The organism is Microbispora sp. KK1-11, assembly GCF_006874435.1.
GTDB lineage: Bacteria > Actinomycetota > Actinomycetes > Streptosporangiales > Streptosporangiaceae > Microbispora > Microbispora catharanthi.
Map to the genome: position 1 here is coordinate 1 of NZ_VIRJ01000015.1, position 115,343 is coordinate 115,343.

The following is a 115,343-nucleotide window of genomic DNA, read 5'->3' on the forward strand; positions in this document are numbered from 1 at the left end:
CCCGCACCCGGCCTGAGGTGGTGCGCGCGGACAAGGCCTACTCCTCCCGGGCGATCCGCGCCCACCTACGCAGTCGCGGGATCAGGTGCACCATCCCCGAACCAGCCGATCGCATCGCCGCGCGCCTGCGGCGGGGCAGCCGCGGCGGTCGTCCCTTCGCCTTCGATGCCCGCGACTACCGCGCCCGTCATGCTGTGGAATGCGGCATCAACCGGCTCAAACGCCACCGCGCCATCGCAACCAGGTACGACAAACTCGCCGTCCGCTACCAAGCCGCCATTCTCATAACCGCGATAGACGACTGGCTCACCAGGCTTTGAGACAGGCCCTAGGCCGCGGGCGGGCCGAAGGTCCCGCGGGCCGGTGGCTTTCGCCCGGCGTCGCCGCCGGGGCCGGGGTGATCTGCTGGTGGCATGGGTGCTGGTGGCATGGGTGCTGGTGGCATGGGGTGCGCTCTGCGCACGCGGCGCGGGCCGCGTGAGTGAGATGAAGCAGGAGATCGTGGTCGCCTACGACGGCACGCGGCAGAGCCGCGCCGCGATCGAATGGGCCGCGGCGGAGTGCCGGGCCCGCCACCGTGCGGGCGTCACGGTGTGCCAGGTGTGGGACGGCCCCTACCCGGAGCGCGCCGAGGCCGTCGCCGCCGAGGAGCGCCGCCTGGCGGGGCTGCGGCTGTTCGAGGGGGTACGGCTGGCCGAACGCCTGCTGCCGGGCCGCGAGGTCCGCCCCGTGCTCGTGCGGGGAGACCCCAAGGACACGCTGGTCGGCCTCAGCAGGAACGCCGCGATGCTGGTCCTGGGCCACCGGAGCGTGCATGGGCTGGCCAGGCTGCTGCGCGGCTCGGTCAGCGCGTACGCGGCGGCGCATGCCGCCTGCCCGGTCGTCGTGGTCGGCGCGCCGGCGTCCGCGCCGCCCGCCGGCGGGGTGGTGGTGGGGATCGACGCGGCGCGGCCGGTCGGTCCCGAGGCGGACTCCGCCCTGCGCTTCGCCGTGGAGGTCGCCCGCGGCAGGTCGCTGCCGCTGACCGCGGTGTACGCCACGAGGGGGCGTGAGCCGGAGGGCGAGCGGGCGCTGGCGCGGATCGTCGAACCGTGGCGGCTGCGCTGCCGGGCCCGGCCCGCGATCGGGACCAGGGTCGTCGAGGCGCCGGCGCTGCCCGCCCTGGTGGCGTGCGCCCGGGAGGCGTGGCTGCTCGTCGTGGGTACGCACAGAACGGGGGCCGGGCTGCTCGGTTCGGTCGGGCAGGGCCTGCTGCGGCGCGCCGCTTGCCCGGTCGCGGTCGTCCACCCGGTCCCCGTCTGGCCGATACCATGCGATATCCCGACAATCTGAGCCTTTGGAGCGCGTATGTCCCGACCCGGTCTGGTGATCGGCGGATACACCCCCGACACGGAGGGGTCGGGCCCCGGCCTGACGGTGGCCCGGGCGTACGCGGACGGGCGGCTGGAGGCGGTGGCCGAGACGACCGCGTCCGGGCCGTCGTTCGTCGTCGCGCACCCGCGGCTGCCGCTGCTGTACGCCGCGCTCGAACGCCCCGCGGACGGCGGCCTGGCGGTCTTCGCCGACGATCCCACCCCCCGGCTGCTGGCCGAGCACCCCAGCGGCGGCTCGCTCCCGTGCCACGTGGCGGTCGACCCCGAGGGCCGGTGGCTGGCGATCGCCAACTACGGCGACGGGACGGTCACGGCCTACCGGCTGGGTGAGGACGGGATGCCCGAGCCCGGTCCGCTGACGTTCCCGCACGAGGGCCGCGGCCCCCACCCGGACCGGCAGGAGGGCCCGCACGCGCACCAGGCGGTCTTCGGGCCCGGCGGCGTGCTGTACGTGACCGACCTCGGCACCGACGAGGTGCGCCGCTTCCTGCCGGGCATGCGCCCGCATCCGGACGGCCCCGTACGGCTGGCCTCCGGCAGCGGCCCCCGGCACTTCCTGCACCACGAGGGCCACTGGTACGTCACCGGCGAGCTCGACGGCACCGTGCGCGTCTACGACGGCGAGTGGCGGGAGGCGGGCGTGGTGCGCGCGAGCGGCGCCACGGGGGAGAGCGGGGGGGAGAACCTGCCCTCCCACATCGCGCTGTCCGCCGACGGCCGCCACCTGTACGTCGCCAACCGGGGGCCGGACACCCTGGCCGTCTTCGAGGTGGACGGGCCCCGCCTCACGATGACGGCCGAGGTGCCGTCGGGCGGAAGCTGGCCACGCCACTTCGCGATCGACGGCGACCGCCTCTACGTCGCCAACCAGCGGTCCGATTCCGTCGCCGTGCTGGCGCTCAAGGACGGGCTGCCCGAGCCGACCGGTCAGGCACTGGCGGTGGGCACCCCCTCGTGCGTGCTCGTCCGGTAGACCAGGGCAGGTTGATCAGGCCAGGTAGACCAGGCCAGGTTGATCAGGGCACGCGGCCGACGCCGCCGACGATCCACACCCGCTGGGCCTGCCCGGTGCTCTGCGGGGACTCCGGCCGCCACTGGCGGATGTAGACGAGGCCGGGGTCGACGAGCTCCGTGCCGTCGAAGAACCGCAGCACCTTCTCCCGGTCCCGCGGCGCGTCGTCGGCCTGCGGCAGGATCTGCCGGAACAGATTGACGATCGGCGCGGTGAGCTCGGGACGGCTGTCGAAGACGGCGTGACCGATGGCCAGGTAGCTGCCAGGGGCGAGGTGGTCGCGCACGTGGGCCACGCACTTGTACGGCTCGATGGCGTCGGGGAGATACTGCAGCCGGGCCGGGATCAGCACCCCGACCGGCTGCTCGAAGTCGATGAGCCGGAGCATCTCGGGGTCGGCGAGCATCTCCGCCGGGCGCAGGATCGAGCCGTCGACCACCCCCGTGCCGGGGTTGCGGGCGAGCAGGGCCCGCGCGTGGTTGAGCACCACAGGGTCGTCGTCGACGTACACCACGCGGGCGTCGGGCGCGAGCTCCTGGGCGACCTCGTGGGTGTTGCGCCGGGTCGGCAGCCCGGACGCCACGTTGAGGAACTGCCGCACGCCCTGCTCGACGAGGAAGCGCACCACCCGCTCCAGGAACTCGCGGGTGTCCACGGCCATCGTCTTGACCTCGGGCGCGATGATCATCAGCCGCTCGGCGAACTTCCGGTCAGCGGCGAAGTTGTCCTTGCCTCCGAGCAGGTAGTCGCTCATCCGGGCGATGTTCGCGGTGCCGGTGCCGAGGCCCGCCACCTTGGCGGGCCGTTCGCCCCCGCCCAGCTCCGTGCCGCCCAAACCGCCTCCCTCGCTCACAGTCGTTTTATCGGTCATTATCGTGTGCAGGTGTAAGTATCGCCTCAATCCCACCAGAACGACCAGGCGTTCTGGCCCACGATCTGCTCGGCGTAGTCGGCCAGCGTGCCCGGGCCCTGCAGAATGCTGTCCGGGCAGAACGTCCAGTGCTCGGCCGCCACGTGCAGCGCGTGCGCGGGAGTGGCGGGCGGCGCGGCGACGCTGAGGTCCAGCGTGTTGAACCCCATGCCGACCACCCGAGCCCCGAACCGCTCCTCCCAGCTGCGCACGACGGCCGCCAGGGGCACGGTCCACTCGTTGTGGTGCAGCGCCCCCTGCCAGCCCATCGCGACCAAGGCGTCGGCGCCGCGGTTCACCGCGGCCAGTCCCAGTGGCGTCATCCGCTCGGCCACCACGTCCGCGTACCAGTCGGCGACCACGTCGGGGTCGGCCACGAGCGCGGCGGGCGGCGCGATCCCCGGGCACTCGGCCCCGAACGGCGCGAGGTACGCCTCGTGGCCCAGCAGCAGGTCCTGCCACGTCTCGGCCATGAACCCGGCCGCGCTGTAGTAGTCGACCTGGCCGGGCGAGTCCGGCGCGATCTGCCCGGCCGACCAGGGCTGCACGCCGTCCTCCAGCAGCACCGGCCACAGGCCCGATTGGGGGTGCTCGGCGCGCAGCCGGGCCCACAGCCCGGCCGGCACCGGCTCGTCGCTCAGCCAGAACGAGGGGTGGTGATGGGTGCGCAGCCTGTCGTAGTCGGGGTCCGGCCACACGAGGGACCCGGACGGCAGGTCGACGGACAGCACCCGGCCGTCGCCGCCGTCGCCGAACAGCAGCTCCAGACCCGTGGGGAGCCGCCGACGCTCGTGAACCGACATGCGCCAATAATGTCGGACCCGGCCTCGACGCGTCCCGCGAGGGCGATCATTACGGGATGTCGAGGCGGCACAGCCCCTCGGCGAGAACCTTCGTGGTCAGGCGCGTACGGCTGTCGCAGCCCAGCTTGGCGAAGATGTGCTCCAGATGGGTGGTCACGGTGCGCACGCTCAGGACGAGCGCGGCGGCGATCTGCGGGTTGGAGTCGCCCTGCGCGACCCGGGTGAGCACCTCGATCTCCCGCGAGGTCAGGTCGTACGGCAGGGCGCACGGGCGCTCGGCGATGACCGCGCCCTGGATGGAGCCGTGGAAGCCCACGCCGGCCCGGTGGAGGCGCAGCTCGCGCCACTGGCCGGTGCCGTCCAGCCACAGCCCCCGGCGCGACAGCTCGCGGGAGTCGATGAACGCCCTGGCCAGCTCCGCCATCACCGGCTCGGCTGCGAGCGCCTCCGACGGGGGCCACCCGGCCACGTCCCTGCGCCGCCCACCTCGTTCGTACGCCACGGCGTGGAAGCCGGGCGGCAGGCCGAGCGGGTCGATGACGCAGCGGGTCACGTCGGTGAGGTGGGCCAGGGCGGGGGAGACCGCGCTGATCACCGCGGGCGCCTCGGGCGGCAGGTCCGCGCGGGAGCTGACGTGCAGCAGCCCGGTGTAGCGCCCGCCGGTCAGGAACAGCGGCGTCGTGATCCCCGCGCGCCAGCCGTACGGCTCCAGGTGGCGGCGGAAGTAGCGCTCGGTGCCGGGGGAGCCCATGACGACGGGTGTGCGCAGCGACATGGCCCGGCGGTAGGCGTCGAGCCGGGCGTACTCCTCCGCGGCGTCGTCGTCCACCCGCGTGTACCCCGCCGCCACCAGCGAACGGTGCCGGCCGGTCGCCGGGTCGAACGCGACGAACTCGTAGGCCTCCACGGGGATGACCTCGCCCAAGGCGGTCATCGCCCCGTGCGCCCCCTGCCGGGCCACCTGAAAGCCCAGTTCGGCGACGGCGTGCAGGCTCCGCGCGCTGAGGCTGATTGCATCCATGGATCCTCCATGCTCAGCCTGCCGGGTAAAGGTTGCGCAAGGAATACGTAAAGTCTCCGATGCAGTAGGCGGCCCCGTTTCCTACCCTCACCCGCAACACGACGGAGAGGCGGAGGACCAGTGAGGGTCACGAGAAGCCGGGCGGCCGCCCTCGCTGTGGCGGCCATCATGCTGAGCGGCGGGTGCGGGGGAGGATCATCGCCGGCGGGCGGCGGCAAGGAGGCGAACGCGTTCTCCGTCGCGCTGACGGAACCCGACCATCTCACCCCGGGCAACACCTCCAGCGACTACTCGATCACGGTGCTGGACGCGCTCTTCGAGACTCCGGTCTCCATCGACGCCGCCAGCGGCAAGCCTGTGATGCGGGCGGCCGAGTCGGTGAACAGCACCGACCAGAAGGTCTGGACGATCAAGTTCAAGCCGGGCCAGAAGTTCAGCAACGGCGAGCCGGTCACGGCGCAGAGCTTCGCCGACTCCTGGAACGCCACGGCCTACGGCCCCAACGGCTGGACCAACAACTACTACTTCGCCAACATCGAGGGCTACGACAAGCTCAACCCCGAGAAGGGCGACCCGTCCACGGACAAGATGAGCGGCCTCAAGGTGGTGGACGACACCACGCTCGAGGTGACGCTCACCGCGCCGTTCAGCCAGTTCCCGATCACGCTCGCCTACATCGCGTTCGCGCCGATGCCGAAGGCGGCGTTCACCGACCTCAAGGCGTTCGACCAGGCGCCGGTCGGCAACGGGCCGTTCGTGCTCGACGGCACGTGGGAGCACAACAAGCAGATCAAGCTCAAGCGGTCGGCGTCGTACGCGGGCGAGCGCAAGCCCAAGGCCGACGCGGTGACCCTCAAGATCTACGCCAGCCGCGACACCGCGTGGACCGACCTGCGGGCCGGCCGGGTGGACCTGATGACGACGGTCCCGCCGGCCAGCACGGGCGAGGCGAAGAAGCTGCTCGGCGACCGCTTCGTGCAGACCCCCGACGGCACGATGGACTACCTGGGCTTCCCGACCTTCGACAAGCGGTTCGCCAACCCCGACCTGCGCAAGGCGTTCTCCATGGCCATCGACAGGCAGGCCATCGTGGACGCGGTCTACGACGGCGCGTTCAAGCCGATGTCGTCGCTGCTGGCGCCGCTGGTGCCCGGCTACCGGGAGAACGCCTGCGGCGAGGCGTGCACGTACGACCCGGCCAAGGCCAAGGCGCTGTTCGACCAGGCCGGCGGCTTCAGCGGCACGCTGAACCTGTGGTTCTCCAACGCCGACCCGAGCTACGAGCAGTGGATGACCGCCGTCGCCAACCAGCTGAAGCAGAACCTCGGCATCTCGGACATCAAGTTCCGCAAGATCCCGGCCGCCGACTACCTGTCGACCCTGCGCCAGCGCAAGGAGGACGGTCCGTACCGCAACAACTGGGTCATGGACTACCCGAGCCCCCAGGACTACCTCGAGTACATGTGGGGCGCGGGCAACCGGATGGGCTGGGAGAACAAGGAGTTCGACGACCTGATCAAGCAGGCGAACTCGGCGCCCAGCCTGGACGCGAGCCTGCCGCTCTACCAGAAGGCCGAGGACGTCGCGCTGGCCGAGATGCCGATGATCCCGCTGTGGAACTGGCAGAACCAGATCGGCTTCACCAGCCGGCTGACCGGCGTGAACGTGACCCCGTACAGCAAGAACCTGTACACGATCAGCGTGAAGCAGGGGTGACACAAGGGTGAGGTACGCCGCGCAGCGCCTGGCCCAGGCGATCCCGGTGTTCTTCGCGACCACCTTCCTGATCTACACGATGGTGTTCGCGCTGCCGGGCGACCCGATCCTGGCGCTCGCGGGCGACAAGCCGGTGCCCGCGCAGGTGCTCGCGGTCATGCGGGCGCGCTACCACCTGGACGACCCCCTGCTCGTGCAGTACGGCCGCTACATGCTCGGGGTGTTCCAGGGCGACCTGGGGGAGACCTTCACCGGCCAGCCGGTGAGCGAGCTCCTCCAGGACCGGTGGGCGGTCACCGCGCAGCTCGCGCTGACCGCCTGGGTCTTCGAGCTCGTCGTCGGCATCGGCCTCGGCGTCCTGGCCGGGCTGCGCCGCGGCGGGGCCGCCGACACGGCGGTCCTCGCCGGCACCACGTTCGTCATCGCGGTCCCGGTGTTCGTCGTCGGGTACACGGCTCAGATCGTGCTGGGCCTCAATCTCGGGCTGTTCCCGACCGCGGGGACCGAGGAGGGCTGGCCGGGCAGTTACCTGCTGCCCGGCATGGTCCTCGGCTCGTTCGGCCTGGCGTACGTGGCAAGGCTCACCCGCACCTCCCTCGTGGAGAACCTGCGTGCCGACTACGTCCGCACGGCGACCGCGAAGGGACTGTCCCGGCGGCGGGTGGTGGGGCTGCACGCGCTGCGCAACTCGCTCATCCCGGTCGTGACCTACCTCGGCGTCGACTTCGGCAACCTCATGGCCGGGGCGGTCGTCACCGAGGGCATCTTCAACCTGCCCGGCATCGGCCAGCAGGTGTTCCAGTCCATCCAGCTCCAGGAGGGTCCCGTCGTCGTCGGCGTCGTCACCCTGCTCGTCATGATCTTCATTCTCGCCAACCTGGCCGTCGACCTGCTGTACGGCGTGCTCGACCCGAGGATCCGCCGTGCTCGCGCGTGACGCCTGGCTGGAGCTGCGCGGCCGGGTGGTGTTCTGGTTCTCCGCGGCCGTCCTGCTGGTGGCCGTGGCGATGGCGGCCTTCCCCGGGCTGTTCGCCCACCTCGGCCCCAACGAGGCCTGCGACCTGCGCATGTCGAAGCGCGGCCCGGCGAACGGCGCGCTGTTCGGGTACGACCTGCAGGGCTGCGACTACTGGTCGCAGGTCGTGCACGGCACCCGGGCGTCCATCGTGGTCGGCGTCTCGGTCACCGTCTTCGCCATGCTGATCTCCATCCTGCTGGGGCTGGTGGGCGGCTACTACGGGGGCGTGGCCGACGCGGTCATCTCCCGGCTCACCGACGTGTTCTTCGGCATCCCGTTCGTGCTGGGCGCGACCGTCGTGCTGGTCGCCTTCCCCGACCACGGGATATGGGCGATGACGCTGGTCCTCGTGCTGCTCGGCTGGACGACCATGACCCGGCTGATGCGCGGCCAGGTCATCGCCGTCAAGGACATGGACTTCGTCGCCGCGGCCCGCATGCTGGGCGCGAGCGACCGCAGGCTCATGGTGCGGCACATCCTGCCCAACTCCGTCGCGCCGGTCATCGTCGTGGCCATGCTGAACGTCGGGAACGTCATCGCGGGGGAGGCGACCCTCGACTACCTCGGCGTCGGCCTGCAGTATCCCGACGTGTCGTGGGGCCTGCAGCTGAACATCGCCCAGACGTTCTTCGCCGAGCACCCCCACCTGCTGGTCTTCCCCGCGCTGTTCCTCACCGCGACGGTGCTGAGCTTCCTCATGCTCGGCGACGTGGTGCGCGACGCCCTCGACCCCCGCCTGCGCTGAGGCTCCAGCTTCGTCGCCCAAAGCGACAGGGCGAACACGGTGGGTGAGTTAGCGTGCGCCCGTGTCTACCGATCTTCCCGCCCGGCACGATCCGGGCGCCTTCGACCTCGCCAGGGACGTGGCCCCGGGCCTGCCGCTGACGCTGGTGGAGCAGTGGCGGGCGAGCGGCCGCACCGCCGCCGACGCCCGGCGCCTGCTCGGCGCGCACGTCACGACCGGATACAGCGTGGTGTCCGACTCGGCCGGGCTGACCAGAATGAGCCGCAGCCTCGGCCTGCTGGAGGTGCTGGCGCTCATCGACGGCCCGAAACGCGTCCTGCACGCGTACGGGACCGGCGCGGGCGGCCGGGCCGTGGGCGTCTGGGCGGCCGACAACGCGCAGATGTTCCATCCCGCCACGACCGACGCGGGAACGCTGCTGTCGGCGCTGCTGCGGGCGCAGGACGAGATCGGGCGCACCTGCCGGATCCGCGTCGGCGTCGGCGTCCACCACGGCGACTACTACGACCTGGACGGCGGCCTGTACGGCGCCGAGGCCGACGCGATCGAGCACCTCGCGGAGAACGGCACCGAAGGCGGGGAGATCGCGGTCACGGAGGCGGTGGCCGAGCGGCTGCCCGCCGGCCACGGCTTCGTCCTGCGCCGCAAGGACGGGCAGGACGGCAAGGACGGGCCTCTGGGCGCCGTCTACCGGGTGCTCGACGGCCCGCGCGCCGGCGACGCGGCGCCTCCCGACAGGTGGTACCCCATCCCCTATCCGGCGGCCTTCTACGAGGACCTGCTGCGCCTCGACCCACAGGATGCCGGGGCACAGGACGCCGGGTACGCCGCGACGCTCGCGGAAAAGCACCTGCGGGAGCGGACGGTGGTCCTCATCGAACGCGGCGAGCACGGCGAGGCCGGGACGGGGAACGACGTTCCCGAGGTCGCGCTCCTGAGCGGGCTGGACCTGTCGGCCCGCATGCGGGAGATCGGCCTGCGCCTCCTGCCCGCGGAGGGCGCCGTCGAGGTCAAGGTCGCGGGTCCGCTGGCCATCTACCTGTTCGACGATCCCGGCCCCGCCGTGCCCTTCGCCCTTGAGCTGCGCGCGGCCCTGGCCGAGGCCGGGATGACCTGCCGCATCGGGCTGGACAGCGGGCCGGTGCTGTCCGGGCGGACGCCGGACGGCGGCCGCGACGTGGCCGGCGCGCCCGTGAACCAGGCCTCCAAGATGGCCCAGGACCTCGCCGCTCCCGGCCTGGTCTGCCTGAGCGAGGCGGTCGCCGCGCATGCCGGCCTGGGCGGGTTCTCCCTCGTCCGGCACGCCGTCTCCGGCGTGGACCTGACCTTCTACCAGGGCTGAGCGTTCCTACGGCTTCTACGACGCGACGAGCAGCCGGTCGAGGACGCGGACCCCGAACTCCAGGCCCTCGACCGGCACGCGCTCGTCGAGACCGTGGAACATGCCGAAGTAGTCGAGGTCCGGCGGCAGCAGCAGCGGCGCGAAGCCGTACCCCCTGATGCCGATCCTGGCGAACCACTTGGCGTCGGTGCCGCCCGTCATGACGTACGGCACCGGCCTGCCGGCGGGGTCCTCGGCGAGCAGGGCGGCGGTGAGCTCGTCGAACAGGCCCTCCGCGGGAGAGGAGACGGCCTCCTCGAAGCTGACGAACTCGCGGCTGACCTTCGGCCCGAGCAGCCGGTCGACGGTCTCCAGGAACTCGTCGCGCTGCCCCGGCAGGAACCGGCCGTCGACGTGGGCCTGGGCCGTGCCGGGGATGACGTTGACCTTGTATCCCGCGTCGAGCATCGTCGGGTTGGCCGAGTTGCGCAGCACGCCCTTGAACAGGGCCGCCGCGCGGGGAATCCGCTCGATCTCCTCCTCCAGCCGGTCGACGTCGATCGGCCGGCCGAGCGCCCGCGACAGCTCGTCGATCAGCCGCGCCACCTCGGGCGTCAGCCGTACGGGCCAGGGGTGGTCGGCGAGGCGGGCGAGGGCCCGGGCGAGCTCGGCCACGGGGTTGTCCACGGCGGGCTTGGACCCGTGACCGGGCACGCCGCGGGCCGTCAGGCGCATCCAGGCGGTGCCGCGCTCCCCGACGGCCACCGGGTAGATGCGGACGTCGCCCTCATACCAGGAGAAGCCGCCGGACTCGCTGATCGCCTCCGTGCAGCCCTCGAACAGGTCGCGGTGCCGCTCGATCGCGTGGCCGGCGCCGTACTCGCCGGTGGACTCCTCGTCGGCGAGGAACGCCAGCACGAGGTCGCGCCTGGGGCGCACGCCCCTGCGCGCGTTCTCGCGGGCCCAGGCGAGGGTCATGGCGAGCGTGCCCTTCATGTCGACCGCGCCCCGGCCGTGCACGCAGCCGTCCTCGATCTCCCCGGAGAACGGGTGCGTACGCCACTCGGCGGGGTCGGCGGGCACGACGTCGAGGTGCCCGTGCAGGAGCAGCGCGTCGGGACTGTCTCCGGGGATGCGCGCCACCACACTGGTGCGGCGCGGCGCCGAGTCGAACACCACCGGCTCGATGCCGACCTCGGCGAGCAGGGACGCCACGTATTCCGCGGCCCGCCGCTCGCCCGGCCCGTCGCCGGACCCGTCGTTGGTGGTGTCGATCCGCAGCAGTTCCGAGCAGATCGCCGCGACCTCACTCATGACGCCCCACCTTCCAGTTTCAGGGGCGGGACCTCGGGAGTCGGGAAGCCGAAGACGATCCCGTAGAAGGCCAGCTCGGCCTCCAGGGCCCGGACGATGGTCTCCTCACGCCGCCACCCGTGCTGTTCCCCCTCGAACGTGAGGTACGCCCACCGGTGCCCATGGCGGGCCAGCGCGGCGGCGAAGCGCTCCGACTGCGCGGGATCGACCACCTTGTCCTCCAGGCCGTGCAGGAGCAGGGCCGGGCCGGACGCCCGTTCGGCGTGCAGTTCGGGCGACCTGTCCACGTAGCGCTGCCGGGTCTCGGGCAGCGGGCCGATCAGCCCGTCGAGGTAGCGCGACTCGAAGTCGTGCGTCTCCGCCGCCCAGTGTTCGGGGTCGGAGATGCCGTAGTGGGACACCGCGCCGCAGAAGACGTCGCTGTGGACGAGCGCGGCCATCGACGTCCAGCCGCCGGCGCTGCCGCCTCTGATCGCCACCTTCTCCGCCCGCCCGCTGTCAAGCAGCCACCGCGCCACCGTCTCGCAGTCGCGCACGTCCACCACGCCCCAGCTGTGGCGCAGCCGCTCGCGGTAGGCCCTGCCGTAGCCGGTGGAGCCGCCGTAGTTGACCTCCGCGACGCCGATGCCCCTGCTGGTGAAGTACGCGATCTCCAGGTCGAGCACCGGCGGGGCCGAACTCGTCGGCCCGCCGTGCACGAACACCACGTACGGCGCGGGCCCGCCGTCCTGCAGGGCCGCCGGGGCGTACAGGTGCGCGTGGACCCCCTCGACGGTCACCGCCTCGGGCGTGGGCAGCTCGGCGTCCTGGGGCACCGGCTTGCCCGGGGACAGCACCTCGTGCGCCCCCGTCTCCAGGTGGACCCGCACCACCTCGTACGGCCGGTGGGGCGAGGCCGCGACGCCCACGACGTGGGAGCCCCGGGCCGACAGGGCGGGCGCCCAGTAGGTGTAGCCGCCGCCGACGTCCCTGAGGGAACCGGTCGCGGCCGGGTCGTCGACGACCCCGAGCCGCCGCTCGTCGGCCGTGCCGTACACGGCGGCGATCCGCCCGTCCGCCACGGCGAAGAACGTGCCGCCGATCTTCCAGGTGGCGTCGCCGAACTCCAGCGGCACCGGGGTCAGGTCGCGCGCCGTGCCGTCCAGGCCGACGAGGTGGATGTTCCACCAGCCGGTGGGGTCGGTCACGGCGTACAGGCTCTGGTCGTCGCGCCACTCGGCCTGGCAGGTGGACGCGCCGGACAGCAGGACGCGGTGGGGGCCGCCGTCCACGGATCCGACGCAGAGCTCGGTGGCGTCCCAGGGCATGTCCGGGTGGTTCCAGCCGATCCAGGCGAGCGACCGCCCGTCCGGCGAGACGCGCGGGTTCATCAGGAAATGGTGGGTCTTCACCACGCTGCGCAGGGGGGATCCGTCCAGCGGCACCGCGACGATGTCGCGCTCGCCGCTGCGCGCGTCGCCCCGCTCGCGCACGCACCACACCTCGTTGCCGTGGACGACGAGGTCGGCGTAGCGGGCGGGCTCCTCGGGGGTGAGCGGGACCGGCTCCCCGCCGGGGGAGCACAGGTAGATCCGGCCGTCCGCCCAGTTGGTGAACACCAGACGGCCCTCGTGCGCCCGCCAGGACCGCCCGCCGTACTCCATGACCCGGTTCCTGGCGTTCCAGCCCTGCGGGAGCACGTCCTCGATCACGCCGTCTGCCCTGCGCCGCACGACGCAGCGCCGGCCGCCCTCCCGCGGGCGGGGCTCGTCCCACCAGACCTCGTCTCCCGAGATCTCCAGCCACAGCGGACGGTCGTCCACCCGTGCGACGTCGACGGCCCGAATCGTCACCAGTTCCCCCCGGAGTCTGGAAGCGGAGTGCCGGGGGGATGCACGATGTGCGCGATCCCCCCGCTGCTCGTGGCACGCAGCCAGACGCTCTCGAACGCCGCGCGGGGGTACACCCGCCGCACGCCGCCGTCGTCCGGCGCGGCCGGATCGTTCGCGATCACGTCGCCCTCCCCGGTGAACCCGGTGACGACCATGATGTGCCCGCCCGTGGAGTATCCGGCACCGGGGAGTTCGTGATCGCGGAACGCCTGCGAGGTGATCACCGGGATCCCGGCGGCGATGAACCGCTCCAGCTCGGCCAGCGAACGCAGCCGCGTGACGAAGCCGTCCAGCCCGTACCGCCCGGCGTACGCGACGCCGAAGGGCCAGTTGCCGGTGCCCTGGTAGCTGTGGTCGTACATGTCGCGCGCGGCGTGGTCGACGGCCGGGCACGGGTCGCCGGGGGCCACCCAGGCGAGGTCGGCCGGGGTGGGTCCCAGCCCCCAGTAGCCCAGCACCATCGTGAACGCCGCGGGGCTGCACCAGGACTCCCCGCCGCCGTCCCACTGCGGATAGTGCCCGGTGTGGACCTTCTGCGAACGGCGCGGCACGTCGAGCTCGACCGCCCGCGGCCCCGGCGGGCCGCCTCTGCCCGCCTGCCCCACGGCCGAGGCCATCACGGTGAGCGAGCGCACGCCGCCGCCGCTGCCGTACAGGGTGGCGCGTACGCGGTAGGACGTGACGGGGCGGGCGGCGACGAAGGTGTCGACCGCGACGTCCCCGTCGGCGTCCCCCTGACCGGGCAGCGACGTGCGGTGGATGTCGGCGTCGGTCTCGGCCCACCGGCCCATGACGTACCACTTGGTCAGGTCGCCGACGGCGGTCCTCGCCTGGATCTCGATCTCCAGCCAGGCGCCGGGCGGCGCGGCGGCCGTCCACGACGGCACCAGTTCGGTGGCCGCGAAGCCGATCTCCCGCTCCGGGGACGTCCAGCGGATGTAGGGCCACTCCCGCTCGCCGCCGGGAGCGAACGGATCCAGATATTTCGCCGTCCCCGTCTCCCGGGCCTCGACGGACCACCGGTGGAGGACGACGGGGCTCACCTGGGGGCTCGGTCCGGCCGACAGCAGGGTGACCACCTCGCCGATTGTTGTTACCGCCCCGACCTGGCACATCGGATGGTTTACGTATCCGACACATGGGACGCTACGTCATCGGCGGCCGTGCTCCGTGCGGCCGGTCAGTCGTGCGGCCGGTCAGAGATAGAGGCCGGTGGCGGGGGCGGGTTCGGCGGCGGCCGGGCGGCCGTCCCGCAGGGCGAACAACTCGGCCAGCGTCGCGCCGCCCACGCCGGCGCCCGCGGCGCCCAGCCACTCGGCCGCCTGCCCGGCGTCGAACCGGCCGACCTCGATCTGCGCCAGGCACCGTCCGGGCCGTACGACGGCAGGATGGAGCCTGCTGAGGTCCTCGTTGGTCGTGATGGCCACGAGCACGTCCCTGCCCTGGCCGAGCAGCCCGTCGGTCAGGTTGAGCAGGCGTGACAGCCCCTGGCCCGTCGACTGCTTGGCCTCGGCGCGGATCAGTTCGTCGCAGTCCTCCAGGACGAGCAGTCGCCAGCGCGGCTCCTCGTCCTCGCCCGGGCCGTCCCAGCCGACGGCGACGTCCATCAGGTAGCCCGGGTCGTTGAACAGCAACTCGGGGTCGAGCACGCAGTCGACCTGGCACCAGGACCCCCACTCGCGCGCGAGCGTGCGCAGCAGCGTCGTCTTGCCGGTGCCGGGCGGGCCGTGCAGGAGGACAAGGCGGCCCGTCACGTCGGCCGCGGTCGTCGCCATGAGGGTGTCCAGGCGGCCGACGGCGGCCGTGGGGTAGTTCCTCCTGATCTCCGGCCAGGAGGAGGTCGTGATGGGCTTGGCGGAGCGGTGCGGCCCGTGGCTCGACCTCCACCAGAAGCCCATGCGCACGTGGTCGGCGTCGGGAGCCGCCTCCTCCGCGTTCCTGGTCGCCTGCTCCAGAACCGATCCGGCCAGTTCCTCGCTCACCGCCGTGGCGGTGAGCGTCGCCGACCGGTTCGCGCCGCGGACCACCCGCAGCGTCCATCCCTCGCCCGCGATCAGGCGGGTCTCGTACCCGTCGGTGTGCTGGGCGACGCGGAGCAGCCGGCCGCCCTCCGCGGTCAGCGGGGCGTCGGCGCGGACCCGGCCGAGGCTGGTGGTGCGGGACCAGGGCTGCTCGCCGGTCGCGAACGGCGACAGCGCCATGGCGTCGATCACGTCGGCCGGGCTGTCGGCGTCGTCGAGCCAGATCCGCATCGGCACCGGCGGCGGGGGCGTGGATTGAGGAGAGAAGTCGACCTCCTTGATAACGGACATACAGTGATGATCTCGACGTGCGACTCGCTCTGTCGAATGGATTTATGGGCCTATTCAGTTTTCTTGCTGTTTAAGCAGTTTCATATGGGCAAAAGGCAGTACCTGCTGGGGCGTTACCGCTACGCTCGGTGTCCAGTCGTACGGTTTTCAACGGAGAGCACTGTGGCCATCGATCTCGTGTCCCGCGCTGAATGGGGCGCGCGTCCTCCCAGGGGCTCGTACTCGTCGCTGACCTCCACGCGCGGCGTGAAGGTCCACTACACCGGCGGCCGGGTGGACCCGGGCATCGTCACCGACCACGCCAAGTGCGTGGCCATGGTGAAGTCCATCCAGAACTTCCACATCGACGGCAACGGCTGGATCGACATCGGGTATTCGATGGTCGCCTGCCCGCATCGGAAGGTCTTCGTCGGCCGCGGGCCGGGGCACCTGCCGGCCGCCAACGGCCCCGGCCTGAACTCCGGCCATTACGCCGTGCTCGGTCTCGTCGGCAACGCCGGCCTGGTCCAGCCGACCGACGGCATCCTGCACGCGATCCTGGACGCGGTGGAGTATCTGCGCGACAAGGGCGGCGCGGGCAAGGAGATCAAGGGCCACCGCGACGGCTACTCCACCGACTGCCCCGGCGACCCGCTGTACGCCTGGATCAAGAAGGGCGCGCCGCGTCCCGGCACCACCCAGCCGCAGCCGGAGCCCGAACCGGAGCCCACGCGGCAGTGGCCCGGCCGCCTGCTCAAATACCCGCCCGTGACGCGCGGCGACGACGTGCGCGCCTGGCAGGCCAGGATGAAGGAGCTCGGCTACGACATCGCCGTGGACGGCGCGTACGGGCCGGACTCCCAGGACGTGTGCCGCAGGTTCCAGAAGGATCGGCACCTCGACGTGGACGGCATCGTCGGCTCCGAGACCTGGAACGCCGCGTTCGCCACGTCCTGAGGAGCCCGGCCCGGGGTCGGGGAGGACCAAAGCCCGACTGTCCGATGGCATCGAATCGAGTCGCCGGAGAAGCCCTGCGCAGTCGGGATGTCCCTGTCGCGTGCGCTGCCGGTTCTCGATCTTGAAACCGTTGACACATCCCATGTGTGAGACATCTGACACGGTCTGAAAGTTGCATCACGGTCGGGCTTCCTGGTGTGAATCGGCTGTGGTGGAGCCGCATGCCCGCAGTGATCCCATCTTCGCTGAACCGCGAGCCTTGACAGGAGGGACCCCGGGGCTTACGTGTGATGTCCGGCCATTTCGTCGAATCGATACGACACCCCCGGACCAGGAGACAGCGTGCCCCCTATGAAGCGGAGCGATCCCTCCTCCCGTCCTCGACGTCGGGCGAGCAGGTGGCCGGCGGTGATGGCGGCCCTTCTGCTCGCGATGATCGGAGCTCAGCCGGCTGTGGCGGCACAGCGGTCTGCGCCGTCGGAGTCCGCCGCGACGGTTGCCGCCGCCGGCGACATCGACGGCGTCACCGCGGGCAATGCCGCGATCGCCTCGGTCGATCTCGCCGGGACGTGGAGCTTCACCCCGGCGGGCCGGTCGACGACGTCGATCAAGGTGCCCGGAGGCGGCTGGTACAAGCAGGGTTTCACCGATGTGTCCCAGGCGGTGTACTCGCGTACGGTGACGGTGCCGGACTCGGGGCAGCCGCAGTCGACGTGGATCGAGTTCGGCGCGGTGAACCACCAGGCGACCTTGTCGGTGGACGGTCGGGTGGTCGCGACGCAGACCACGGCCTTCACCCCGTCGAAGTTCGACATCAGCGCCTACGCCGCCCCGGGCACCACTCATACGATCAGCGTTGACGTGAAGGGCCGCGGCGCGCTGAAGAACCCGGCGAACGGCAAGTACATCGTGCCCGTGGCCGCCGACTGGTCCGAGGCGGTCCCGCAGGGCATCTACCGCTCCGCGTTCCTGCGGGTGTATCCGGCCGTGTACGTCAGCGACACGTTCATCCGCACGTCGGTGGCGAATCAGACCCTCGGTTACGACGTGTGGGTGACCAACACCTCGGGCAGCGCTCGATCGGTGACGCTGACCGGCGAGCTGTCCTCGGACGGCGGCGGGACGTTCGATTACCCGGCGCTGCCGTCCCGCACCGTGACCGTGGGGGCGCGGTCGACGGCCAAGGTCACGGTCGATTCCGTCGCGTGGAACCTCGGCACCGCCTCGTACTGGTGGCCGAACGTCCCCTACCGGCCGGGGTATCGAGCCCAGCTTCACCGCCTCAAGGTTCGCGCGGCGACCGACGACGGCCGGACAAGTGACGCGACCTACCGGTTCGGGTTCCGAGAGACCACTCAGAACGGCGAGTACTACTACATCAACGGCATCCGGGTGAACTTCCGCGGTGACAACCTGCAGGGTGCGGACTACGACCGGGTCGACTACGGAGGCAAGGGCGACGCCTACGACACGCTGCCCGGCTTCCTCCCGCCTTCGGCGGGCAACGGCGGCTGGCCGCAGGCCGTGGACAACTACCAGAGGCTCAACTACAACGTGGTGCGCATCCACCAGGAGCCGGCCAGCCCGTACATGCTCGACGTGGCCGACGAGACGGGCCTGATGATCATCGACGAGACCGGCGTCCGCGGCAGCGCGCAGGACTTCGTCGCAGGGCACGACCACATGGTCGCGCACGCCCGCGCACTCACGGTGCGGGACCGCAATCATCCCGCCGTCATCCGCTGGAGCCAGGCCAACGAACCGACCTTCGGCAACGACTCCGAGCAGTTCGAGCAGGATCTCTACGCGGCGATGAACGGCAACGACGGCACCCGGCCGGTCAGCCTCGACGCCGCGCCCGGCGCCGACTCACCCAGCCGGTACCCGAACATGAGGTACGCCAACTTCGCGATCTTCTCGCATTACCTCGACGGCGTCGGACAGTACGGGGAGCGGGTGGCCTCCGTGACCGGCCGCCCCGACGGCGAGGGTGAGTACGTCTGGAACAAGTGCAACACCAAGCAGGGCTTCATGTGGTTCGCCACGGCGACGGCCGCCAAGCGTGGCAAGGATGCCGCCGACCTGCGCCCGTACACGCTGCTGTCCGCGTGGGCCGGTTTCGTGCCCGGCGTGCGTACCGCGGACTTCGTGCCGGAGGAGGGCGGCCATCCGCTCTACGGTGCGGACAACCTGTCCGATCCCTGGAGCAACCCCCAGATTCAGCGCGTCCAAGCCGCGTTCAACCCGGTCGCGGCGATCGACCTGCCCTACTGGTCGGCGTCCGGGGTCTCCGACGCCAACGGCGACTTCCCGCTGCCGCAGGCCGTGAACGCCTACGCCTACAACGCCTCCGCGACCCGAAACATCACCGTCTTCAACGACGACCTGCGCGACACCTCCGTCGGATTCTCCTGGTCGGCGCGGCTCGACCGGCCCGACGGCCCCGTCGTCGCGTCGGGGCAGACCACACTGAACATCCCACTGGGCTCGCGGGTCACCCAGCCGGTCACCTTCACCACACCGGCGACCGGCTCACGGGTGTACCTGGTCCTGACGACCACCAAATCGGGTGCCACGACGTTCACCGACGCGGTCGAGTACTTCACCCTCGGGTCCGGTTCGGGCGGCCCGGTGTCGGGCGCGGCCTACCGCATCGTCAACCGCAACAGCGGCAAACCGCTCGCCGTGGCCGGCGGCTCCACCGCCGACGGCGCCAAGGTCGTGCAGCAGACCGGCGCCGCCGCCTGGACCGTCACCAGCGGTCAGGGCGGTGCGTACACCCTGCGCTACGTCCCCACCGGCAAGGTCCTCGACGTCAACGGCGGCAGCACGACCCAAGGGCTGCAACTGCAGCAGTGGACCGCCAACGGCGGCGCCAACCAGCTGTGGTACCTCCGGTCCACCGGCGACGGCTATTACACGATCGTCAGCTACGGCAGCGGGCTGCTGGCGGACGTGTACGGCGCGTCGACCTCCGACGGTGCCCAGGTCGTGCAGTGGGCCGCCAACGGCGGCGCCAACCAGCAATGGCAGCTGGTCCTGGCCTGAGACCCCTGGGGACGGCCCGGGCGGTTGGCGTTGTCCACAGACCGGGACCCCGGGGCCCCGCGGCCGGGCCGGTGCATCTAGCATCCGGTTCATGACGGTGCCGCCTGTTGAACTCGACGATCTCGCCGATCCCGCAGCGGGGTTCCCGCAGGCCACGCGGGAGCAGTGGAGGACGCTCGCGGCCGAGGTGCTGCGCAAGTCCGGCTGGGACGGTTCGCCGGACGAGGCCGAGGCCGCCCTGACCACCACGACCTACGACGGGGTGGCGGTCGCCCCGCTGTACGACGCCGCGGACCTGCCGGCCGCGCCGCGGACAACGCGCGCGCCGGGCCCGTGGGACGTGCGCCAGCGGCACGCCGACCCCGATCCGGCCGCGAACCGGGAGGCGATCCACGCCGACCTGGAGAACGGCGTCACGTCCCTGTGGCTCGATCTGAACGCGATCGATCCGGCCGCGCTGCCGGCCGTCCTCGACGGCGTCCTGCTCGACCTGGCCCCCGTCGTCCTCGACGCCGGCCCGCGCGCGGCCGAGGCGGCGGAGCATTTCCTGCGCATCGTCGAGGGGGTGGCAGGCGGGGTGGCGCTGCCCGGGGGCAACCTGGGCGCCGACCCGATCGGGCTGGCGGCCCGCACCGGCGCGACCGTGGACACCGGCGCCGCCGTGGCGCTCGCCCGCCGCTGCGCCGCGGACCATCCCGGGCTGCGGGCGATCACCGTCGACGCGCTGCCGTACCACGACGCGGGCGGCGCCGACGCCGAGGAGCTCGGCTGCTCGGTCGCGACCGGCGTCGCCTACCTGCGGGCGCTGACCGACGCGGGCCTGACGGCCGAGCAGGCGTTCGGACAGCTCGAGTTCCGCTACGCCGCGACCGCCGACCAGTTCCTCACCATCGCCAAGCTCCGGGCCGCCCGGCGGCTGTGGGCGCGGGTCGCCGAGGTCACCGGGGTCGCGCGGGAACCCGGCAGGCAGCTTCAGCACGCGGTCACCTCGTCGGCGATGATGACCGTCAGGGACCCCTGGGTGAACATGCTGCGCACGACCGTGGCCTGCTTCGCGGCCGGGGTGGGCGGGGCGGACGCGGTGACCGTCCAGCCGTTCGACGCCTGCCTCGGGCTGCCCGACGCGTTCGCCCGCCGCATCGCCCGCAACACCCAGTCGCTGCTGGTGGAGGAGGCGAACGTCGCCCGCGTGGCCGACCCGGCCGGCGGCTCCTGGTACGTGGAACGGCTCACCGACGACCTCGCCGCACGGGCCTGGGAGTGGTTCCAGGAGATCGAACGGGCCGGCGGCATGGCGGCCGCGCTGGAGCGGCTGGTCCCCGAGCGGCTGGCGGCGACCAGGGCCAGGCGCGCGGACAACCTCGCCCACCGCCGCGACCCGATCACCGGGGTCAGCGAGTTCCCCGACCTCAAGGAGAGACCGGTGTCCCGGCGTCCCGGCCCCGGGCTCGCCGCGGCGTCCCGTGGGGCGTCCGGTGGGGGACTGCCGGTGACGCGCCGCGCCGAGGAGTTCGAGGCGCTGCGCGACCTCGCCGACGCCCAGCCGAGCCGGCCCACGGTGTTCCTCGCCACGATCGGGCCGGTCGCCGCGCACACCGCGAGGGCGACGTTCGCCGCCAACCTGTTCGCGGCGGGCGGCGTCGCGACCGTCACCAGCGGCCCGGGCACCGACCCGGGCGCGATCGCCGCGGCCTTCCGCGACTGCGGCACCCCCGTGGCCTGCCTGTGCTCCAGCGACCGGCTGTACGGCGAGCACGCCGCGGCGGTCGCGGCGGCGCTGCGGGAGGCCGGGGCGCGCAGGGTCTGGCTGGCGGGGAAGGGGGAGTATGAGGGGGTGGACGCCACCCTGTACGCCGGCTGTGACGCGCTCGGGGTGCTCCGCGCGACGTTCGACGATCTGGGAGTGGACCGATGATTCCGGATTTCTCGGAGATTGACCTGGGGTCGGGCGCCGCGGCGACGGACATCCCCGGCGGCCCGGCCTGGGAGACTCCTGTGTGGGAGACGCCGGAGGGTATCGCGGTCAAGCCGTTCTACACGGCGGCCGACCTGGAGGACGGTCCGGCCCTCGAGACCTACCCGGGCGTCGCGCCCTTCCTGCGCGGCCCGTACCCGACGATGTACGTCACCCAGCCGTGGACCATCCGGCAGTACGCCGGGTTCTCCACCGCCGAGGAGTCCAACGCGTTCTACCGGCGCAACCTGGCGGCCGGGCAGAAGGGCCTGTCGGTCGCCTTCGACCTCGCGACCCACCGGGGCTACGACTCCGACCACCCCCGCGTCGCCGGCGACGTCGGCATGGCGGGCGTGGCGATCGACTCGATCTACGACATGCGGCAGCTGTTCGACGGGATCCCGCTCGACCGGATGAGCGTGTCGATGACGATGAACGGGGCGGTGCTGCCGATCCTGGCGCTCTACATCGTCGCGGCCGAGGAGCAGGGCGTCACGCCCGACAAGCTGGCGGGGACCATCCAGAACGACATCCTCAAGGAGTTCATGGTCCGCAACACCTACATCTACCCGCCGGGCCCGTCGATGCGGATCATCTCCGACATCTTCGAGTACACATCCAAGAAGATGCCGAAGTTCAACTCCATCTCGATCTCCGGCTACCACATCCAGGAGGCCGGGGCGACCTGCGACCTGGAGCTCGCCTACACGCTGGCCGACGGGCTGGAGTACCTGCGCGCCGGGGTCCAGGCGGGGCTGGGCATCGACGCGTTCGCGCCGCGCCTGTCGTTCTTCTGGTGCATCGGCATGAACTTCTTCATGGAGGTCGCCAAGCTCCGCGCCGCCCGGCTCCTGTGGGCCCGCCTGGTCAAGGGCTTCAATCCGACCAACCCCAAGTCGCTGTCGCTGCGCACGCACAGCCAGACCTCCGGATGGTCGCTGACCGCGCAGGACGTGTTCAACAACGTCGTAAGGACCTGCGTCGAGGCGATGGCGGCCACCCAGGGCCACACCCAGTCGCTGCACACCAACGCCCTGGACGAGGCGCTCGCGCTGCCGACCGACTTCTCGGCGCGGATCGCCCGCAACACCCAGCTTCTGCTCCAGCAGGAGTCGGGCACCTGCCGGGTCATCGACCCGTGGGGCGGCTCCTACTACGTCGAGCGGCTGACCCGGGAGCTGGCGCGGGCGGCCTGGGGCCACATCCAGGAGGTCGAGCGGGCCGGCGGCATGGCCAGGGCCATCGACCAGGGGCTGCCCAAGATGCGCATCGAGGAGGCGGCGGCCCGCACCCAGGCCCGCATCGACTCCGGCAGGCAGCCCGTGATCGGCGTCAACAAGTACCGCCCCGAGGCCGACGAGCCGATCGAGGTGCTCAAGGTCGACAACACGGCCGTGCGCAACCAGCAGATCGACAAGCTCCGCAGGCTGCGCGAGGAGCGCTCGGCCGGCGCCGTCAACGAGGCGCTGGAGGCGCTGACGAAGGGCGCGGCCGGCGGGGAGAACCTGCTGGAGCTCGCGGTGAACGCCGCAAGGGCCAAGGCCACGGTGGGGGAGATCTCCGACGCGCTGGAGAAGGTCTTCGGACGGCACGCCGCGCAGATCCGTACGATATCGGGCGTGTACCGCGCGGAGGTGGGCGGCGCCGCGGACCGGGTCCGGGAGGCGTGCGCGCAGTTCGAGAAGGCGGAGGGCCGCCGGCCCCGGATCCTCGTCGCGAAGATGGGCCAGGACGGTCACGACCGGGGTCAGAAGGTGATCGCGAGCGGCTTCGCCGACCTCGGTTTCGACGTCGACGTCGGCCCGCTGTTCCAGACGCCCGAGGAGGTCGCCCGGCAGGCCGTCGAGGCCGACGTGCACGTGGTCGGGGTCTCCTCGCTGGCGGCCGGGCACCTGACGCTGGTGCCCGCGCTGCGGCAGGCGCTCGGCGACCTCGGCGCGGACGACATCATGATCGTGGTGGGCGGGGTGATCCCCCCGGGCGACGTCGAGGAGCTGCGCACCGCGGGCGCCTCGGCGATCTTCCTGCCCGGCACGGTCATCGCCGACGCGGCCCTGGAGCTGCTGCGCGAGCTGTCCGCCCGGCTGGGTCATCGGTGATCGCATCGGTGATCGAGGACTACGTCAAGGGCGTGCTGTCGGGCGACCGGCGGTGGACCGCCCGGGCCATCACCCTGGTGGAGTCGACCAGGGCCGATCACCGGGAGATGGCGCAGCGGCTGCTGGTCGAGCTCACCCCGCATGCCGGTAAGGCCCGCAGGGTGGGCGTGTCCGGGGTGCCCGGGGTCGGCAAGTCGACCTTCATCGAGGCGCTCGGCACCCATCTCACCGGGCAGGGGCACCGGGTGGCCGTGCTGGCCGTGGACCCCTCGTCCCGGCGCTCGGGCGGCAGCATCCTGGGAGACAAGACCCGGATGGCCAGGCTGTCGGCCGATCCCAACGCCTTCATCCGGCCGTCCCCCACGGCCGGGACGCTCGGCGGCGTGGCGAAGGCCACACGTGAAGCCATCGTCGTCGTGGAGGCGGCGGGCTACGACATCGTGCTCGTCGAGACGGTCGGGGTCGGCCAGTCGGAGACCGCGGTCGCCGACATGGTCGACACCTTCCTCCTGCTCACCCTCGCCCGCACCGGGGACCAGCTCCAGGGGATCAAGAAGGGCGTGCTGGAGCTGGCCGACGTCATCGCCGTCAACAAGGCCGACGGGGAGCACGAGACGGCCGCGCGCAAGGCGGCGCGTGAGCTGTCCGGGGCGCTGCGGCTGCTGCGCTCGGCCACGCCCGTGCTGACCTGCAGCGGCCTCACCGGCGCCGGACTGGAGGAGCTGTGGGCGCACGTCATGCGCCACCAGGAGGGCGCCGACCTCGCCGCCAGGCGCAGCCGCCAGCAGGTCGAGTGGACCTGGGCGCTGGTCAGGGAGCGGCTGCTGGCCATGCTCCGCGACGCCACAGGGGAGATCGCGCCGGAGATCGAACGACAGGTCCTCGACGGCACCCTCACCCCGGCGCTGGCCGCCGATCGCATCCTGGCGGCCTTCCTGCCCACCGGAGACCCCGCGGACTCCTCTCATGACACCCGGGGGATCACCTTTCCTCCCGGGTGAGAAAGATCGCTACCCGTGTGACCGGGAATGCACTGTTGCACGTTTTCCCGGGCCGAAAGCGTGCCACCATGTGGCCGCTTTCGACTACGGGGAGGTGCGATGAACCACGATCCGATGATGCCGCCGCAGGTGGAACGCGCTCTGCGGGAGTACCGGGCGTTACTGTCCGCGCACGGGATGACCTGGGGAGAGCCGCCGCTGGGCTACGTCCGGATGATGCCGTTCCTGCGGTTTCCCCAGGAGGCCGACCGGATGAGCATCAGGCCCGACCTCGACGCGGAGTTCCGCGACACGCTGGACGGAGAGGTCCCGCGGGGCCTGGTGGCGTTGCGGCTGACCGCGGACGGCCACGGGCTGAAGCACCGCCTGGAGCACGGCCCGGCCCGTCCGCTGCTGTCGCCGGGGCCGGTGCCCGTCGTCCTGCTGGTCGACTCCGCGCTGCCGCACCCGGTGGAGGTGACGGCCGACGGCGTGCCGTACGGGATCGCGGCGGGCGGGGCCAGGCTGCTCGACGTGACGACCGCGACCATGCTCACGGTGGACGGCGAGGAGGTGGACCTGTCGGGGCTGGCCCGGCCCGCGCCGGCCGCGCGGCTGCGGTTGCGCGCGGGCTTCCCGTGCCGGTGGAACGTCACGTCGGCCGACGGCCAGGGGTGGTATCCGGAGGGAGTGCCGGAACGGCGCGACAACGACGACAGGCCGTTCTTCCACGGCGACGACATCGTGCTCGCCGTGCCCTGCGAGCCGGTCACGATCCGGGTCACGCGCGGTATGGAGTACGGCATCGCCGAGACGACGGTCGTCCCCAGGACGGGGGAGGAGACACTGGTCGGGCTCGCGCCGCAGCGGCTGTACGACGCCGCCGCCCGCGGCTGGTACGGCGCCGACCTGCACGTCCACATGAACTGGGCGGGCGACCTGGTCGCCGTCCCGGCGGAGGCGGCCGCCGCGCAGCTCGGCGAGGACCTGCACGTGCTCAACCTCGTCGCGGGGAACGTCGCGGGGGACCGGGTCTACGACCGGGAGGCGCTCCAGCACTGGGCCGGGCGCGACCTGCCGTGGTCGGACGCCGGGCACGTCGCCCGGATGGGCGTGGAGTATCGCAACGACCTGTTCGGGCACGTCCACGTCTTCGGGGTGGCCGCGCCGCCCGCCGTCTACCACACGGGCTTCGGCGCCGACGCCGACTGGCCGCCCAACGCGGCGGTCTGCGGCGACCTGCGGGAGCCGCGCGCGGTCTTGGGATACGCCCACCCCTTCCACGGCCCGGTCTCCTCCCCGGAGGACGTGGCCGCGAACGGGACCAGGAACTGCACCGGCCGTGCCCTGGTGGTGGACGCCGCGCTCGGCCTGGTCGACGGGGTGGAGGTGCTGCACTTCAGCGACCTGTCGTCCGCGCCGGGGACCGCCGAGGTCTACCGGAGGCTGGTCGGCGCGGGCAACCGGCTGGCCGCGCTCGCCGGGACCGACACCATGCTGTCGTTCACCCGCCAGGACACGGTCTCCAGCCCGCCGGGCTGGGAGCGTGTCTACGCCCGCGTGGACGGGCCGCTCAGCGCCGAGTCGTTCGCCGAGGCCGTACGGCGGGGCCGCACGTTCGCCACCACCGGCCCCTGGCTGGAGCTCACGGTGGACGGCCTGGGGCCGGGGGAGACGCTCGACCTGGAGGGCGGCGAGACGGTCGCGATCCGGGCCAGGGCCGTCGGGCCGGAGGTGGAGCGCGTCGAGATCAGGACCGCGGCGGGCGTGCTCGCCGAGGGGCCGGGCCACGAGATCACCGCGTCGCTGTCCGTGGAGGACGCCACCTACGTGGTCGCCGTGGTCCGCGGCGGCCCCCATCCGCGCTCCCCGCGCGGGCGCGCCTACGCCCACACCAGCCCGGTCTACCTCGACGTGCGGGGACGGCGTGTGGCAAGAGAGGAGGACGTGCACTGGTGCCTGCGGTGGCTCGACCTGCTCGACGAGCTGGTCAGGGCCAGGGCCCGCCTGCGGACCCGGGCCCAGCTGCGCGACCACCTCGACCTGATCGAGAAGGCCAGGGCGGTGTACGAATCCCGGCTGTGACCGGAGATCTGTGACCGAAGATCTGTGACCGGAGAGCTGTGACTACAGGTCGAGCGACGAGCCGCCGAAGCGGTCCCGCAGGAACCGGCCCTGGTCCCTGAGCGCCTGCTCGTCCCCCTGGTGGACGGCGTCCGCGATCGCCGACAACCCCGACTCCAATAGGCCGAGCTGCGCCATCAGCTCCTCGTGCGCGCTGCGCTCGCGTGACCCCCGGCGGGTCAGCGCGTACGACCTCGGCAGGTTGGCGTACGCCTCCAGGCTGGTGGGCAGGTAGTCGCGGACGGCCTGGGAGACGACGTGCAGGTGGTCGGGGGCGGAGGTGAGCGCCTCCGCCCTGGCCAGCACGCCGCGCAGGATCGCGGCGAGGTCGCCGACCTTGGCCACGACGTCCTCGGGGAAGCGGGGCGGCGACACCTTGGCCAGGAGGGCGTCGAGGTCGTCCCGCAGCGCCCGCGTCTCGACCTCCGCGTGGGAGATCGTCAGCCGCACCCGGTCGGGCGGGGTGAGCAGGGCGCCCACGCCGTACAGCCCGGCGACGACCACCGGCCACAGCGAGCCGGCGAGGCCGAGGAAGTGCAGCCCGAGGCCGCCGAGTGCGAGGGCGGAGCCGACGATGTTCCGCGTCGAGCCGAGGTAGGACAGGATCCGGTCACTGGTAGCCACGGATCTCCTTGAACGCCGAGGCGAGCGACGCCTGCCGGGCGTCGAACACCGCGCCGCCGGTGAGCGTGGCGACCTGGCGCATCTCGGACACGTCGCTGTCGCCGAACAGCACCACGAATGTGGGGATCCGGGTGCCCAGGGTCCGGTAGAAGCCGGCGAAGTCCTCGTAGGAGGAGCCGTCGGTGTTCTCGCCGTCCGTCATGAGCACGACCGAGGTGAAGTCCTCGCCGCCCGTACCACCCGATCCGCCCGGGCCGCCCCGGACCGTCTCGTACGCGCCGCGCAGGCCGTCGTAGATCGCGGTGCCGCCTCTCGCCGTCAGGACGTCGCCGTACGCGCGGATCCGACGCAGGACCGCCGCGGGATCGCGTTCCGGCACCGTGAACGTGCTCGCCTGGCCGGCCACGGTGTTGAACGGCAGCAGCGTGACGGTCTCCCTGTTGCGGAATCGGGAGAACCGGCCGGAGGCCGAGGCGTCGGCGCCGGTCAGCGCGGCGAGCGCCTGCTTGAGCGCGTCGATGCGGTCGCCCTCCATCGACCCGGAGGTGTCCAGCACGAACACCGTGCGCGACGGGCGGCGCACCTGGTTGAGGTACGCGTTGATCAGCGCGTCTGCGGCGCTGCGCCGGTTGGGGAACGGCAGCTCCAGCAGCGGGGCCGTGCCGAACCTGGCGTCGGGCCGCACCTCGGGCACGATGGGCCGCCGCGCCGTGGTCGTCATGATCTCGCGCTGCACCCCGGGTGTGCGCAGCCAGGCCGTCAGCTTGCCGTACAGCTCCTTCTTGGCAGAGGAGGCGAGCAGCGTGAGCGGGTAGTCGGCGGTGACGACGCCGTCGCCGGGATAGACCAGCGTGAGCGGCTCACCGGAGGCGGTGCGCAGGCCGAGCAGCACGGACTCGTAGTTGATGAGCCCGTCCACGTCCGTGCGCCGCCGGAAGGCGTCGGCGAGCCAGCCGGAGGAGCCTGCGGTGAGGGTCTGCGCGGAGAAGAACCCGGTGAGCCGGGGGGTGACGGCCGCGATCTGGGTCTGGTCGAGCGCCTCGCCCGCGTCCGACAGCGCCGCCGCCACACCGACCAGGGCGGAAAAGCCCGAGTTCGACGACGCGGGGTTCGTCATGCCGAAGGTGAAGCGGTGTTTCCTCGCGGCCTCGGCGATGTCCGTCCAGGTCGCCTGGCCGGTGTCCCAGCCGAGCTCGCGGGCCTTGGCGCGACTGAGGCCGAGCACCACGGGAGAAAGCATGATCTTGGTCTGGGTGGACAGGCGCGCACTCGCCCCGTCGATCAGGGACAGGTAGCGGTTGGAGGAGAACCAGACCGCGTCGTAGCGGCCGTCCGCGCCGCCGTTCGCCACCTGCTCGGCGCCGTCCAGGGTGCCGGTGTAGGAGAGCGACACCTTCACGCCCGCCGCGCCGGCCGCCTTGGCGAGCAGCGGCTCCAGGTCCTTGATCTCGCTGCCCGCGAGGACGCGCAGCACGTCGGGCCCGTCCTCCGGCGGTGCGTCCTCGCCGTTGCCCCCGCAGGCGGCCGTGACGGCGAGCAGCACGGCCATCAGCACGGCCAGCAGCAGGGCTGGGGCGGTCGTGATCGCTCTCCTCACGACCCGGCCTCGTCGCCGCGGCGGGAGCGCTCCAGATAGGCGCGGGCGTGGTCGAGTTCCGCGGTCAGGTTGTCGACGGTGACGGCCATGCTCTCGACGGCCTTGGCCTTGAAGCCGTCGATCATGTCCATCGTCGAGTAGATGTTGTCGAACGCCTTGCTCAGCGCCTCCATGCTCACCGTCGTGGCGGCGGCCTGGGTCTGGATGTCTCCCGCCTGGGTGCGCAGCATCTCGCTGGTCGCGAGGATCAGGTCGGAGGTGGTGGTGTTCAGCGCCGTGATCTGGTCGAGCACCAGCTTCTGGTTGGCGAGGGCCTGGGCCACCGTGACGGCCGTGCGCAGCGCGGCGATCGTCGTGGTGGTGGCCCGCTCCACCCCCTTGATCAGCTCCAGGTTGTTCTTGCGCACCAGGTCCAGCGCGAGGTAGCCCTGGGCCGACACGGCGAGCTGGGTCAGCAGGTCCTGGTGCTTCTGGCGCACGCCGAACAGCGCGTCCGACCGCAGGGCGTTCGCCTTCTCGGGGTCGGTGAGCTCGATCCGGTCGATCCGCCCCTGCAGCTCCGCGTCGAGCGCCGCCGCCAGCACGGCGTACTCCTGGAGCTTCGTCATCGACTCCCAGAGGTTCGCCTTCTCGCCCTCGATGGCGGCGTTGTCCTTGCGTAGCTCGTCCTGCCCGGACTTGAGCGCCCGGATGATGTCGTCGATGTGCTTTTGCGCGCTGCGGTATTTGGCGAAGTAGTCGCGCAGCCGGTCGCCGAACGGGATGATCCCGAGCAGCCGCCGGGTGCCGGCGGTCGCCTGCTTGGGGTCGAGGTCGACGATCGTGCGGCGCAGCGCGACGAGCTGACCGGCGACCCGCGCCTGGCCGTCGGCGCCCTCGCCCTTGGCCGAGGCCAGCGCCGCGACCGGGCGCCTGAGCATCCGGTTGGCCACCTGGGAGGAGGCGCGGATCTCCGAGTCGCCCATCGAGGTGATGTCGTGCACCTTCCTGGTGAACTCCGGCGACCGGTGGTCGAGCGTGGTGAGCTCCTCGGCGAAGCCGGACGCCTTGCGGGCGAGTTCGGCGCCGCGCTCGCCGGGGAGCGGCAGCATCCCGGCCGCCTTCTCGGCCGGTACCGCCGCCACCGGGGCGGGCGGAGTCAGCACCAGATCTTCGGACACGGGTGTCCTCTCTTCCTGGGCAAAGGGGGGGTCAGGACGACGGCTTCGCGCCGGCCAGGTAGCTCCGCTCGATGGTCGAGACGAGGTCTTCCAGCCGGTCGTAGGCGGGTGGCTCGACCACGTCGACCAGGCTTCCGGCGATCGGGGCCTTCGCCTTGGCCGTGAAGTCGGCGAAGACCTTGGGGTCGGCGGTGCGGAAGCCGTATCTCGCGGCGAGACGGGCGAACTCGGGATCCTCCTGCAGCAGCCGCCCGACCTCCGCGGCCCGGTCGGTGAGTGGGACGAGTGTGTGCTTGCTGAGCACGGTCGGCGCGGGGTAGATCAGCCGCATGTCGGGCCGGATGGCCCCGCCGCCCGCGAACAGCCGCGCCGCGTACTGCGCCTCGTAGATCACCACCATCGGCGTCTTGCCGATCCCCAGCGCGAGGTAGTCCTCGAACGGCGCCTCCGTGGAGGACTCCGAGTAGCCCTGGTCGAGGAACAGCGGGGCGACCGTCCGCGCCACCTCGGCGACCTGCGCCCGCGAGGTCACGACGTCGTCGCCGTTGGCCACGTAGCTGGTCGCCGCGAGGTACATGGCGGCCGAGTTCGACGTGCGGACGTCCGTGGTGGTGAGCAGGACCCGCTTGCGGGCACGGTAGGAGACGTTGCCCGGCAGCGCGTCCCAGCGGGTGCCCTTGGCGACGAGGTCGAGGAACCTGTGCAGGTCGAGGACCTGATAACCCGCGCCCGAGTCGTGGACCACGCCCGCCTTCGCGAGCACGTCCACGATCGGCTGGAACGTCGCGATCGCCATCGGCGAGTAGAACGGCGAGTACGTCCGCGCGATCTTGTGCGCCTGCCTGATCTTCTCGGCGGCCGGGACGCTGGAGGGAAAGGCGAAGTCGTACGGGCGCAGGTCCACCGTGGTCGCGATTTCGCGGGATCCCGCGGTGTCGACATCGACCCGCAGTCCGTGCCTGGCGAACGCCGCCCTGACCGCGGGATCGTCGAAGAAGGGCTTCTTCTCCGAACCGATCACACCGCGGACCGTGGCGAGCCGCTCACCGCCGCCGTCCCCGCCGTTGCCCAGCACGAGGGCAAGGACGACGGCGGCGCCCAGCGCCAGCGCCAGCCCGACCCCGATCCAACGCTTCATCCACGCTTTCCTTCGCCCCGTGGCCCTGATCCCCGTATTCCGGATTATGGGAGATGGCGGGAATGAGCGAGCGAGAGGAGAAGGGCGCGACTGAGAATTCAGGAAATGCTCATTGTGAAGTAATCGAGAATACCGCTATATCACCTTTTGGCGATAGAACGGCGTCAGCGGAACCGGCGGGTGGCGGCAAGGTAGGGCAGGCACGCCAGGGCCAATCCCGCGCAGACGGCGAGCGCCACGGGCGGGCCGACCGGAAGCAGGGCGCCGGCCAGTGCCGTGCCGAGGCCGATCCCGGCGTACAGGGCCGAGGAGTTCAGGCCGACGACCACGGCGGTCTCCCCGGGCGCGGCGTTGATCAGCCGGACCTGCTGCGCCGGGGTCTGGAACCAGGTCGCCGCGCCCCAGGCCGCCATCAGCGCGGCGGTCAGCGGCAGCCAGTGCGTGCCCGCCCCGGCCGCCCAGGTGGCGGCGGCCAGCGTCACGGTGAGCACGGCGAACCCCACGGCCTGCACGGGGATGGGCCCGTGCCGGTCCACCATGGCGCCCGCCAGCAGGTTGCCCGCGACCGCGCCGACGCCGTACAGGAACAGCAGCCAGGTCTCCGCCCCCGCTCCGGCCCCGAGTGCGCGCATCACCGGAACGGCGAAGGCGTAGAGCCCATAGCCGGCGGCCAGGCCGAGCACGGTCAGCGGCAGCACCGCGACCACCCCCGGTCGCCGCAGCGCCGCCAGCCGTTCCCGCAGCGGGATGCGCGGGTTGCCCGGCAACGCGGGCATCGCGGCGAACACGCCCAGTGCGCAGACCACGCACAGCGCCGCGACCAGGCCGAGCGCCGCGCGCCAGTCGAGGATCTTCCCGGCCAGGTTGCCCAGGGGCACGCCGAGGGCGGTGGCGACGGTCAGGCCGCCGACCACCACGGCCAGCGCCCTGGCCCGCTGCGCCGGCGCGACCAGCGACGCGGCCACCGCGCCCGCGTTCGGGGTGAACGCGGCGGCGCCGGACGCGGCCAGCACCCGCGTGACCATCAGCGCGCCGAAGTTCGGCGCCAGCGCCGAGGCGAGGTTGGCCAGGGCGAGCACGGCCAGGGCGCCGACCAGCAGGGCGCGGCGCGGCATCCGGGCCAGCGCGGTGGCCAGGACGGGCGACAGCACGGCGTAGGCGACGGCGAACGCCGTCGCCGACTGCCCGGCGGTGCCCTCCGTCACGCCCAGCGAGTGCGCCATCGCGGGCAGGAACCCGGCCACCACGTACGCGTCGGTCCCGACGGCGAACGTCCCGAGGGCCAGAACGAGGGTAGGGCCGAGGGTAGGGCCGAGGGTAGGGCCGAGGGTAGGGCCGAGGGTCGAGCCGAGCCCGCGCGGCGCGGCCTCCCGCGCGCTAATGGGGACATTCAATGTCCCTGTTTTGTCCATGAGAACGCTCCGTGCCAAGGTGGGGGATCAGTCGGTCATGCGGCCGTAGTTGCGGCGGGTGCGCGCCGCGCCGGCGGGGGCCTCGTCCATGAGGTCGGCGATCGTGCGGCCGGCCAGTTCGCGCCGCCACGCCAGCTCGGCCCGGCGCATGAGGCCGGAGATGCCGCAGGGCCGGTCGAACTCGGAGCCGGCGTCACGCCCGCTCACTCCGCGCTGCCGGATCTCCGTGCAGCGGAACGCCTCCAGCGGCCCCTCCACGGCGGTGACGACGTCCATCACCGTGATCCGATCGGGTGGGCGGGCGAGCGACCAGCCGCCCCGGACGCCGGGGGTGGAGGTGAGGATCCCGGCGCGGGCGAGTGGCTGCAGCCGCTTCTTCAGGTACTCCTGCGGCAGGTCGAACCAGGCGGCCAGCCGGCGGATCGACACGGGGGCCTCGTCGTCGAGCCAGCCCAGCGTCACGCAGCAGTGCAGTCCCCATTCGACGCCCTCGCCCATCCGCATAACCGGGACTATACACATCCCGGTTTGTCGCGGAGGCGGCGGAGGGGTCAGGCGAACAGCGTGCGGCCCCAGTAGTCGCCGCCGTCGACCACCCCGGGCGGGCAGGCGAACAGGCCGCTGGAGACGTGCTTGATGTACTCGTTCAGCGCGTCCTTCTGGGACAGCATCCGCTGGATGGGGACGAACTGCTTGCGGGGATCGCGCTGGTAGGCCATGAAGAACAGGCCCGCGTCGAGCCGCCCGAGGCCGTCGGATCCGTCCACGAAGTTGTAACCGCGCCGCAGCAGCCGCGCGCCGCCGTGGGCGTCGGGGTGCGCGAGCCGTACGTGCGCGTTGGCGGCGATCACCGGCGTACCGTCCGGGCCCTTCTTGGCGAAGTCCGGCGCGTCGAACTCCCCGTGCCCGGTGAGCGGCGCGCCCTTGCCCTTGTCGCGGCCGAAGATGGCCTCCTGCTCGGCCAGCGGGGCGCGGTCCCAGGTCTCGATGTGCATCCGGATCTTGCGGGTGACCAGGTAGGTGCCGCCGTCCATCCAGGCCGGGCCGTCGCCGGGCGCGGCCCACAGGTGATCGCGCAGCATGGCGGTGTCTTCGAGCTTGAGGTTGTTGGTGCCGTCCTTGAAGCCCATGAGGTTGCGCGGCGTCGTCTGCGCCCGCGAGGTGGACGAGGTGCGCCCGAACCCGAGCTGCGAGTAGCGCACGGAGACCTTGCCGAAGCCGATCCTGGCGAGGTTGCGGATGGCGTGCACCGCCACCTGCGGGTCGTGCGCGCACGCCTGCACGCAGATGTCCCCGCCGGAGATGCCGGGCTGCAGGTCCTCGCCGGGGAAGGCGGGCAGGTCGGCGAGCGCGGGCGGCCTGCGGTCGGCGAGACCGAACCGATCGTCGAACAGCGACGGGCCGAAGCCGACGGTCAGCGTCAGCCCGGAGGCGGGCAGGCCGAGCGCCTCGCCGGTGTCGTCCGGCGGCGCCTCGGGCGCCCCGCCCACGGCGCCGAACGTGCCGGCGTCCTTGCCCTGGGTCATCCGGGCCGCGGCGGCGGTCCACTCCTGGAGCAGCTCCACCAGTTCGGCCTTCTTCTTCGTGGTCACGTCGAACGCCACGAAGTGCAGCCGGTCCTGGGCGGGAGTGGTGACGCCCGCCTGGTGCGGGCCGTAGAAGGGCACGGGGTCGGAGGCCGAGGCCGCGTGGGCGACCGGCTCCTCCGCGAACGACCGCGTGACGACGGCCCCGGCCCCGACGGCGGCCACGCCCGCGGCACCGAGGCCGAACAGCCGCCTGCGGCTGATGCCTCCGTCCTGCGAGCTGCGCGGGCTCATCGGGCCACCACCGAGGCCACCTTGCTGATCGGCTCGGCCAGGGCGTTGATCGCGTCGGACAGCGCCTTGAGGTCGTCCTTGGACAGGTCCGTGTGCAGCTTCCAGCCGTCGCCGCTGCGGTGGGCGGCGAGCGCGTTCTCGGCGTCGGCGAACTTCGCGTCGAGCGTCTTCACCAGCTCGGTGTCGCGCTCCTCCAGCACCGGGCGCAGCGCCTGGACGGCGGCCTTCGAGCCCTGCAGGTTGGCGTCGAAGTCCCACAGGTCCGTGTGCGAGTAGCGGTCCTCCTCACCGGTGATCTTGCCGGTGGCGACCTCGTCGAGCAGCCCCTTGGCGCCGTTGGCGAGCTGCACGGGGGAGAGGTCGACCGTCGCGGACTTCGTCACGATCGTGTTCACGTCGGCCATCAGCTTGTCGGCGATCGGGCCGTCGCCGCCGACGTCCTTCTTGACCCACAGGTCCTTCTCGATGCGGTGGAAGCCGGTCCACTCCTCGCCGTCGGCCACGTCGTTCTCCCGCGCGTCGATGGCCGGGTCGAGGTCGCCGAAGACCTCGGCGACCGGCTCGATCCGCTCCCAGTAGGTGCGGGCGACCGGGTAGAGCTCCTTGGCCTTGGCCACGTCGCCGGCCTTGACCGCCTGGGTGAACTCCTTGGTCTTTTCGAGCAGCGTGTCGGACTGGCTCTTGATGTAGCGCTTGTAGCTGGCCACGGCCTCGGCGAGCTTGGCGTCGCCGGTCAGCGGCTTGTGCTCGCCGCTGACCTTGAGGGGACCGCGGATGCCCTTGCCGGTCATCCCGGGCTTGCAGGCGGTCTCGTACACGCCCGCGGGAAGTTCCACCACGACCTCGCGGGTCAGGCCGGGCACGATGTTCTCGACCTCGCCCATGACCCGGTCGCCCGTCGCGTACACGTAGAACTCGGTGACCTTCGTGCCGTTGTTGGTGATCGAGAAGGTCGAGGTGCCTGCGGCCAGGTCGGACTTCGCCACCTTGCACTCGGTGTCGGTGGCGGCCACGGTGATCTTCCCGTCGCCGGCCGCGGTCGCCTCGGTCGTGGTGCCGGAGCCCGTGGACGAGCATGCGGTGAGACCGGCGAGGGTCAGCGCGGCGGCGGCCAGGACGGTGGGGGTGCGCATTTCGGTGGACTCCGGTCAGGAAGCGGGCTGGGGAGACTTGGAGGCGGGGCTCGCCGGCGTCTTGGCCGCGGGCCGCAGGAACAGGATGAGGACGGGAACCAGGTAGACGACCCAGGCGACGGCCTCCAGCACGCTGGGCTGCGGGGTGATGTTGAACATCCCGCTCAGCAGCGTCGAGTACCAGGCGCTGGGGTCGAGCACGCCGCTGATGTCGAAGGCGTAGGTGTTTCCGCCGGGCACCAGTCCCGACTCCTGCAGGTCGTGCACGCCGTACTTGAAGATCCCGGCGGCCACCAGGACCAGCAGCAGGCCCGTCCAGGTGAAGAACTTCGTGAGGTTGATCCGCAGGGCGCTGCGGTAGAGCCCCCAGCCCAGCGCGACCGAGGTGAGCAACCCGAGCGTGATGCCGATCAGCGGGCTCGCGCTGCTGGTCGCGCCCTGGACGGCGGCGAACCACAGCAGGGCGGTCTCCAGCCCCTCGCGGGCGACCGACAGGAACGCCACCACGACCACGGCGGTGGCCCCGAGTTCCAGGGCCGCGCCCATCTTCTCCCGCAACTCGCCCGACATCTTGCGGGCCGTCGTGCGCATCCAGAAGATCATGAAGGTGACGAAGACGGTCGCCGCCAGGGATGTCACGGCGTCGAACATCTCCTGCTGCTGCGTGGCGAGGTGGGCCGCGGTGAAGGTCAGCAGCGCGCCGAACCCGACGGAGAGGAGGACGGCGACGCCGACGCCGGCCCAGACCATGGGCAGCCGCTCGCGGCGGCCGCTCTTGACGAGGAAGGCCACGAGGATGGAGACCACAAGAGAGGCCTCGAGGCCCTCTCGAAGGCCGATGAGGTAACTCGCGAACACATCGTCCTCCGGACGGTCGGTAAGCCTAACCTAACTTAGGGCAGGTTCACCTTACCGACAAGGTCCCGAACCCGTGGAGCGGGGTAGGTCTTTTGTCACCTTCAGGGACGGGTGAGACCAGGGCCCGCCTTCGCCGGCAAGGAGGACGCCGGGTGGCGGCCCGGCGCCCGGCCGATTAATTCGATGGCATCCCTTCCCCGGCCCGCGTTATGGTGACGGACGTCCTGCCGCCGCACCCTGGAGGGTCACTTGGAGCTCTGAGGTCTCGACACCGCGTCCACGGCCGCCATCGGTGGTCCGGCGCAGCGACCTCAGGCAGACCCTCGCCTCGCGGCCCGTGCCCGCGGTGTCTCCACGGTTGTTCACCATTCCGCCCTTGGGGATACCCGGAGCCGCCTCATGTCTCATTCCATTGTCTGTACGGATCTGTCGTTCTCCTGGCCCGACGGGACGTCCGTCTTCGAGGAGCTCGACTTCGCGTTCGGCGCCGGCCGGACCGGGCTCATCGGCGTCAACGGCAGCGGCAAGTCCACCCTGCTCAAGCTGATCGCCGGAGAGCTGACCCCGGCGAGCGGCTCGGTGTCGGTCACGGGGCGGCTGGGCTACCTGCCGCAGAACCTCCCGCTCGGCGCGAGCCGTACGGTGTCCGACCTGCTGGGGATCACACCCGCGCGGGAGGCGCTGCACGCCATCGAGCGGGGCGACCTGAGCGAGGCGAACTTCGACGCGGTGGTCTGGGACGTCGAGGAGCGCGCCCGCGCCGAGCTCGACCGCCTCGGGCTCGCGGGGGTGGACCTCGACCGGACGGTCGCGACGCTCTCGGGCGGCGAGACCGTCATGGTCGGCCTCGCCGCGCGCTTTCTCGCCGAGCCCGACGTGCTGCTGCTCGACGAGCCGACCAACAACCTCGACCTCGACGCCCGGCGGCGCCTGTACGACGCCGTCTCGTCGTGGACGAGGACGCTGGTCGTCGTCAGCCACGACCGCACGCTGCTCGACCTGGTGGACCAGATCGCCGACCTGCCCGCCCGCCGTACGTTCGGCGGCACACTCGGCGAGTACGAGGAGGTGCTCGCGGTCGAGCGGGAGGCCGCCGAACGGACGGTGCGCGCGGCCGAGGGCGACCTGCGCCGCCAGCGGCGCGAGCTGGCCGAGGCGCAGACCAAGCTGGCGCGGCGGGTGCGCTACGGCAACAAGATGTACGAGCAGAAGCGCGAGCCGAAGATCATCATGCAGGAGCGCAAGCGCCAGGCACAGGTCTCGGCGGGCAAGCACCGCATGATGCACGAGGAGAAGGTGGCGGCCGCCCGCGAGCGGCTGGCCGAGGCGGAGGAGGCGGTGCGCGACGACGCCGAGATCCGGGTGGAGCTGCCCGCCACGGCGGTGCCGGCCGGGCGCACCGTGCTCGAACTGGACGGCCTGCGCACGGCCGCCGGGCCGATCGGCGACCTGGTCGTCCGCGGCCCGGAGCGGGTCGCCCTGCTGGGGCCGAACGGCTCGGGCAAGACGACCCTGCTGCGCACGATCCTGGGGGAGATCCCGCCGGGTGAGGGCTCGGTCCGGCTCAACGTCCCGGTGCGCTACCTGCCGCAGCGGCTCGACGTGCTCGACGACGCGCTCAGTCTGGTCGACAACGTGCGGGCGGTCGCGCCCGCGGCGTCGGTCAACGCGGTCAGGGCCGGGCTCGCCCGGTTCCTGTTCCGGGGCGCACGGGCCGAACGGCCGGCGGGCACGCTGTCGGGAGGCGAGCGCTTCCGCGCCGTGCTGGCCTCGCTGCTGCTGGCCGAGCCCGCGCCGCGGCTCCTGCTGCTGGACGAGCCGACCAACAACCTCGACCTGGCCAGCGTGCGCCAGCTCGCGCAAGCGCTGTCGGCCTACCGGGGGGCGCTCGTGGTGGTCTCCCACGACCTGCCGTTCCTGGAGTCCATCGGCATCACCCGGTGGCTCACCCTGGGCCCGGAGGGGGCGACGTCGTCGGCGTGAACACGTGTTGACAGCGTGCGCTCACCGGCTGACAGTGTTTCGCGTGATCTCCCCCCGGACCTTCTCACGCACCGTCCCGGCCGGCGCCGTCGCCGTGCTGGCCGCGTCCTTCACGCTCGCGGCCTGCACGGGATCGCCCGGCGGATCGGGAAAGGCCGCCTCCAGTGAGGAGGCGGCGCCGTCCGCCGCCGCCTCCGGCCCACCGGCGTTGACGCCGGAGGCGTACCGGAGCGCCCTCGACGCCGCCGGCCGCCCGGCCCGCACGACGCTCGCCGCCATCGCCAAGGCGCGGACCTTCCGGTCGCTCCATCAGCGCATCGACCGGGCGGAAAGCGCCCTGGAGTCCGCGCTGGAGCGGCTCGGCGGCCTGCGGCCTCCCGCGGACGTCGCCCCCGAGCACGCCGACTACGTCGCGGCGCTGCGCGGCCTGAACGGCAGGCTCGGCGCGCTCGACGAGGACGTGACGTCGCACGCCCTGTGCAGCGGGACGGCCGTGCTGGCCGGGCTCGGCCGGTCGGGCGAGTTCAAGGACTTCAAGGCTTCCGCGGGCGACCTCGCGAAGGCCGGAGACTACCCGGTGGTCCAGATCAAGCCGCCGGCCCAGCGCGCCCGCCGCCTCGGCAACGGCGCGACGCTGCTCTCGGCGATCCGCGGCGGCCGGGGCAGCCTGACCGTGAAGAACGGCGGCACGCAGGACGGCGTCGTGACCCTCGTGCGCGGAGGGCGCAAGGCGGTCAGCTTCTACGTGCGCAAGCGGTCGACCGCGAAGGTCGCGAACATCAAGGACGGCACCTACCGCGTCTACTTCACCACCGGCGTGGACTACGACAGGGGCACCCGCGCCTTCACCAGGAACTGCGGCTTCTCCAAGTTCGACGACGCGCTGAAATTCCAGACCGTCTACGCCGGGTACAGCGTGAGGTGGAGCGACTGGACGCTCACCCTCGACGCGGTGTTCGGCGGGAACGCCACCACGAGCGAGGTGGACCCGGACGCCTTCCCGGGATGACCGGACACGCGGAGGCAGCGGCCCGGATCCGGGCCGCGGCCTCCGTCTGAAGCCTCCGTGCAGGGGTCAGCTGGAGAACAGCATGCCGACCCAGCTGTTGCGCCGGTGGCCGTAGTGGCCTCCGTGGTGGCCGCCCCAGGCCGGCCCTCCGTGCGCCGGCGGCGGGGGAGCGTAGTGCTGCTGGGCCCACTGGGACTCCATCCGGGTCAGCGTCTCCAGCTCGCCGTAGTCCAGGAAAATCCCCCGGCAGTTGTCGCACTGCTCGATGTGGACCCCGTTGCGGTCGAACGTCCGCATCCGTCCACGGCACTTGGGGCACTCCATGTGACGAACTCTCCCTCGGTCAGGTCTCGGCCTCCGCGGCCGCGACGATCCTCCCACAGGCGGACACCAGGGCCTCGGCGGCGTCGTCGGGCGGTTCCCCCGCCCGCGCCGCCGTGGCCACCGCCGTCGCGGCCAGTTGGACGGTCAACGCCCGGGCCGGCGCGTCGAGTTCCCGCCACGGGTCGTCCGCGGAGACGGCGGTACCGCCCGCCGCGAGGTAGGCGGTCAGGAAGCGCTCCCAGTCCCGCGGGTCGAGCAGGCCGGCGGCGAACCACGCGGCCGGGCGGGCCAGGTCCCAGGCGGGGTCGCCCGCGCCCAGGTCGTCGGGGTCGATCAGCAGCCACGCGCCGTCGTGCCGGACGATCTGGCCGAGGTGCCAGTCGCCGTGTGTCAGCGCGCCGCCCTCACGGACCGGCGGCAGCGTCGCGTACGCCGCCCGGATGGGCGCCGCGACGGGGTCCGGGACGCCGGCCGCCGCCAGGTCGGCCATCGCCTTGGGTAACCGTGACGGTCCTCCGGCGGGCGGCAGCTCCGGGGGCGCCGGGCGGGAGTGCAGCAGGGCGAGCAGCCGGCCGCCCTCCTCCCAGGGGGTCGTCCCCGCGTCGACGTCGGCGATGGTCAGCGGCTCGCCGGCGGGCCAGATCGTGACGAGCCTGCCGTCCAGCCGTTCGAGGCCGAGAGGGGCCAGCATGACGCCGGGCAGGTTCGCGGCGGCGTCCAGGCGGGCGCGCAGGGCGCGTTCGTCGGTGCCGGGGGGATGGGCCTTGACGACGACGTCGCCTGCCCTGACGACGAGCACGCGGGTCTGCTTGAGCACCGTCACCGGCCCGTCGCGGCGCGCCAGCCGCGCCAGTTCCTCGATCACGGAGGACACCCTAGGGTGCCGTTATGAGGATTGGGTTTTCGGTGCCGGTGTCGGGCTCGTGGGCGACGCCGGAGAACATGAGGCGCATCGCGCGCCGCGCGGACGAGCTCGGCTACCACGGGGTGTGGACGTTCCAGCGCCTGCTCTATCCCGTCGGCCACCCGATGGGGCCGGTCTACCGGAGCGTGCACGACCCGGTCGTCGCGCTCGCGTACCTGGCGGGCGTCACCGAGCGGGTACGGCTTGGAGTGGCCGTGCTCAACCTGCCCTTCGTGTCCCCGGTCCTGATGGCCAAGCAGCTCGCCTCCCTGCAGGAGGTGTCCGGCGGCCGGCTCGACGTGGGCCTGGGGCTCGGCTGGCTGCCCGAGGAGTTCGCCGCCTCCGGCGTGCCGATGGAACGGCGGGGCAGGCGCGGCGAGGAGTACGTCGCGCTGCTGCGGCGGCTGTGGACCGAGGACGTCGTCGAGCACAAGGGCGAGTTCTACGAGGTGCCGCGCTCGCACCAGGACCCCAAGCCGGCCACGCCGCCGCCGGTGATGCTCGGCGGCACGGCCCGGGTGGCGCTGGAGCGGGCCGGGCGGATCGCCGACGGCTGGATCAGCTCAAGCCGCGCCGATCTGGACACGATCGACCAGCAGATCGCCATCGTGAAGGAGGCGGCCCGGAGGGCGGGCCGCGACCCCGGCGCGCTGCGGTTCGTCGTCCGCGGCGTCACCCGCGTCCGCCCGTCCGACGAGGGCCCGCTGACCGGGTCGTACGACAAGATCCGGCGGGACGTCGAGGCGCTCGCGGCCAAGGGCGTGACCGAGGTCTTCCACGACCTCAACTTCGACCCCGAGATCGGCAACCCCGAGGCCGACCCCCGCGACTCCATGCGCCGGGCCGAAGAGGCGCTCGAAGCCCTCGCTCCCGCGGAGCGCTGACGTCCTGGGCGGACGCCCGCTCAGGCGGGCGTCCGCGACGCGCGGCTCAGGAGCAGTTCCACCTGATGCCCTGGTAGTTCAGCCCGTTGCCCCACTTGTACGTCCGGTAGTGACCAGGGCGCACGATGTAGCACGGGCTGTCGGGCCCCACACGCCGGACGGAGAAGGAGACGGTGTAGCCGCAGTTGTTGGTCACCTTCACGGTCTGGGTGACGTAGCCGGACGAGTGGTTGACGCGCGCGCAGCTCGCGGCGCTCGCGGACGCCGGGGCGGCGGACGCGGCGCCGGCCTGAGCGGCGGCGGCCGCGGTCAGCAGCGCCGCCGCGGACAGGGTCAGGACACCGTTGCGGATCCCCCGTGGAAGCATGGTCCATCCTTTCGCCGGATGACCCGGAAGGGCCCCTCCCTTCCGGTCTCCGTCGTTTTGGATGACCGGCGGTCCGCCGATGTTCACGGTCTGCGCGACTTTTTTCTGCGACCGCTTCCGCCGGGGATCAGGGGATGTGGCTCAGGGGATCATGCCGTAGGCGCGGGCGATCAGCTCGTAGGAGCGCAGGCGCGCCGCGCCGCCGTGGACCTGCGTGGTGATCATCAGTTCGTCGGCCCCGGTGCGCTTGCGCAGCTCCTCCAGCCCGTCCCGCACGGTCTGCGGGTCGCCGTGCACCACCGTCGACAGCCGTTCGCGGACGAACTCCCGCTCCATCGGCGTGTACGGGTACGCCTCCGCCTCCTCGACGGTGGGCGTACGGCCGGGCCGGCCCTGGCGCAGGCGCAGCCACGACAGCGCGCCCGGCATGGTCTGGCGCAGCGCCTCCTCGTCGGTGTCGGCCGCGACGGCCGCCACCCCGATCAGCGCGTACGGCCGGTCGAGCACCTGGGAGGGCCGGAACGAGGAGCGGTAGAGGTCGAGCGCGGGCTCGGTGTTGCCGGCGCTGAAGTGGTGGGCGAAGGCGAACGGCAGCCCGAGCAGCCCGGCCAGCCTGGCGCTGAACCCGCTGGAGCCGAGCAGCCAGATCGGCGGCCGGCCCGTGGTCGCCGAGTCGGCGCCGCCCGGCACGGCCCGGATCTTCTCGTACGGATGGCCGGACGGGAAGGAGCCGTCGAGAAAGCCGGTCAGCTCGGCCACCTGCTGGGGGAACTCGTCGGGGTCCACCTCGGCCGAGCGGCGCAGGGCGTTCGCCGTGGCCATGTCGGTGCCGGGGGCGCGGCCGAGGCCGAGGTCGATGCGGCCGGGGTGCAGCGCGTGCAGCGTGCCGAACTGCTCGGCGATCACCAGCGGGGCGTGGTTGGGCAGCATCACGCCGCCGGAGCCGATCCGGATCGACCGGGTCGCCGCCGCGAGGTGGGCGATGAGCACGGCCGGAGAGGAGCTGGCCACGCCGGGCATTCCGTGGTGTTCGGCGACCCAGATGCGGTGGTAGCCCCACTCCTCGGCCCGGCGGGCCAGTTCTGTCGCGTCGCGCAGCGCCTCGGAGGGCGTGGAGCCCTCTCCGACGGTCGCGAGCTCCAGGATCGACAGTGGCGCCTCGGCTGTCCCGCGCGGCACTCCCCGAATGTTGTCGTCGCTCATGTTCGGCCCAACCTGAGGTCGCATCAGGATATTTCCGGACCCGGTGAGGGATGTGCTTCGCCGCACCGTCACCTGCCATGCTTGGACACATGAGCGAGCGAAAGCCCATCGAGTCGTGGCTGTCCGACATGGACGGGGTGCTGGTCCACGAGGGGCAGCCGGTGCCGGGTGCCGACGAGTTCATCAGGCGGCTGAAGGAGTCGGGGAAGCGGTTCCTCGTCCTGACGAACAACTCGATCTACACCCCCCGCGACCTGTCCGTACGGTTGCGCGCGGCAGGGCTGGAGGTGCCGCCCGAGGCGATCTGGACCTCCGCGCTGGCCACCGCCAAGTTCCTCGCCGACCAGCGGCCCGAGGGCTCGGCGTACGTGATCGGCGAGGCGGGGCTGACCACGGCCCTGCACGAGGTCGGCTACGTGCTGACCGATCTCGACCCGGACTACGTGGTGCTGGGCGAGACCCGCACCTACAGCTTCACGTCGATAACGCGGGCGATCCGGCTGATCGACAACGGCGCCCGCTTCATCGCGACCAACCCCGACCCCATCGGCCCCTCGACCGAGGGCTCGCTGCCGGCCTGCGGCGCGGTGGCCGCGATGATCACCAAGGCGACCGGAGTGGAGCCGTACTTCGTCGGCAAGCCCAACCCGATGATGATGCGCAGCGCGCTCAACCGGATCGACGCGCACAGCGAGACCACCGCGATGATCGGCGACCGCATGGACACCGACGTCGTCTGCGGCATCGAGGCCGGCCTGCACACGATCCTGGTGCTCACCGGCGTCACGCAGAAGGACCAGATCGACCGGTATCCGTTCCGGCCCACGCAGGTGGTCAACTCGGTGGCCGACCTCATCGACCTGGTCTGAACCTGACGTGGTCTGTCACGTATAGATGCCATGCTGGCCGGCATGAACCATCGCGTCTACCTGGAAATCGGTCCGAAGAAGGTCTTCGCCTGCTCGATCGACTGGCCGGGCTGGTGCCGCATCGGCAAGACCGAGGAGGCCGCGCTCGACACGCTCGTGGACTACACGCCGCGCTTCCGGGCGATCGCCGAGCGGGCGGGGCTGGAGTTCGCGCCGGGGGACCCGGCGGTCGTCGAGCGGGTCAAGGGCGACAGCACGACGGACTTCGGCGCGATCTCCGCCATCCCGGACTTCGACCGGGAGCCGGTGGAGGCGCCGGAGGCCGCGCGCGCGGCCGCCCTCGCCCGCGCGGCCTGGGCGGTGTTCGCCGAGGTGGCCGCGGGCTCCCCTGAGGAGCTGCGCAAGGGCCCCAGGGGCGGCGGCAGGGACAGGGGCAAGATGGTCGCCCACGTCGTGGAGGCCGAGCGCGCGTACGCCCGCAAGATCGGCGTGCGGCACAAGCCCTTCAAGGACGAGGCCGGCCTGACCGCCATGCGCGAGGAAATCGCGCGGGCGCTCGAGCGGCCCGCGGAGGCGTTTCCTCCCGGTGGTGAGGGCTGGCCCGTCCGGTACGCCGCCCGCCGCATCATCTGGCACGTCGTCGACCACATCTGGGAGATGCAAGACCGGCGCGTCTAAGCGAGTGTTTCGGCGGCGCGCAGCGCGAGGGCGACGACGGCGGCGTCCTCGGGGACGCGCACGTCCCGCCCGGTGAGCTCGCGGAAGCGCGCGAAGCGGTGCTGCACGGTGTTGCGATGGCAGTACAGGGCCGCGGCCGTGTCGGCGACCGAGCCCGAGCCGGCCAGATGGATCCGTACGGTCTCCAGCAGCCGCTCGCCCTCCGACCCGCCCAGGGCGGACAGCGGGCCGAGCACCTGCCGCGCGAGCTCGGCCGCCAGCTCCCTGCTGCCGCCCACGAAGACGTCCAGCCAGGCGTCCTCCAGCCGCCGCGGACCCGCCCCGGCCCGGGACGCCCCCGCGGCCGCCGAGGCCAGCCGTACGGCACGGGAAACCTCCGACAGGCCGGCGACGACGGGGGAGACGCCGCAGCGCACCCCCGCGAGCGCGGCGAGGACCGGCCGCGGTGTGCCGGCGGTCCGGGCGGGCGGCTGCACGATCAGCACGTCGCCGGTCGGCGACTCGTGCCGATAGCAGTGCACCCCGCCCCCTGCCATCGCCGCCTCCGCCGCGCGCAGCGCCGCCCCCTCCCCGGGATGGGCGACCACGGCGAGGAGCGGCTGCGACGGATCGAACCCGAGGACCCGGCCGGCGTCGCGCACCACGTCGGGATTGCGGCCCTGGTTGTCCATGAGCCGGGTGAACCAGGCCCTGCGCTGGTCCTCCCGCTGCCGTCCCATCTCCAGCACCGCCCGCTGGTAGCCCGTCATCAGCCCGGTCACGTGCTGCTCCACCGCCTCCCAGACCAGGTGGGCCCCGGCGATCAGGCCGGGCAGCGCCTCCGGCGTCACCCGGGCGTTCATGGCCTGCCAGAGCACCCGGGCGTCGAGCCGCGCGGCGGCCAGCAGCGATTTCAGCGGCACCCCCTGTCCGGCCCTGCGCTCCCCGACGCGCTCGGAGAGCCCGGCCATGCCGGGGGAGACCGATCCCGTGGCGATGTGCCGCAGCAGCATGTCCAGCCCGGTCAGCGCCGTGCCCCGCAGCTCGTCCCTGGAGACGGGCGGGTCGGGTGACCCGTACGGGTCGACGAGCTCGACCTGGGCCAGCCACCCCTCGACGATGTCGTCGATGTCGTCGAGGCAGCGCAGCGCGAGCTCGGTCACCGGGGCCGGAGGGGGAGTGTTCATCTGCACAATGTAGCCGCCGATTTCCGCGACGGAATGCCGTTGGGAAGGCCCCTGGCCTGCGCCTACGGTTGACTCGCCCGCAAGGACGGGCCATTGCGCGGAGACGAAAGCGAGGGCGGACTGTGCACCTGACGCCTCGCGAGCAGGAGCGGCTCACCCTCTTCACGGTCGCGGAACTGGCGCGGCGGCGCCGGGCCCGGGGCCGGCGGCTCAACGCCCCCGAGGCCATCGCCCTGCTCTGCGACGAGATCCTCGAACACGCCTGGGACGGCGCGTCGCTGGAGGAGGTCGTGGCGGCGGCGCGGTCGCTGCTCACCGCGGACGACGTGATGGAGGGCGTGCCCGACCTGGTGCCGCAGGTGCAGGTCGAGGCGCTGTTCCCCAACGGCACGGCCCTGGTCTGCGTCGACACCCCCTTCGGCCTGGGAGACGGGCGCGGCCCCGGCGCGGTGGAGACCGCCGACGGGGAGCTGTGCCTCAACGCGGGACGCGACCGGGGCCGGATCACCGTGCGCAACGAGGGCGAGCAGACCGTCTACGTCTCCTCGCACTTCCCGCTCGACCAGGTCAACCCCGCCCTGTCCTTCGACCGGGCGCAGGCGGAGGGCATGCGCCTGGACATCCCGGCGGGCACGGCGCTCGCCTTCCCTCCCGGAGTGGAGCGGCTCGTGGAGGTGGTGAAGGCGTGACGACCATGCCGAGGGAGACCTACGCGAGGATCTACGGCCCGACCACGGGCGACCGCGTACGGCTCGGCGACACCTGCCTGTGGGTCGAGGTCGAGCACGACGACACGCCGTACGGCGACGAGTTGCTCGGCGGATGCGGCAAGACGCTGCGGGACGGGCTGCTGGCCTCCCCGCGCGCCGACCGGGAGTCGGCGCTCGACCTGGTCGTCACCAACGTCGTGCTGCTCGACGCGGTGCTCGGCGTGCGCAAGACGGCCATCGGCGTCAAGGACGGCCGGGTCGTCAGCATCGGCGGCGGGGACTTCGCCATCGACTCCCACACCGCGATCGTCACCGGCGAGGGCCTCATCGCGACGCCGGGCGTCATCGACTCGCACGTGCACCTGTCCTCGCCCGAGATCGCCCCGGCGGCGCTCGCCTCCGGCGTGACGACCGTCGTGGGCATGGGGCTCGGCGGCGTGTGGGACGTGGGCTGCAACCCCGCGCACAACCTGCACACGCTGATGAGCGCCTGGCGGGGCACCCCGATGAACGTCGCCTTCCTCGCCCGCGGCTCCTCCAGCTCGACCAGGCTGCTGGAGGAGGCCGTGCTCGCCGGCGCCGGGGGTTTCAAGATCCATGAGGACTTCGGCGCGACCCCCCGGATCGTGGACACCTGCCTCGGGGTCGCCGAGCAGGCGGATCTGCCGGTGGCACTGCACACCGACTCGATGAACGAGTCGGGCTACCTGGCCGACACGATCGCCGCCACCCGGGGCCGCACGGTGCACGCCTACCACGTGGAGGGCGGCGGCGGCCACCCCGACCTTCTCCAGATCCTCTCCGAGCCGAACATCCTGCCGTCGTCCACGACGCCGACCATCCCCTACACCACCAACACGGTCGGCGAGCTGTTCCCGATGACGATGACCGTCCACCGGCAGAACCACCACATCGACAGCGACGTCGAGGTGACCCGCACCCGGATCAGGGCGCACGCCATCGCGGCCGAGAACGCGCTACACGACCTCGGCGCCATCAGCATCGTCAACTCCGACTCGATGGGCATGGGACGGGTCGCCGAGACGATCCGCAGGACCTGGCAGCTCGCCCACCTGCAGGCGCTGCGCACGGAGGCCCCGCAACCCGACAACGCCCGGGTGCTGCGCTACCTGGCCAAGCTCACGCTCAACCCCGCCGTCGCCCATGGGATCGCGCACGAGGTCGGCACCCTCCAGCCGGGGCGCCTGGCCGACATCGTGCTGTGGAACCCGGCGTGGTTCGGCACCAAGCCCGAACTCGTGATCAAAGCCGGCTTCGTCGCCTGGGGCGTGTCCGGCAGCGGCTCGGGTTCGACGCGGCTGACCCAGCCCCGCATCTACCGCCCGTACTTCGGCGGGCTCGGCGACGCGCCGGCCCGTCTGTCGCGGATCTTCGTCGCCCACGAGGCGCTGGACTCCGCGGACGCCCGTGAGGCGCTGCCCGCGGGCCTGCGTTACGCGGCCATCCGCCGCGCGCGTGGCCTGACCAGGGCCGACATGTGCCGCAACACGGCGACCCCGCGGGTCGAGGTGTCACGGGAGCCCGGCCCCGTCCTGGTGGACGGGGCCGAGGTCCACGTGGACCCCGCCACCGAGGTGCCCCTGTCCCGACTGCATCACTTCGCCTAGTCCCCCTGGTGATACCCAATTGAGTACGAGCAAGGCCCGCGGCGCGGGCATCGCCTCCTTCGTCGGCACCTCCATCGAGTGGTACGACTTCTACATCTACGGAACCGCCTCGGCGCTGGTCTTCGGCAAGCTGTTCTTCCCGGAGGCCAGCCCCACGGCGGGCGTCATGGCGTCCTTCGCCACGTTCTGGGTCGGGTTCCTGGCCCGTCCCCTCGGCGGGGTGGTCTTCGGCCACCTCGGCGACCGGATCGGCCGCAAGGGCACCCTCATCACGACGCTGCTCCTCATGGGCGGCGCGACGACCCTGGTGGGCGTGCTGCCCACGTACGCGTCCGTCGGCATGGCGGCGCCCGCGCTGCTGGCCGTGCTCCGGCTGGTGCAGGGCATCGCGGTGGGCGGCGAGTGGGGCGGCGCCGTGCTGATCGCCGCCGAGCACGCCGGACCCAAGCGCGTCTTCTACGCGGCGTTCGCCCAGCAGGGCTCGCCCGCGGGCTCGATCCTCGCCACCGGCATGTTCGCCCTGGTCAACCTGCTGCCCGAGGACGCGTTCCTGTCGTACGGCTGGCGCATCCCGTTCCTCGCCTCCGCCGTCCTGCTCGTGATCGGGCTGGTCATCCGGCTGCGGGTGGAGGAGTCGCCGGAGTTCGTGCGGATGCGCGAGCAGCGGGAGGTCGCCAAGCTCCCCGTCGCCGAGGTCTTCCGCACGGCCTGGCCGCTGGTGCTGCTCGGCATCGGGGCGAGCGGCGTCGGCATCGCCTCGGCCTACTTCACCAACACCTTCATCCTGTCGTGGGCCACCACCGACCTCGGCATCGCGAAGGGCACGATGCTGAACGTGCTGCTCGTCGTGTCGGTCGTGCAGTTCGTCACGCAGCCCGTGGGGGCCGTGCTCGGCCAGCGCTGGGGAGCCGCGAAGTTCATGCTGGCGGCGTTCACGGTGCTGATCGTCATGACGCCGGTGACGTTCCTGCTGGTCGGCACCGGTTCCGCGCCGCTGGCCACGCTGGGACTCGCCCTGAGCATCGTGTTCGGAGGCTCGTCGTACGCGGCGCTTGCGGGCTTCCTCGCCGAGGTGTTCCCGGCCAGGGTGCGCTACACCGGCATCTCGCTGTCCTACCAGCTGTGCGGCGCGCTGATCGGCGGCACCACCCCGCTCATCGCGCAGGCGCTGCTGACCTGGTCGGGAACGATCTGGCTCGTCGTGGCGCAGTACATCGTGATCATCCTGCTGACGATGGCGTGCGTCGCCGGCCTGCGGTACCGCTCCGCCGCCGCGGCGAAGGCCCGGCCCGTCACCACGGCCGCCTGAGCAACCTCGAAGGGAAGCACCATGCGTCTGGACGTCCTGTTCGTCAACGGCCGGTTCACCACCCTGGACCCCGATCGGCCCGCCGCGACCCGGCTCGGCGTGTTCGCCGGCCGGATCGCGGGGCTGGACGAGGACCTGGACGGGCTCACCGCCGATGCCGTCGTCGACCTCGGCGGGGCGCCGGTGGTGCCGGGGTTCAACGACGCCCACCACCACCTGAGCATGCGGGGCCAGCGGCTGCGCGAGCTGGACCTGCGCGACGGCCGGGTGCGGACGCTCGAGGAGCTGTACGCGAAGGTCGCCGAGCGCGCCGCGGGCCTGCCGCAGGACGCGTGGGTCAAGGGAGCGGGCTACGACCAGAACAAGCTGGGCGGGCTGCACCCGAGCCGCGAGGCGCTCGACCGGGCGGCCGGCGGCCGGCCCGTCTGGCTCCAGCACGTCTCCGGCCACATGGGCGTCGCGAACACGGCGGCGTTCGCCCGCATGGGCTTCGAACGCGTCGAGGACGTGCCGGACGTCGCCGGCGGCACGGTCGGACGGGACGCCGACGGCCGGCCCGACGGGCTGCTCGCCGAACAGGCCCAGGGCCTGGCGGACGCCGTGCTGCGCCCGGTGCCGTTCGAGGACTTCGTCGAGGGCATCGCGCTGGCCGGCCGGGTGGCGGCCGGCGAGGGCCTGACCAGCTTCACCGAGCCGGGCATCGGCCGCGGGCTGGCCGGCAACGGCGCCTGGGACCTCGCCGCCTTCCAGGAGGCGGTGCGGCGGGGCGTGCTGCCGCAGCGGGCCACGCTGATGCCCGGCTCGCCCAACCTCCACGACATCGGCGACGGCTGGTTCGGGCTCGACCTCGGGTTCCGCACCGGCATCGGCGACGAGCGGCTGCGGATCGGGCCGGTCAAGCTGTTCTCCGACGGCTCGCTCATCGGCCGCACCGCCGCCATGTGCTGCGACTACGAGGGGGAGCCGGGCAACCGGGGACTGCTGCAGCAGGACGCCGAGGCGCTGCGCGCCTTCATCCTGCGGGCGCACGCCGCGGGCTGGCAGATCGCCACCCACGCCATCGGCGACCACGCGGTCGACGTGGTCCTCGACGCCTACGAGGAGGCGCAGGCGCGCGATCCCCGGCCCGGCGCCCGCCACCGCATCGAGCACTGCGCGGTGACCAGCGACGCCCAGGTGGCGAGGATCGCCAGGCTCGGCGTCATCCCGGTGCCGCAGGGCCGGTTCGTCTCCGAACTCGGCGACGGCATGCTCGCCGCCCTCGGCCCGGAGCGCTCGCTCGGCTGCTACCGGCAGAGGTCGTTCCTGGAGGCCGGCATCGTGGTCCCGGGCAGCTCCGACTGCCCGGTGGCCGACGGCGCTCCGCTGCTCGGCATCCACGACCTGGTCAACCGCCGTACGGCGAGCGGCGTGCCGTTCACCCCCGCCGAGTCCCTCACCGTGGAGCAGGCGCTGCGCGCGTACACGATCGGCTCGGCGTACGCCGCGGGGGAGGAGCGGCACAAGGGCACGCTGTCGCGCGGCAAGCTGGCCGACTTCGTCGTCCTGGGCGACGACCTGCTCGCGGTCGCCCCTGAGCGGATCAAGGACGTCGCCGTGCTCGCCACGGTCGTCGGCGGCGCCTTCGTCTTCGACGAGGCCGGCCTGTCCGCGTAGGAGTGGCCGAGCGGGCGCAGACGGGCCTCCGCATCGGCGCTCCTGCGCTCCTGGGAGGACGCCATCGCCGCCCATCTCGGCACAATGGACCAGTAAGTCCAGAAAAGTCGGTCCCAAGGAGGATGCGATGCGGGCGCTGACCGCCAAGGGGGCCGCGACGCGGCAGCGGATCGTCGAGGGCGCGGCCGAGACGATCCGCGAGCGCGGCGTGATGGACACCACCCTCGACGACGTGCGCGCCCGTACGCGCACCAGCAAGAGCCAGCTGTTCCACTACTTCCCTGGCGGCAAGGAGGAGTTGCTGCTGGCCGTGGCCCGCTTCGAGGCCGACCGGGTGCTCACCGACCAGCAGCCCTATCTCGGCGAGCTCACCTCGTGGGCGGCCTGGCGAGCCTGGCGCGACCGCGTGGTGGATCGCTACCGCGAGCAGGGGCGGCAGTGCCCGCTCAACGTGGTGATGTCGCAGGTGGGCCACAGCACACCGGGCGCCCAGGCGGTGGTGACCGAGCTGATGCTCCGGTGGGAGGCGGAGATCGCGGCCGGCGTGCGGCACATGCAGGCCGCGGGCGAGATCGACCCGGGCATCGATCCCGGGCAGGCGGCGGCCGCGCTGCTCGCGGGCATCCAGGGCGGCGTGCTGCTCCACCTGTCCACCGGCCGGCTCGCCCACCTGGAGGCGGCGCTGGACATGGGCATCCGGCATCTGCGCGACAGCGCGTCGCGGCTCAGTCCTCCGTACGGCGCAGGCGCTTGAGGTCGGAGCGGTGTTTCTTGGCCGTCAGGCGGCGCTCGACGGCGCCCTTGGACGGCTTGGTGGGACGGCGCCGCTTGGGCGGCGGCGCGATCGCGTCGCGGAGGAGGGCGGCGAGCCGTTCCCGCGCCGCCTCCCGGTTGCGCAGCTGCGAGCGCTGCTCCGAGGCCGCCACCGTGATCACGCCGTCCACGACGCGGGCGGCGAGCCGTTCGAGCGCGCGGGCCCTGAGCGCCGGGCCGAGGGCGGTGGTGCGCGCGAGGTCGAAGCTCAGCTCCACCCGGCTGTCGGTGGTGTTGACGCCCTGGCCGCCCGGGCCGGACGAGCGAGAAAAGCGCCAGGCGAGCTCCGCCTCGGGCACGACGATCGAGCCGCGCACGTGCAACGGGCCTGACATGGGTTCTCTCCCCCTCTCTCCTCTGGCGTACGGACGGGACGACCAACCTATCCGGGTAGATATCACCGCCGCTCTCTATTTATCACCGTAAACGCGGCCTGCGGGTTGTCGCGGTCCATGGCGTCGTGCACAGTGGCCCCGTATTCCAGGCGACAGGGACGGGCGGGAGCATGACCTCGATCGTGGGCGTCCACGGCATCGGCAAGTACCACTACTACGAGGAGGCCGGCGGGTCGGCGGGCGGCGCCGCCGACGTCATGCGAGCCAAGTGGAACGCCTACCTGCACCAGGGTCTCACCGGCCGGGCGGACGGCGCCGGCGATTACTTCGCCGAGATCGCCTACTACGCCCACCACCTGCACAGCGGGCCGCCGAAGCCGCCGCGGCAGATGGAGGCGCCGGCCAAGCTGGTCCTCGCCGACTGGGCGGCCCAGCTCGGCGGTCCGTTCCGCGACGCGGCGGGGGAGTCGCTCACCGGTCTCGCGCACCGGCTGGCCGGGTGGCTGCTGACGAGGATGGGCCCGCAGGCGGTGCGGTTCGCCCAGGACTTCTGCCCGGAGGTGGCCGCCTATCTCGGCGGCGGCGACCCGCGCGTGCGGGCCCGCGACGCGGTGGCCGACGTCGTCCGCAGGCGCCGTCCCCGGGTGGTCGTGGCCCACTCCCTCGGCAGCGTCGTGACGTACGAGGCGCTGTGGGCGCACCCCGATCTCTCGGTCGAGTTGCTGGTGACGCTGGGCAGCCCGCTCGGCATGCGCGACGTCGTCTTCGAGCGGCTCGCGCCGGTCCCGGTGCGGGGCCGCGGGGCGCGACCGCCGGGGGTGCGCCGCTGGATCAACATCGCCGACAAGGACGACATCGCAGCGATCCCGGCCGTGCTGGCGTCGTGCTTCGACGGTGTCGAGCGGGACGTCTCCTGCGACATCGACTGGCTCGACTTCCACACTGTGCGCAACTACCTGCGCTGCGGGAGCGCCAACGAGTACCTCAAGCCCTACGTGGCCTGAGTTACGAACACGGGTTATGATCGTACGACCATGAAGACTGTGCTTTTCGACTACGGCAACGTCGTGTCGCTTCCCCAGGCCCCCGAAGACGTCGCGCGCATGGCGGGAGGTGATCCGGGGTTCGAGGACCGCTACTGGGAGGTGCGGCTCGACTTCGACCGGGGCACGCTCGACCCGGCCGCGTACTGGTCCCACGTGTACGGCAGGCCGATGGACGGAGCCGAGCTTGACGCGGTCGTCGCCCTCGACGCGGCGAGCTGGTCGCGGCCCAACAAGGAGACCGTGGCGATCATCGACGAGCTGGCCGCCGTCGGGGTGCCCATGGCGCTCCTGTCCAACATGCCGGTCTGCGTCGCCGAGGGCATCGACGCGCTGCCGTTCATGCGGCCGATCGGCCCGCGGTTCTACAGCGGCCGGATGGGCCTGGTGAAGCCGGAGCCGGAGATCTTCCACGAGACCGTGGCCTGGCTCGGGGTGGCCCCCGGCGACCTCGTCTTCGTGGACGACCGGCTGGAGAACGTCGCGGCGGCCGAGCAGGCGGGGCTCGCCGCCGTCCACTTCCGCGACGCGGCCGCGCTGCGGGAGGACCTCAAGACGCTGCTGAGCTGAGCCGTTCGTCGGCGGTTCCCGGCGGCCGGTGGAGTGACACCGGCAGTAGCCCACTGGCCAGCGTGCTGGCACGTCAGCACGCTGGCAGCTTCGAGATCGCGGCGACTGCAGTTGCGAGACTCGCCCCGCAAGACGACGGTGACACTCCCGAGAGCCTCGTTGGTCTTGCGGCCGTCATCGATCGCACGTTCCATGAGGCAGGAGTGCATCCGCGGCTGTGGAGCACCGGGACCGTCTACCGGATCCCTCAAGATCACAAACTGGATCAGGCGCACGCCATCGCGTACGCGGTGCGCTTCTATCTGATCGGGATGTACGTGCGATACGACCGCATGTACTTCTACAACTGGGGCGGCACGAAGATCCCGCTCGTGCTCCAGGCCGTGGGTGGGCCGCCAACCGCCGCAGCCCACGCGGTCGACACGCTCCAGCGCTGGCTGACCGGCGCCCGATGCCGGCCGATCGCGGCGCCGACACCATCCGATTCCTGGACGGACGCTCCATGCCCGCCCCGCACACCCTGCAGATCACCGAACAGCCGATACTGGTCACGATCCAGCCGGGCCGCTGACAGCTGGTGGTGGGGGAGACGGAACGCGAGCACCGCCGTCTTCGCAGTTGAGGGTGTAGATCTGGGCTGGCCGATGAGTGCCGTGCAGACGACAGCCACCTCCTCGGCCGGTTCATCGGACTGGTTCGGTCTGCATCGCCTGTGTGCCCACGACGGTCAGCAGCGCGAGCTTCTCGGCGGTGTCGGTCCCGGCGCGTGGGGTGAACCAGAGCAACCGCTGGCGGCCGTCCTCGCTGAAGAGGCTGAGGCAGTTGAGGTCGAGCATGCCGACGGTGGGGTGGACGATCCGCTTGCGCTCGTCTCTGCGCACCCCCACGTCCTGGTCGGCCCAAAGCGCCTGGAACTCCGGCGACTGCTGCAGCAGCTCGTCCACCAGCTTGGTCGCCTCGGCGTCGCCTGGGCTGCGTCGCCCGACTGCCGCGCGCAGGTCGGCGACGAACGAGCGTGACTGCGGGGCGAGGTCCTCGTCCGGGTAGATCTGCCGCGAGGCCGGGTCGGTGAACCATCGGTAGATGAAGCTCGCCGCGCGGCCGTGGTGCACGGACAGGTCGCCGAGCATCGCGATGGCGAGCGGGTTCTGGACCAGAACGGTGTGCAGGTCGGTGCTCACCATCGCCGGGGTCCCGTCGATTCGTGTCAGCAGGTCGAGCATCGCGGGGTGGACGTGTGACGCCGTCCCGCCCTGGTGCGGGATCGGGCGGTTCGCCAACCGGTACAGATGGTCGCGTTCGTCGCGGCTGAGGCGCAGGGCGCGGGCGAGCGCGGCGAGCATCTGGTCGGAGGGCTGCGAGCCGGCACCGCGCTCGAGCTCGGTGTAGTACTCCACCGAGGCACCGGCCAGAACGGCGACCTCGTCGCGACGCAGACCGGGGACGCGGCGCCGCGGGCCGGGCGCGAGCCCGACCTCCGCGGGGCGGATCCGCTCGCGTCGCGAACGCAGGAAGCCACCGAGCTCGGAGTACCTCGTGTTCGACATAGGCACAGCCTCCCTGGTCGGCGCCGTTGGCGCCAGGGGATGTCGTCCCCACCTTCGCAAGCGACTGTCACGGTCGCCTCGTGGCGTTTCAGATCGCGGCGGTCGCTCGGTGATCGTTCCGACGTTGCCGACGATGAGGCCTCGCGTGACACCGCTGCCTGCCAGGGGACGGCGTCCCCACCTTTGGAAGCAACTGTCGCGGGCCCGCGCCGCGCCACAGAGTGGACGCCATGAACACCTCACTCACTGACACACTCGCTGACTCGGGCGCATCGCCGGTCGCTGGAAAGACGGTTTTGATCACCGGTGGCACGAGCGGGATCGGCGCCGCGACCGCTCGGCTCCTGCTCGTGCGTGGCCACCGGGTCGCCGTGACCGGGCGCGACCCTGGTCGGCTCAAGGCCTTCCTCGATGAAGTCGGCCACGCGGACCGCGTCCTGGGCCTGGTAGCAGATGCCTCCGACTGGGACTCCACGAACACGGTGGTCACCAGCACGGTGGAGCGCTTCGGGTCGCTCGACGCGGCAATCGCGAACGCAGGCGGCGCGTCCGCCGATCACTTCCGGACGGGCGGCGCCGGCGTCATCGACGGCGGCGATCCGGAGCTGTGGGCACCGATGGTACTCACCAACGTGCTCGGACCGGCTCTGCTGGCCAAGGCGACCCTGCCCCACCTCGAGCAGTCCCGCGGCCGGCTGGTGCTCATCGGCAGCGTGGCCGGAATCAAGAACAGCCCGGGCAACCTCTACTCCGCCACCAAGTGGGCAGTGGTCGGCTTCGCCGAGAACCTCCGCCTGCACGCCACGACCCGCGGCATCGGAGTCACGGTCGTGAACCCAGGCATGATCGACACCGCGTTCTGGCACGGCCAGGCTCCCCCCATCGCGATGAGCCCGGATTCGGTGGCCGAGGCGATCGGGTTCGCGCTCGACCAGCCGGCAGGCGTCGACCTCAACACGGTGACGATCCGTCCGATCGGCCAGCCCGTCTGACTCGAGGCGGGCAGCGTGCTCACTGGTGCACCATCCTCGTGTCAGTGATCTTCGATGGATCGCTGGAGGCGCTGGCGGGTCATCGCCCTGCTCGCTTGACGCGTTGGACGGGCTCGGCGCTCGGCTTCCGGAGTCTGACCGACTACATCGCCAGATCGCTGCTGGAGACCGGCGGGTTCAGACCGCAACCACACCCTCGATTGGGATGAGCCTGCAACCGACCTGCGAGAACGCTTCTCGTCATTGCCTGCCGGTGTTTTCCGGGCGCGTGTGCCCTCAAAGCGCCCCCGATCGGGCTTTCGTCAGCACGCCACCTCGCGGTGAGTCCCAGGGCGTAGAACTCGGAGGACGTTGACTCGAACCTGCACACATTTTTGCCCGGACTTGTCCAGATATGGCAAGCGGGTCAGAATCAGTTCAGCCTTCAACTACTTGGTCGGAGGGTCACTGCACGGATGAGGAGAGGCATGAAGCGCACCATCTCCGTTCTCGCCGTCGCCACCGGCGTCCTCGGCGCCACGCTTACCGGCATCGGTCCCGCATCCGCGGCCGCCCCCGCAGTTGACTGCTCCACGGGCGGGTACACCCGGGCTCTGAATAGCTACGTCCCCACCAACGTCCAGCGGCCTGCGGTGGATGGCCGTAGCTACAACATCGCCGGTCCGGTGGCGTACACGTACGAGGTCTGCCTCGACATCCCGGACACCTCGACATTCACAATCGAGGCACGGATTCGGTCCGCCGACGGGTCCACGAGGGTGTTCGTGGACGACCGGCCCGGGGACAAGGTCTTCCGCTACTCGCCCGGTGCCAACAGCTTCTGGCAGGTCTACGGCACGATGACCGGGCCCGGCAGCACCTACATCTACTACACCTGGAACGAGAAGCAGATCCCGGCCTGACTCGGAACGGGCCGCCCGCCTCGCTCGGCGAGGTGGGCGGCTCTGTCCGCTCAAGCGGCCCGGCATGGAAAGGCTGCGCTGATCGGGCGCACCGATAAGAACCGTCGCCGTTCCCGAGCAGTCGGGTCGGGCAGTGGATGAGCGCCCGCCACGCCAAGAGACGCCCGCAAGCCCGCGAACCCGCGCTGTCAGCTTGCGAATCGCATGGATCACGGCCGCTTCATGGCATGGCTAGCATCGCCGTTCATGGCGTCATGGAGTGCGAGATACCGCGCGGGCGAATGTTTCGCCGTCTGGAATGAGCTTCGTGCGTACGGTCCGGATGGTGTTCCTGAGACTCATCGCGAGGATGCCGAAGAGGTTGCACGAGAGACCATGGGACGTGTGGCGGCCAACGTGGATGTCGTCGTGGAGCGGCTCATCGCGGCCGGCTATGCCTTTGCCTTCCCTGAGTGGGTCCGGCAGGTGCCCACGGATGACGATCTGATTGCGGTCAGGAGGGCCGAGCAGGTGATCGGCCCGATGCCGCTCGCTCTGCGCGCCTGTCTGGAGATCGTGGGAGGTGTCGATCTGTGCGGGGACGGCGGCGCGGTGTTGCCACACGTCAGTTATCACGCTGATCCGTATGAGGAGTCGGATCTCTATCCGGATCCACTGGTACTCCCCTCGGGGGGCTATCTATGGCGCGACTGGGAATCATGGGGCGGCGACGTCGAGCAGGGGTGCGCCTGCACTGACCGCGACGAGGACGAACTCTGCCGGTTCCACTCGGAAGGCTTCCCCTTCACCTTTGCGCCGGATGAAGTCCTAAGGCGAACGTCAGCGGCAGCGAGCAAGACGTCATGCTTCCGAGCAGGTCAGCTGATCCGGAATTGCTCGGAGCCCGTCACCGGGCGGGTGTCACACTCGTCGAGTACCTGAGGATTTCGCTGGCCTGGGGAGGCTTTCCCGGCTACGACGCGGCCCCTGCAGACGCCGCCTTACCGAAGATGATCGAAGAACTGCGCCGCGACCTCCTCATGTTCTGAACAGCACCCCTCGTCCCGGTGACAGACAGGGCGCGGTGACGCTGATGCGCCGATTGTCGTCGAACTCGCGCAAGAACCAGATCTACAAGGCGTTCCGGGAGGTCGGGCGCGTGATGCGGACCGTGGCGCTGCTGCGGTTCACCTGACCTCCCACATCCTCCACCAGGGCGAAAACTGGTGGGCCGAGAGTCCTCCATCGCTCACACAGCACGCGTAACCCACGCAAATGTCCGCGGCCGGGCGCTCGTCCGGGATCGGCGCCGGCTCGATGCCGGCGGCAGCGCGGCTGGACCATCCCGGCGCGCGATGCCGGCGGGGTTGATCGCGAACACGGTGGCGGCGATGCTGTGGGCGTGGAGTACGTGTCCAGAGTGCCGCGACCGCCGCTGGACGGGCTGATCGACGACCTTTACTACCTGGAGGGTGCGCCGCCGTACGCCCGGCTGACGCTGCCGCCGATGCCGTCGGCGTTGCTCATCGTCAACCTCGGGGCGCCGTTCTGCATCCGCGCCGGCACCGACATCGAGACGGCCGAGTACGCCGACGGCTGCGTGGTCACCATGCCCACCCGCGCCTTCGAGTTCGGCTATCCGCCGGGGACCCGGTCCGTCGGCGTGCACGTCAAGCCGTGGGGGCTGGCGCCGTTCCTGCCGATGCCCGCGGCCGAGCTGTGTGACCGGCCGGTCACGGTGGAGCAGGTTTGGGGCCGGCCCGCCATTGCCGAGCTGCGAGACCGGCTGGCCGCGGCGGACGGACCGCACGAGATGCTGACGCTGCTCGAGGAGGAGCTGATGCGACGGCTGTGCGAGACCGCCGGTCTGGGACTGGTCCGCCATACGAGCAGCGTCATCGCGGCGACCAGCGGGGCGGCGGCGATCGGCGACCTGAGCGTGGCAGCCGGTGTCAGCAGCACTCATCTGGCACAGCGGTTCAAGGAGCTCATCGGCGTCACGCCGAAGCGGCTGGCCCGCACCCACCGCTTCGCCGCCACCGTTTTCGCGATCGACCCCGCTGGACCGATCGACTGGGGCGCCCTCGCCGATGGCGCAGGCTACTTCGACCAGGCCCACTTCGGCCACGAGTTCCGGGCGTTCACCGGGCTCACGCCGACCCGGTACGTCGAAGTCCGGCGGCGGTTCCTGCGCGAACATCCCGGCCACGTGATGGACGGCTGGCCGCTGCCGGCCGATTGATTTCTTACAAGAGCGACGTGGGCAAGGTCGTCATGTACAGCTCGGTGTCGGTGGACGGCTTCGTCGCGGACGAGAACGACCAGCCCGGACCGCTGTTCGACTGGTTGTCCAGCGGTGACGTCCCATTGGACGAGAGCGGCGAGCTGAAGGTGTCGCAGACCTCCTACGACTACACCCGGGCGTACTGGGACCAGATCGGAGTCACGATCGTCGGCCGCCGCGTCTTCGACCTGACGGACGGCTGGGGCGGCAAGCCGCCGAGCGGGATCGACCACGTGGTCGTCGTGTCGCACCGGCCGATGCCCGAGGGCTGGGACCCCGAGGCGCCGTTTCACTTCGTCGACGGCGTCGAGGCAGCCGTGGCCAAGGCGCAGGAGCTTGCGGGTGACCGCATGGTCGAGGTCGCCGCCGGCGACGTCGGCGCCAGGTGCTTGCCGCGGGCCTGGTCGACGAGGTGCGCATGGACGTCGTACCCGTCGTGTTCGGGTCCGGCAAGCGCTACTTCGGGTCGGTCCACGCGCAGCACCTGCTGGAGGATCCTGAGGTGGTGATTCAGGGCAACCGGGTGCTTCATCTGCGCTATCGGGTGCGCCGTTGACCGATCTGGGCGGGTACGCGAAGAAGTCCACTGCGAACGGTGACACAAGATCGGGCCTCCGGCTGTTACGAGTTCTCCTTGTCAGGCGACAGAACCTGGCGAAGGCAGGACCGCCTCCTTGGAAGGCCAAGCGGTATTTATCGGCCAACACCCGGTTGCTCGGACACGCGCTCCTCGCCTAGCCCGCCGCGTTCGCTGCACCGGCCGAACAGCAACGTCCCCACGAGAGTCACGAGGCGTTGACTTTGTCTCAATGTATGTCTCACTATGTTGCTACATACCTTGCGACAAAGGAGGGGCCATGGCGCATGAACCGTTACCGGACACCGGCCCGTCGCCACGTGCGACCGACCTGCGACTGGCGGGCGCGTGGCTGGCTCGGCACGGCCTGTCCGGTGCCCGCCCGACGCCGCTGCTGGCCAGCCGGCTGGCGGTCCGGGGACGTGCCCGCATCGCGGCTGCGTTCATCCCGGCCGTGCTGATCGTCGCAAGCGCACTCGCCGCCGTTCCCGCCTTCGACGGCCGCGAGCCGCATCGCCCGCTGCCGCTGCTGGCCCTGACCGCGCTGGTGGCCGGGCTGCTGCTCGCACAATTGCTGCTCGACTGGTGGGTGCGACGCGTCGATCAGCGGGCGGGCGCGATGCTGTCCCGCAGGGCCGCCCATCCGATCCAGCCCAGCTGGCGGGCCGTGCTCGGCCTGCCGTACGCCGTCTTCGCGGTCGCCACGTTCGCCGGCGCGATGGCGCTGGCCGGGAGCGCCCTGGCCGTTCCTGACGCCACCGTGCGGCAGCTGGCCGTCGTCCTGCTGATCGGCCTGCTCGGCGTGACAGCCATCACCGCCGTGCAACTTCGCCACCTGCTGCGGCGCCCGGTGGTGGCGGAGGACGAGGAGTCGCTGACCGCCGACGTCATCATGCGCGTCGAGGACGCCCGCGAACTCACCACGCCGAGTGTGCAGTGGTCGCTGCCCGTAGTGCTGCTGTTCGGCACCGCGCCCGGCTGGTTGAGCGCCGCTGCGATCGCCAACGTCATCTTGGGCATGGTCGCCTGCGTCGCGCTCCGCGTAAGGACGCCGTCGAGCGCGACGGTGGCCCGGCGGGTGATGAGCGTCCGATGATCGTCATCGACGCGGCCTCGCCGGTGCCGCCGTTCGAGCAGCTGCGGGCCCAGCTCGCCCGGCAGATTCAGGATCGCACGCTGGCAGTGGGCACCCGCCTTCCGACCATCCGCCAGCTCGCGGCCGACCTTGGCCTGGCCGTGAACACGGTCGGCCGGGCGTACCGGGAGCTGGAGGAGGCAGGGCTGATCGAGACGCGCGGGCGGGCGGGTTCGTTCGTGTCGGCCGCCGGCGAGGATGGCCTGGAGCGGGCTCGCCGGGCCGCCGCCGACTACGCGGCCGTGGTCGCCAGCGTCGGCATCGACACGGGCGAGGCGATCCGCATCGTGCAGGCGGCTCTGACATCCGGCACGGTGACACCGGCCTCGTCATGACAGTGACCGGCCGCGGGGCCACGTCGCCGGAGTAGCTGCCGATCAGAAAGCGTCCGCCGAAAGGGGGTATCAGTGTGATCAGGCCCATCTCGACCTTGCCGGACGGCGTCGCTGACGCCCGCTGCTTGTTCTGGTCACCCCGGCGCACGGCCTGGAGCGTCACCTTGGCGGCTCCCGGGTTGTACGCGGCTCGGGCGATCTCAGCGACGTAGAACCGCGCACGGACGGCATCGACGGCCATTCTGTCCCCCTGGACTCTCGGTCTCCGGCCTGCTGTTGCCCGGCTGTGAGAGGACTTCTGGTCCAACCCGACCGTCACGATCAATATGGCGCCAGGCGCCGCCCGCCGCGACGACGACTTCACCTCGTCATCGCCCGGCCCAGCAGCACCACGGCGAGCGGCAGCACCAGCTCACCGCAGGCCGCCGCTGCCCGGGCCCGGCCGCTGAATCCGCCCCGGCGGGCTGCCCACTGCGCCCGCGCTGCACCACGGCCAAAGCCGGGCGCATTCTCACCATCCGCCCGCACCACGACGAGCTTGCCGCTGCGCAACCACCGTTCCGATGGGGGTGGAGGTGTCGTGACCTGCAAGCGATCCGTCACCTGGATGCGGTTTGCACAGCGATCTCTTCGGCGGGGTCCTGGTCGGCCGGGTCGGCTTGCGGGCGCGCGCTGCGCAGTGCGGCCTCGACGCGGCGATTGCTGGTCATGGTCGCGGTGACGGCGGTCATGGTGAGCAGGAGGCCGGCGGCGGCGTAGAGCGGGGCGCGCAGGTCGTAGGTGGTGGCCAGCCAGCCGCCGAGAAAGGCGCCGAAGGGGGCGGCGCACATGGCGAGCATGCGGGAGGTGGAGGCGACGCGGCCCATCAGGTGGGCCGGGACGATGGCCTGCCGGAGGGAGGGGCCGAGCACCATCGTGGCGCCCATGCCCGCCCCGCAGACGGCGAGCGCGAGCCCGGCCACGTACGGGTTCGGGGCGGAGGCGAGCCCCAGGATGGCGAGGCCCTCGATTGTGGCGGTGCAGGTCAGTGCGGCGCCGGTGCCCAGGCGCCGGCCGAGGAAGGACGCGATGCCCGCGCCGAGCAGGCCGCCGGTGGCCTCGGCGGTGAGGAGCAGACCGAAGCCGAAGGCGCCGACATCGAGACGCTCGCGGGCGAACAGGGCCAGGACGGTCTCCACGGCGAGGAAGGCGATGTTCCCGACGGCCGGACGGAGTGCGAGCCCGAGCAGCAGCCGGTCCTGGAAGACGTAGGAGGCCCCGGCCCGCGCCTGCCGGAGCAGCGACTCGCGGGCGCTTGCGGCCGGGCGCGGCACGGCGGGCAGCGACCGGACGAGCAGTGCGGACAGCGCGAACGACACCGCGTCGGCGAGCAGCGGAACCGAACGTCCGAGCGCGAGCAGCGCACTGCCCGCAGGTGGCCCGGCGAAGCCGGAGGCTGCGGTCTGGGCGCCGCGCAGGCGAGCGTTGGCGCGCTCAAGGAGCGCGGGGTCGCGGCCGAGCAGATCCGGCAGGTACGCCGTGGCGGCCGTGTCGAAGAACAGCCCGCCGAGGGCGAGCAGGAACGCGAGGGCCGCCAGCAGCGGGATGCTCAGCACGTCGAGCGCCGCCGCCGCAGCGGGTATGGCGAGCAGCACCGCACGCGCGGCGTCCGTGGCCCACATGGTGCGGCGGCGGTCCCAGCGGTCCACCAGCGCACCGCCGAGCACTCCGAACAGCAGCCAGGGCAGTGTCCCGGCGGCCGTGACGACGGCCAGGGCCATCGGATCCCGGGTCAACGCCACTGCCAGCAGCGGCAGCGCGGCATGCGTGACGCCGTCACCGAGCGAGGACACCGTCTGCGCGGTCCACAGTCGCCCGAAGCCGGCCGGCAGCTTCGCTAGAACATTCATCGGATCCGATGTCATTCGGCGTCCTTCTCGACCTGCTGGCGAGGAGCCGGCCGGAACAGCGCGAAGATCAGCGACACGTCGGGAAGCGATGGATCAGACAGCGCCCGGTACTCATCAGCCAGTGCCTGCAGGCGCGCCCCCAGCTCCGTGAACTGCTCCTCGGTGAGTCGCAGATGTGCCATTCGTACGTGCCGCTCACCATCCGCCGACGACGCCTCCAGGTCCGCCACCGCGTTCCGCAGCAGCACGTCCGGCTGCCCCGGCCCTGGATCCGGCAGCTCGATCGACCGCGCGGTCATCGCGTAGTACCGCTCGGTGACCCCTCTCACTTTCCGCGTCCCCACCACCTTCACCAGGCCGGCCCGCTCAAGCAGCCGCACGTGATAGCTGGAACTCCCCTTCGCGAGGCCCATCCGCTGGGCGATCTGCGTGATCGTCGCCGGTTCGAAGCGGAGCATGGCCATGATCCGGTGACGAGTGAGATTGGAGACGGCGCGTAGCTGCTCGTCGGTGGTGACGTGGAACGTCTCGGGGAGATCATCGGTAGGCACGCGGACAATGGTCAACGACTCTTGACCATTGTGCAAGGGGCCTGGGGCTGGCAATTTGGCGCTGATCCAACGGATCCACCCCCGAGCTGCACTGACGCCCGGCTGTTCGAGGGTCTGCTCGAGTTCCGCAGAGGGATCCCTCATCGGGACACCAGCCGGCTCGGCAACACCCCCGACCACGGGGAAAGCGGCGCCTGGTGACTGCCCTTCTGCTCCGGGGCGGTGTAGTCGCCGTCCTTGTCGCTCCAGCCCAGCCAGGCGGCGGCGGTGAAGCTCTGGTCGGCGCGGATTACCGCGTCGGCCGTCTGTGCCAGGGGGTTCCTCGCCGGCTGGATGACGTCCGCGTGGGCCGGCTAGGGGGCTCGGGACGTGCAGCGGCCGCGCCCTGGCAGCGGCCGGCGGGAGTCCCCGCACCCGTGTTCCGTCGCCCCGCTGCTCGTGGGGGTTCGTCAGTCGTCGCTGTCATCCTGCGACATGGCGTCGTCGGTGTTGGGCGGGTAGAGAGCGAACTGGGTGGCGCTGACCCGCCACATTTCTCCTGCGGGTCGCAGTTTGGGTGACTGTGCGACCTGGCCGGTCTTGGTGTCCTTCAGCGTGATTTCACCGTTGAGGAACTTCTGGAGTTCCTTCAACTGGTCCGCCTCAGTCCCCATCTGCGTGCCAAAGCGCAGTGGAACGAAAGGATGGTACCAGCCCTGCTGGGATTTCCCGTCGGGGCCGGTGGCGTTGCCGTTGTTTATCTTGAATTTGGCCAGCAGCATTTTGCAATATTTGCAGTTGGCTGCCGAGCACAGCATGAAGGTGATGTCGCTGAGGTTGCCTGCGCCGACGGCGGCCAGGATGCACATCTCGGCATGGTTGCTGGCGGCGCCGTCACCTGAGGTGAAGGCTGTGGCGAAGTAGATCGCTCGTCCTAGGTTCATCCGCTGAGCTTGGATATAGCGGACGATTTCCTGCGCCCCCTGGCTCTCCAGTCCAGGAATGCCTTTGACCCTGCTGATGATCAGATCGTTGTCGCGGTAAACGGCGACGGTGTAATTATTGACGCCGCTCCAGGTTTGGTCCCTGATCCATCCGACGAGGGTTTTGGCTACCTCGGTTGCGGTTGGCTGTGCGGTGTGCATTCGGCCACGTCCTTTCCGGCTCGATGGTATGTAGTGCCCGCCTAGCCAATATCAGCGGCAACACGAATACGACTTTCCGGAGAGTAACGAGCTTGTCACTCTCCATGTCCTCTTGAGGACAGTCCGGCTTCACCAGCGTGCGGTGAGCGCCGGGTTGGTGCAGGGAAAGGGCCGTTCGGGGCTTGCCTGGTGGCTACTCTCCTGCTTTCTTGGGACGATCGCGGCGTTCCTTGTCGTAGTTCTCCCACGAGGGCCGCACAAGGGGCCGACAAGCTAGGGCGGGCCGGTAACGAGATAACGTGAATTACCGATTGTCAAGTGCCCCGACTCCTCCCACCCGAAAGCCTGGCCGGCGGTATCCGGTTGGGCATGGTCGAAGGATGCTGCCCCGTGATGCTCGCCGACGCGCACCCTGGCTGTCTATGGCTTGTGGCGGGGTTGTCGACTCTGTTCGCACTGGTACGGCTCGGCTTGTTGATGCCTAGCCGGGGCTACCGCATGAGAGTCGCTGTCGGATTCCTCGTCGTGTTCGGCGGGTTGGTCGGTGTAATGGCCTTTGATTCCGGGCCGGACTCCTCGGAGGCGAGGGGCCTGACGGTCTACGCCGCGACAATGATCGCCCTGTTCGCGGCGACGATCGGGCAGGGTGAGGAGATCCGAGAAGCGGCCGCTCACGCACTGCAGAACCCGGACGGGGAAACGCGCCAGGTGCGGCCCGGCCCATTCACCGTGAAGTTCCTGTTGGTGCTCGGTGCCGGGATACTGCTCTTGTCCTTGGTGTTTCCCGATTTCTGAGGATCGGCCAGGCCCCTGATCCATCCGTACCCGGAGGTGCTCAGGTGAGCCGGGCCCACCGCCTGAGGGTGTCGGTGGCCTGGGCGTAGTCGCGAGAGGACAGGCGGCTGATGCTCGCGCCGTGGTTGGCGAGCGGGGCGACGAACACGTGGCAGTCCGTCCCCTTCGGCGTGAACCGCTCGGCGCTCCAGGGATCCCGCCCGCCGTAGACGAACATCATCCGGCTCGCCTGCCGGGTCACCCACGCGTCCACGTCCCGCATGGCCCTGCCGTCGAAGCGGGAGCGGAGGGACGCGGGCAGCACCGAGTTCGGCTGGTAGAGCCCTGGATACCGGGTCAGGCCCTTGAGGTGGGCGAAGCTCAGGGACGCCCAGCCGAGCTGGGTGGCCGCCTGGTAGTAGTAGGGCAGGTACGGCTCGATGCCCTGGTCGGTGTACTGCTTCCAGGTCTGGATCTTGTCCACCCATCGGAAGATGGCGGCGTCGGAAGCCTTCTCACCGGGGATGCCCTTGCAGTCCTGCTGCCGGAAGTACTGCCAGAACGTCCAGGCGGAGTCGAGCACGCTCAGCTCGAAGGAGCGGTCGGCCGTGCCGATGGTGCGGCGGAAGGTGAGGCCCTCACGCTTGGCCAGGGCCGTGAGCCGGGGCACCAGGCTCTTGCGGCGCTTGAGCGCCTCCCGCTGAACCGTACGCAGGGCGGCCCGGCACGACGGCGTGCCCACGGTCGTGAAGAACCGCTCGTAGACGCGGTCGTCGGCGTTGACCGCGTCGTTGGGCGCGACATAGGCCACGACCCCGTCGAGGTCGCCCGGATAGAACCGGTGGTGGTAGACGGCGGTCATGCCGCCCTTGCTGGCCCCGGTGCCGATCCAGGCGCCGCCGTAGACCTGCTTGAGCGCCTCGACGATCGCGTGTTCGTCGCTCGCCTCCTGCCAGATGTCGAGCTTCGCCCAGTCCTTCCGCTTCGGAAGCGAGGCGCCGAAGAAACGGTGCTCGACGGAGAGCTGGTTGGCGTCGAGCCCATAGGTGGGCTCCTGGAGCCACACCTTCCCCGGCAGGAAGTATCCACCGGTGTAGAGGACCACGGGCCGGTCCACCGATCGGTGCGAGAGAGTGAGCCGCTGCTGGAACGTTCCGCCGCGCGGGTTCCGGTGGTCCACCGGCTGGGTGAAGGTGAGGGTGTAGTCCTTGTAGCCCTTCGCCCGCCCCTTCTTCACCGACACCACCCGGAGACCGGGGACGGCCCTGAGCCGCGCCAGGAGGTCGTCCTTGGCGATCCCGGCCGTGGAAGCCGCGGACTTCGCCAGGACCGTGCCGGCACCGGTCGCCGGGGCGGCCGCCGCGGGGGTCGCGACAAGGAGGGACGACGCCAGCGCCGCCGAGAACATTGCCAAGGGTCCCCGCGTCCGCCGGACCGGACTCTGTAGCCGCGCGTACGGGCGACCCGCCATGCCGTTTCCTCCCATGTCGACGTAGATCCACGCCAGTGATCGGGAAGACTCTGTCGTATCGGCATATATCGGCACAACCGCAAAAGCGATCCGGCTCACGGCCGCCCGTGTCGCCCTAGACCGGGCAGATGTTGTCGGTGGCGTAGTGCAGCATCGGATCACCGAGCTGTCGACGGGAACGGGAGATCGCGATGGCGCCGACGAATCGGCAGGTGGCCGGGCATGCCTTTCTCAAGGGCATGTACGGGGACGAGTACTTTCCCGATCACGTCGTCGACAAGGGGAAAGCCGTCCTCCTGCGGCTCTGCGAGCGGATCGAGGCCGAGCGGCCGCCGGACCTGGCGGCGCTGTACGTGCTCACGCAGGCCGCGACGGAGGAGTTCAACGCGCTGGAGGCGGAGTTCGAGGCGGCCGGCAGCGAGATCGAGACTTTCGCACGAGAGGTGATCGCCGAAGACTTCTGGTTCGTGGCGTCGGCATACGGGTTCGCGGAGGCGGACGTGGAGGAGTTGATCGCCGGCCGGGAATGGTGAGCCGACGGCGCATGTGCCGGATGGCCCCGGGCGTGGAGCGATAGCGCCGGGCGTCACTCGGGCGCGGCGGCGTCGCCCCAGACCGCGCGGAGGGCGTCTGGGCCGGGAATGAGCCCCATCCCGGCATGAGCATCGGCGGCCCCGCGGCTCATTCGTTCTCCTCGTAGACGACGTGGTAGCGGCGGGTGTAGCGGTTGAGTGCCGCCGGGTTGAAGCGGCCGCCTTGGCTCACCTCGGCGCGATGCTCGATGAGGGCCTCCACCACGCACTCCCAGCCGCCCGGCGAGGAGACCTGGATGACCTTGGGGGGCGGGGTGGAACCGGGGCGGATCGCGTGCGGGACGCCGTGCGGCAGCAGGACGAACTGCCCCTTGCCGGCCCGGTGCGTCATACCGTCGAAGTCGATCTCCAGGACACCGTCGACCACGTAGATGCACTCGTCGGCCACGTGGTGAGTATGGCGCGGGACGGGCTGGGCGACGGTCACCTCCAACAGCGAGATCAGGCTGTCGGTGTCCTCGCTGCGCGCCTTGACGCCGAACGCGGGCGGCACCGCTACGCGCCCGGGCCTCGCCTGCCCCTGCCGCAGCAGGTAGAACCGGCTCTTGTCGCCCCACTCGGCGGGGTCGTCCCGCCCGAGGTGGTAGCGCATGCCGTACGGTTTGCCCAGCTCGTTGATCTTCCTCCAGTCGCGCCGCCCGTCGGGGAACATCAGCGCGTCGGCCTCGCCCGCCTCGCACACGTCCTCGACGTAGCGCTCCCAGCCGCCCGGCGCGGACACCTGCAGGGCGTGCACGGCGGAGCCGTACGGCCCGAGGTTCCGCATGGCGTGTGTGACGCCGCGCGGGACCAGCGCGAACATTCCGGCGGTGAGGTGGTGGGTGGCTCCGTCGAACTCGATGCCCAGGTCGCCGTCCAGCACATACACCAGCTCGTCGAAGGTGTCGTGGACGTGGGCGGGGATGTGGCCGTCGCCGTGGTTCTCGATCAGGGAGAACCGCCCCTCCGTATCGGCGGTCCCGGCCTTCACGCTCATCGACGGCGGCAGGGGCACGCGGGTGGGACGGGAGGCGCCCGCGTCCAGCAGGAAGAAACGGTCCTTGAACATGAGTCGATCCTTCTGAATCGGAATCCGATTCCGTTTAAGCTAGGTGAGTGCCGGACGCCCTGTCAACGCGGACTAGGGTGTGATCCGGAATCCGATTCCGCGAAAGGGGAGCGCATGCCCAGGCCCCGCAGCGACGCCGAGCGCAACCGCGCCCGCCTCCTGGATGTCGCTGTCGACCTGTTCGCCGAGCACGGCGACCAGGTGCAGATGGGGGAGGTGGCGAGGGCCGCGCAGGTCGGCGTCGGCACCCTCTACCGGCACTTCCCGACCCGTCAGGCCCTGGTCGAGGCGGTCGCCGAGCAGCGCTTCAGCGAGATCCTCGCCTTCGCCGAGAGCGAGTGCCTGCCCAACCCCGACACCCGGGCGGCGCTGACCTGCTTCCTGACCCATGTGGCCCAGATCCATCAGAAGGGCCGCGGACTTTCCGGGGCGATCGAGGCGACGTTCGGTTCCACCGCTCCGCGTGGACCTCTGGCGACCGAGTTGCTGGCCATAGGGGACACGCTGATCAGGCGCGGACACGCCGACGGCACCGTCCGCGCCGACATCACGGTGGACGATCTCTACATGCTGGTCGGCGCACTGGCGATGATCAGCCGGGGCGATGTCGGCGACTGGCGGCGGTTCATCGACATCACCCTGGACGGCATCGCCCCACGCTGAGGCGGCCACAGGACGAGGCGCCGTCCTCCTCGGCTGACACCGCCCGGGGCGATCTTCGGCCGGCGGGGAACCGCGACTTCCCTCGGCAGGGGTATCAGTCTTCAGGCCATGCCTGTGCTGGTGGGGTGGTCACGGAGAGGGCGCGCAGGTCGTCGAAGGCTTGGAGGAGATGCGCGTCCAAGCTCTGTGCGGGGTCGTCGATCCAGGCTTGGACCGCTTGGTGAAAGGCGGCCCACCCGGTCTGAGCGGCCAGGCCGGCCAGCCGGTCGGCGACACCGCGCTGCCGCAGCGCCTCCGCTACGGCTTCGGTGAGCGACGCGGCCTTGGCCAGGTCGCGTTCACGGAGTGCCGGTGTCACCGCGATGACTTGTAGTCGTGGTTCGGCGAACGGGCGATTGTCCTCAAGGATCCGTTCGGCCTTCCGGAAGGCGCAGAGCAGCATTTCGAGCGGCTGGAGACCCTCGGGCGCTTCGGCTACCGCCCGCGTCAACGCGGCGCGCAGGTCGGATTCGCCGTCGAAGAGCACCTCGCGTTTGTCCGGGAAGTGCCGGAAGAACGTGCGTTCGTTGACGCCGGCCCGGGCGGCGATCTCGGCCGTGGTGGTCTGGTCGAACCCGCGTTCCCGGTACAGCTCCAGGGCCGCCTGCTGAAGGCGGCGGCGCGCTTCTGCTCCGCTCCTTGGCACGCGTCGAGGATACCGCATATGCCAGTTACTGGCGCTACTTGACGCCAGTAACTGGCGCTACCTACAGTCAGCGACTGGCACTACGTAGTGTCAGTCACTGGCGTCAAGCGGGAGAGTGTTTCATGCATGTCTTTGTCACCGGTGGTTCTGGCCAGACCGGCCCCGCGGTCGTCGCGGAGCTCATCACGGCCGGCCACACCGTCACCGGTCTCGCGCGCTCGGATGCCGCCGCCGCCCGGCTGGAGTCACTGGGGGCCAGACCACACCGCGGCTCCCTGGACGACCTCGACAGTCTGCGCAGGGGCGCCGAAGCCGCCGATGGAGTCCTGCACATGGCCTACGGCGGCGACTTCTCCGACCTCGACGACATGATGAGGCGCGACCGGACCGCGATCGAGACGCTCGGCCGGCCGTTGGAACACTCGGGCAAGCCGTTCGTCGTCACCTCGGGCACCCTGGTCATGCCCGCCGGCCGGGAGGCCACCGAGAAGGACGAGCCCGACGCGACCGGGATCGCCGCCTTCCGCATCGCGGGGGAGCGAGCTTGTCTGGGCTTCGCCGCCCGGGGAGTACGCGCGAGCGTGGTCCGCCTCGCTCCCACCGTCCACGGTCCCGGAGACCACGGCTTCATCCCCATGCTCATCGCCACCGCGCGAAAGACCGGCGTCTCGGCGTACGTCGGAGACGGCACCAACCGCTGGCCCGCGGTGCACCGGCTCGACGCGGCGGTCCTGTTCCGCCTGGCAGTGGAGAAGGCGCCCGCAGGCGGCGTGCTGCACGGAGTAGCCGAAAGCGGCGTGACCCTGAAGAGCATCGCGGAGACGATCGCCCGGGGCCTGGATCTGCCCACGGTCTCGCTGACCCCCGACGAGGCTGCCACGCACTTCGTGAGCCCGTTCATGGCCACCGCCTACGGCTTCGACGGGCCCGTCTCCAGCTCCTACACGCAGGAGCTGCTCGGCTGGTCGCCCACCAACCCGACACTGCTCGAAGACCTGGAGCACGGCGATTACCTGGCCACGCCGGCTCCCTGACCCTCTCACCGACCAAGACGCCGGCCTGCAGCCTTCCGCGAGTGATCTTCTACTGGGCCTGCACCACCGGCGGGCCCTCGCTGGCCTGGACGAGGACGAACCCCTGGCCCCGGAAGGCGAGCTGCATGGCCTCGCCGCTGCCACGGCCGATCAGCGCACCGACCTTCATCGTCCGGTTGACGCCCACCTGCAGGTGGGCGCTCCAGCAGACCGCGGACTGGCCGTCGGCGAACGTCGGCATCTGGGAGGTGTCGAGGAGCACCGGCGTGCCGTGCGCGGTCACCGCGACCCAGCCGGTGCCCTTGATCGTCATGTTGAACAGGCCGCCCGCGGCGATCCCCGCGCCCTGTACACGCTGGATGTCCCACGTGAGCTGGGGATCGAAGGCCAGCAGGTTGCGGCCGTTGACGGTGAGGGCCTCGTTCTCCAGGTAGAACAGGTGGATGTCGTGGGCGTCGTCGGCCAGGAACAGCAGGCCCTGCCCTCTGACGCGCATCAGCGGCGCGCCCTCGCCGGTCACCATCTTCTTGAGCAGCCTGCCGACTCCGCCGGAGCCCTCGTAGTCGAAGTCCATCTGGCCCTGGAAGGCGACCATCGAGCCCTGCCTGGCGATCACCTCGTGCGGTAGCTGGACGCGGAGCATCTTGGAGTTCTGCAGGACGAAGTTGGCGGGGACCTGCCGGCCGTTCAGGTTCCCGAAGAGTGCGCTGCGCATGGTGGGTCCTTCGATGAGTGCGATCGTGCAGGGGTAGTGACGATCGGGGACGGGGCTCCGGTTCCTTCTCCGGGGACCGGACCACGCATCCGGCCTCCTTCACCCGGGACGCGCGGCTCACGCCCAGGTGAACCTCCCGCGTCAGGTGCCCGAACTCGCCGGAGGACGCGGGCCGAGGGGCGGTGCGTCGACCGGGCAGCCGGGGGCGGGCGGTTCGGGCGCGGCCGCGAGGACGTTCGTCCTGATCGTGAGGAACGTGACGACCGCCGCGACCGCCATCATGGCCGCGCCGACCAGCATCGACGTGTGGAACCCCCGGGTGAACGCCGACGGCGAGTCGTAGGCGTCCCCCGCCAGCCCCACCAACGGCGGGACGGCGGCGACGGCCAGGAGGCCGCCCGTCCTGGCCAGGGCGTTGTTGATCCCGCTCGCGACACCCGCGTACCGTTCCTCCGCCGTGGAGAGCACGGTCGCGGTGAGCGGGGCGACGGCGGCGGACAGGCCGAGCCCGAACACGACCGCCGAGGGCAGCACGTCGATGAGATAGGACGAGTTCGGGGCGATGCGGCTCATCAGCAGCAGTCCGGCCGCGCACAGGAGAATCCCTCCTGTCATGGGGAGGCGTGGGCCCACCCGCCTCGCCAGTTCGCCGGCCCGGGGCGACAGCAGCAGCATGAGGATCGTGACCGGGAGCATCGCCGACCCGGCGGCGACGGGAGAGAACCCGGCCGACACCTGGAGCTGGACGACCAGCAGGAAGAACACCAGGCCCATCGCCGCGTACATGACCAGGGTGACGACGTTGACCGCGGTGAACTCCCTCGAGGCGAACACGCCCACGGGGACGAGGGACCGGGGGGAGCGCCGGATCTCCACCACCACGAAGCACACGGCCAGGACGAGCCCGGCGGTCAGCGGCACCAGCCCGTCGCCCGCGAGGATCAGGCCGTACGTCAGCCCGGCCAGCGCGGGTGCGGCGAGGACGGTCCCGAGCACGTCGAAGCGGCCGTGCGGCCCGGCGTCCCGGGTCTCGGGCACGTGCCGGGCGGCGACGCCGACCACGACGGCCGCGAGCGGAAGGTTGAGCAGGAAGACCCACCGCCAGCCGGCCGTCTCGACGAGCCAGCCGCCGAGCAGCGGCCCGAGGGCGGCGGCCACGCCGCCCAGCCCCGACCAGGCGCCGACGGCGCGCGGCCGGTCGTCGGGCACGTAGCTCGCCTGGATGATCGCCAGGGACCCGGGGATCAGCAGGGCCCCGCCGATGCCCTGGAGCGCACGGGCGAGCACGAGAACGGGTGTGTTCGGCGCGGCCCCGCAGAGGGCGGAGGCCAGGGCGAACCAGACCACCCCGGCGACGAAGACCTTCCGCCTGCCGAGCCGGTCGCCCAGCGACCCGCCCAGCAGGATCAGCGCGGCCATGGTGAGCGTGTACGCGTTCACGGTCCACTGGAGGCCGGACATCCCGGCGTGGAGGTCGCGCCCGAGGGCGGGGAGGGCCACGTTGACCACGGTGCCGTCGAGCGTGGCCATGCCCGACCCGAGGACCGTGGTGAGCAGCACCCACCGGCCTGGCGCCGAGCGAAGCCGGATATTTCCGGATGTCATGGACGCCATCATGCGTTACCCGGGGGAGTGGGTGCGTCTTCACGGCAAGGCGGATTACACAATTACGATCGCTCACAGCGAACTGACGCAGAACAGGGAACAGGATCGGACTCCTGTTAGTTGAGCCGACATAACTCAACCTAGTGGAGTGCTGATGTCCCAGATCCTTCCCGTCCTCCCGCTCGACGACGAGGTCGTCCTGCCCGGCATGGTCGTGCCCCTCGATCTGTCGGCCTCCGAGGTCCGCGCCGCCATCGACGCCGCCCGCGCCAGTGGCGAGAGCACGGTCCTGCTGGTGCCCCGCATAGACGGCCGCTACGGCCCGGTGGGGGTGAGCGCCGTCGTGGAACAGGTCGGCCGCCTGCCGGGCGGGGAGCCCGCGGCCGTGGTCCGCGGCGTCGACCGCATGCGCGTCGGCACCGGCACCACCGGCCCCGGCGCGGCGCTGTGGGTCGAGGCGACCGTGCTGGAGCCGGTCACGGCCGGGCCGAGGGCCGATGAGCTCGCCAAGGAGTACAAGGCCCTCACCACCACGATCCTGCAGAAGCGGGGCGCCTGGCAGGTGGTCGACGCGGTCAACCAGATCACGGATCCCGCCGTCCTCGCCGACAGCGCGGGGTACGCCCCCTGGCTGCAGACGCCGCAGAAGCTGCTGCTGCTGGAGACCTCCGACCCGGCCGAGCGGCTGGACAAGCTGGTCGGCTGGGCCCGCGACCACCTCGCCGAGCTGGACGTCGCGGAGACCATCCGCAAGGACGTCCAGGAGGGCATGGAGAAGCAGCAGCGCGAGTTCCTGCTCCGCCAGCAGCTCGCGGCCGTGCGCAAGGAGCTCGCCGAGCTCAACGGGGACCCCTCCGACGAGGAGGAGGACTATCGCGCCCGCATCGAGGCCGCCGACCTGCGGGAGAAGGTCAGGGAGGCCGCGCTCAAGGAGGTCGACAAGCTGGAGCGGGCCTCCGACCAGTCGCCCGAGAGCGGCTGGATCCGCACCTGGCTCGACACCGTGCTCGACATTCCGTGGAACGTCCACACGACCGACGAGTACGACATCGCCGGGGCCCGCGCGGTGCTCGACGCCGACCACACGGGTCTGGACGACGTGAAGGACCGCATCGTGGAATACCTCGCCGTGCGCAAGCGCAGGGCCGACCAGGGCCTCGGCGTGGTCGGTGGGCGCCGCAGCGGCGCCGTGCTCGCGCTGGCCGGTCCTCCCGGAGTCGGCAAGACCTCCCTCGGCGAGTCGGTCGCCCGCGCCATGGGCAGGAAGTTCGTCCGGGTCGCCCTGGGCGGCGTCCGCGACGAGGCGGAGATCCGCGGCCACCGGCGCACGTACGTGGGGGCCCTGCCCGGCCGCATCGTCCGCGCCATCCGCGAGGCGGGCTCGATGAACCCGGTCGTGCTGCTCGACGAGATCGACAAGGTCGGCGCCGACTACCGGGGCGACCCGACGGCCGCGCTGCTGGAGGTGCTCGACCCGGCGCAGAACCACACCTTCCGCGACCACTACCTGGAGGTCGAGCTCGACCTCAGCGACGTGCTGTTCCTCGCGACGGCCAACGTGCTGGAGCAGGTGCCCGGGCCGCTGCTCGACCGCATGGAGATCGTCACGCTCGACGGCTACACCGAGGACGAGAAGGTCGCCATCGCCCGCGACCACCTGCTCCCGCGCAACCTGGAGAAGGCGGGCCTCACCGCCGACGACGTGACGGTGGAGGAGGCGGCGCTACGCCGCCTGGCCGGCGAGTACACCCGCGAGGCCGGCGTCCGCTCGCTCGAGCGCTCGATCGCCCGGATCCTGCGCAAGGTGACGGCGAAGGTCGCCCTCGGCGAGGCCGCGCTCCCGGTGACGGTCACCGGCGGCGACCTGGTCTCCTACCTGGGCCGGCCGCGCCACGTGCCCGAGTCGTCCCTGCCGGAGGCCCGGCAGCGTACGGCGGTGCCGGGCGTGGCCACCGGCCTCGCGGTGACCGGCGCGGGCGGCGACGTCCTCTACGTCGAGGCGTCGCTGGCCGACCCGGAGACCGGGGCGACCGGTGTGACCCTGACCGGTCAGCTGGGCGACGTGATGAAGGAGTCGGCGCAGATCGCGCTGTCCTTCCTGCGGTCCCGGGGCGCAGAGCTGGAGCTGCCGGTCGGGTCGCTCAAGGACAGGTCGGTGCACATCCACGTGCCCGCGGGCGCGGTGCCGAAGGACGGCCCGTCGGCCGGTGTCACGATGACCACCGCCCTGGCCTCGCTGCTGTCGGGCCGGCCGGTCCGCGCCGACGTGGCGATGACCGGCGAGGTGTCCCTCACCGGGCGGGTGCTGCCGATCGGAGGGGTCAAGCAGAAGCTGCTCGCCGCCCACCGGGCGGGGATCACCACCGTGCTCATCCCGGCGCGCAACGAGCCCGACCTGGACGACGTCCCGGCCGAGGTGCTGGCCGACCTCACCGTCCACGCGGTGAGCGACGTGCGCGAGGTCCTCGGCCTGGCCCTCACCCCGGCGACGGTCGCCCAGCAGCGGGCGGTCGCCTGACCCACTCCACCCGGCCCGCGTCTCCGTCGTCCCGGAGGCGCGGGCCTTTCCCTGTGACGAATCCTGTGACGAAGCACACATTACCGGTATGGAATAAGGATTAACTCACTCCTGTTTCAGCCGGTCGTGAGCGTATCGAACCTGGTGAACCCGCCCGAGCGAGGGTGTCCTGCGGCCTGAACATCGTCCGTCCGCACCCTCCCCACGAAGGCACTCACCGATGACGCTCTCCCCGCCGCCCGATCTGATCCTGCGCCGGATCACGCATCTGCCCTTCCCACCCGGCACGCGCTAGCCGCACGCGCACAGGAATCGGCCGCCATCGTCTCCGAGGGACAGCAAGTGATCACGGTTTCCGGCCTGCGCAAGGCCTACGGCGACGTCGTCGCGCTCGACGGCGTCGACCTCCACGTCGGCAAGGGCGAGGTCTTCGGCGTGCTCGGGCGCAGCGGCGCCGGCAAGAGCACCCTGCTGCGCTGCGTCAACCTGCTCGAACGTCCCGACGAGGGCGTGGTGACCGTCGACGGGCGCGAGCTGACCGCCCTCGGCGCGGCCGACCTGCGCCGCGCCCGCCAGCGCATCGGCATGATCCATCAGCACTTCGCGCTGCTGTCGTCGCGCACGGTGGCGGGCAACGTGGCCTTCCCGCTGGAGGTCATGGGCGTCGGCCGGGCCGCCCGGGCCCGGCGCGTCGCGGAGATGCTCGACCTCGTGGGCCTGGCCGACCGCGCCGGGGCCTACCCCGCGCAGTTGTCCGGCGGCCAGAAGCAGCGGGTCGGCATCGCGCGGGCGCTCGCCGCCGAGCCGTCGGTGCTGCTGTCGGACGAGGCCACCTCCGCGCTCGACCCCGCCACGACCCAGTCGATCCTGGCCCTGCTCCGGCGGCTCAACCGGGAGCTGGGACTGACCATCCTGCTCATCACCCACGAGATGGACGTCATCAAGGCCGTCTGCGACTCGGCGGCGATCATGAGCGACGGGCGGATCGCCGAGGCGGGTCCCATCCCCGAACTGCTCGCCAGGCCCGGATCGCGCCTGGCGGCCGAGCTGTTCCCGCTGCCGCCCGCCGAGCCCGGCACCGTGACGGTCGCCCTGGCCGCGGACCAGACCCTGCTGTCGCGTCTCGCGCGTACGCACGACGTGGACGTCGCCGTCGCGGCGGGCGCGGTCGAACAGGTCGCCGGGGTCCCGGCGGGCCGGCTGCGGCTGCGGGTCACCGGAGCCGGTACGGCTGCCGCCCTCGCGGACCTGCGCGAGCGCGGCCTGCTGGTGGAGGAGGACGCATGACCTGGTCGGAGATGAGCCCCCTGTTGTGGGAGGCCACCGGGCAGACCGCCGTGATGGTGGGCTGGTCCACGCTGTTCACCGTGCTGTTCGGGCTGCCGCTCGGCGTCTGCCTCGCCGGGACGGACCGGGGTGGGCTGTTCCCCGCGCCCGCCGTGCGGCGCGTGCTCGGCCTGGTCGTGAACGTCGGCCGGTCGCTGCCCTTCATCGTCCTCATGATCGCGGTCATCCCGGTCACCCGCGTGCTCACCGGCACCACGATCGGGTCCGCCGCCGCGGTGGTCCCGCTGACGATCGGCGCGGTGCCGTTCTTCGCCCGGCTGGTCGAGACGGCGCTGCGCGAGGTGGGCCGCGACGTCGTGCAGGCGGCCGAGGCCATGGGGGCGGGCCGGGCGACGATCGTGGCGCGCGTCCTGCTGCCCGAGGCGCTGCCCGGCCTGGTCGCCGGGCTGACCGTCACCGTGGTCACGCTCATCTCCTACTCGGCCATGGCCGGAGTGATCGGCGGCGGGGGTCTCGGCGACCTCGCCGTCCGCTACGGATACCAGCGGTTCGAGACCACGCTCATGGTCGTCACCGTGGTCGTCCTGGTCGTCGTGGTGCAGCTCGCACAGACCCTGGGCGACGCCGTCGCCCGTCGGCTTTCTCACCGTTAACCCATCGAAGGAGTTCTGTTCCATGCGTAGAACGCTCGGCCTCGTCATCGCCGCCGTGGTCGCGCTCGTGTTGTCCGCCTGCGGGTCCTCGTCTTCCGGCACGGCTACCGCCTCCGGCACAGCGGCGGCGGACGCCCCGCTCAAGGTCGGCGTGAGCCCGGTGCCGCACGCGCAGATCCTCAAGTACGTGGCCGACAACCTGGCCGCCGCGAAGGGCCTGAAGCTGGAGATCGTGGAGTTCAGCGACTACGTGCAGCCCAACCTGCAGCTCCAGGACGGCCAGCTCGACGCCAACTACTTCCAGCACAAGCCGTACCTGGACGACTTCAACGCATCCAAGGGCACGAAGCTGAGCTTCGTGGCCCCGGTGCACCTGGAGCCGCTCGGCCTGTACTCCAAGAAGGTCAAGGACCTCGCCTCGCTGCCGCAGGGCGGCACGGTCGCGGTGCCCAACGACGCCACCAACCTCGGCCGGGCGCTCAAGCTGCTCGCCGACAACGGCGTGGTCACGCTCAAGGACGGCGTGGGCACCGCCGCGACGGAGCGCGACGTGACCGGCAACCCGAAGAAGCTGACCTTCCGTCCGCTGGAGGCCGCCCAGCTCCCGCGCTCGCTCGACGACGTGGACGCCGCCGTGATCAACGGCAACTACGCGCTGGAGGCGAACCTCAACCCGTCCTCCGACGCGCTGGTGCTGGAGAAGGCCGAAGGCAACCCATACGCCAACGGCCTCGTGGTCGCGCAGGGGCACGAGAGCGACCCGCGGGTGAAGACCCTGGTCGGGCTGCTGACCGGCCCCGAGGTGAAGAAGTACATCGAGGACACATTCAAGGGCTCGGTCATCCCCGCGTCCTGACGCGTACATACATGGACGAATCATCCAGTCGCTTGACCGGATGATTCGTCCATGCTGTCATGGCCCCATGTTGTACGGCACACCGGCGCTGGAGGCCGCGGACGAGAAGGTGCTCGCCGAGATCGAGGAGATGCGGCGCGACCTGAAATACCGGCTGGCCGAGGCCCACCGCTGGGACGGCCTGCTGCGGCGGCAGTTGCAGGCGCGGGCGATCCAGGGGTCGAACTCCATCGAGGGCTACCACGCCAGCGTCGAGGACATCGAGTCGATCATGTCCGGCGAGGACCCTCTGGAGACGCCGACGGCCGTTGCCCGGGAGATCGCCGGTTACCGGCAGGCGCTCACCTATATCGGTACTCTCTCGCGGGCGTGGGCCTTCCGCTACGACGTGGGCCTGCTCCACGGGCTCAACTTCATGATGATCGGCCATCACCAGGACCAGACGCCGGGCACGGTGCGGCCCGGCGGGATCTACGTGCGCAACTCCGCCACCGGTGAGGTGGTCTACGAGGGCCCGGACCACGAGCAGGTCCCCGGTCTGCTGGCGGAACTGGTCGAGTGGCTCAACGGGGGCGACCTCGACGCGCCCAGCTACGTCCGCGCCGCCATGGCGCACCTCAATCTCGCCAAGATCCATCCGTGGCGGGACGGGAACGGGCGCATGTCGCGGGCGCTGCAGACGCTCGTGCTGGGCCGCGACCGGATCACCACGCCGGAGTTCGCCTCGATCGAGGAGTGGCTGGGCGAGGGCCGCACCACCTACGACTACTACGACGTGCTGGGCGAGGTGGGACGCGGCCGGTGGAGCCCGCACGGGGACACCCTCGCGTGGGTGCGGTTCGTCCTGCGCTGCCACCACATGCAGGCCCAGCGGGTGGGGCGCCGGCTCACCGAGGCGGGCGAGGTGTGGATGCTGCTTGAGGAGCGGACCGAGGCACAGGGCCTGCACCCGCGCACGGTCTCGGCGCTCTACCAGGTGTTCGTCTCCCGGCGGCTGCGCCGGGGCATGTACCAGGCCGACGAGGGGCTGAGTCAGGGCCAGGCCGCCCGCGACCTCCGTGAGCTGGCGGCCACCGGGTGGCTCCAGCCGTACGGCGAGACGAAGGGCCGCTTCTACGCGCCGGGGCCGAAGATGACGGAGATCAAGGCCGCTTTCGCCGAGCGCGCCAGGCCGCTGCGCGACCCCTATCGGACGCTGGAGAGCTGACCGGGCGCATGGGGAAATCGCGCCTACCGCGCGGAAAGCGAACCGAGTAACGTTCGGTTATGCACCCTGGGGCGATCGCGGCGGTGACGCCGGACAAGCCTGCGGTGATCATGGCGGGCTCCGGCCGCGTGATCACCTTTCGTGAACTCGACGAGGAATCCAACCGGCTGGCCCATCTGCTGCGGGCCGCGGGCCTGAAGCCCGGCGACCACATCGCCTTCATGCTGGAGAACCATCCGCTCTTCCTCGTGATCGCGTGGGCCGCCCACCGCTCGGGCCTGTACTACACCGCCATCAGCTCCCGGCTCCAGGCCGACGAGCTGTCGTACATCGTGGACAACTGCGGGGCGCGGGTCTTCATCTCTTCGGCGAAGCTCGCCGGCGTCGCGGGCGCCGTCACCGAGGCCACGCCCGGGGTCGAACTGCGGCTCATGGTCGACGGCGTCGCCCCGGGCTTCACCTCCTACGAGGAGGCCGTGGCGGGGCAGCCCGCGACGCCGCTCGACGACGAGTGCCAGGGCGCCGACATGCTCTACTCGTCGGGCACCACGGGACGCCCCAAGGGAGTCAAGCCGCCGCTCAGCCGGGCGCCGCTGGAGGCCCCCGGGGCCCTGGTGCGGCTCATCCAGTTCCTGTTCGCGCCCTCGGCCGACAGCGTGTACCTGTCGCCCGCGCCGCTCTACCACGCCGCTCCGCTGCGTTACAGCATGTCCTTCCAGCGCCTCGGCGCGACGGTGGTGGTGATGGAGAGGTTCGACCCCGAGGAGGCGCTGGCGCTCGTCGAGCGGCACCGGGTCACCCATGCGCAGTGGGTGCCCACGATGTTCGTCAAGATGCTCAAGCTGCCCGAGGAGGTGCGCCGGCGCTACGACCTGTCGTCGCTGGGCTGCGCCATCCACGCCGCCGCGCCCTGCCCCGTCGAGGTCAAGGAGCGGATGATGGAGTGGTGGGGGCCGATCATCCACGAGTACTACGCGGGCACGGAGGGCAACTGCTTCCTGTACGCGGGCCCGGAGGACTGGCTCGCCCACAAGGGCACGGTGGGCCGGCCGCTGCTCGGGGTCACCCACGTCTGCGACGAGGACGGCGGCGAGCTGCCGCCCGGTGAGCACGGCACGGTCTACTTCTCCGACGGCCCGAGGTTCGAGTATCACGGCGACCCCGAGAAGACCGCGTCGGTGCAGGACCCCAAGGGCCGCGGCTGGACCACGCTGGGGGACATCGGCTACCTGGACGAGGACGGCTTCCTCTACCTCACCGACCGGCGCTCGTACATGATCATCTCCGGTGGGGTGAACATCTACCCGCAGGAGGCCGAGAACGTGCTGGCGATGCATCCCGAGGTGGCCGACGTGGCCGTCTTCGGGGTGCCGGACCCCGAGATGGGCGAGCAGGTCAAGGCCGTCGTGCAGCCGGCGGACCCGGCGGGCGCGGGTCCCGCCCTGGAGGCCGAGCTGATCGCCTACTGCCGGGAACGCCTGGCCCACTACAAGTGCCCGAAGTCGGTGGACTTCCGGGACGAGCTGCCCCGCCACCCCACGGGCAAGCTGTACAAGCGCCTGCTCAGGGACGAGTACTGGCCTCGGACGAGCTGACATAAAGTACGCGTAGGGCGCTCGGGGATCCCCACCGCTGATCGCTTAGCGTGACCTTATCGCCGATGCGTCATCGTATTACGTGTACCGGCGGAGAGCCGGGATCACCGGCGAATCCATTGAGGGGGATGGCGATGAGCTCACCTGAGCATGTTCCCGGCAACGAGAACACCGAGATACTCCCCGGTCACGGCTGGAGCCAGTTCGGCAGCACCCCGCCGCAGCACGGGCAGTACACCGGGGCGTACCAGTCGTACGGCGCCTACGGGAGCGGCTCTTATGACACGGCGCAGTTTCCGGCGCCTCCGGCGCGCAAGGGCACGCTGACCGCCCGCCAGAAGGCGGGCGCGGGCCTCGCCCTCGTGGCCGTGGCACTGGGCGGCGGGGTCACCGGGGCCCTCGTCGCGAACAGCGTGAACGGCGGGCAGACGGTGATCGCGAGCCCGGTGGTCAAGGGAGTGTCCAACTCCTCGACCACCACGATCGCCGCGGTGGCCAAGGCGATCATGCCGTCGGTGGTGTCCATCGAGGTGAAGACCGCCACGGCCGGCGGCGAGGGGTCCGGTGTCATCCTGTCGGCCGACGGTCTGATCCTGACGAACAACCACGTGGTGAGCATCGGCGGCGGGGGCGGCGGCACGGTCACCGTGAAGTTCAGCGACGGCAAGACCGCCACCGCCGTCGTCAAGGGCACCGACCCCACCACGGACCTCGCGGTCATCCAGGCGCAGGGCGTGTCCGGCCTGACCCCCGCCTCTCTTGGCGACAGCGACAAGCTTCAGGTCGGCGACGCGGTCCTCGCGATCGGCAGCCCGCTCGGCCTGGAGGGATCGGTCACCTCCGGCATCGTGAGCGCCCTCGACCGCACGCTGACCGAGGCCCCCGAAGAGCAGCAGCAGCAGTTCCCCTGGGGGATGGGACAGCAGCAGCAGCCGCAGAGCCAGGGCACCACGATCGGCGGCATGATCCAGACCGACGCCGCGATCAACCCCGGCAACTCCGGCGGCGCGCTGGTCAACTCCTCCGGGCAGGTCGTCGGCGTCAACACGGCGATCGCCACCTCGGGCTCCAGCTCCGGCAACATCGGCGTCGGCTTCGCGATCCCCATCAACACCGCGAAGCTCGTCTCCGAGCAGCTCATCAAGACGGGCAAGGCGACCCACGCCTTCTTCGGCGTGAGCGTGGCCGACGCGGTCGGCGGCGCGTCGGGCGCGGTGGTCAGCTCGATCACGGCCGGCAGCCCTGCGGAGAAGGCCGGCCTCAAGGAGGGCGACCTGATCACCAAGATCAACGACAAGCTGGTGGACAGCGCGGAGGCGCTGGTCGGCACCATCCGCAGCTCCCGTCCCGGCGACAAGGTGACCGTCACCTACACCCGTGACGGCAAGGAGAACACGATCACCGCCGCGCTCGCGGAGCAGTCGTCCACGAGCTGACGGCCCACGATCGTCGCCGGCGGGCCTCTGGGGGGACGGCCCGCCGGCGATCGTTCTTTCTCCGGAAGAGTGCCTACTTGCGCCGGCGGCCGCTGATCGCGCGGAAGGTGTCCTCCAGCGCGGTGAGGGTCTCGTCGTACGTGCGCCGGGCGGCCACCCCGACGGACAGGCAGTCGACGACGGTGAGCTGGGCGATCCTGCTGCCCATCGCGCCGAAGCGGAACGGGGTCTCGCGGGCCGCGGTCTTCAGCACGATGTCGGCCAGCTCCGTGATCGGCGAGGGGTCGAAGTTCGTGATCGCGATCGTGGTCGCCTGCCGGTCGGCGGCGAGCCGCAGCGCGTCCAGGACGTCGACGGTGGTGCCGGTGTGCGAGATGCCGATCGCGACGTCGCCCGCGCGCAGCAGTGCGGCCGAGGTGAGCGCGCTGTGGAAGTCCTGCCAGGCGAACGCCAGCAGGCCGATCCGGTGCAGCTTCTGGTGCAGATCAGCCGCGACGAAGCCACTCGCCCCGGCGCCGTAGAGATCCACGCGGCGGGCCTCGGCGATCGCGTCGACCGCGCGCTTCAGCGCGGCGATGTCGAGGTGCTCGGCCGTCTCCGCGACCGCGCGGGAGTCGCTGTAGCCGATCTTGGCGACGATCTCCTCCAGCGGATCGTCGGCGCTGATGTCCCCGTCGAGCGGGAGGGCACTCCCGGCACGCGACGCCTCCAGCGTCGCCTCCCGGGCGAGCGCGATCCGCAGCTCGGGATAACCGCGCAGCCCGATGGCCCGGCAGAAGCGCAGCACCGTGGCCTCCGAGGTGCCGCACTCGCGGGCGAGCGCCCCGATCGGCCGGTCCGCGACGCCCTGGGGGTCGGCCAGCACCGCCCGCGCGACCCGTTGCTCCGCGGGCCGCAGAGATCGGATCGCGCCGCGCAGCCGCACGAGAATTCCGTTCGAGTAGTCTCCGCCGGGGCTCACGCCGCCCTGCCTCTACTTGCTCATGCCGGCGGTCAGCCCGGCGATGATCTGCTTGGTCGCCAGGACGAACAGCACGAAGAGCGGCGCCGTGGCGAGGACCAGCCCGGCGAACAGCGCCGACCAGTCGGTCGTGTACTCGCCGAAGAACTGCGACAGCCCGCGCGGGATCGTGAACTTCTCGTCCGAGCGCAGCAGCACCAGCGGGTAGAGGAACTCATGCCACAGCGGCACGAACTGGAACAGCATCACCGACGCCAGCGCGGGCCGCACCAGCGGCAGCATGATCTGCCCGAAGATCCGGAACTCGCCGGCCCCGTCGAGCCGGGCCGCCTCGTCCAGCTCGCCGGGCAGGGACCGGTAGAACGCCGACAGCACGAACATGCAGAACGGCACCCCGGACGCGGCGTACAGCAGCGTGAGCCCGAGCAGCGAGTCGATCAGGCCCATGGAGTCCATGAGGTAGAAGATCGGCACCAGGCCCAGCCGGATCGGCAGCATCAGCCCCGCCAGGAAGTACGCGCCGAGCACCCGGTTGCCGACGAAGTCGTAGCGGGCCAGCGGATAGGCCGCCAGCGCGGAGACCGCCGTGCCGAGCAGCACCGCGCCGCAGGTGACGAGCAGCGAGTTCACCAGGTAGGTGCTGAACGACGCCTCCGTCCACACCCGGCCGTAGCTGTGCAGCGTGGGGGACGCCGGCAGCCCCAGCGGCGCGGTGAAGATCTCGCTCGTGGGCCGCAGCGAGTTGAGCAGCATGACGACCAGCGGCAGCAGCGCGACGACCGCGTACCCCCACAGCAGCAGGTGGACGGCGACGCGCCCCGGAGCCCGGTGCCGGGCCGTCACAGCAGTCTCCTCTCGCGGCGGCGGAAGTACGAGCTGGCCAGCAGCGACACCCCGAAGATGAACACGAACATCAGCACGGCGAGCGCCGACGACCGTCCGATCGCCTCCGTGCCGCCCTCCACGAACGCGACCCGGTAGAACAGCAGGCCGAGCACGTCGGTCGAGCCCGCAGGGGACCCGGTCGACCCGGCCATCGCGTAGACCAGCCCGAAGGCGTTGAAGTTGCCGATGAACGTCAGCACGCTCACCACGCCGATCGCCGGGGTGAGCAGCGGCAGCGTCACCCGCCGGAACGCCTGCCAGGCCGAGGCGCCGTCGACCCGGGCCGCCTCGTGGTATTCGGCCGGGATGCCGGCGAGGGCGGCGGAGAACATCAGCATGGGGAAGCCCACCCACTGCCACGCGTTGACCACGATGACGATCGGCAGCGCCGTACGCGTGTCGCCCAGCCAGGGCAACGCCCACGAGTCCAGCCCGGCCGCCTCGAGCAGCGAGTTGACCGGGCCGAACGTCGGGTTGAGCAGCAGGCTCCACAGGTAGCCGACGACCAGCGGGTCCACCAGGTAGGGGGTGGTGAACGCGGCCTGCAGGAACCGCTTGCCGCGGCCGTACCGGTACAGCAGCAGGGCGAACAGCAGCCCGACCGTGTTCTGGATCAGCATCGTCCCGGCGAAGAACAGCGCGTTGTGCCCGAACGCCCGCCACAGCTGCTGGTCGTACGGGTAGACGCTGAACAGGTCCCGGTAGTTGCCGAGCCCGGCGAACCCCGTCTGCCGGATCCCGCGCCACTCGAAGAAGCTGTAGTCGAGCGCGCTGACCAGCGGATAGACGATGAAGACCGAGTAGAGCAGGAGTGCGGGCAGCAGGAAGACGGCCAGCACCCGCCACCGCGGCACGTACCGGCGACCGGCGCCGGTGCGCGCCGCGCGACGTCCGGGGGAGCGGCCGGGAGAGCGGCGGCGCGCGCTCAGTTCCCTGGCTTGAACCACTGCTCGACGCCCTTCTGCACGCTCTCGGCGACCCCCTTGGCATCGGTCTGGCCGACCAGCATCTTCTGCACCTCGTCACGGAAGACCGCGTCACCGTTCGGCTGGCCGTACCGGAAGTCGACGAGCAGTGTGTACGGCGCGCCGTTGGCGGCGTAGTTCTTCGCCATCTCGGCCAGCAGCGGGTCCGACGGCGTGACCCCGGGAACCGCGGACAGCTGCTTGAGCTCGCTCGCGTAGAGCTGCCCGAACTCCGGCGTCGCCATCCACTTGACCAGTTCGAGCGCCTCGGGCTGATGGGCCGACTTGGCGTTGACGCCGAACGAGCCGTCGGCCCAGCCCGGCGTGACCGGCGTGGTCACGGGGGAGCCGGGCGGCGGCGGCACCTGGAAGGCGCCGACCTCCAGGCTGGGGTTGGCCGCGAGCACGGGCGCCAGGTCGAAGCTGCCCGTGGGGTACATCGCGGCCTTTCCCGTGGCGAACAGCGCCTGGACGTCGGGGATCTTGACGGCCACCACGTCCTTGGGGAAGTACGGCTCCAGGTCCTTGAGCAGCTTGATCGAGGCAGTGAAGTCGGGATCGGTGAACTTCTTCTCGCCGCTCAGCAGCGCGTCCCGGAACTTCGTGCTGCCGTAACGGGCGTTGCCGAAGATCTCGTGGACGATCGGCAGCGTCCAGGTCGCGTCGGGCCCGGCCGCGACGGCGAACGGTGTGATCCCGGCCGCCTTCAGCTTCCCGGCCGCCGCGATCATGTCGTCCCAGGTGGCGGGGGGCTGGATGCCGTTGTCGCCGAACAGCTTCTTGTTGTAGAGCACCTGGAGCGTCTGGTAGGCGAACGGCACGCCGTAGATCTTGCCGTCCTTGTGGCCCTTGGCGCCTTCCAGGAGCTTGGCGTCGAAGCCGGACAGCGCCTCCACCTTGCCGTCCAGCGGCAGCAGCTGGCCCGCCTCGACCAGAGGCTGGAGCCCGCCGTACGCCCGCAGCTGGGCGACGTCGGGCCCGGCGGTGCCGGACAGGCCGGTGGCCAGGATGTTGTTGTACTCGGTGGCCTGGAACGGCTTGAACTCGACGTGGATCTTCGGGTGCGACTCCTCGAACTTGGCGAGGATCTTCTCATACGCCTTGACGTCCTCCACCCGCCACGACCACAGGCTCAGCGTGACCTTGTCACCGCCCGCCTTGCCGCCTTCCTCGGACGCGCCGCCCCCTGGTGCGCACGCCGCCAGCGCCACCGCGAGCACGCCGATCGCTCCCGCGATCCATCTTCTCTTCATGAGACTCCCTGTCGGCTCGTAGCCAGTTCGGCGAGCGCCATGCGTGTAGGTAAATGCCATGCAAGGTCATCGCGTTGTCTGAAAATTACTTACATCTGACAAGATCCGCAATGCCTTCTTCACGGAAGGTTCACGCGAACAGGTGGCGGGGTGAGAGCGTTCAGCCGCGGTGGCGGGTGAGGGCCTCGGACTCCCACAGGTCGCGGTAGTAACCCGGCACGGCGACGAGGTCGGCGTGCGTGCCGCGCTGGGTGACCCTGCCACTCTCCAGCACGACGATCTCGTCGACCTGTTCCAGCCCGCGCAGCCGGTGGGTGACCAGCAGCGTGGTGCGGCCCCGGGTGGCGTCCAGCAGGTCGGCCATCAGCAGGTCGGCCGTCTCCTCGTCCAGGGCCTCGGCCGGCTCGTCCAGCAGCAGCACCGGCGGGTCGTACAGCAGGGCCCGGGCCAGCGCGAGCCGCTGGAGCTGGCCGCCGGAGACGGTGCGGCCGTCCTCGCCGAGCACCGCGTCCCAGCCGGTGCGCTCGGTCCAGGCGTCCAGGCGCGCCCGCCGCACGGCCGCCTCGATGTCCTCGGTGGACGCCTGCGGCCCGGCCAGGCGCAGGTTGTCCCTGACCGTGGCCTGGAAGACGTACGGGTCCTGGGTGAGGCCCGTGATGAGCGCCCGCACGTCGTCGGAGGACAGGCGCCGCACGTCGATGCCGTCGAGCCGGATCGCGCCGGACTCGATCTCCACGGTCCGCATCAGCGCCGACAGCAGGGTGCTCTTGCCCGCGCCGCTCGGGCCGACCACCGCGACCCGGCGGCCGGGCGTCAGCGTCAGGCTCACGCCGTTCAGCGCGGGCTCGCGCCCGCCGTGGCGCACCACGAGGTCGTCGACCTCGACCGTCAGCGGCGGCTCGGGCGCGGGCGCCGGGTCCGCGGGCTCGCGCACCGCCGGGGGAGTGGCGGCGGTCTCCCTGAGCCTGCGCAGCGCCGCGACCACTCCCGCGAACCGCTCGCCCGCGGCCGCCAGCGGCAGCGCGGGCTCGAAGGCGACCAGCGTGGTCAGGGCGGCCACGGCGGTCGCGACCTGGTCGAGACCGGCGGCCTGGGCCGTCAGGACCACGGCCACGACGGTCAGCCCCTGCGTCAGCATGCCGACGCCGAGCGCGACGGCGTTGATCCGGGCCTGTCCCCGCTCAAGCCGGGACAGCCGCCCGTCGGCGTCCATCGCCGCCGACAGCGCCCGGTCACGCGCGCCGTACGCCGCGAGGTCGGCCGCCCCGTGGACCAGGTCGGCCACCCGGGCGGCCAGGTCGGCGCGGGCCGGGGCGATCCGCGCCGACCAGCGCCGCGCGGCGGCGGCCGTGCCCGCGGGCAGCAGCACCCCGGCGACGACCAGGCCGGCGGCGAGCACGAACGCGGCGACGGGCAGCAGGAAGCCCGCGATGACGACGGCGGCGACGCCGGTGATCAGCGCGGCGGCGGCCGGCAGCAGGCAGCGGACGAGCAGGTCCTGCACGGCGTCGGTGTCGTCCACCATGCGGCTGAGCAGGTCGGCCCCGCGCTGCGGCAGCGGCCCGGCCGGGATCAGCGCGCGGTAGAGACGCTCGCGGGTGCCCGCCTGGGCGCGCAGCGCGACGTCGTGCCCGGCGAGGCGCTCGCCGTACCGGAACACGCCGCGGGTGGTCGCGAACGCCCGCACGGCCACGATCGCGACCGACAGCGCCGCCAGGGGCGGCTGCTCGGCGGCCCGCGTGATCAGCCAGGCGGCCGACGCGATGAGCGCGACCCCCGCGAGGTCGGCCGCCGCCCCGGCGAGCGCGGCGAGCACGAGCCGCCGGCCCATGCCGGTGCCGGTGACCACCGACAGCGGTGAGGCCACCGTGGTCGTCTGCGTGGCCGTCTCCGTGGTCGTCTGCGTGGCCGTCTGTGCGGTCGTCCGCGCGCGGCTCATCGGGCCTCCCCGCCCTGCACCGGAACCGGCGGGGCGAGGACGCCGCCGTCGAGGCGGACCACCCGGTCGGCCAGGTCGATCATCGCCGGGCGGTGCGCGACGATGATCGCCGTACGGCCCTCGGCCAGCCTGCGCGTGGCCGCCACGATCGCCGCCTCGCTCCTGCCGTCGAGCCGCGCAGTGGGCTCGTCCAGCAGCAGCACCTGGGCGGCGGGGCGGCAGAAGGCCCTGGCCAGGGCGACCCGCTGACGCTGGCCCGCCGACAGGTTCGCGCCGCGCTCGCCGAGCGGGGTGTCGTAGCCCTGCGGCAGGGCGCCGGCGAACTCGGCCACCCGCGCCGCCTCGGCGGCGGCCCTGATCTCGTCGGGTCCGGCGGCCGAGCCGAGCGCGATGTTGTCGGCCACCGACGTCGCGAACAGGTGCGGGCGCTGCGGCACGAAGGCGAGCCGCCGCCGCCACTCGTCGAGGTCGAGGCCGGCCAGGTCCGTCCCGTCCGCCAGCACCCGCCCCTCGGACGGGGTCACGAACCCGAGCAGCAGGTGCAGCAGCGTGCTCTTGCCCGCGCCGCTCGGGCCCACGATCGCCACCCGCTCACCCGGCCGGATGACCAGCGAGACGCGGTCGAGCGCGGTCTCCTCGCGGCCCGGGTAGCGCACGGTGACGTCCTCCAGCCGGATCTCCGGCGGCCCGCCGGCCGGCGCGGCCCGCCCCGCGCTCCCTGCCTTCTCCGCGCTCCTCGCGCGTGGTGCCTTCCCCGTGCCCGTCGCGGCTCCGGCCGGCGCGGTCTCCTGCCCGGCCTCCTGCGGCGGGTTGATGACCGCGAACGCCTCGTCGGCGGCGGCGACGCCCTCCATGGCGGCGTGGAAGCGCGTGCCCATCGCGCGCAGCGGCAGGTACGCCTCCGGGGCCAGCAGCAGCACGAGCAGCGCCGTGCGCAGGTCGAGCGAGCCCGACAGCAGCCGCAGCCCCACGGGCACCGCGACCAGCGCCAGCGACAGCGACGCCACGAGTTCGAGCACCAGCGACGACAGGAACGCCACCCGCAGCGTGCGCATGGTCGCGGCGCGGTGGGCCTCGGCCACCTCGCGGATCACCGACGCCTGGTAGCGGGCCCGGCCGAAGGCCCGCAGCGTGGGCAGGCCGCGCACGACGTCGAGGAAGTGGCCGCCGAGGCGGGCCAGGGCGCGCCACTGCCGTTCCGTCACGGTCTTGGTGGTCCACCCGACCAGCGCCCCGAAGATCGGGATCAACGGCAGCGTGAGCACCACGATCACGGCGGTGGCCAGGTCGGCCACGAAGAGCCGGACCACGACCGCGATCGGCACGACCCCGGCCACGGCGACCGACGGCAGGTAACCCGTCAGGTAGGGATCGAGCGCGTCGAGTCCCCGGCCCGCGAGCGTCACCAGCTCACCCGACCGGTACGACGGCCCGAGACCCTCCACCCGGCCGAGGAGCAGCCGCCGCAGGGCCGACTTCAGCGCGGTGGCCGCGCGGCCCGCGAGCACTCCCTGCGCCCATCCGAGCAGCCCCCGGCAGGCGACGACGAGCGCCAGCGGGAGCAGCACGGCGACCGCGAACCGGCCGGACAGCACCCCGGCCAGCAGCTCCGCCTGCACGAGCACGAGCAGCCCGGCCACCACCGCCGCCGCCAGGCAGCAGGCGAGATGGGTGCGGACGCTCCGCTCCGCGCGGGCCAGCCGGAGGAGATCCTTGTGCAACGGTCCCCAATCAGAAGAACGTCGGCAGCGCGCCCCTGGAGAAGGTGCGCCACACCCATACTTGCGCGCCCACGAGGACGGGGGCGACCGGGACCACCATGACACTGAGCACAGTCAGTGTCTGATCCGGGGCGGCGTTGCCGAGCATGTGGGCGGCCGCGGCCGCCATGACCAGGACCGCGGGCGCGGCGGCGGCGCAGGCCGACAGCAGCAGCGCCCGCCCGCTCCGGCGCGGGCCGTCCTGCAGCCGCCAGGCGGCGAAGGTGCGGCCGTGCCAGGCGAGCAGCGCGAGCAGCGCCACACCTCCCGCGATGCCCGGCGCGTCGAGGGGCGAGGCGGGCAGGCCGCGCGCGACGGCCACGAGGATCGCGCCCCAGGTGAGCGCCAGCCCCGCCGAGCCCGCCCACAGCGCGCCGTCCCACGCCAGCCGCCAGGCGGCGCCGTCGGCCCTGCGGCGGAACCACAGCCCCGCGTCGCGCACGATCCAGGCCAGCAGCAGGGCGACGACGAGCGGATACAGGCGGCTCAGCGCCTGGCCCTCCAGCACCGGGAACGCGCCGAACAGCACGCCGGCGAGCGCGACCAGCCACACCTCGTTGGCGAGCACGAACGGCGCCATCGCGCCGACGAGGCGGTCCCGGCCGGCGGGGGAGCGGCCCAGCACGGGCAGCAGCACGCCGAGCCCGATGTCGAAGCCCTCCAGGGCGAAGTAGCCGGCCAGCAGGACGGCGAACGTCAGGAACCAGAAGATGTCCATGGGGAGCGTGTCCTCTACAGGGAGTGGGCGGGGACGGGCTCCGCGGCGACGGGAAGGTCCGCGGCGCCGAGCGCGACCCGTCCCGGCCCGCGCCGTACGGCACGGGCGATGAGGACGTAGTCGACGAGGGCGAGCAGCCCGAGCACGCCTGCGAACCCCGCGAAGGAGGCGGTGATGTCCGCCCGGGTCAGTCCGGGGGTCAGGGCGTCGGCCACGGAGAGCTTGCCGTACACGAGCCAGGGCTGGCGGCCCACCTCACGGACCATCCAGCCGGCGATCGCCGCGACGAACGGCAGCGGGGTCATGATCATGAGGAGCGGGTGCAGCCAGCGCCAGCGGGCCAGCAGGTCGCGGATGAGCAGCGGCGTCAGCACGAACATCACGGCGAACTGGACGAGCTGCCCGATGGTGATCATCAGCTCGAGCCCGGTGCCGGGGATCGCTCCGTCGAACTTGCCGGGCTGGACGTCGCCGACCGGCCCGAACTGGGCGTAGCCGAACCCGACCGTGAACAGCGACCCGATGAAGGCGGTCAGCACGCCGAGGCGAAGGGAGCGGGTGAAGAACTCCCGCTCGGAGGTGCGCCGGTACAGGTGGTAGGCGCTCGCGCCCATCACGACGAACCCGCCGGTCCACAGCCCGGCGCTCAGCACGTGGGGGAGCGAGAAGATGAGGGTCGGGTTGGTGAACAGCGCGCCGAAGTCGCGCAGCACGAGCCGTCCGCCCTCCTCGGCCGAGCCCACCGGGTGCTGCAGGAAGGAGTTGGCGACCATGATGAACAACGCCGAGGCGTACGCCGTGAGCGTCACCAGCCAGATGCAGGCCACGTGGAGCCCGCGCGGCAGCCGGTGCCAGCCGAAGATCCACAGGCCCAGGAACGTGGACTCCAGGAAGAAGGCCAGCAGCGTCTCCATGGCCAGCGGCGCGCCGAACACGTCGCCCGCGTAGTGCGAAAGCCCGCTCCAGCTCAGCCCGAACTGGAACTCCATCACGAGCCCGGTGACGATGCCGAGCGCGTAGTTGATCACATAGATCTGCCCCCAGAAGCGGGTCATCCGCTCGTGCAGGGGGTTCCCGCCGATGGCGTATCGGGTGTGCATGATCGCCACCAGCGGGGCCAGCCCGAGCGTGAGCACGACGAACAGGAAGTGGAGGCTTCCGGTCACGGCGAACTGCAGCCGGGCGAGGCCGACGACGTCCATGAGGTCTCTCCTTGGCGTTTCATACGTAGACTGTCTACATATAGACAGCCTACATATAGACTGGACGCGTGAAGAACCGGGATAGGCTGCGGGCGTGAACGCCGATGCGCTCCGGGGCCATATGGACGCCCTGCTGCTCTCCGTGCTGGAGCGCGAGCCGCTGCACGGCTACGCGATCATCGAGGCGCTGCGCGAGCGCAGCGGCGGCGAGCTCGACGTGCCGACGGGCACGGTCTACCCCGCGCTGCGCAGGCTGGAGCGGGCCGGGCTGCTCGCCGGCGAGTGGGCCTCCGACGGGGGGCGAAAGCGGCGGACCTACCGCCTCACCGAGGCCGGGCGCAAGGCGCTGGCGGGGGAGCGGTCGGCCTGGCGGTCGTTCACCACCGCGATAGGGAGCGTTCTCGATCCACTGGGCTGAGATTCGCCGAGCCGAGCGCGGAGACCGCCCTGGTGCAGCGCAGGCAGTGGGCCGCGCTGTACAACTGCCACACGCTGAGCGCGTCGCTGACCACGGTCACAGCCAGCCCGGGGAGGTAGTCGGCGAACCCCACAGGGCCGTGGGCGGCCGCCGCCAGCGTCAGGCCCAGCGCCCCGATCAGCGGCATCTGGATCCAGACGAACAACCCCAGCCACCGGGTGAGCCGTGCAGGACGGCGGATGTGCCGTGCCCCGCGGCCGAACGCGAGCAGCGCGAGGCCGCCGATCGCGCCCACGCTGAGCTGGAGCAGGTCCACCGTCCTGGCCAGCAGCCCGAACCACGCCGGTTTGATCTCGTCGACATGCGGGCTCCCGGGGAAGACCCGCCAGATGATCGCCCACATGAACGCGATGAGCGGCACGCTGAGGAACAGCAGCGCGGCCGTGCGGCGGCCCTGGCTCACCGTCAGCTCCCCCTGGAAGCCCGGCGCGACCTCGGGCACGGTCCCGAAGTCGTCGATCGCCAGCCGTTCCGCCTCGGCCCGGGGGAGCCCCTCGCCCTCGTACGCCTCGGCCGCGTCGAGCAGGCTGTCGCGCGCCTCGGTCAGCAGGTCGCGCTTGGCGCTGCCCGGGCCGCGCAGCGCATGACGCATCGACGCGACGTACTCGTCGATCGGACCCGCGTTCCCCATCGTCCCTCCCCGGTCTGCCGCAAGCGTACGGCCGGGGGACCCGGAGGCGCATCAGGGTGATCCCTGACCTGGGGGCCGAGGGGGGCCGATCTCGAGAGCGTGGAGCGGGCAACGAGACGGTCAGCGGGCGCCACCGGATCGGCAAAGGGCGGGAGCGGCACCGCTCCGGTTCGCAGATACCCTGTCCTCAGGTGAGACCCGGCCCCCCAAAACATGGCCCTGTCCCTTCTGGGGCGGGAGGAACAGGCGGTCTTTGTGGGTACAGGGATGCTCGTGGGCGGTGTCTTCTGACCGTTTCGCCGCGGCAACACCCTGTTAACCCTGGTCGGAGAGACTAAGAGCGGAGAGCGAGGCGGAACGTGAACCAGCCGAAGATCGTGGTGGGCATCAACGGGTCGATGGCGTCGCAGGCCGCACTGCGGTGGGCCGCCGCCGAGGGTTCGCTGCGCGGCGCGCGGGTCGAAGCGGTGTACGCCTGGGAGTGGACGGGCGGGCTGCACGCCCACTACGCGCCGATCGCGAGCCGCACCTCACGGGAGGACGAGCACAGGACCGCCCTCGACGTCGCCGCCCAGGCCGTCGTGGAACTCGGCGAGCGGCACGTCGAGCCGGTCGTCGTCGAGGGCTCGCCGGCCCAGGTCCTGCTGCGCGCGACCGAGGGCGCCGACCTGCTGGTGCTGGGCGCGCACGAGGCCGAGTCAGAGCCTTACCCCGTGCTCAACCCGGTCGTCTCCGCCTGCCTGCTGCGGGCCAGGTGCCCGGTCGTCGTCGTGCTGCCCGGCATGGAGCACGACCGCCGTCCCGGAGTGCTCGCCGGCAGCCGGTCCTGACCTGACCTCCGCCGGGGGCCGGATGTCCTCCCGGTCTCGGGACTTTCCGCCCTGCCGGACCGTACGGCCCGGGCGGAGCATGAGGGCATGGACCCCAACAGCCCAGCCGGCGGCCCGGCAACCGACCCGGGCATCGTCGTCGGGTACGACGGCTCCGACTTCGCCATGCAGGCGCTCGACTGGGCGATGGACGAGGCCGAGTTAAGGGACTCGCCCATCACCGTCTGCCACGCCTGGCAGTCGCCGTACGGCGCGGGCGACGAGGAGGCGCGCAAGTCGCTGCACCACGCGGCCGAGCACGTGCTGTGGCACGGCGCGGAATGCGCCCGGCAGTGCACGAGCGGCGTCCGCGTGCGGGAGGACCTGTTCGAGGGCCCGCCCGCCGAGCGGCTCGTCGCGCTGTCGGAGACGGCCGACCTCGTCGTCGTGGGATCGCGCGGCCTGAGCGGCGCGGCCCGCCGCGTGATGGGGTCGGTCGCGGGGCACGTCGCGACGAACGCCCGCTGCCCGGTGATCGTGGTCCGCGGCCCGGGATCGCTGCCGCATCGCAGGCACCCCGGCCCCATCGTCGTCGGCGTCGGCGGCGGCGACGACCACGTCCTCGCCTTCGCCTACCGCGAGGCCGCCCTGCGCGGGCTGTCGCTGATCGCGGTGCACGCCTGGCGCTACCCGGCCGCCGCCTGGAGTGCGGGCATGGCGCCCATGGTGATGTCCGACGTCCCCGGCAGGGAGGCCGTCGAGGCCCTGGAACGGGCCGTGGAGCCCTGGCGGGCGCGGTATCCGGACGTGCACACCATGATCCAGCCCGTCGAGGGGCCCGTGCTCGACGTGCTGGCCGACGCCTCACCCGGTGCGACCATGCTGGTCGTCGGCGCGACCCGCGCCCGCGGGGTGCTCGGCAGGCTCGGGACGGTCACCAGGCCGCTGATCGACGCGGTCACCTGCCCGGTCGCCGTCGTCCACTGCTGACCGGGGGGACCGATCCGGATGGGACCGATCCATCCCGGATCGCGACGCGCAAGGGCAGCACGCCTACGTTTGCGACGCCAGGCAATCGGCAAATTCATACAAGTTTGTGTTAAAGACACTTATTGGTCCTGGTGTCGCGGTGGTCTACCCCTAAAGTCCGGGACATGCGTGCTCTCTCCCGGGCCTTTCCCGATGACCACCCCGGTGGCCGTGATACGAGACGTGGCGCGAGACGCGGCGTGGTCGCCGCGCTCGCGGCCGCCGGTCTCCTGACCGCCGGCATCACGGTCGCGTCGCCGGCGCCCGCCTCGGCCGAGCCGGGCGCCGTGGTGATCAGCCAGGTGTACGGAGGCGGCGGCAACGCCGGCGCCCCCTACACCAACGACTACGTCGAACTGTTCAACCGCGGCACCGCCGCGATCTCACTGGACGGCTGGTCCCTCCAGTACACGAGTGCCACAGGGACCGGCCAGTTCGGCTCCCAGAAGCAGGACCTGTCGGGCTCGCTCGCCCCCGGTCAGTATCACCTGGTCCAGCTTTCCGCCGGATCGACGCCGAGCGGTACGCTGCCGTCCGCCGACACCGTCGGCACTCTCAGCCTGAGCGCCACGGCCGGCAAGGTCGCCCTGGTCCGCTCGACCACCGGCCTCGCCTGCAACGGCGGCTCCTCGCCCTGCACACCCGAGCAGACCGCGCAGATCGCCGACCTCGTCGGATACGGCACGGCCAACTACTTCGAGGGCACGGCGGCGGCCCCGGGCCTGAGCAACTCCACCGCCGCGGTGCGCGCCGGCGGTGGCTGCGCGGACACCGACGACAACGCCGCGGACTTCGCCGCGGGCACGCCCGCGCCGCGCAATACCGCGACGCCTCCGGCTCCCTGCGGCGCCGCCTCCCCGTCGCCGTCCGCGACCCCCTCCGCGTCGCCCTCCGCCTCGCCGACACCGTCGCCCACGCCCAGCACGGACCCGTGCGACGTGCCGGCGAACCGGCAGATCGCCGAGGTCCAGGGCAGCGGCGCCGCCTCCCCGCTCGCAGGGCAGACCGTACGGGTCGAGGGCGTGGTGACCGGCGACTTCCAGGCCACGAACCAGCTCAGCGGGTTCTACTTCCAGGACCCGACGCCCGACGCCGACCCGGCCACCTCCGACGGCCTGTTCGCGTTCGCCCGGGCGACCCTGAAGGACGTCAAGGTCGGTGACCGCGTGCTCGTCACCGGCCGGGTCACCGAGTTCAACGGGCTCACCGAACTGTCCCCGGTCACCGCGGTGGACGTGTGCGGCACCGGGACGATCACGCCGAAGGCCTACGACCTGCCGCGGGCCGACGGCGCCACCTTCGAGCCGTACGAGAACGTGCTCGTCACGTTCCCCGAGCCGCTGACCGTGACCGACCACTACAACCTCGGCCGCTACGGCGAGGTGACGGTCTCCGCCGGCGGCAGGCTCTTCCAGCCGACCGACCGGCCCGGCGTGAACGCCGCGCTCGACGCCCGCAGGTCGCTGCTGATCGACGACGGCTCCAACACCGAGAACCCCGCCACCATCCCGTACACGACGCCGCAGGTCGTCCGGCTGGGCGACACCGCCGTGGACGTGACCGGCGTGCTGACCTACGGCTTCGGGGAGTACCTGCTGGAGCCCACCAAGCAGGTCGCCTTCCTGCGCACCAACCCGCGGCTGCCCGCGCCCCTTCCCGTGGGCGGCAACGTCCGCGTGGCCAGCCTCAACACGCTCAACTGGTTCACGACGCTCGGCTCGCGCGGCGCGAACACCGCCGAGGAGCAGCAGCGGCAGCTCAAGAAGATCGTCGCCACGCTCAAGGGCCTCAACGCCGACGTCGTCGGGCTCATGGAGGTCGAGAACAACGGCCAGACCGCCGTCAACGCGCTGGTCGACGCCCTGAACGCCGAGGTGGGCGCGGGCACGTACGCCGCCCTGACCCACCCCTACCCGGGCACCGACGCCATCCACGTCGCCGCGATCTACAAGCCGGCGAAGCTGACCCCCGTCGGGGAGACGCGGTCCTCGGCCGATCCCGTCTTCCGGCGGCCGCCGCTGATCCAGACCTTCCGCCGGGCGGGCGGCGGCCAGCCGTTCACGCTGCTCGTCAACCACTTCAAGTCCAAGGGCTGTGACGAGGAGGCCACCGGCGGCGACACCGACCAGGGCGACGGGCAGAGCTGCTACAACGCCGAGCGCGTGCGGCAGGCCAAGGCCGTGCTCGGTCTCATCGACTCGATGGACCTGCCGAACCCGCTGGTGATCGGCGACCTCAACGCGTACGGCGAGGAGGACCCGATCCACACCCTGGAGACGGGCGGCCTGACCAGCCTGTCCAAGCGGTTCGTCCCCGCGGCCCAGCGCTACAGCTACCTGTTCGACGGGCTGTCGGGCGAGCTCGACCACGCGATGGCCGGCAAGCAGCTGGTCAAGCGGGTGACCGGGGCGACCATCTGGCACGTCAACGCCGACGAGCCGCGCATCCTCGACTACAACCTGGAGTACAACCCGCCGAGCCTCTACCGGCCCGACGCGTTCCGCTCCTCCGACCACGACCCGCTGCTGATCGGGCTGAATCTGCCCGGCGGCAAGGGCTGACGACCCGCACGCGAAGGGGCCCCCGGCGACGGGGGCCCCTTTCCGTTCCGCGTTCCTATTTCGCGTTGGGATCGACGAAGTCCCGCTTGGTCTCCGGCGGCTCGCCCGGCTTGCCGCCGAGCCGCGGGTAGCGCAGGTCGAAGACGGGCCGCTCGGAGCGGATCGGCGGGATGGACACGAAGTTGTGGCGTGGCGGCGGGCACGACGTCGTCCACTCCAGCGAGTTGGCGTGCCCCCACGGGTCGTTGACCCTGACCTTCTCCCCGTGCCGTACGGTCCACCAGATGTTGTAGAGGAACGGCAGGGTGGACAGCCCGAGCAGGAACGCCCCCACGCTCGACACCTGGTGCATCCACGTGAAGCCGTCGCCGGCCGCGTAGTCGCCGTACCGCCGCGGCATTCCCTGCGCGCCGAGCCAGTGCTGGATGAGGAACGTCATGTGGAAGCCGATGAACAGCATCCAGAAGTGGATCTTCCCGAGCGGCTCGTTCAGCATCCGGCCGGTCAGCTTCGGCCACCAGAAGTAGAAGCCGGAGAACATCGCGAAGACCACCGTGCCGAACACCACGTAGTGGAAGTGGGCGACCACGAAATAGGTGTCGGTCACGTGGAAGTCCAGCGGCGGCGACGCCAGGATCACCCCGGTCAGCCCGCCGAGCAGGAACGTCACGAGGAAGCCCACGGCCCACAGCATCGGCGTCTCGAAGGTGAGATGGCCCCGCCACATCGTGCCTGTCCAGTTGAAGAACTTCACCCCCGTGGGCACGGCGATCAGGAACGTCATCAGCGAGAAGAACGGCAGCAGCACGTTCCCGGTGGCGAACATGTGGTGCGCCCACACGGTGACCGACAGCGCGGTGATCGCGATCGTCGCGCCGACCATCCCGACGTACCCGAACAGCGGCTTACGGCTGAAGACCGGGATCACCTCGGTGACGATGCCGAAGAACGGCAGCGCGATGATGTAGACCTCCGGATGGCCGAAGAACCAGAACAGGTGCTGCCACAGAAGCGGGCCGCCGGTCTGCGGGTCGTAGATGTGCGTGCCGACCTTCCGGTCGAGTTCCAGCGCCAGCAGCGCGGCGGCGAGCACCGGGAAGGCCAGCAGCACGAGGATCGAGGTGAAGAAGACGTTCCACGTGAAGATCGGCATCCGGAACATCGTCATGCCCGGGGCGCGCATGCACATGATCGTCGTGATGAAGTTGACCGAGCCGAGGATCGTCCCGACGCCGGACAGCGCCAGGCCCATCACCCACAGGTCCCCGCCGAGCTGCGGGGTGAAATCCGCGCGCGCCAGCGGAGTGTAGGCCGTCCAGCCGAACGTCGGCGCCCCGCCCCCGAAGTACGACCCGAGGACCATCAGGCCGCCGAAGAGGAACAGCCAGTAGCTCGCCATGTTCAGCCTCGGGAACGCCACGTCCGGAGCGCCGATCTGCAGCGGCATGATCGCGTTGGCGAACCCGGCGAACAACGGCGTCGCGAAGAACAGCAGCATGATGGTGCCGTGCAGCGTGAACAGCTGGTTGTACTGCTGCAGCGTGACGAACTGCATGCCGGGCTCGAAGAGCTCCGCCCGGATGACCATCGCCTGCAGGCCGCCGACCAGGAAGAAGAAGAACGTGGTGACCAGGTAGAGGTTGCCGATCACCTTGTGGTCCGTGCTCGACAACCATGAGGCGATCCGGGCGCCTGTGCCCTTCTGGCCCGTCAAGTCGGTCGGCCGTACGGCATGAGTCGTCATCCGGGTGCTCCTTCTAGGTCAAGGAGGTCTCCTGCCCAACCACACGAGGCTCATCGCGAAATGGAATGCTGGGATTGTCCGGCTGGTTATGCCCGCTGAAGAACGAGCGAAAGGAGTCGCCCATGGCGACCATCGAGGTAACCGAGAAGAACTTCAACGACATCGCCGACAACGGCATCGTACTGCTCGATTTCTGGGCATCCTGGTGCGGCCCCTGCCGGTCCTTCGCGCCGATCTTCGAAAAGGCGTCCGAGGAGCACAAGGACATCACCTTCGGCAAGATCGACACCGAGGCGCAGCCGGCCCTGTCGGAGGGATTCGAGATCACCGCGATTCCGACGATCATGGCGATCCGCGACGGCATCGTGGTGTTCGCCCAGCCGGGCGCCCTTCCCGCGCCGGCGCTCGAGGACCTGATCGGGCAGTTGCGCGCGCTCGACATGGACGCCATCCGCGCCCAGATCGAGGCGGAGGCCAAGAACTCCTGAGGCCCCGGGCCGCGCCCGGAAACGGAAACCGCCGTCACCCCGTCCGAGTGATCGGAGGGCGACGGCGGATTCAGAAGGGCGGTACAGGCCCGGTGCGGGTCAGCTCGCCCGGTACAGCTCCGCGACGCGGAAGGCGAGGTCGAGCGACTGACCGCGGTTGAGGCGGGGGTCGCACGCGGTCTCGTACCGCAGCGCCAGGTCCTCCTCCACGATGGCGTGCCCGCCGCCCACGCACTCGGTCACGTCGTCGCCGGTGAACTCGATGTGGATGCCGCCGGGGTGGGTGCCGAGCGCGTGGTGCACCTCGAAGAAGCCCGCGACCTCGTCGAGCACGTCGTCGAGGCGGCGGGTCTTGTGGCCGCTCGGCGCCTCGAAGGTGTTGCCGTGCATCGGGTCGCAGATCCAGGCCACGGTGGCGCCGCTCGCGTTGACCTTCTCCACCAGCGTCGGCAGCGCGTCGCGGACCTTGCCCGCGCCCATGCGGGCGATGAACGTGAGCCGTCCGGGCTCGTTGTCCGGGTTGAGCTTGTCGATCAGCGCGATGGCCTCTTCGGGCGTGGTGGTCGGGCCGAGCTTCACGCCGATCGGGTTGCGGATGCGGCTGAAGAACTCGACGTGCGCCCCGTCGAGCTGCCGGGTGCGCTCGCCGATCCACACCATGTGCGCCGACACGTCGTACGGCAGGCCCGTACGCGAGTCGATCCGGGTGAGCGCCCGGTCGTAGTCGAGGATCAGGGCCTCGTGGGAGGAGTAGAACTCGACGGTGTGGAACTCCTCGGGGTCGGCCCCGCAGGCCCGCATGAACGAGAGCGCCTGGTCGATCTCCCGCGCGAGCTGCTCGTAGCGCCGCCCCGCCGGGGACTCCGCGACGAAGTCCTGGTTCCACGCGTGGACCTGGCGCAGGTCGGCGTAGCCGCCCTTGGTGAAGGCCCGCGCGAGGTTCAGCGTGACGGCGGAGGAGTGGTAGGCACGCAGCAGCCGGCTCGGGTCGGGACGGCGGGCCTCGGCGGTGAAGTCGAAGCCGTTGACCATGTCGCCCCGGTAGGCCGGGAGCTCGACGCCGTCGCGGGTCTCCGTGGGCTTGGACCGCGGCTTGGCGAACTGCCCGGCGAGCCTGCCGATCTTCACGACCGGCACGCGGCCGGCGTAGGTCAGCACGATCGCCATCTGCAGCAGCGTCTTGAGCTTGTTGCGCACGTTCTCGGCCGTCGCGCCCGCGAAGGTCTCGGCGCAGTCGCCGCCCTGCAGGACGAACGCCTCGCCGCGCGCCACGGCGGCCATGCGGTCCTTGAGCTGGTCGCACTCGCCGGCGAACACCAGCGGGGGCAGGGACGCCAGCTCCGCGACGACCTTGTCCAGCTCGCCGCGGTCGGGCCAGTCCGGCTGCTGGGCCGCGGGCAGGTCACGCCAGGTGTCCAGGGCGCGCGGGGTGTCCGGGCCGCTCACGGGGTCGAGGTTCGTTGCGCTCACGGATACCAAGGTTATTGCACCATGTCCCGTGTGGGCCCCTTCCTGTCCATTTGCTGAGATCTTTTTTCTCGCAGCGGAAGACGTACGTGCTCGGGCAGCACGCCGAGCCCGATGAACCTGGGCACCAGCGAGCGCACCAGCGGCACGCGGGTGAGGGCGGGGACCTGCGCCACGGGACCGGCGAGCGCCGGCCGGATGAGGCGGTCCTGCACCAGCCGCTGCGCGGTCTGCACGACGGCCGTGGGGACCTTCCTGCGGCGCTGCACTCTGGCGAGCGCCGCGGCTGGGGCCCGGCCGCGCAGCAGGGCGGGCCCGACGATGTTGGCGGCCGCGACCGCGTCCTGCACCGCGAGGTTGATCCCGACGCCGAAGACCGGCGACATCGCGTGGGCCGCGTCGCCGATCAGCAGCAGCCCGGGCAGGTGCCAGCGGGTGAGCCGGTTCAGTTCGACGCTGAGCACGCCGGTCTCGTCGAAGCCGCGCAGCTCGGAGGTCCTGCCGCCGAGGAAGGGCAGCAGCCGTTCCACCTCGCGGCGCAGCGCCTCGACGCCCTTCGCCTCGAGCGCGGCGAAGCCGCCCTTCGGGATGAGGTAGGCGAGCTGCCAGTACGTCTCCCTGTTGATGGCGACCATGAGCCGGCCGGCCGACGCCCGCAGGAACGGCTGCTCGGGATCGCCCTCCGCCCGCGGCAGCCGGAACCAGACGACGTCCATCGGCGCGCCGAACCGTCTCGGCGCCAGCCCGGCCGCCCGCCGCACGTCGGAGTGCCGGCCGTCGGCGGCGACCGTGAGCACGGCCCGTATCTCGTGCTCCTCGCCCCCCTCGTCGCGGTAGCGCACCCCGCGGATCGCGCCGTCGCGCCGTACGAGATCGACGACCGTGGCGTTCATCAGGAGGTGGAAGTTGGGATACGCGCCCGCCTCGCGGGTGAGGAGGTCGAGGAAGTCCCACTGCGGGACGAAGGCGATGTACTGGTACTTCCCGGGCAGCCGGCGCAGGTCGGCGATGGGCACCTGGCCGTCGTCGGTCCGCATGGACATCGTGTACGCCTTACGGTGCGGCAGCCGGTGGAACGCCTCGGCCAGGCCGATCTCGTCCAGGACCTGGAGGGTCGAGGGATGGATGGTGTCACCGCGGAAGTCGCGCAGGAAGTCCGCGTGCTTCTCCAGCAGTGTGACGTCGACGCCCGCGCGGGCCAGAAGCAGCGCGAGCATGGCCCCCGCGGGCCCGCCGCCCGCGATCACACATGTCGTCTCCATAATTCATCACCCGCTGAAATTATCTCACGCGGAGGGCCCGGCCGCCAGACGTGGGCCTACCGGAGCGCGCGCGGGACCGCTATTTTGTGATCAATGAAGTCGGCCTTCTGGAGTCCGCTGTGAGTGCTCGTGTCAGTCACCTGCCCCGTGTCGCGGCCGGGGCGATGGTCCTGTCCCTTGTGGCGTCGCTGACCGTCGGAGCGCCCGCGGCCCTCGCCGCGACCGGCGACTCCGAGCCGCACACCGGCAACGGGTGCGGCTCGCAGTCCCTCACGCTGGACGCGTGACCTCAGACGTGCGCGTGGTTCCGGGACCCCGCGCGCAGCACGTCCAGGCAGGCGACCAGTGACCGCGTGGTGATGTCCCTGGTGGGGGCGTAGGCCTCCTCCGGGTACTGCCGCGGGCCGTCCTCCACCAGCATGATCAGGTAGAGGTAGACCCGGTAGAGGGCCATCCGGACGCGGGCGGCGTGGTCCAGCGCCAGCGGGCCGGCCTCCTGCCGGTAGCCCGCGAGCATCGGATCGTCCTCGCGCAGCTCACCGAAGAGGGTGGGGGTGATGAAGTCGGCGAGCGGGTCGCCCCAGAACGCCCTCTCGTGGTCGATGAGCGCCTGGACGCGCTTGTCGCCGTTCAGGAACACGTTGCCCGGCCACATGTCGAAGTGCACCAGCGACGGGGCGGTGATCTGGTCGAGGACGTGTGCGTTCATGTGGACGAGCCCGACGATCTCCACGATCGTCGCGGGGAGCGGGGTGTTGTAGTAGACCGCGTCGTCCAGCAGGGCGCCGACCATCACGAGGAACGCCTCCCGCCAGGTCCGGCCGGTCAGCCCGGCGTACGGGTAGCCGAAGACGCCCGTGCCCGGGATGGCGTGCAGGCGGGCGAGGTGGCGGCCCAGTTCGAACCGCAGCGCGCTCTCCTCCGCGGGGCTGAGCGCCGTACGGTTCCACGGCACCCCGTCCAGCGCGGACAGGATGAGGTAGTCACCGCCCAGCAGCGGGTCGTCGAACGACGCCTTGAGCAGGTCGGGCATCGGCAGCCCCACGGGCTGGGCGAGTTGGTAGACCATCGCCTCGGTGCGCAGCAGGTGACGCTCGTAGGCCAGCAACCTCAGGTCGGGCGGCGGCCCGAGCTTGAGCACCACCTGACGTCCGTCGTCGAGGCCGAGCAGCCAGACGGCGTTCGCGAAGCCGTCGGTGAGCTCCTCCGCGGAGGTCACCCCGCAGCCCAGGGCGTCGCGGGTGACCTCGTCGAGCTGGGCGGGGGACAACCGCCTCTTCGTCTTGCTGTCCATTCACCCTTCCAATGACGCAGTGGCGACCGCGATGGTCCACGTGGCCTCGTGCTTGTCCCCCGGCTGCAGAACGATCAGATCGGTGCCCGAGTTGAACGCGTCGGGCGGGCAGGTCATCGGCTCCACGGCCAGCCCCCGGTGGCCGAGCCCCGTGCCGGTGCAGATCTGGACCCACGGCATCACCGCCGGGTCCCAGGTGAGCTCCACCCCGCCCTCGGGCCCGAGCACACGCACGCGCCCCTCCGTCACGCCCGTGAAGGCGTGGTCGACCGCGGTGTCCCCGATCACGCGCGGCGTCCTGAAGTCGTACGGCGTTTCCGCGACCTCCACCAGGTCGGTGGGGGCGAGCAGGTCGTCGGTGAGCAGCACCCGCCCGGCCGGCAGGCCGAGCTCGTAGGCGGTGACGTCGGGCCCGGCCAGCAGCCACGGGTGCGGCCCGCAGCCGTACGGCGCCGCCGTCTCGCCCACGTTCTGCGCCGTCAGCGTGGTCGACAGGCCCTCCTCGGACACCGAGTGCCGCACCTCCAGGGCGATCCTGTGCGGGTAGCCCTCGGTGGGCTCCACGACGTGCGTCAGCCGTACGTGGCCGTGGTGGTCCTCGACCGACAGCAGCTCCGCGCACTTCCAGTCGAGCTCGGCGACGAGGCCGTGCAGGGCGTGGCCGCGGTCGGGCTCGTTCACCGGCAGGTGGCGGCGCTGCCCCTCGAAGACGTACGTGCCGCCGACCACGCGGTTCGGCCACGGGGCCAGGACGGTGCCGCTGTAGTAGGGGACCGGCCCGCCTTCCGGCCAGCTCGCCACCAGATCGCGGCCCTCGTGGGACAGCGCCCGGAGCGCGCCGCCCCGCTCGCTGATCGTGGCCTGGTATCCGCCGCCGGCAATCGTGTAATCGGGCACGGGGGAGTCCTCTCGCTGACGCGACGTCAAGAAGCGGGTCATCTGACGGTATGCAGGGACTTTATCCCAGCTCATCGCCCTTGATCCAAGCGGGGTGGGAGGATAGTGGGAGCGCTCCCACTTCGGGTAAAGCTAAGTCTTTTCGGCGGAAGCGTCAACTTATTCTCGGGATTATCGCGTAGATCGGTATAACGGCACCGATTTGCCGCAGACCGCTACTCGCGTGCACGTGCATGGGCGACCGCCCACCATTTCGCGCTGAAATTTTCAGCAGCTCCGGGCAGCCGTCATCGCACCGCCGCGCGCCCTCGGTCCGGACACGCGAATACGCGCGGCCGGGTATTGACCGTGCCGCGGGAATGGCGGGGGGAAAGGCGCCGGGAGAAAGCCCGGGACGGCGGCGGGAAGCCGCCGGCCCGGTGTGCGGCCCGGTGTGCGGCGGCCCGGTGTGCGGCGGCCCGGTGTGCGGCGGCCCGGTGTGTGGCGCGGAACCGCCTCGTCCACCGGGCCGGCTCGCCGGGCCTGTTGCCGAGTCCTGTCAGCGGGCCCCGCGCATCGGGCCCCGCTCATCGACCGTGCGGGCCCGCACGGGTGTCAGCGCAGCTCGCCGCTCTTCACGACGTCCCGGTACCAGAACGCGCTGTCCTTGGGAGTGCGCTGCTGCGTCGTGTAGTCCACGTACACGATGCCGAACCGCTGGCTGTACCCCTCGGCCCACTCGAAGTTGTCGAGCAGCGACCACACGTGGTAGCCCTCGACCTGCGCGCCGGCCTCCATGGCGCGGTGCATCGCGCCCAGGTGGCCGCGCAGGTACGCGATCCGCCGCTCGTCGCGGACGCGGCCGTCGGCGTCGATCCCGTCCACGGTGGCCAGGCCGTTCTCGGTGATGACCATCGGCACGCCGGGGTAGTCCCGCTGCACGCGGACGAGGATGTCGTGGAGGCCCTCGGGGTAGATCTCCAGCCACTCGGCCTGGGCCCGCTCGTGCCGGAAGACCCGCTCGCCCTTGCCGTCCACGAAGACCGGGGTGTAGTACTGCACGCCGAGGACGTCGATGGGCTCGCTGATGACGCCGAGGTCCCCGTCGAGGATGTGGTCGGCCATCGGGCCGCGCTCGGAGATCCAGCGCAGCGTGTCCTCGGGGTAGCGGCCCTTGAAGACGGGGTCGAGGTAGAGCCGGTTCTCCAGCCCGTCCTGGTGGTGGGCCGCCTCGCGCGCCTCAGGCGTGTCGTCGGCCGCGTAGGTGGGGTGCAGGTTGAGCGCCGGCCCGATGCGGCGTCCGGGGTGCCGCTCGTGCAGCACCCTGGAGGCGAGGCCGTGGGCGAGCAGCAGGTGGTGGCAGGCGACGAACGCGCGCGCGTCGTCCTTGAAGCCCGGTGCGTGGCTGCCGAAGCGGTATCCGCAGTCGACCACGGTCTTGGGCTCGTTGATCGTCAGCCAGTCCCTGATCTCCAGGGCGTCGAAGCAGATCTCGGCGTACTCGGCGAAGCGCTCGGCCGTGTCCCGGTTCTCCCAGCCCCCTCGGTCCTGCAGCTCCTGCGGCAGGTCCCAGTGGAAGAGCGTGGCCATCGGCCGGATGTCGCGTTCGGCCAGCCCGTCCACGAGCCGGCGGTAGAAGTCGAGGCCCTTCTGGTTGGGCTTGCCCGAGCCGGTCGGCTGGATCCGCGGCCAGGCGATGGAGAAGCGGTAGCTGCCCAGGCCCAGATCGGCGATCAGGTCCAGGTCCTCGCTGTAGCGGTGGTAGTGGTCGGCGGCATGCTCCCCGCTGTCGCCGTCGCGTACGTTGCCGGGGACCGCGCAGAACGTGTCCCACACCGAGGGCCCGCGGCCGTCCTCCGTGGTCGCGCCCTCGATCTGGTACGCCGCGGTGGCCGCGCCCCAGACGAAGTCGGCCGGAAACCGTGCGGGTGAGTTCATGGCTTCATCCATTCTCGGTGAGGAAACGCGCGGGTGATTCGAGCGCCGTGCGGAGTTCGCCGAGGAACTCCGCGGCATCGCGACCGTTGATGAAACGGTGGTCGTATGCGAGGCCTAGTGTGGCGGTCCTGCGTACGGCGAAGCCCGAACCGTCTTGGACGACCTCGGAACGCGGCGCGGTCAGCGACAGCGCGCACGTCTGGCCGGGGAAGACGATCGGGACGGCGAACACGATGCCGTCGTGCGTGTGCAGGGTGAGCGTGATGGCGCCCCCCTGGAGGTCGCGTTCCCGGAACGACCCGGTGAGCGCGGTCTTGCGGAAGCCGACCAGGTCGCCGGCGATCTCGGCGAGCGGCCGGTTGCCGGCGTCGCGGACGACCGGGATGAACAGCCCGCGGCCCACGTCGACCGTCACGCCCACGTCGGCGGTGGCGGCCCTTCTCGCCCGCGGGCCGGGGCCCCGCGTGTCCGGCTCCGCGAAGAACATCGGGAAGCGGTCGAGCAGCCCCCCGGCCGCCTTCACCACCATCTCGGGCAGGCCGACCAGGGTGCGCAGCCGTCGGGTGAGGTCGCGGGCGAGCGACAGGACCTCGGTCACGTCGACGTTCATCGCCGTGAAGGCGGCCGGGATCTCGCGGAGGGACCGCTCGACGACCTCGGCCGTCCGCTGCTGCGCCCGCGACAGCGTGATCCACTGCGCGTCGTCGTCCCCGGCCGGTGCGGCCGCCGACGGGGCGTCGCCGGTGACGGCGGCGGGGGAGGGCGGCGTCTGTCCGCCGAGCAGTTCCTCGACGTCGGTCCGCCTGATCACCTTGCGGCCGAGGGCGTACACCCGCTCCATGGCGATGCCGTGCGCCTCGATCAGTTCGCGTGCCGGCGCCGTGACGACCACGCCGGAGGCGTCGCCGGGCGGCGCCGGGGTCTCCGGCCTGCCCGGGCTCTCGTCCGCGGCCTCCTGCGCGGCCTTCTGGGCGGCCTCCCGCTCGGGCTCGCCCGCGGTCTCCCCCGCGGCCTCGTCCGCGCTCCCGAGCAGGCGGGCGATCACCTGCCCAGGCTCGCACTCGGCGCCCTCGGCGAGTAGCCGCCGCAGGACGCCGTCCGCCGGGGCCTCGACCTCCTCGGTCGCCTTCGACGTCTCCAGCAGCACGATCGGATCGCCGTCCCGCACCGCCTGCCCGTCCTCGGCCAGCCACTCGACCAGGACGTACGACGTGTCGTTGTTGTTGAGCTTGGGCACCCGGAAGTCGGTCACGACAGCGCCTCCCTCACCGCGGCCCGGATGCTGTCGGCCTGCACGAGCACCTCGCGTTCCAGATGGGGGGCGGCGGGGATCACCGCGTCCGCCGAGTTTATTAGCGTGATCGGGCGGCGCAGGCGGCCCCACAGGCGCGGGTAGAGCGCCGTGGCCACCTCGGCCGCCCAGGTGCCGCCCTCGGTTCCGTCGTCCACGACGCAGACGTGCGGCGCGTCCTCCAGCCTCGGCAGATGGGGCACGGGGTAGAGCTGGGCGGGCACCAGCAGCTCGCAGACCAGGTCGTCCTCCAGGAGCAGCGCCCGCATCGCGTCGAGCGTCCGGTGGACGAGCCCGCCGTGGGTGACCAGCGTGCAGTCGGGGCGGCCCGCGCCGTCGAGGTACACCCGCGCCACGTCGTCCACCAGCTCGAACCGGAACAGGTCGTCCGTGCGGTACATCTGCCGCGTGTACAGGACCTTGTCCTCGAAGAACAGGCAGGGCTGCTCGAGCCCGAACATCCGGGCGAACAGCTCGCCCGCGTCGTGGAACGGCGTCATCTCGAACAGGGACAGCCCCGGCACGCCGATGAAGTGCTTCTGCGGGTTCTGGCTGTGGGTCGGGCCGTAGCCGCGGTTGCCGCCCGTGGGGCAGCGCACCACGAGCGGCACCGGCACGGGCCTGCCGTACATGGAGGTGGACTTGGCGGCGAAGTTCGTGATCTGGTCGAACGCCAGCGCCACGAAGTCGGCGAACATGATCTCGACGATGGCCTTGTCGCCGGCCAGGGCCAGCCCGGCCCCGACCCCGGCGATCGCGCCCTCGCTCAGCGGCGTGGACCTCACACGGGAGCCGAACCGGCCGGACAGTCCCCGGGTGACCTTGAACGCGCCGCCATAGGGATCGCTGACGTCCTCGCCGAGCAGGTGGACCGAGGGGTCGGACTCCATGAGATCGTGCAGCGCCTGGTTGAGGTGCTCGGAGACCCTGGTCACGCCGCTCCCCCCGGCCGGGAGTGGGGCCGGGCGGAGACCTCGGCGACCACGCGTTCGACGAGCTCCCGCTGCTCCCGGTCGATCCGGGCGAACCGCTCGGGATCGGCCTCGGCGTGCCGGTCGTACCAGTCGGCCTCCCGGACCCGGCGGATCTCCTCCGGAGAGCGGGTGTCGTCGCCCTTGCTGTGCGGTCCGAGGCGGTGCGTGGCGAACTCGACGACCAGCGGGGACGGCTCGGCCCGCACGGCGTCGAGCAGCGGGGCGAGGGCCTCCCTGATCTCGCCGACGTCGGTGGACGTGACGTGGTGGTGGCGGACGCCGAAGGCCGCCGCGCGGGCGGCGATCGTGCCGGCCATCTGCGCGGACGTGGGGGTCGACTGGGCGATGCCGTTGTGCTCGACCACGACGAGCAGCGGCACCCGCCAGAGGGAGGCCATGTTCAGCGCTTCGTAGACGGCGCCCTCGCCCCAGGTGCCGTCTCCGATGTACGCGCAGGCCAGCGCTCCCGTGCCGGCGAGTTTCAGGCCCACTCCGGTCGCCACGGGCAGGCTCTCGCCCTGCACGCCGGTGGACAGGAAACGCCGGTGGTAGATGTGCTGGCTGCCGCCGACGCCCCCGCACAGGGCGCCCTCCCGTCCCATGATCTCGGCGAGCAGGCCGTGCGGGTCGGGATGGCGGGCGAGGAAGTGGCCGTGGCCCCGGTGGTTGCTGAACACGAAGTCGTCGTCGCGGAGCAGGGCCGACAGCGCGACCGGGATGTACTCCTGCCCGAGGCAGGTATGGGTGGTGCCGCTCAGCACGCCCTGTTCGAACAGGCGGAGCAGGGCGCGTTCGAAATGCCGGATGAGGAGGAGTGAGCGGAGGTCCCCGTCGTTGAGGGCATGCCGCGGGCTCCGGGGCGGTGCAGCGGTGACGATCACAGGTGGTCCGCTCCTGGTGCGTCTCTGGTCGAGGGCGCGCTCGACGCCGCCGGGCCCCGCTGCCAGGGACAGGAGCACCACAGCATCCATGGCAGGAGCACCAGCATCCATTGACAGGAGCGCCCTGGCTGGGAGCGCTCCCACGGAGGGTAGGTGCGGTAAGGGGCCCTGTCAATCCCTGGCCATACGGCGAATTTGGGAGATTACGACCGCATTGTCCGTGATCTGCGGCAATATCCTCACATTCCCCGCCTTGGGGCTAATAACGGACAGAAACTTCCATGACACTTGACGAACGAAAGCCGTCATCCCTAGCCTCCACTGCCGTGGGAGCGTTCCCACTACCGCGTCCGAAATGGGGGTTACCGGCGCGAGCGGCAGTGTATTCCGTGCCGCGCCAGGCACCAGGCAGGAAGCTCACCGGCGGTGATTCCGCCGCCGGATCGTTGGTCGTCCGCGTCTTCGCATCGAATCGCCGGCGTACCGGGCGCAGAGCGCACAGAGGAATGCCATGTTCTTAATGCAAATTTCAACCGAGGTGCCGGCGTCGTGACCCGGACCGGCCTCTCACCGGCCAAGCAGGCGCTGCTGGCGCAGCGGCTCAGGGCCGGGAAAGCCGCGAGGGTCACCGTGCCGCCGCGGCCGGTCGGCACCCACCCGCCGCTTTCGCACGCGCAGGAGCGCCTGTGGTTCCTGGAGCAGTACGCCCCGGGCACCACCGCCTACACCGTCGCCTTCGCCGTCCGGCTGGACGGCGGTGAGATCGACGACGCGGCCCTGGAGCGCGCCCTCGTCGAGGTGGCCCGCCGCCACGAGAGCCTGCGCACCCGGTTCGTCACCACCGACGACGGGACGCCGGAGATCGTGCTGGACGACGAGCCCCTGGTGGAGCTGCGGCTGGTCGAGCTGCGGCTGTCGGACGACCCCTCCACTGCGCGGGAGGGCGTGCAGGAGGAGCTGAACCGGCCGTTCGACCTCGCGACCGGCCCGCTGCTGCGGCTGCTCCTCGTCCGGCTCGGCGCCCGCGAGCACGTGCTGCTCCTGACCATGCATCACGCCGTCACCGACGGCTGGTCGTGCGACATCGTGATGGAGGAGCTGCTCGCCCTGCACGAGGCGTACCGGACCGGGACCGACGCCGGTCTCGCCGCCCCGCCCGTGCAGTACGGCGACTACGCGCTGTGGGAACGCGGGCGGACCCACGAGGACGACATCCGTTACTGGCGGGAGCGGCTGGCCGGGCTGCCGCCGCTCGAGCTGCCGACCGACCTGCCGCGCCCGCCGGAGCAGGGTTCGGCGGGGGCCGCCCACGGTGTCGCGCTGGACCGTGAGCTGGTGGACGCGCTCACGGCGCTGGGTGGGGCGAACGGCGCGACGCTGTACATGACCCTGCTCGCCGCCTACCAGGTGCTGCTCGCGCGCTACTCCGGCCAGGACGACTTCGCGGTGGGATCGCCCGTGTCGGGGCGTGACCTGCCGGAGCTGGAGCGGGTCGTCGGCCTCTTCATCAACTCGCTGCCGATGCGGGCCGACCTGTCCGGCGACCCGACCTTCACCGAGCTGCTCGGCCGGGTGCGCGAGACGGCGCTGGACGCCTACGCGCACCAGGAACTGCCCTTCGACCGGCTGGTCGGCGAGCTCGGCGTCGAGCGCGACGTGAGCAGGTCGCCGGTGTTCCAGGTGATGTTCGCGCTGCAGAACTACCGGTCGGCCCCGCTGCGCACCCAGGGCCTGACCATGTCGGCGTACCCGTTCGAGGTGACCGCCAGCCGGTTCGACCTCGCGCTCTACCTGATGGACCAGGGCGACGGCCTGCGCGGCAACATCACCTACCGCACCGAGCTGTTCCGGCCGGCCACGATCGCGCGCCTGGCCGAGTGCTTCGAGAACCTGCTCAGGTCGATCGTCGCCGACCCCCACGCCCGGGTGTCCGACCTGGAGCTGCTCCCGGCGGCCGAGCGCGACCGCGTGCTCGGGTTCGCGGGAGCGTCCGCCGAGGCTGAGACTCCCGTCGACGCGTTCGGCGGGGCGACGGCGCTGCATGAGGTGATCGCCGCGCAGGCGGCCCGCACTCCGTCCGCGACCGCCGTCGCCTGCGGCGGCGACACCCTCACGTACGCCGAGCTGGACGCCGCGGCCGACCGGCTCGCCCGGCGGCTGCGCGGGCTCGGCGTGCGGCGCGACGACCGCGTGGCGATCTGCCTGGAGCAGTCCACCGGGCTCGCGGTCGCGGTGCTCGGCGTGCTCAAGGCGGGCGCGGCCTACCTGCCGCTCGACCCGGAGCACCCGCGCGGCCGGCTCGAGTACGTCCTGGCCGACGCCGCGGCGTCGATCGTCGTGACCAGCCCGGGCCTGCGCGACCGGCTGCCGGACGAGATCACCGTCGTGCACCTCGACGACGACGCGCCGGAGCCCGGCGACCTCTGGGAGCCCGCGGCGCCGGGCGACCTGGCGTACGTGATCTACACCTCCGGCACCACCGGGCGGCCCAAGGGCGTCGCGGTGCAGCACCACGAGGTCATGGTCTACCTCGCCGGGGTGCGCGAGCGGCTGGACGTGGAGCCCGGCTCGTCCTTCGCCCTGCTCCAGTCCCTCGCCTTCGACTTCGGCGTCACGGTCTTCTACCTGTGCCTCATGACCGGCGGCACCCTGCACCTGGTGCCCTCGCGCACCGCGGGTCCCGAGCTGGCGGAGATCTTCCGGCGGACCGGGATCGACTACCTCAAGATCACGCCGTCACATCTGGCCGCGCTGCTCGCCGACGCCGGGCCGGACGACCTGCTGCCCAGGAAACTGCTGCTGCTGGGCGGCGAGGCGGCCCCGCGCGGCTGGGCGGCCGAGCTGGCGGCGATGGGCCGCTGCCGGGTCGTCAACCACTACGGGCCGACCGAGGCCACCGTGGGCGTGACCACCTACGACGTCGCCCGGCTGCCCGCTCCCGACGGCCCGGCCGAGGCGAGCGTGAGCCTGCCGATCGGCTCGCCGCTGCCCGGGGCGCGGGCGTACGTGCTGGACGAGCGGTTGCGGCCGGTGCCCGCGGGAGTGCCGGGGGAGATCTACCTCGGCGGCGACCGGCTGGCCCGCGGCTACCTGAACCGTCCCGGCCTGACCGCCGACCGGTTCCTCCCCGACCCGTACGGCCCGCCGGGGTCGCGCATGTACCGCACCGGCGACCTCGGCCGGTGGTCCGACGCGGGCGACCTGGAGTTCCTCGGCCGCCGTGACCTTCAGGTGAAGATCCGCGGCTACCGGGTCGAGCTCGGCGAGGTCGAGTCGGTGCTGGGCGACCATCCGGACGTCGCCCAGGCCGTGGTCGAGCCGCGCGGCGAGCAGCTCGTCGCCTACCTCGTCCCCGTCGCAGGGAACGCGGAAAACGCGGCGGACGGCGCGCGACCGGATACCGCGGCGGTGCGCGCGTGGCTGGCCGACCGGCTGCCCGCGTACATGATCCCCTCGCGGTACGCCTGGCTGGACGAGCTGCCGCTCAAGTCGCACGGCAAGGTGGACCGCTCGCGGCTGCCCGAGCCGGAGGCCGACGTGGCGGCGGCCGAATACCTCGCCCCGGCGCCCGGCGCCGAGGAGGACGTGGCCCGCGTCTGGGCGGAGGTGCTGGACGTCGAGCGCGTGGGGGCGCTCGACGACTTCTTCGCCCTGGGCGGCCACTCGCTGCTGGCGATGCGGGTCATCGCCCGGCTGCGCAAGGCGCATCCGGACCGGCAGATCACGGTGCTCGACGTGTTCAAGCACCGCACCGTCCGCGAGCTGGCCCGGCTTCTCACCGCCGAGGGGGACGTGCCGCGCTCCCTGCTGCACCGGCTCACCCCCGCCAGGGCCGCCACCACCACCCTGGTGTGCGTGCCGTACGGCGGGGGCAGCGCGGTCGTCTACCAGCCGCTCGCGGACGCGCTGCCGGACGACTGGGCGCTCTACTCGGTCGCCGTGCCCGGTCACGAGCTGGGCGAACAGGCCCGGCCGTTCGACGAGGTCGTGCTCGACTGCGTGGCCGAGATCTCCGAGATCATGGGCAGGAACGGCGGCTCGCTCGTGCTGTACGGCCACTGCGGCCTCGGCGTCATGCTGTCCGCGGAGATCGCCCGGCGGCTGGAGGCGGACGGTCGCACGGTGGACGCGCTGTACCTCGGCGGCGTGTTCCCCTTCGCCCGCCCGGGTCGCGGCCTGAACTGGCTCGGGGCCTTCTTCGACCGCCTCACCAGCGACCAGCAGCGGGTCAACGCCCTGACCGCGGCCGGGCTCGACGTGGAGGACCTCGGCCGGGAACAGGTCAAACTGATCGTGCACAACCGCCGCGAAGGCACCCGCGCCGCCGAGCGGTACTTCACGCGGATCTTCGAGGAGGGCGGCGGCCCGGCGCTGCGCGCGCCGGTGATCTCCGTGGTCGGCGAACGCGACCCGGCGGCCGAGTTCTACCAGGAACGTTACAAAGAGTGGCACTGCCTGTCAGACGAGACGGCGTGCGTCGTCCTCGACGAGGCTGGGCACTTCTTCCTGCGGTACCGCAACGAGGAGCTGGCCGAGATCGTCACCGGCACCCACGCCGCCCTCGCCTCCGGGCGTACGGAGGGGATGGAACGGGACGAGGGCCGCACCTGGTGGCTGCAGGGCGTCTCGCACCGGTCCGCCGCGACCGGGGCCGAGGTGGGCGCGGTCGAGGTGGGCGCGGTCGAGGTGGGTGCGGCCGAGGCCGAGGTGAGCGGGGCGCAGGACGACCCGG

100 protein-coding genes and 1 pseudogene (1 of these 101 running past the window's edge) are annotated in these 115,343 nt (G+C 71.5%); 52 read left to right on the top strand and 49 right to left on the bottom strand.

Going from position 1 to position 115,343, the window contains the following annotated elements:
- The 3 genes from FLW16_RS21635 to FLW16_RS21645 all read left to right on the top strand — a co-directional run.
- Positions 1-320, top strand: a 320-nt coding sequence (locus FLW16_RS21635; protein ID WP_142561935.1) for a transposase, incomplete at its 5' end; no start/stop codon positions are given.
- A 43-nt stretch (positions 321-363) separates the two neighbouring features.
- Complete coding sequence (locus tag FLW16_RS21640) at positions 364-1,332, top strand: universal stress protein (protein WP_142561936.1); 969 nt, start codon at positions 364-366, stop codon at positions 1,330-1,332.
- 15 nt (positions 1,333-1,347) lie between these two features.
- Positions 1,348-2,346, top strand: coding sequence for a lactonase family protein (locus FLW16_RS21645; RefSeq protein ID WP_142561937.1), 999 nt, complete (start codon positions 1,348-1,350; stop codon positions 2,344-2,346).
- A 43-nt stretch (positions 2,347-2,389) separates the two neighbouring features.
- Here FLW16_RS21645 and FLW16_RS21650 read toward each other — a convergent pair whose 3' ends face one another.
- The 3 genes from FLW16_RS21650 to FLW16_RS21660 form a co-directional block, all read right to left on the bottom strand.
- Positions 2,390-3,220, bottom strand: coding sequence for an SAM-dependent methyltransferase (locus FLW16_RS21650; RefSeq protein WP_260615452.1), 831 nt, complete (start codon positions 3,218-3,220; stop codon positions 2,390-2,392).
- A gap of 62 nt (positions 3,221-3,282) precedes the next feature.
- Positions 3,283-4,098: a DUF4253 domain-containing protein gene (locus FLW16_RS21655; protein ID WP_142561939.1), complete on the bottom strand. Its 816-nt coding sequence runs from the start codon at positions 4,096-4,098 to the stop codon at positions 3,283-3,285.
- A gap of 49 nt (positions 4,099-4,147) precedes the next feature.
- On the bottom strand, positions 4,148-5,119 hold the full coding sequence (locus FLW16_RS21660; protein WP_142561940.1) for a LuxR C-terminal-related transcriptional regulator: 972 nt from the start codon (positions 5,117-5,119) through the stop codon (positions 4,148-4,150).
- A gap of 120 nt (positions 5,120-5,239) precedes the next feature.
- On the opposite strand from FLW16_RS21660, the gene FLW16_RS21665 reads away from it, so the two are divergent.
- From FLW16_RS21665 to FLW16_RS21680, 4 genes are all read left to right on the top strand, one after another.
- Positions 5,240-6,835 (top strand): ABC transporter substrate-binding protein, encoded by a 1,596-nt coding sequence (locus tag FLW16_RS21665; RefSeq protein WP_142561941.1) that lies wholly within the window; start codon positions 5,240-5,242, stop codon positions 6,833-6,835.
- A gap of 7 nt (positions 6,836-6,842) precedes the next feature.
- Positions 6,843-7,772 (top strand): ABC transporter permease, encoded by a 930-nt coding sequence (locus tag FLW16_RS21670; RefSeq protein WP_079319243.1) that lies wholly within the window; start codon positions 6,843-6,845, stop codon positions 7,770-7,772.
- A complete protein-coding gene (locus FLW16_RS21675; protein ID WP_142561942.1) occupies positions 7,759-8,598 on the top strand; it encodes an ABC transporter permease in 840 nt (279 codons plus the stop codon). The genes FLW16_RS21670 and FLW16_RS21675 overlap by 14 nt, the downstream gene beginning before the upstream one ends.
- 61 nt (positions 8,599-8,659) lie before the next feature.
- A complete protein-coding gene (locus FLW16_RS21680; protein WP_142561943.1) occupies positions 8,660-9,940 on the top strand; it encodes a family 3 adenylate cyclase in 1,281 nt (426 codons plus the stop codon).
- A gap of 15 nt (positions 9,941-9,955) precedes the next feature.
- On the opposite strand, the gene FLW16_RS21685 is transcribed toward FLW16_RS21680, so the two are convergent.
- The 4 genes from FLW16_RS21685 to FLW16_RS21700 all read right to left on the bottom strand — a co-directional run bounded on the left by FLW16_RS21685 (position 9,956) and on the right by FLW16_RS21700 (position 15,416).
- On the bottom strand, positions 9,956-11,233 hold the full coding sequence (locus FLW16_RS21685) for a M20/M25/M40 family metallo-hydrolase (protein ID WP_142561944.1): 1,278 nt from the start codon (positions 11,231-11,233) through the stop codon (positions 9,956-9,958).
- Positions 11,230-13,065: a prolyl oligopeptidase family serine peptidase gene (locus FLW16_RS21690; protein ID WP_260615453.1), complete on the bottom strand. Its 1,836-nt coding sequence runs from the start codon at positions 13,063-13,065 to the stop codon at positions 11,230-11,232. Before FLW16_RS21690 ends, FLW16_RS21685 begins: the two co-directional genes overlap by 4 nt.
- On the bottom strand, positions 13,062-14,183 hold the full coding sequence (locus FLW16_RS21695) for a C39 family peptidase (RefSeq protein ID WP_260615454.1): 1,122 nt from the start codon (positions 14,181-14,183) through the stop codon (positions 13,062-13,064). The genes FLW16_RS21690 and FLW16_RS21695 overlap by 4 nt, the downstream gene beginning before the upstream one ends.
- A gap of 117 nt (positions 14,184-14,300) precedes the next feature.
- Positions 14,301-15,416, bottom strand: coding sequence for a DUF5925 domain-containing protein (locus tag FLW16_RS21700; protein WP_142561946.1), 1,116 nt, complete (start codon positions 15,414-15,416; stop codon positions 14,301-14,303).
- 162 nt (positions 15,417-15,578) lie between these two features.
- Here FLW16_RS21700 and FLW16_RS21705 point away from each other — a divergent pair, with 162 nt between their 5' ends.
- From FLW16_RS21705 to FLW16_RS21730, 6 genes are all read left to right on the top strand, one after another.
- Positions 15,579-16,352 (top strand): N-acetylmuramoyl-L-alanine amidase, encoded by a 774-nt coding sequence (locus tag FLW16_RS21705; RefSeq protein ID WP_142561947.1) that lies wholly within the window; start codon positions 15,579-15,581, stop codon positions 16,350-16,352.
- Between the two features lie 411 nt (positions 16,353-16,763).
- On the top strand, positions 16,764-19,400 hold the full coding sequence (locus tag FLW16_RS21710) for an RICIN domain-containing protein (RefSeq protein WP_260615477.1): 2,637 nt from the start codon (positions 16,764-16,766) through the stop codon (positions 19,398-19,400).
- A gap of 91 nt (positions 19,401-19,491) precedes the next feature.
- A complete protein-coding gene (locus tag FLW16_RS21715; protein WP_142561949.1) occupies positions 19,492-21,315 on the top strand; it encodes a methylmalonyl-CoA mutase family protein in 1,824 nt (607 codons plus the stop codon).
- On the top strand, positions 21,312-23,453 hold the full coding sequence (scpA, locus tag FLW16_RS21720) for a methylmalonyl-CoA mutase (protein WP_142561950.1): 2,142 nt from the start codon (positions 21,312-21,314) through the stop codon (positions 23,451-23,453). Before FLW16_RS21715 ends, scpA begins: the two co-directional genes overlap by 4 nt.
- Positions 23,450-24,454, top strand: coding sequence for a methylmalonyl Co-A mutase-associated GTPase MeaB (meaB, locus tag FLW16_RS21725; RefSeq protein ID WP_396686749.1), 1,005 nt, complete (start codon positions 23,450-23,452; stop codon positions 24,452-24,454). Before scpA ends, meaB begins: the two co-directional genes overlap by 4 nt.
- Positions 24,455-24,553: 99 nt before the next feature.
- A complete protein-coding gene (locus FLW16_RS21730; RefSeq protein WP_142561951.1) occupies positions 24,554-26,518 on the top strand; it encodes a CehA/McbA family metallohydrolase in 1,965 nt (654 codons plus the stop codon).
- A 42-nt stretch (positions 26,519-26,560) separates the two neighbouring features.
- Here FLW16_RS21730 and FLW16_RS21735 read toward each other — a convergent pair whose 3' ends face one another.
- The 9 genes from FLW16_RS21735 to efeU all read right to left on the bottom strand — a co-directional run bounded on the left by FLW16_RS21735 (position 26,561) and on the right by efeU (position 36,299).
- The gene (locus FLW16_RS21735) at positions 26,561-27,181 is read right to left on the bottom strand and encodes a hypothetical protein (RefSeq protein WP_142561952.1); all 621 of its coding nucleotides are present in this window, start codon (positions 27,179-27,181) and stop codon (positions 26,561-26,563) included.
- Complete coding sequence (locus FLW16_RS21740) at positions 27,168-28,778, bottom strand: VWA domain-containing protein (RefSeq protein WP_260615455.1); 1,611 nt, start codon at positions 28,776-28,778, stop codon at positions 27,168-27,170. Before FLW16_RS21740 ends, FLW16_RS21735 begins: the two co-directional genes overlap by 14 nt.
- The gene (locus tag FLW16_RS21745) at positions 28,775-29,938 is read right to left on the bottom strand and encodes a toxic anion resistance protein (RefSeq protein WP_260615456.1); all 1,164 of its coding nucleotides are present in this window, start codon (positions 29,936-29,938) and stop codon (positions 28,775-28,777) included. The genes FLW16_RS21740 and FLW16_RS21745 overlap by 4 nt, the downstream gene beginning before the upstream one ends.
- A gap of 31 nt (positions 29,939-29,969) precedes the next feature.
- Entirely contained in the window at positions 29,970-31,076 is a 1,107-nt protein-coding gene (locus tag FLW16_RS21750; protein WP_142561953.1) for a hypothetical protein, read from the bottom strand.
- A gap of 164 nt (positions 31,077-31,240) precedes the next feature.
- Positions 31,241-32,470, bottom strand: coding sequence for an MFS transporter (locus FLW16_RS21755; RefSeq protein WP_221891212.1), 1,230 nt, complete (start codon positions 32,468-32,470; stop codon positions 31,241-31,243).
- A 45-nt stretch (positions 32,471-32,515) separates the two neighbouring features.
- Positions 32,516-32,992, bottom strand: a complete 477-nt coding sequence (locus FLW16_RS21760; protein WP_142561955.1) for an Rrf2 family transcriptional regulator — start codon at positions 32,990-32,992, stop codon at positions 32,516-32,518.
- A gap of 47 nt (positions 32,993-33,039) precedes the next feature.
- The gene (efeB, locus tag FLW16_RS21765; RefSeq protein WP_142561956.1) at positions 33,040-34,308 is read right to left on the bottom strand and encodes an iron uptake transporter deferrochelatase/peroxidase subunit; all 1,269 of its coding nucleotides are present in this window, start codon (positions 34,306-34,308) and stop codon (positions 33,040-33,042) included.
- Positions 34,305-35,441, bottom strand: coding sequence for an iron uptake system protein EfeO (efeO, locus tag FLW16_RS21770; protein WP_142561957.1), 1,137 nt, complete (start codon positions 35,439-35,441; stop codon positions 34,305-34,307). Before efeO ends, efeB begins: the two co-directional genes overlap by 4 nt.
- A 15-nt stretch (positions 35,442-35,456) precedes the next feature.
- The gene (gene efeU, locus FLW16_RS21775) at positions 35,457-36,299 is read right to left on the bottom strand and encodes an iron uptake transporter permease EfeU (RefSeq protein ID WP_142561958.1); all 843 of its coding nucleotides are present in this window, start codon (positions 36,297-36,299) and stop codon (positions 35,457-35,459) included.
- Between the two features lie 399 nt (positions 36,300-36,698).
- Between efeU and FLW16_RS21780 the strand changes: the two genes are divergently transcribed.
- Complete coding sequence (locus tag FLW16_RS21780) at positions 36,699-38,282, top strand: ABC-F family ATP-binding cassette domain-containing protein (RefSeq protein ID WP_142561959.1); 1,584 nt, start codon at positions 36,699-36,701, stop codon at positions 38,280-38,282.
- 43 nt (positions 38,283-38,325) lie between these two features.
- The gene (locus FLW16_RS21785) at positions 38,326-39,291 is read left to right on the top strand and encodes a hypothetical protein (RefSeq protein ID WP_142561960.1); all 966 of its coding nucleotides are present in this window, start codon (positions 38,326-38,328) and stop codon (positions 39,289-39,291) included.
- A 66-nt stretch (positions 39,292-39,357) separates the two neighbouring features.
- Here the strand turns inward: FLW16_RS21785 and FLW16_RS21790 are convergent, their stop codons facing one another.
- Together FLW16_RS21790 and FLW16_RS21795 are read right to left on the bottom strand one after the other, a co-directional pair.
- The gene (locus tag FLW16_RS21790) at positions 39,358-39,615 is read right to left on the bottom strand and encodes a zf-TFIIB domain-containing protein (RefSeq protein WP_079319226.1); all 258 of its coding nucleotides are present in this window, start codon (positions 39,613-39,615) and stop codon (positions 39,358-39,360) included.
- Positions 39,616-39,634: 19 nt separating this feature from the next.
- Complete coding sequence (locus FLW16_RS21795) at positions 39,635-40,480, bottom strand: phosphotransferase family protein (protein ID WP_260615457.1); 846 nt, start codon at positions 40,478-40,480, stop codon at positions 39,635-39,637.
- 23 nt (positions 40,481-40,503) lie between these two features.
- On the opposite strand from FLW16_RS21795, the gene FLW16_RS21800 reads away from it, so the two are divergent.
- Positions 40,504-41,403, top strand: a complete 900-nt coding sequence (locus FLW16_RS21800) for a TIGR03619 family F420-dependent LLM class oxidoreductase (protein WP_142561962.1) — start codon at positions 40,504-40,506, stop codon at positions 41,401-41,403.
- 46 nt (positions 41,404-41,449) lie between these two features.
- Here FLW16_RS21800 and FLW16_RS21805 read toward each other — a convergent pair whose 3' ends face one another.
- Positions 41,450-41,770 (bottom strand): hypothetical protein, encoded by a 321-nt coding sequence (locus tag FLW16_RS21805; protein ID WP_142561963.1) that lies wholly within the window; start codon positions 41,768-41,770, stop codon positions 41,450-41,452.
- A gap of 141 nt (positions 41,771-41,911) precedes the next feature.
- Positions 41,912-42,973: an LLM class flavin-dependent oxidoreductase gene (locus FLW16_RS21810; RefSeq protein WP_142561964.1), complete on the bottom strand. Its 1,062-nt coding sequence runs from the start codon at positions 42,971-42,973 to the stop codon at positions 41,912-41,914.
- A gap of 89 nt (positions 42,974-43,062) precedes the next feature.
- Between FLW16_RS21810 and FLW16_RS21815 the strand changes: the two genes are divergently transcribed.
- A complete protein-coding gene (locus tag FLW16_RS21815; RefSeq protein ID WP_079319985.1) occupies positions 43,063-43,842 on the top strand; it encodes an HAD-IIA family hydrolase in 780 nt (259 codons plus the stop codon).
- Positions 43,843-43,884: 42 nt separating this feature from the next.
- Complete coding sequence (locus FLW16_RS21820; protein WP_142561965.1) at positions 43,885-44,520, top strand: hypothetical protein; 636 nt, start codon at positions 43,885-43,887, stop codon at positions 44,518-44,520.
- On the opposite strand, the gene FLW16_RS21825 is transcribed toward FLW16_RS21820, so the two are convergent.
- Positions 44,517-45,686 carry a CdaR family transcriptional regulator gene (locus tag FLW16_RS21825; RefSeq protein ID WP_142561966.1) on the bottom strand — a complete coding sequence of 390 codons (1,170 nt, stop codon included), beginning with the start codon at positions 45,684-45,686 and terminating at the stop codon, positions 44,517-44,519. The two genes, FLW16_RS21820 and FLW16_RS21825, sit on opposite strands and share 4 nt — an antisense overlap.
- Before the next feature lie 122 nt (positions 45,687-45,808).
- Between FLW16_RS21825 and FLW16_RS21830 the strand changes: the two genes are divergently transcribed.
- From FLW16_RS21830 to FLW16_RS21850, 5 genes are all read left to right on the top strand, one after another.
- A complete protein-coding gene (locus tag FLW16_RS21830) occupies positions 45,809-46,375 on the top strand; it encodes an urease subunit gamma (RefSeq protein WP_142561967.1) in 567 nt (188 codons plus the stop codon).
- 5 nt (positions 46,376-46,380) lie between these two features.
- The gene (locus FLW16_RS21835; RefSeq protein ID WP_260615478.1) at positions 46,381-48,024 is read left to right on the top strand and encodes an urease subunit alpha; all 1,644 of its coding nucleotides are present in this window, start codon (positions 46,381-46,383) and stop codon (positions 48,022-48,024) included.
- 19 nt (positions 48,025-48,043) lie between these two features.
- Positions 48,044-49,333 (top strand): MFS transporter, encoded by a 1,290-nt coding sequence (locus FLW16_RS21840; protein ID WP_142561969.1) that lies wholly within the window; start codon positions 48,044-48,046, stop codon positions 49,331-49,333.
- A gap of 21 nt (positions 49,334-49,354) precedes the next feature.
- Positions 49,355-50,989 carry an amidohydrolase gene (locus tag FLW16_RS21845; protein ID WP_142561970.1) on the top strand — a complete coding sequence of 545 codons (1,635 nt, stop codon included), beginning with the start codon at positions 49,355-49,357 and terminating at the stop codon, positions 50,987-50,989.
- A 127-nt stretch (positions 50,990-51,116) separates the two neighbouring features.
- Positions 51,117-51,743: a TetR/AcrR family transcriptional regulator gene (locus FLW16_RS21850; protein ID WP_142561971.1), complete on the top strand. Its 627-nt coding sequence runs from the start codon at positions 51,117-51,119 to the stop codon at positions 51,741-51,743.
- Here FLW16_RS21850 and arfB read toward each other — a convergent pair.
- Positions 51,715-52,137, bottom strand: coding sequence for an alternative ribosome rescue aminoacyl-tRNA hydrolase ArfB (gene arfB / locus FLW16_RS21855; RefSeq protein ID WP_142561972.1), 423 nt, complete (start codon positions 52,135-52,137; stop codon positions 51,715-51,717). The two genes, FLW16_RS21850 and arfB, sit on opposite strands and share 29 nt — an antisense overlap.
- 170 nt (positions 52,138-52,307) lie before the next feature.
- Between arfB and FLW16_RS21860 the strand changes: the two genes are divergently transcribed.
- Entirely contained in the window at positions 52,308-53,141 is an 834-nt protein-coding gene (locus FLW16_RS21860; protein ID WP_142561973.1) for a hypothetical protein, read from the top strand.
- Positions 53,142-53,171: 30 nt separating this feature from the next.
- Positions 53,172-53,750: an HAD-IA family hydrolase gene (locus FLW16_RS21865; protein WP_142561974.1), complete on the top strand. Its 579-nt coding sequence runs from the start codon at positions 53,172-53,174 to the stop codon at positions 53,748-53,750.
- A 683-nt stretch (positions 53,751-54,433) separates the two neighbouring features.
- On the opposite strand, the gene FLW16_RS21870 is transcribed toward FLW16_RS21865, so the two are convergent.
- The gene (locus tag FLW16_RS21870) at positions 54,434-55,297 is read right to left on the bottom strand and encodes a helix-turn-helix transcriptional regulator (RefSeq protein WP_142561975.1); all 864 of its coding nucleotides are present in this window, start codon (positions 55,295-55,297) and stop codon (positions 54,434-54,436) included.
- Between the two features lie 230 nt (positions 55,298-55,527).
- Here FLW16_RS21870 and FLW16_RS21875 point away from each other — a divergent pair, with 230 nt between their 5' ends.
- From FLW16_RS21875 to FLW16_RS21910, 9 genes and pseudogenes are all read left to right on the top strand, one after another.
- Positions 55,528-56,289 (top strand): SDR family oxidoreductase, encoded by a 762-nt coding sequence (locus FLW16_RS21875; protein WP_142561976.1) that lies wholly within the window; start codon positions 55,528-55,530, stop codon positions 56,287-56,289.
- A gap of 53 nt (positions 56,290-56,342) precedes the next feature.
- Positions 56,343-56,498 (top strand): annotated as a pseudogene (locus tag FLW16_RS46225) (ISL3 family transposase); the annotation flags it as partial.
- Between the two features lie 258 nt (positions 56,499-56,756).
- Positions 56,757-57,191 carry a hypothetical protein gene (locus FLW16_RS21880; protein ID WP_142561977.1) on the top strand — a complete coding sequence of 145 codons (435 nt, stop codon included), beginning with the start codon at positions 56,757-56,759 and terminating at the stop codon, positions 57,189-57,191.
- Positions 57,192-57,575: 384 nt separating this feature from the next.
- Positions 57,576-58,112, top strand: coding sequence for a hypothetical protein (locus FLW16_RS21885; protein WP_142561978.1), 537 nt, complete (start codon positions 57,576-57,578; stop codon positions 58,110-58,112).
- Between the two features lie 151 nt (positions 58,113-58,263).
- A complete protein-coding gene (locus tag FLW16_RS21890; protein WP_260615459.1) occupies positions 58,264-58,365 on the top strand; it encodes a transposase in 102 nt (33 codons plus the stop codon).
- Between the two features lie 207 nt (positions 58,366-58,572).
- The gene (locus FLW16_RS21895) at positions 58,573-59,412 is read left to right on the top strand and encodes a helix-turn-helix domain-containing protein (RefSeq protein WP_221891213.1); all 840 of its coding nucleotides are present in this window, start codon (positions 58,573-58,575) and stop codon (positions 59,410-59,412) included.
- 460 nt (positions 59,413-59,872) lie between these two features.
- Positions 59,873-60,010: a hypothetical protein gene (locus tag FLW16_RS45970; protein ID WP_221891214.1), complete on the top strand. Its 138-nt coding sequence runs from the start codon at positions 59,873-59,875 to the stop codon at positions 60,008-60,010.
- 301 nt (positions 60,011-60,311) lie between these two features.
- Entirely contained in the window at positions 60,312-61,127 is an 816-nt protein-coding gene (locus FLW16_RS21905; protein WP_142561979.1) for a hypothetical protein, read from the top strand.
- Positions 61,124-61,501: a GntR family transcriptional regulator gene (locus FLW16_RS21910; protein WP_139572985.1), complete on the top strand. Its 378-nt coding sequence runs from the start codon at positions 61,124-61,126 to the stop codon at positions 61,499-61,501. The genes FLW16_RS21905 and FLW16_RS21910 overlap by 4 nt, the downstream gene beginning before the upstream one ends.
- 599 nt (positions 61,502-62,100) lie before the next feature.
- On the opposite strand, the gene FLW16_RS21915 is transcribed toward FLW16_RS21910, so the two are convergent.
- From FLW16_RS21915 to FLW16_RS21925, 3 genes are all read right to left on the bottom strand, one after another.
- A complete protein-coding gene (locus FLW16_RS21915; protein ID WP_221891215.1) occupies positions 62,101-63,390 on the bottom strand; it encodes an MFS transporter in 1,290 nt (429 codons plus the stop codon).
- 11 nt (positions 63,391-63,401) lie between these two features.
- Entirely contained in the window at positions 63,402-63,956 is a 555-nt protein-coding gene (locus tag FLW16_RS21920; RefSeq protein ID WP_221891216.1) for an ArsR family transcriptional regulator, read from the bottom strand.
- 434 nt (positions 63,957-64,390) lie between these two features.
- On the bottom strand, positions 64,391-65,065 hold the full coding sequence (locus FLW16_RS21925) for a hypothetical protein (protein WP_142561981.1): 675 nt from the start codon (positions 65,063-65,065) through the stop codon (positions 64,391-64,393).
- Positions 65,066-65,455: 390 nt separating this feature from the next.
- On the opposite strand from FLW16_RS21925, the gene FLW16_RS21930 reads away from it, so the two are divergent.
- Positions 65,456-65,860, top strand: coding sequence for a hypothetical protein (locus FLW16_RS21930; RefSeq protein ID WP_142561982.1), 405 nt, complete (start codon positions 65,456-65,458; stop codon positions 65,858-65,860).
- Positions 65,861-65,900: 40 nt separating this feature from the next.
- Here the strand turns inward: FLW16_RS21930 and FLW16_RS21935 are convergent, their stop codons facing one another.
- A complete protein-coding gene (locus FLW16_RS21935) occupies positions 65,901-67,247 on the bottom strand; it encodes a S28 family serine protease (RefSeq protein WP_142562089.1) in 1,347 nt (448 codons plus the stop codon).
- Between the two features lie 254 nt (positions 67,248-67,501).
- Between FLW16_RS21935 and FLW16_RS21940 the strand changes: the two genes are divergently transcribed.
- Positions 67,502-67,843, top strand: coding sequence for a DUF5713 family protein (locus FLW16_RS21940; RefSeq protein ID WP_142561983.1), 342 nt, complete (start codon positions 67,502-67,504; stop codon positions 67,841-67,843).
- A 148-nt stretch (positions 67,844-67,991) separates the two neighbouring features.
- Here the strand turns inward: FLW16_RS21940 and FLW16_RS21945 are convergent, their stop codons facing one another.
- A complete protein-coding gene (locus FLW16_RS21945) occupies positions 67,992-68,951 on the bottom strand; it encodes a cupin domain-containing protein (RefSeq protein ID WP_142561984.1) in 960 nt (319 codons plus the stop codon).
- Between the two features lie 114 nt (positions 68,952-69,065).
- Between FLW16_RS21945 and FLW16_RS21950 the strand changes: the two genes are divergently transcribed.
- Positions 69,066-69,614 (top strand): TetR/AcrR family transcriptional regulator, encoded by a 549-nt coding sequence (locus tag FLW16_RS21950; RefSeq protein WP_142561985.1) that lies wholly within the window; start codon positions 69,066-69,068, stop codon positions 69,612-69,614.
- 94 nt (positions 69,615-69,708) lie between these two features.
- On the opposite strand, the gene FLW16_RS21955 is transcribed toward FLW16_RS21950, so the two are convergent.
- Entirely contained in the window at positions 69,709-70,299 is a 591-nt protein-coding gene (locus tag FLW16_RS21955) for a TetR family transcriptional regulator (protein ID WP_142561986.1), read from the bottom strand.
- Between the two features lie 122 nt (positions 70,300-70,421).
- Between FLW16_RS21955 and FLW16_RS21960 the strand changes: the two genes are divergently transcribed.
- Entirely contained in the window at positions 70,422-71,333 is a 912-nt protein-coding gene (locus tag FLW16_RS21960; protein ID WP_142561987.1) for an SDR family oxidoreductase, read from the top strand.
- Positions 71,334-71,382: 49 nt separating this feature from the next.
- Here the strand turns inward: FLW16_RS21960 and FLW16_RS21965 are convergent, their stop codons facing one another.
- Together FLW16_RS21965 and FLW16_RS21970 are read right to left on the bottom strand one after the other, a co-directional pair.
- Positions 71,383-72,048 (bottom strand): AIM24 family protein, encoded by a 666-nt coding sequence (locus tag FLW16_RS21965; RefSeq protein WP_142561988.1) that lies wholly within the window; start codon positions 72,046-72,048, stop codon positions 71,383-71,385.
- Between the two features lie 141 nt (positions 72,049-72,189).
- Positions 72,190-73,653, bottom strand: coding sequence for an MFS transporter (locus tag FLW16_RS21970; RefSeq protein WP_260615461.1), 1,464 nt, complete (start codon positions 73,651-73,653; stop codon positions 72,190-72,192).
- A gap of 154 nt (positions 73,654-73,807) precedes the next feature.
- Here FLW16_RS21970 and lon point away from each other — a divergent pair, with 154 nt between their 5' ends.
- From lon to FLW16_RS22005, 7 genes are all read left to right on the top strand, one after another.
- Positions 73,808-76,171 carry an endopeptidase La gene (gene lon / locus FLW16_RS21975; RefSeq protein WP_142561990.1) on the top strand — a complete coding sequence of 788 codons (2,364 nt, stop codon included), beginning with the start codon at positions 73,808-73,810 and terminating at the stop codon, positions 76,169-76,171.
- 342 nt (positions 76,172-76,513) lie between these two features.
- Positions 76,514-77,458: a methionine ABC transporter ATP-binding protein gene (locus FLW16_RS21980; RefSeq protein WP_142561991.1), complete on the top strand. Its 945-nt coding sequence runs from the start codon at positions 76,514-76,516 to the stop codon at positions 77,456-77,458.
- Positions 77,455-78,111, top strand: coding sequence for a methionine ABC transporter permease (locus FLW16_RS21985; protein ID WP_142561992.1), 657 nt, complete (start codon positions 77,455-77,457; stop codon positions 78,109-78,111). The genes FLW16_RS21980 and FLW16_RS21985 overlap by 4 nt, the downstream gene beginning before the upstream one ends.
- A 22-nt stretch (positions 78,112-78,133) precedes the next feature.
- Positions 78,134-78,967, top strand: a complete 834-nt coding sequence (locus tag FLW16_RS21990) for a MetQ/NlpA family ABC transporter substrate-binding protein (RefSeq protein WP_142561993.1) — start codon at positions 78,134-78,136, stop codon at positions 78,965-78,967.
- Positions 78,968-79,034: 67 nt separating this feature from the next.
- On the top strand, positions 79,035-80,174 hold the full coding sequence (locus tag FLW16_RS21995) for a Fic family protein (RefSeq protein WP_142561994.1): 1,140 nt from the start codon (positions 79,035-79,037) through the stop codon (positions 80,172-80,174).
- A gap of 59 nt (positions 80,175-80,233) precedes the next feature.
- A complete protein-coding gene (locus FLW16_RS22000; protein ID WP_142561995.1) occupies positions 80,234-81,769 on the top strand; it encodes an acyl-CoA synthetase in 1,536 nt (511 codons plus the stop codon).
- Positions 81,770-81,903: 134 nt separating this feature from the next.
- On the top strand, positions 81,904-83,205 hold the full coding sequence (locus FLW16_RS22005; protein ID WP_142561996.1) for a S1C family serine protease: 1,302 nt from the start codon (positions 81,904-81,906) through the stop codon (positions 83,203-83,205).
- Positions 83,206-83,278: 73 nt separating this feature from the next.
- Here FLW16_RS22005 and FLW16_RS22010 read toward each other — a convergent pair whose 3' ends face one another.
- From FLW16_RS22010 to FLW16_RS22045, 8 genes are all read right to left on the bottom strand, one after another.
- Positions 83,279-84,166 (bottom strand): MurR/RpiR family transcriptional regulator, encoded by an 888-nt coding sequence (locus FLW16_RS22010; protein WP_142561997.1) that lies wholly within the window; start codon positions 84,164-84,166, stop codon positions 83,279-83,281.
- A gap of 12 nt (positions 84,167-84,178) precedes the next feature.
- A complete protein-coding gene (locus FLW16_RS22015) occupies positions 84,179-85,009 on the bottom strand; it encodes a carbohydrate ABC transporter permease (RefSeq protein ID WP_260615462.1) in 831 nt (276 codons plus the stop codon).
- A complete protein-coding gene (locus tag FLW16_RS22020) occupies positions 85,006-85,998 on the bottom strand; it encodes a carbohydrate ABC transporter permease (RefSeq protein WP_260615463.1) in 993 nt (330 codons plus the stop codon). Before FLW16_RS22020 ends, FLW16_RS22015 begins: the two co-directional genes overlap by 4 nt.
- The gene (locus FLW16_RS22025) at positions 85,977-87,269 is read right to left on the bottom strand and encodes an extracellular solute-binding protein (RefSeq protein WP_185949545.1); all 1,293 of its coding nucleotides are present in this window, start codon (positions 87,267-87,269) and stop codon (positions 85,977-85,979) included. Before FLW16_RS22025 ends, FLW16_RS22020 begins: the two co-directional genes overlap by 22 nt.
- Before the next feature lie 160 nt (positions 87,270-87,429).
- Positions 87,430-89,208 (bottom strand): thiol reductant ABC exporter subunit CydC, encoded by a 1,779-nt coding sequence (gene cydC, locus FLW16_RS22030; RefSeq protein ID WP_260615464.1) that lies wholly within the window; start codon positions 89,206-89,208, stop codon positions 87,430-87,432.
- A complete protein-coding gene (cydD, locus tag FLW16_RS22035) occupies positions 89,205-90,929 on the bottom strand; it encodes a thiol reductant ABC exporter subunit CydD (protein ID WP_142561999.1) in 1,725 nt (574 codons plus the stop codon). Before cydD ends, cydC begins: the two co-directional genes overlap by 4 nt.
- A gap of 10 nt (positions 90,930-90,939) precedes the next feature.
- Entirely contained in the window at positions 90,940-91,686 is a 747-nt protein-coding gene (locus tag FLW16_RS22040) for a cytochrome d ubiquinol oxidase subunit II (RefSeq protein WP_142562000.1), read from the bottom strand.
- Between the two features lie 14 nt (positions 91,687-91,700).
- Positions 91,701-92,888: a cytochrome ubiquinol oxidase subunit I gene (locus FLW16_RS22045; RefSeq protein ID WP_142562001.1), complete on the bottom strand. Its 1,188-nt coding sequence runs from the start codon at positions 92,886-92,888 to the stop codon at positions 91,701-91,703.
- 94 nt (positions 92,889-92,982) lie between these two features.
- Between FLW16_RS22045 and FLW16_RS22050 the strand changes: the two genes are divergently transcribed.
- Entirely contained in the window at positions 92,983-93,306 is a 324-nt protein-coding gene (locus FLW16_RS22050; protein WP_142562002.1) for a PadR family transcriptional regulator, read from the top strand.
- Here the strand turns inward: FLW16_RS22050 and FLW16_RS22055 are convergent.
- Positions 93,266-93,997: a permease prefix domain 1-containing protein gene (locus FLW16_RS22055; RefSeq protein WP_142562003.1), complete on the bottom strand. Its 732-nt coding sequence runs from the start codon at positions 93,995-93,997 to the stop codon at positions 93,266-93,268. The genes FLW16_RS22050 and FLW16_RS22055 overlap by 41 nt on opposite strands.
- A gap of 359 nt (positions 93,998-94,356) precedes the next feature.
- Here FLW16_RS22055 and FLW16_RS22060 point away from each other — a divergent pair, with 359 nt between their 5' ends.
- The 3 genes from FLW16_RS22060 to FLW16_RS22070 all read left to right on the top strand — a co-directional run bounded on the left by FLW16_RS22060 (position 94,357) and on the right by FLW16_RS22070 (position 98,396).
- The gene (locus FLW16_RS22060; RefSeq protein WP_142562004.1) at positions 94,357-94,827 is read left to right on the top strand and encodes a universal stress protein; all 471 of its coding nucleotides are present in this window, start codon (positions 94,357-94,359) and stop codon (positions 94,825-94,827) included.
- 87 nt (positions 94,828-94,914) lie between these two features.
- Positions 94,915-95,796 (top strand): universal stress protein, encoded by an 882-nt coding sequence (locus tag FLW16_RS22065; RefSeq protein WP_142562005.1) that lies wholly within the window; start codon positions 94,915-94,917, stop codon positions 95,794-95,796.
- Positions 95,797-95,960: 164 nt separating this feature from the next.
- Positions 95,961-98,396 carry an ExeM/NucH family extracellular endonuclease gene (locus FLW16_RS22070; protein ID WP_142562006.1) on the top strand — a complete coding sequence of 812 codons (2,436 nt, stop codon included), beginning with the start codon at positions 95,961-95,963 and terminating at the stop codon, positions 98,394-98,396.
- A gap of 55 nt (positions 98,397-98,451) precedes the next feature.
- Here FLW16_RS22070 and ctaD read toward each other — a convergent pair whose 3' ends face one another.
- Positions 98,452-100,140 carry a cytochrome c oxidase subunit I gene (gene ctaD / locus FLW16_RS22075; protein ID WP_142562007.1) on the bottom strand — a complete coding sequence of 563 codons (1,689 nt, stop codon included), beginning with the start codon at positions 100,138-100,140 and terminating at the stop codon, positions 98,452-98,454.
- Positions 100,141-100,262: 122 nt separating this feature from the next.
- Here ctaD and FLW16_RS22080 point away from each other — a divergent pair, with 122 nt between their 5' ends.
- Positions 100,263-100,628, top strand: a complete 366-nt coding sequence (locus FLW16_RS22080) for a co-chaperone YbbN (protein ID WP_142562008.1) — start codon at positions 100,263-100,265, stop codon at positions 100,626-100,628.
- Positions 100,629-100,727: 99 nt separating this feature from the next.
- On the opposite strand, the gene FLW16_RS22085 is transcribed toward FLW16_RS22080, so the two are convergent.
- Entirely contained in the window at positions 100,728-102,098 is a 1,371-nt protein-coding gene (locus FLW16_RS22085; protein WP_396686773.1) for a class II 3-deoxy-7-phosphoheptulonate synthase, read from the bottom strand.
- Between the two features lie 11 nt (positions 102,099-102,109).
- Positions 102,110-103,357, bottom strand: a complete 1,248-nt coding sequence (locus FLW16_RS22090) for an FAD-dependent oxidoreductase (RefSeq protein WP_142562009.1) — start codon at positions 103,355-103,357, stop codon at positions 102,110-102,112.
- Positions 103,358-103,476: 119 nt separating this feature from the next.
- On the opposite strand from FLW16_RS22090, the gene FLW16_RS43875 reads away from it, so the two are divergent.
- Positions 103,477-103,644 (top strand): hypothetical protein, encoded by a 168-nt coding sequence (locus tag FLW16_RS43875; RefSeq protein WP_185949546.1) that lies wholly within the window; start codon positions 103,477-103,479, stop codon positions 103,642-103,644.
- 2 nt (positions 103,645-103,646) lie between these two features.
- Here the strand turns inward: FLW16_RS43875 and FLW16_RS22095 are convergent, their stop codons facing one another.
- The 6 genes from FLW16_RS22095 to FLW16_RS22125 all read right to left on the bottom strand — a co-directional run bounded on the left by FLW16_RS22095 (position 103,647) and on the right by FLW16_RS22125 (position 110,701).
- Positions 103,647-104,651 (bottom strand): phosphotransferase family protein, encoded by a 1,005-nt coding sequence (locus tag FLW16_RS22095; RefSeq protein WP_142562010.1) that lies wholly within the window; start codon positions 104,649-104,651, stop codon positions 103,647-103,649.
- The gene (locus tag FLW16_RS22100; protein ID WP_260615465.1) at positions 104,652-105,548 is read right to left on the bottom strand and encodes an aldose 1-epimerase family protein; all 897 of its coding nucleotides are present in this window, start codon (positions 105,546-105,548) and stop codon (positions 104,652-104,654) included. It lies immediately after the preceding gene.
- A gap of 594 nt (positions 105,549-106,142) precedes the next feature.
- On the bottom strand, positions 106,143-107,465 hold the full coding sequence (locus FLW16_RS22110; protein ID WP_221891217.1) for a GH1 family beta-glucosidase: 1,323 nt from the start codon (positions 107,463-107,465) through the stop codon (positions 106,143-106,145).
- 4 nt (positions 107,466-107,469) lie between these two features.
- Positions 107,470-108,717, bottom strand: coding sequence for a 2-oxo acid dehydrogenase subunit E2 (locus tag FLW16_RS22115; RefSeq protein ID WP_142562014.1), 1,248 nt, complete (start codon positions 108,715-108,717; stop codon positions 107,470-107,472).
- Positions 108,714-109,691, bottom strand: coding sequence for an alpha-ketoacid dehydrogenase subunit beta (locus FLW16_RS22120; RefSeq protein ID WP_142562015.1), 978 nt, complete (start codon positions 109,689-109,691; stop codon positions 108,714-108,716). The genes FLW16_RS22115 and FLW16_RS22120 overlap by 4 nt, the downstream gene beginning before the upstream one ends.
- Positions 109,688-110,701: a thiamine pyrophosphate-dependent dehydrogenase E1 component subunit alpha gene (locus FLW16_RS22125; RefSeq protein WP_142562016.1), complete on the bottom strand. Its 1,014-nt coding sequence runs from the start codon at positions 110,699-110,701 to the stop codon at positions 109,688-109,690. Before FLW16_RS22125 ends, FLW16_RS22120 begins: the two co-directional genes overlap by 4 nt.
- Positions 110,702-111,160: 459 nt before the next feature.
- Here FLW16_RS22125 and FLW16_RS22130 point away from each other — a divergent pair, with 459 nt between their 5' ends.
- On the top strand, positions 111,161-115,343 hold the 5' portion of the coding sequence (locus FLW16_RS22130) for a non-ribosomal peptide synthetase/MFS transporter (protein ID WP_142562017.1). It continues 1,448 nt past the right edge of the window; the window shows 4,183 of its 5,631 coding nt (coding positions 1-4,183); its start codon is at positions 111,161-111,163; the stop codon falls past the right edge of the window.

Coding starts and splice junctions, on each gene's coding strand:
- FLW16_RS21860 (WP_142561973.1), top strand. CDS start 52,308: ATGACCTCGATCGTGGGCGTCCACGGCATCGGCAAGTACCACTACTAC.
- FLW16_RS21915 (WP_221891215.1), bottom strand. CDS start 63,390: ATGAATGTTCTAGCGAAGCTGCCGGCCGGCTTCGGGCGACTGTGGACC.
- FLW16_RS21845 (WP_142561970.1), top strand. CDS start 49,355: ATGCGTCTGGACGTCCTGTTCGTCAACGGCCGGTTCACCACCCTGGAC.
- FLW16_RS21730 (WP_142561951.1), top strand. CDS start 24,554: ATGAACCACGATCCGATGATGCCGCCGCAGGTGGAACGCGCTCTGCGG.
- FLW16_RS21790 (WP_079319226.1), bottom strand. CDS start 39,615: ATGGAGTGCCCCAAGTGCCGTGGACGGATGCGGACGTTCGACCGCAAC.
- FLW16_RS21880 (WP_142561977.1), top strand. CDS start 56,757: ATGAAGCGCACCATCTCCGTTCTCGCCGTCGCCACCGGCGTCCTCGGC.
- FLW16_RS22125 (WP_142562016.1), bottom strand. CDS start 110,701: ATGGATGCTGTGGTGCTCCTGTCCCTGGCAGCGGGGCCCGGCGGCGTC.
- FLW16_RS21870 (WP_142561975.1), bottom strand. CDS start 55,297: ATGTCGAACACGAGGTACTCCGAGCTCGGTGGCTTCCTGCGTTCGCGA.
- FLW16_RS21700 (WP_142561946.1), bottom strand. CDS start 15,416: ATGTCCGTTATCAAGGAGGTCGACTTCTCTCCTCAATCCACGCCCCCG.
- FLW16_RS22065 (WP_142562005.1), top strand. CDS start 94,915: ATGGACCCCAACAGCCCAGCCGGCGGCCCGGCAACCGACCCGGGCATC.
- lon (WP_142561990.1), top strand. CDS start 73,808: ATGTCCCAGATCCTTCCCGTCCTCCCGCTCGACGACGAGGTCGTCCTG.
- FLW16_RS21985 (WP_142561992.1), top strand. CDS start 77,455: ATGACCTGGTCGGAGATGAGCCCCCTGTTGTGGGAGGCCACCGGGCAG.
- FLW16_RS21825 (WP_142561966.1), bottom strand. CDS start 45,686: ATGAACACTCCCCCTCCGGCCCCGGTGACCGAGCTCGCGCTGCGCTGC.
- FLW16_RS22095 (WP_142562010.1), bottom strand. CDS start 104,651: ATGGACAGCAAGACGAAGAGGCGGTTGTCCCCCGCCCAGCTCGACGAG.
- FLW16_RS21890 (WP_260615459.1), top strand. CDS start 58,264: ATGCGCCGATTGTCGTCGAACTCGCGCAAGAACCAGATCTACAAGGCG.
- FLW16_RS21990 (WP_142561993.1), top strand. CDS start 78,134: ATGCGTAGAACGCTCGGCCTCGTCATCGCCGCCGTGGTCGCGCTCGTG.
- FLW16_RS21645 (WP_142561937.1), top strand. CDS start 1,348: ATGTCCCGACCCGGTCTGGTGATCGGCGGATACACCCCCGACACGGAG.
- FLW16_RS21815 (WP_079319985.1), top strand. CDS start 43,063: ATGAGCGAGCGAAAGCCCATCGAGTCGTGGCTGTCCGACATGGACGGG.
- FLW16_RS21760 (WP_142561955.1), bottom strand. CDS start 32,992: ATGCGGATGGGCGAGGGCGTCGAATGGGGACTGCACTGCTGCGTGACG.
- FLW16_RS21965 (WP_142561988.1), bottom strand. CDS start 72,048: ATGCGCAGCGCACTCTTCGGGAACCTGAACGGCCGGCAGGTCCCCGCC.
- FLW16_RS21850 (WP_142561971.1), top strand. CDS start 51,117: ATGCGGGCGCTGACCGCCAAGGGGGCCGCGACGCGGCAGCGGATCGTC.
- FLW16_RS22005 (WP_142561996.1), top strand. CDS start 81,904: ATGAGCTCACCTGAGCATGTTCCCGGCAACGAGAACACCGAGATACTC.
- FLW16_RS21905 (WP_142561979.1), top strand. CDS start 60,312: ATGGCGCATGAACCGTTACCGGACACCGGCCCGTCGCCACGTGCGACC.
- FLW16_RS22025 (WP_185949545.1), bottom strand. CDS start 87,269: ATGAAGAGAAGATGGATCGCGGGAGCGATCGGCGTGCTCGCGGTGGCG.
- FLW16_RS21685 (WP_142561944.1), bottom strand. CDS start 11,233: ATGAGTGAGGTCGCGGCGATCTGCTCGGAACTGCTGCGGATCGACACC.
- FLW16_RS22080 (WP_142562008.1), top strand. CDS start 100,263: ATGGCGACCATCGAGGTAACCGAGAAGAACTTCAACGACATCGCCGAC.
- FLW16_RS22110 (WP_221891217.1), bottom strand. CDS start 107,465: ATGAACTCACCCGCACGGTTTCCGGCCGACTTCGTCTGGGGCGCGGCC.
- FLW16_RS21805 (WP_142561963.1), bottom strand. CDS start 41,770: ATGCTTCCACGGGGGATCCGCAACGGTGTCCTGACCCTGTCCGCGGCG.
- ctaD (WP_142562007.1), bottom strand. CDS start 100,140: ATGACGACTCATGCCGTACGGCCGACCGACTTGACGGGCCAGAAGGGC.
- FLW16_RS22090 (WP_142562009.1), bottom strand. CDS start 103,357: ATGGAGACGACATGTGTGATCGCGGGCGGCGGGCCCGCGGGGGCCATG.
- FLW16_RS21970 (WP_260615461.1), bottom strand. CDS start 73,653: ATGACATCCGGAAATATCCGGCTTCGCTCGGCGCCAGGCCGGTGGGTG.
- FLW16_RS21820 (WP_142561965.1), top strand. CDS start 43,885: ATGAACCATCGCGTCTACCTGGAAATCGGTCCGAAGAAGGTCTTCGCC.
- FLW16_RS21715 (WP_142561949.1), top strand. CDS start 19,492: ATGACGGTGCCGCCTGTTGAACTCGACGATCTCGCCGATCCCGCAGCG.
- FLW16_RS21655 (WP_142561939.1), bottom strand. CDS start 4,098: ATGTCGGTTCACGAGCGTCGGCGGCTCCCCACGGGTCTGGAGCTGCTG.
- FLW16_RS21800 (WP_142561962.1), top strand. CDS start 40,504: ATGAGGATTGGGTTTTCGGTGCCGGTGTCGGGCTCGTGGGCGACGCCG.
- FLW16_RS21865 (WP_142561974.1), top strand. CDS start 53,172: ATGAAGACTGTGCTTTTCGACTACGGCAACGTCGTGTCGCTTCCCCAG.
- FLW16_RS45970 (WP_221891214.1), top strand. CDS start 59,873: ATGGACGTCGTACCCGTCGTGTTCGGGTCCGGCAAGCGCTACTTCGGG.
- FLW16_RS21875 (WP_142561976.1), top strand. CDS start 55,528: ATGAACACCTCACTCACTGACACACTCGCTGACTCGGGCGCATCGCCG.
- efeO (WP_142561957.1), bottom strand. CDS start 35,441: ATGCGCACCCCCACCGTCCTGGCCGCCGCCGCGCTGACCCTCGCCGGT.
- FLW16_RS22040 (WP_142562000.1), bottom strand. CDS start 91,686: ATGGACATCTTCTGGTTCCTGACGTTCGCCGTCCTGCTGGCCGGCTAC.
- arfB (WP_142561972.1), bottom strand. CDS start 52,137: ATGTCAGGCCCGTTGCACGTGCGCGGCTCGATCGTCGTGCCCGAGGCG.
- FLW16_RS21935 (WP_142562089.1), bottom strand. CDS start 67,247: ATGTTCTCGGCGGCGCTGGCGTCGTCCCTCCTTGTCGCGACCCCCGCG.
- efeB (WP_142561956.1), bottom strand. CDS start 34,308: ATGAGCCCGCGCAGCTCGCAGGACGGAGGCATCAGCCGCAGGCGGCTG.
- FLW16_RS21710 (WP_260615477.1), top strand. CDS start 16,764: ATGGCGGCCCTTCTGCTCGCGATGATCGGAGCTCAGCCGGCTGTGGCG.
- FLW16_RS21995 (WP_142561994.1), top strand. CDS start 79,035: ATGTTGTACGGCACACCGGCGCTGGAGGCCGCGGACGAGAAGGTGCTC.
- FLW16_RS21835 (WP_260615478.1), top strand. CDS start 46,381: ATGCCGAGGGAGACCTACGCGAGGATCTACGGCCCGACCACGGGCGAC.
- FLW16_RS22000 (WP_142561995.1), top strand. CDS start 80,234: ATGCACCCTGGGGCGATCGCGGCGGTGACGCCGGACAAGCCTGCGGTG.
- FLW16_RS22045 (WP_142562001.1), bottom strand. CDS start 92,888: ATGGACGTCGTCGGCCTCGCCCGGCTGCAGTTCGCCGTGACCGGAAGC.
- FLW16_RS21960 (WP_142561987.1), top strand. CDS start 70,422: ATGCATGTCTTTGTCACCGGTGGTTCTGGCCAGACCGGCCCCGCGGTC.
- FLW16_RS22070 (WP_142562006.1), top strand. CDS start 95,961: ATGCGTGCTCTCTCCCGGGCCTTTCCCGATGACCACCCCGGTGGCCGT.
- FLW16_RS21925 (WP_142561981.1), bottom strand. CDS start 65,065: ATGCACACCGCACAGCCAACCGCAACCGAGGTAGCCAAAACCCTCGTC.
- FLW16_RS21750 (WP_142561953.1), bottom strand. CDS start 31,076: ATGAAGCGTTGGATCGGGGTCGGGCTGGCGCTGGCGCTGGGCGCCGCC.
- FLW16_RS21810 (WP_142561964.1), bottom strand. CDS start 42,973: ATGAGCGACGACAACATTCGGGGAGTGCCGCGCGGGACAGCCGAGGCG.
- FLW16_RS21910 (WP_139572985.1), top strand. CDS start 61,124: ATGATCGTCATCGACGCGGCCTCGCCGGTGCCGCCGTTCGAGCAGCTG.
- scpA (WP_142561950.1), top strand. CDS start 21,312: ATGATTCCGGATTTCTCGGAGATTGACCTGGGGTCGGGCGCCGCGGCG.
- FLW16_RS22055 (WP_142562003.1), bottom strand. CDS start 93,997: ATGGGGAACGCGGGTCCGATCGACGAGTACGTCGCGTCGATGCGTCAT.
- FLW16_RS21950 (WP_142561985.1), top strand. CDS start 69,066: ATGCCCAGGCCCCGCAGCGACGCCGAGCGCAACCGCGCCCGCCTCCTG.
- cydC (WP_260615464.1), bottom strand. CDS start 89,208: ATGAGCCGCGCGCGGACGACCGCACAGACGGCCACGCAGACGACCACG.
- FLW16_RS21660 (WP_142561940.1), bottom strand. CDS start 5,119: ATGGATGCAATCAGCCTCAGCGCGCGGAGCCTGCACGCCGTCGCCGAA.
- FLW16_RS21780 (WP_142561959.1), top strand. CDS start 36,699: ATGTCTCATTCCATTGTCTGTACGGATCTGTCGTTCTCCTGGCCCGAC.
- FLW16_RS21940 (WP_142561983.1), top strand. CDS start 67,502: ATGGCGCCGACGAATCGGCAGGTGGCCGGGCATGCCTTTCTCAAGGGC.
- FLW16_RS21945 (WP_142561984.1), bottom strand. CDS start 68,951: ATGTTCAAGGACCGTTTCTTCCTGCTGGACGCGGGCGCCTCCCGTCCC.